The sequence below is a fragment of the Halobacillus yeomjeoni genome (assembly GCF_020171525.1).
Taxonomy (GTDB): domain Bacteria; phylum Bacillota; class Bacilli; order Bacillales; family Halobacillaceae; genus Halobacillus; species Halobacillus yeomjeoni.
Genome location: NZ_JAIVAI010000001.1, coordinates 461,372 through 576,714, shown reverse-complemented (window position 1 = coordinate 576,714; position 115,343 = coordinate 461,372). Strand labels below are relative to the sequence as shown.

Annotated in this window: 124 protein-coding genes and 2 riboswitches (1 of these 126 cut by a window edge); of the genes, 26 read left to right on the top strand and 98 right to left on the bottom strand. The window is 40.9% G+C overall.

What is annotated here, in order from left to right:
• The 11 genes from LCL89_RS02930 to LCL89_RS02880 form a co-directional block, all read right to left on the bottom strand.
• A protein-coding gene (locus LCL89_RS02930; protein ID WP_224807598.1) for a YpdA family putative bacillithiol disulfide reductase crosses the window boundary here: on the bottom strand, positions 1-647 show its 5' portion. The gene continues 325 nt to the left of window position 1, outside the view; the window shows 647 of its 972 coding nt (coding positions 1-647); its start codon is at positions 645-647; its stop codon lies off the left edge, out of view.
• 104 nt (positions 648-751) lie between these two features.
• Positions 752-2,032: a Glu/Leu/Phe/Val family dehydrogenase gene (locus tag LCL89_RS02925; RefSeq protein WP_224807597.1), complete on the bottom strand. Its 1,281-nt coding sequence runs from the start codon at positions 2,030-2,032 to the stop codon at positions 752-754.
• Positions 2,033-2,173: 141 nt separating this feature from the next.
• Complete coding sequence (locus tag LCL89_RS02920; protein WP_224807596.1) at positions 2,174-3,106, bottom strand: D-alanine--D-alanine ligase; 933 nt, start codon at positions 3,104-3,106, stop codon at positions 2,174-2,176.
• A gap of 717 nt (positions 3,107-3,823) precedes the next feature.
• On the bottom strand, positions 3,824-4,405 hold the full coding sequence (locus LCL89_RS02915) for a genetic competence negative regulator (RefSeq protein WP_224807595.1): 582 nt from the start codon (positions 4,403-4,405) through the stop codon (positions 3,824-3,826).
• A 123-nt stretch (positions 4,406-4,528) separates the two neighbouring features.
• Positions 4,529-5,431, bottom strand: a complete 903-nt coding sequence (locus LCL89_RS02910; RefSeq protein ID WP_224807594.1) for a MerR family transcriptional regulator — start codon at positions 5,429-5,431, stop codon at positions 4,529-4,531.
• Between the two features lie 97 nt (positions 5,432-5,528).
• Entirely contained in the window at positions 5,529-6,299 is a 771-nt protein-coding gene (locus LCL89_RS02905; protein ID WP_224807593.1) for a metallophosphoesterase, read from the bottom strand.
• Between the two features lie 256 nt (positions 6,300-6,555).
• Positions 6,556-7,173: a CBS domain-containing protein gene (locus LCL89_RS02900; RefSeq protein ID WP_224807592.1), complete on the bottom strand. Its 618-nt coding sequence runs from the start codon at positions 7,171-7,173 to the stop codon at positions 6,556-6,558.
• A gap of 160 nt (positions 7,174-7,333) precedes the next feature.
• Positions 7,334-7,651, bottom strand: coding sequence for a hypothetical protein (locus LCL89_RS02895; protein ID WP_224807591.1), 318 nt, complete (start codon positions 7,649-7,651; stop codon positions 7,334-7,336).
• The gene (locus LCL89_RS02890) at positions 7,605-8,240 is read right to left on the bottom strand and encodes a CPBP family intramembrane glutamic endopeptidase (protein ID WP_224807589.1); all 636 of its coding nucleotides are present in this window, start codon (positions 8,238-8,240) and stop codon (positions 7,605-7,607) included. The genes LCL89_RS02895 and LCL89_RS02890 overlap by 47 nt, the downstream gene beginning before the upstream one ends.
• The gene (locus LCL89_RS02885; RefSeq protein ID WP_224807587.1) at positions 8,230-9,762 is read right to left on the bottom strand and encodes a RecQ family ATP-dependent DNA helicase; all 1,533 of its coding nucleotides are present in this window, start codon (positions 9,760-9,762) and stop codon (positions 8,230-8,232) included. Before LCL89_RS02885 ends, LCL89_RS02890 begins: the two co-directional genes overlap by 11 nt.
• Complete coding sequence (locus LCL89_RS02880; RefSeq protein WP_224807585.1) at positions 9,749-10,819, bottom strand: helix-turn-helix domain-containing protein; 1,071 nt, start codon at positions 10,817-10,819, stop codon at positions 9,749-9,751. Before LCL89_RS02880 ends, LCL89_RS02885 begins: the two co-directional genes overlap by 14 nt.
• A gap of 130 nt (positions 10,820-10,949) precedes the next feature.
• On the opposite strand from LCL89_RS02880, the gene LCL89_RS02875 reads away from it, so the two are divergent.
• On the top strand, positions 10,950-11,198 hold the full coding sequence (locus LCL89_RS02875; protein ID WP_224807583.1) for a ferredoxin: 249 nt from the start codon (positions 10,950-10,952) through the stop codon (positions 11,196-11,198).
• 25 nt (positions 11,199-11,223) lie between these two features.
• On the opposite strand, the gene LCL89_RS02870 is transcribed toward LCL89_RS02875, so the two are convergent.
• The 20 genes from LCL89_RS02870 to LCL89_RS02775 all read right to left on the bottom strand — a co-directional run bounded on the left by LCL89_RS02870 (position 11,224) and on the right by LCL89_RS02775 (position 30,507).
• Entirely contained in the window at positions 11,224-11,676 is a 453-nt protein-coding gene (locus LCL89_RS02870; RefSeq protein WP_224807582.1) for a helix-turn-helix transcriptional regulator, read from the bottom strand.
• A 115-nt stretch (positions 11,677-11,791) separates the two neighbouring features.
• Positions 11,792-12,973, bottom strand: coding sequence for a hypothetical protein (locus LCL89_RS02865; RefSeq protein ID WP_224807581.1), 1,182 nt, complete (start codon positions 12,971-12,973; stop codon positions 11,792-11,794).
• Positions 12,963-13,502, bottom strand: a complete 540-nt coding sequence (gene sigX, locus LCL89_RS02860) for an RNA polymerase sigma factor SigX (RefSeq protein ID WP_404813387.1) — start codon at positions 13,500-13,502, stop codon at positions 12,963-12,965. The genes LCL89_RS02865 and sigX overlap by 11 nt, the downstream gene beginning before the upstream one ends.
• A 398-nt stretch (positions 13,503-13,900) precedes the next feature.
• The gene (locus tag LCL89_RS02855) at positions 13,901-14,758 is read right to left on the bottom strand and encodes an alpha/beta hydrolase family esterase (protein ID WP_224807579.1); all 858 of its coding nucleotides are present in this window, start codon (positions 14,756-14,758) and stop codon (positions 13,901-13,903) included.
• 243 nt (positions 14,759-15,001) lie between these two features.
• Positions 15,002-16,198 carry a dihydrolipoamide acetyltransferase family protein gene (locus tag LCL89_RS02850; RefSeq protein ID WP_224807578.1) on the bottom strand — a complete coding sequence of 399 codons (1,197 nt, stop codon included), beginning with the start codon at positions 16,196-16,198 and terminating at the stop codon, positions 15,002-15,004.
• 12 nt (positions 16,199-16,210) lie between these two features.
• Positions 16,211-17,209 carry an alpha-ketoacid dehydrogenase subunit beta gene (locus LCL89_RS02845; RefSeq protein WP_224807577.1) on the bottom strand — a complete coding sequence of 333 codons (999 nt, stop codon included), beginning with the start codon at positions 17,207-17,209 and terminating at the stop codon, positions 16,211-16,213.
• Positions 17,209-18,276, bottom strand: a complete 1,068-nt coding sequence (gene pdhA / locus LCL89_RS02840) for a pyruvate dehydrogenase (acetyl-transferring) E1 component subunit alpha (RefSeq protein ID WP_224809548.1) — start codon at positions 18,274-18,276, stop codon at positions 17,209-17,211. The genes LCL89_RS02845 and pdhA overlap by 1 nt, the downstream gene beginning before the upstream one ends.
• A gap of 218 nt (positions 18,277-18,494) precedes the next feature.
• Complete coding sequence (locus tag LCL89_RS02835) at positions 18,495-19,022, bottom strand: ECF transporter S component (protein WP_197316229.1); 528 nt, start codon at positions 19,020-19,022, stop codon at positions 18,495-18,497.
• A gap of 6 nt (positions 19,023-19,028) precedes the next feature.
• Entirely contained in the window at positions 19,029-19,436 is a 408-nt protein-coding gene (locus LCL89_RS02830; RefSeq protein ID WP_224807576.1) for a DUF4430 domain-containing protein, read from the bottom strand.
• A 182-nt stretch (positions 19,437-19,618) separates the two neighbouring features.
• Positions 19,619-19,798: riboswitch (cobalamin riboswitch) on the bottom strand.
• A gap of 39 nt (positions 19,799-19,837) precedes the next feature.
• Entirely contained in the window at positions 19,838-21,628 is a 1,791-nt protein-coding gene (locus LCL89_RS02825; RefSeq protein ID WP_224807574.1) for an ATP-binding protein, read from the bottom strand.
• Positions 21,628-22,344 carry a response regulator transcription factor gene (locus tag LCL89_RS02820; protein ID WP_224807572.1) on the bottom strand — a complete coding sequence of 239 codons (717 nt, stop codon included), beginning with the start codon at positions 22,342-22,344 and terminating at the stop codon, positions 21,628-21,630. Before LCL89_RS02820 ends, LCL89_RS02825 begins: the two co-directional genes overlap by 1 nt.
• 85 nt (positions 22,345-22,429) lie before the next feature.
• A complete protein-coding gene (gene ccsB, locus LCL89_RS02815) occupies positions 22,430-23,617 on the bottom strand; it encodes a c-type cytochrome biogenesis protein CcsB (protein WP_318245597.1) in 1,188 nt (395 codons plus the stop codon).
• 33 nt (positions 23,618-23,650) lie between these two features.
• On the bottom strand, positions 23,651-25,276 hold the full coding sequence (gene resB / locus LCL89_RS02810; RefSeq protein ID WP_224807570.1) for a cytochrome c biogenesis protein ResB: 1,626 nt from the start codon (positions 25,274-25,276) through the stop codon (positions 23,651-23,653).
• A gap of 29 nt (positions 25,277-25,305) precedes the next feature.
• Positions 25,306-25,860 (bottom strand): thiol-disulfide oxidoreductase ResA, encoded by a 555-nt coding sequence (resA, locus tag LCL89_RS02805; protein WP_224807568.1) that lies wholly within the window; start codon positions 25,858-25,860, stop codon positions 25,306-25,308.
• Between the two features lie 54 nt (positions 25,861-25,914).
• Entirely contained in the window at positions 25,915-26,643 is a 729-nt protein-coding gene (locus tag LCL89_RS02800; RefSeq protein ID WP_197316821.1) for a pseudouridine synthase, read from the bottom strand.
• 156 nt (positions 26,644-26,799) lie between these two features.
• Positions 26,800-27,315, bottom strand: coding sequence for a spore maturation protein (locus tag LCL89_RS02795; protein WP_197316235.1), 516 nt, complete (start codon positions 27,313-27,315; stop codon positions 26,800-26,802).
• Positions 27,312-27,902, bottom strand: coding sequence for a nucleoside recognition domain-containing protein (locus LCL89_RS02790; protein WP_197316236.1), 591 nt, complete (start codon positions 27,900-27,902; stop codon positions 27,312-27,314). Before LCL89_RS02790 ends, LCL89_RS02795 begins: the two co-directional genes overlap by 4 nt.
• A complete protein-coding gene (locus tag LCL89_RS02785) occupies positions 27,890-28,975 on the bottom strand; it encodes a D-alanyl-D-alanine carboxypeptidase family protein (protein ID WP_404813386.1) in 1,086 nt (361 codons plus the stop codon). The genes LCL89_RS02790 and LCL89_RS02785 overlap by 13 nt, the downstream gene beginning before the upstream one ends.
• Positions 28,976-29,173: 198 nt before the next feature.
• Positions 29,174-29,764: an SMC-Scp complex subunit ScpB gene (scpB, locus tag LCL89_RS02780; protein ID WP_224807566.1), complete on the bottom strand. Its 591-nt coding sequence runs from the start codon at positions 29,762-29,764 to the stop codon at positions 29,174-29,176.
• On the bottom strand, positions 29,755-30,507 hold the full coding sequence (locus LCL89_RS02775) for a segregation/condensation protein A (protein ID WP_224807565.1): 753 nt from the start codon (positions 30,505-30,507) through the stop codon (positions 29,755-29,757). Before LCL89_RS02775 ends, scpB begins: the two co-directional genes overlap by 10 nt.
• 127 nt (positions 30,508-30,634) lie before the next feature.
• On the opposite strand from LCL89_RS02775, the gene LCL89_RS02770 reads away from it, so the two are divergent.
• Positions 30,635-31,111: a DUF309 domain-containing protein gene (locus tag LCL89_RS02770; RefSeq protein ID WP_224807564.1), complete on the top strand. Its 477-nt coding sequence runs from the start codon at positions 30,635-30,637 to the stop codon at positions 31,109-31,111.
• Positions 31,112-31,209: 98 nt separating this feature from the next.
• Here the strand turns inward: LCL89_RS02770 and LCL89_RS02765 are convergent, their stop codons facing one another.
• The 23 genes from LCL89_RS02765 to LCL89_RS02655 form a co-directional block, all read right to left on the bottom strand.
• A complete protein-coding gene (locus LCL89_RS02765) occupies positions 31,210-31,575 on the bottom strand; it encodes a GNAT family N-acetyltransferase (RefSeq protein ID WP_224807563.1) in 366 nt (121 codons plus the stop codon).
• Positions 31,576-31,859: 284 nt separating this feature from the next.
• Positions 31,860-32,321 (bottom strand): site-2 protease family protein, encoded by a 462-nt coding sequence (locus LCL89_RS16865; protein WP_224807562.1) that lies wholly within the window; start codon positions 32,319-32,321, stop codon positions 31,860-31,862.
• Between the two features lie 27 nt (positions 32,322-32,348).
• On the bottom strand, positions 32,349-32,783 hold the full coding sequence (locus LCL89_RS02755) for a peptidylprolyl isomerase (protein ID WP_197316243.1): 435 nt from the start codon (positions 32,781-32,783) through the stop codon (positions 32,349-32,351).
• Positions 32,758-34,095: a diaminopimelate decarboxylase gene (lysA, locus tag LCL89_RS02750; protein WP_224807561.1), complete on the bottom strand. Its 1,338-nt coding sequence runs from the start codon at positions 34,093-34,095 to the stop codon at positions 32,758-32,760. Before lysA ends, LCL89_RS02755 begins: the two co-directional genes overlap by 26 nt.
• 261 nt (positions 34,096-34,356) lie before the next feature.
• On the bottom strand, positions 34,357-35,823 hold the full coding sequence (locus LCL89_RS02745) for a spore germination protein (protein WP_224807560.1): 1,467 nt from the start codon (positions 35,821-35,823) through the stop codon (positions 34,357-34,359).
• A 24-nt stretch (positions 35,824-35,847) separates the two neighbouring features.
• Positions 35,848-36,198, bottom strand: a complete 351-nt coding sequence (gene spoVAE / locus LCL89_RS02740; RefSeq protein WP_224807559.1) for a stage V sporulation protein AE — start codon at positions 36,196-36,198, stop codon at positions 35,848-35,850.
• The gene (gene spoVAD / locus LCL89_RS02735) at positions 36,195-37,211 is read right to left on the bottom strand and encodes a stage V sporulation protein AD (RefSeq protein ID WP_224807558.1); all 1,017 of its coding nucleotides are present in this window, start codon (positions 37,209-37,211) and stop codon (positions 36,195-36,197) included. Before spoVAD ends, spoVAE begins: the two co-directional genes overlap by 4 nt.
• Before the next feature lie 11 nt (positions 37,212-37,222).
• Positions 37,223-37,681 carry a stage V sporulation protein AC gene (gene spoVAC / locus LCL89_RS02730; RefSeq protein ID WP_224807556.1) on the bottom strand — a complete coding sequence of 153 codons (459 nt, stop codon included), beginning with the start codon at positions 37,679-37,681 and terminating at the stop codon, positions 37,223-37,225.
• 17 nt (positions 37,682-37,698) lie between these two features.
• Positions 37,699-38,109, bottom strand: a complete 411-nt coding sequence (locus LCL89_RS02725; protein WP_318245596.1) for a stage V sporulation protein AB — start codon at positions 38,107-38,109, stop codon at positions 37,699-37,701.
• On the bottom strand, positions 38,096-38,713 hold the full coding sequence (locus LCL89_RS02720; RefSeq protein WP_224807554.1) for a stage V sporulation protein AA: 618 nt from the start codon (positions 38,711-38,713) through the stop codon (positions 38,096-38,098). Before LCL89_RS02720 ends, LCL89_RS02725 begins: the two co-directional genes overlap by 14 nt.
• A 157-nt stretch (positions 38,714-38,870) precedes the next feature.
• Positions 38,871-39,617 carry an RNA polymerase sporulation sigma factor SigF gene (gene sigF, locus LCL89_RS02715; protein WP_197316250.1) on the bottom strand — a complete coding sequence of 249 codons (747 nt, stop codon included), beginning with the start codon at positions 39,615-39,617 and terminating at the stop codon, positions 38,871-38,873.
• Positions 39,618-39,627: 10 nt separating this feature from the next.
• The gene (spoIIAB, locus tag LCL89_RS02710; protein WP_197316251.1) at positions 39,628-40,068 is read right to left on the bottom strand and encodes an anti-sigma F factor; all 441 of its coding nucleotides are present in this window, start codon (positions 40,066-40,068) and stop codon (positions 39,628-39,630) included.
• Positions 40,053-40,418 (bottom strand): anti-sigma F factor antagonist, encoded by a 366-nt coding sequence (gene spoIIAA / locus LCL89_RS02705; RefSeq protein WP_224807552.1) that lies wholly within the window; start codon positions 40,416-40,418, stop codon positions 40,053-40,055. Before spoIIAA ends, spoIIAB begins: the two co-directional genes overlap by 16 nt.
• 91 nt (positions 40,419-40,509) lie before the next feature.
• Positions 40,510-41,688, bottom strand: a complete 1,179-nt coding sequence (locus tag LCL89_RS02700; protein ID WP_224807550.1) for a D-alanyl-D-alanine carboxypeptidase family protein — start codon at positions 41,686-41,688, stop codon at positions 40,510-40,512.
• A 239-nt stretch (positions 41,689-41,927) separates the two neighbouring features.
• Entirely contained in the window at positions 41,928-42,314 is a 387-nt protein-coding gene (locus LCL89_RS02695; protein ID WP_224807548.1) for an HIT family protein, read from the bottom strand.
• An 82-nt stretch (positions 42,315-42,396) separates the two neighbouring features.
• Positions 42,397-43,698 (bottom strand): pyrimidine-nucleoside phosphorylase, encoded by a 1,302-nt coding sequence (locus LCL89_RS02690; protein ID WP_224807546.1) that lies wholly within the window; start codon positions 43,696-43,698, stop codon positions 42,397-42,399.
• 26 nt (positions 43,699-43,724) lie between these two features.
• On the bottom strand, positions 43,725-44,546 hold the full coding sequence (locus tag LCL89_RS02685; protein ID WP_224807544.1) for a purine-nucleoside phosphorylase: 822 nt from the start codon (positions 44,544-44,546) through the stop codon (positions 43,725-43,727).
• Between the two features lie 13 nt (positions 44,547-44,559).
• Complete coding sequence (gene deoB, locus LCL89_RS02680) at positions 44,560-45,738, bottom strand: phosphopentomutase (RefSeq protein WP_224807542.1); 1,179 nt, start codon at positions 45,736-45,738, stop codon at positions 44,560-44,562.
• A 99-nt stretch (positions 45,739-45,837) separates the two neighbouring features.
• Positions 45,838-46,725, bottom strand: coding sequence for a site-specific tyrosine recombinase XerD (gene xerD / locus LCL89_RS02675; protein WP_197316257.1), 888 nt, complete (start codon positions 46,723-46,725; stop codon positions 45,838-45,840).
• A gap of 7 nt (positions 46,726-46,732) precedes the next feature.
• A complete protein-coding gene (locus tag LCL89_RS02670; protein WP_197316258.1) occupies positions 46,733-46,951 on the bottom strand; it encodes a YqzK family protein in 219 nt (72 codons plus the stop codon).
• Positions 46,952-47,197: 246 nt separating this feature from the next.
• On the bottom strand, positions 47,198-47,674 hold the full coding sequence (fur, locus tag LCL89_RS02665) for a ferric iron uptake transcriptional regulator (RefSeq protein ID WP_224807541.1): 477 nt from the start codon (positions 47,672-47,674) through the stop codon (positions 47,198-47,200).
• 108 nt (positions 47,675-47,782) lie between these two features.
• Complete coding sequence (gene spoIIM, locus LCL89_RS02660) at positions 47,783-48,421, bottom strand: stage II sporulation protein M (RefSeq protein ID WP_224807540.1); 639 nt, start codon at positions 48,419-48,421, stop codon at positions 47,783-47,785.
• Positions 48,422-49,179: 758 nt separating this feature from the next.
• Complete coding sequence (locus tag LCL89_RS02655; RefSeq protein ID WP_224807539.1) at positions 49,180-49,725, bottom strand: NUDIX hydrolase; 546 nt, start codon at positions 49,723-49,725, stop codon at positions 49,180-49,182.
• A 105-nt stretch (positions 49,726-49,830) separates the two neighbouring features.
• Between LCL89_RS02655 and LCL89_RS02650 the strand changes: the two genes are divergently transcribed.
• Entirely contained in the window at positions 49,831-50,751 is a 921-nt protein-coding gene (locus tag LCL89_RS02650; protein WP_224807538.1) for an aldo/keto reductase, read from the top strand.
• Positions 50,752-50,789: 38 nt separating this feature from the next.
• Here the strand turns inward: LCL89_RS02650 and LCL89_RS02645 are convergent, their stop codons facing one another.
• The gene (locus LCL89_RS02645) at positions 50,790-51,833 is read right to left on the bottom strand and encodes a dipeptidase (RefSeq protein WP_224807537.1); all 1,044 of its coding nucleotides are present in this window, start codon (positions 51,831-51,833) and stop codon (positions 50,790-50,792) included.
• A 122-nt stretch (positions 51,834-51,955) separates the two neighbouring features.
• On the opposite strand from LCL89_RS02645, the gene LCL89_RS02640 reads away from it, so the two are divergent.
• Together LCL89_RS02640 and LCL89_RS02635 are read left to right on the top strand one after the other, a co-directional pair.
• On the top strand, positions 51,956-52,450 hold the full coding sequence (locus tag LCL89_RS02640) for a L,D-transpeptidase family protein (protein WP_224807530.1): 495 nt from the start codon (positions 51,956-51,958) through the stop codon (positions 52,448-52,450).
• Between the two features lie 132 nt (positions 52,451-52,582).
• A complete protein-coding gene (locus LCL89_RS02635) occupies positions 52,583-53,299 on the top strand; it encodes a hypothetical protein (RefSeq protein WP_224807529.1) in 717 nt (238 codons plus the stop codon).
• 243 nt (positions 53,300-53,542) lie between these two features.
• Here LCL89_RS02635 and LCL89_RS02630 read toward each other — a convergent pair whose 3' ends face one another.
• Positions 53,543-54,073 (bottom strand): DinB family protein, encoded by a 531-nt coding sequence (locus LCL89_RS02630; protein WP_224807528.1) that lies wholly within the window; start codon positions 54,071-54,073, stop codon positions 53,543-53,545.
• Between the two features lie 857 nt (positions 54,074-54,930).
• On the opposite strand from LCL89_RS02630, the gene LCL89_RS02625 reads away from it, so the two are divergent.
• Entirely contained in the window at positions 54,931-56,379 is a 1,449-nt protein-coding gene (locus LCL89_RS02625) for an MDR family MFS transporter (protein ID WP_224807527.1), read from the top strand.
• A 37-nt stretch (positions 56,380-56,416) separates the two neighbouring features.
• On the opposite strand, the gene LCL89_RS02620 is transcribed toward LCL89_RS02625, so the two are convergent.
• The 4 genes from LCL89_RS02620 to LCL89_RS02605 all read right to left on the bottom strand — a co-directional run bounded on the left by LCL89_RS02620 (position 56,417) and on the right by LCL89_RS02605 (position 61,241).
• Positions 56,417-57,526, bottom strand: coding sequence for an NAD(P)/FAD-dependent oxidoreductase (locus LCL89_RS02620; protein ID WP_224807526.1), 1,110 nt, complete (start codon positions 57,524-57,526; stop codon positions 56,417-56,419).
• Positions 57,527-57,601: 75 nt separating this feature from the next.
• Positions 57,602-58,897 (bottom strand): cytochrome P450, encoded by a 1,296-nt coding sequence (locus LCL89_RS02615; RefSeq protein ID WP_224809541.1) that lies wholly within the window; start codon positions 58,895-58,897, stop codon positions 57,602-57,604.
• A 139-nt stretch (positions 58,898-59,036) separates the two neighbouring features.
• Entirely contained in the window at positions 59,037-59,237 is a 201-nt protein-coding gene (locus LCL89_RS02610) for a hypothetical protein (RefSeq protein WP_224807525.1), read from the bottom strand.
• A gap of 333 nt (positions 59,238-59,570) precedes the next feature.
• Positions 59,571-61,241: a peptide ABC transporter substrate-binding protein gene (locus tag LCL89_RS02605; protein WP_404813385.1), complete on the bottom strand. Its 1,671-nt coding sequence runs from the start codon at positions 61,239-61,241 to the stop codon at positions 59,571-59,573.
• 503 nt (positions 61,242-61,744) lie between these two features.
• On the opposite strand from LCL89_RS02605, the gene LCL89_RS02600 reads away from it, so the two are divergent.
• Together LCL89_RS02600 and LCL89_RS02595 are read left to right on the top strand one after the other, a co-directional pair.
• Positions 61,745-61,954, top strand: a complete 210-nt coding sequence (locus LCL89_RS02600) for an anti-repressor SinI family protein (RefSeq protein WP_224807523.1) — start codon at positions 61,745-61,747, stop codon at positions 61,952-61,954.
• A 198-nt stretch (positions 61,955-62,152) separates the two neighbouring features.
• The gene (locus LCL89_RS02595; protein WP_318245595.1) at positions 62,153-62,332 is read left to right on the top strand and encodes a sporulation histidine kinase inhibitor Sda; all 180 of its coding nucleotides are present in this window, start codon (positions 62,153-62,155) and stop codon (positions 62,330-62,332) included.
• A 31-nt stretch (positions 62,333-62,363) separates the two neighbouring features.
• Here LCL89_RS02595 and LCL89_RS02590 read toward each other — a convergent pair whose 3' ends face one another.
• Positions 62,364-63,440 carry a GGDEF domain-containing protein gene (locus LCL89_RS02590; protein WP_224807521.1) on the bottom strand — a complete coding sequence of 359 codons (1,077 nt, stop codon included), beginning with the start codon at positions 63,438-63,440 and terminating at the stop codon, positions 62,364-62,366.
• 414 nt (positions 63,441-63,854) lie between these two features.
• Here LCL89_RS02590 and sppA point away from each other — a divergent pair, with 414 nt between their 5' ends.
• From sppA to LCL89_RS02570, 4 genes are all read left to right on the top strand, one after another.
• Entirely contained in the window at positions 63,855-64,853 is a 999-nt protein-coding gene (gene sppA / locus LCL89_RS02585) for a signal peptide peptidase SppA (RefSeq protein WP_197316275.1), read from the top strand.
• Positions 64,854-64,866: 13 nt separating this feature from the next.
• The gene (locus tag LCL89_RS02580; RefSeq protein ID WP_224807520.1) at positions 64,867-65,403 is read left to right on the top strand and encodes an RDD family protein; all 537 of its coding nucleotides are present in this window, start codon (positions 64,867-64,869) and stop codon (positions 65,401-65,403) included.
• Between the two features lie 212 nt (positions 65,404-65,615).
• A complete protein-coding gene (locus tag LCL89_RS02575; RefSeq protein WP_224807518.1) occupies positions 65,616-66,683 on the top strand; it encodes a DUF4489 domain-containing protein in 1,068 nt (355 codons plus the stop codon).
• Positions 66,673-67,137, top strand: coding sequence for a hypothetical protein (locus LCL89_RS02570; RefSeq protein WP_224807517.1), 465 nt, complete (start codon positions 66,673-66,675; stop codon positions 67,135-67,137). Before LCL89_RS02575 ends, LCL89_RS02570 begins: the two co-directional genes overlap by 11 nt.
• Positions 67,138-67,180: 43 nt before the next feature.
• On the opposite strand, the gene LCL89_RS02565 is transcribed toward LCL89_RS02570, so the two are convergent.
• From LCL89_RS02565 to LCL89_RS02555, 3 genes are all read right to left on the bottom strand, one after another.
• Complete coding sequence (locus LCL89_RS02565; protein ID WP_224809539.1) at positions 67,181-67,624, bottom strand: PH domain-containing protein; 444 nt, start codon at positions 67,622-67,624, stop codon at positions 67,181-67,183.
• Positions 67,625-67,741: 117 nt separating this feature from the next.
• Positions 67,742-68,098 (bottom strand): DUF4181 domain-containing protein, encoded by a 357-nt coding sequence (locus tag LCL89_RS02560; RefSeq protein WP_224807516.1) that lies wholly within the window; start codon positions 68,096-68,098, stop codon positions 67,742-67,744.
• A gap of 225 nt (positions 68,099-68,323) precedes the next feature.
• The gene (locus LCL89_RS02555) at positions 68,324-68,935 is read right to left on the bottom strand and encodes a hypothetical protein (RefSeq protein ID WP_224807515.1); all 612 of its coding nucleotides are present in this window, start codon (positions 68,933-68,935) and stop codon (positions 68,324-68,326) included.
• A gap of 174 nt (positions 68,936-69,109) precedes the next feature.
• On the opposite strand from LCL89_RS02555, the gene LCL89_RS02550 reads away from it, so the two are divergent.
• Positions 69,110-70,348, top strand: a complete 1,239-nt coding sequence (locus tag LCL89_RS02550; protein WP_224807514.1) for an MFS transporter — start codon at positions 69,110-69,112, stop codon at positions 70,346-70,348.
• A 434-nt stretch (positions 70,349-70,782) separates the two neighbouring features.
• Here the strand turns inward: LCL89_RS02550 and LCL89_RS02545 are convergent, their stop codons facing one another.
• Both LCL89_RS02545 and LCL89_RS02540 read right to left on the bottom strand, forming a co-directional pair.
• Entirely contained in the window at positions 70,783-71,229 is a 447-nt protein-coding gene (locus tag LCL89_RS02545) for a hypothetical protein (protein WP_224807513.1), read from the bottom strand.
• Between the two features lie 111 nt (positions 71,230-71,340).
• Positions 71,341-72,690 carry an NAD(FAD)-utilizing dehydrogenase gene (locus LCL89_RS02540; protein ID WP_224807512.1) on the bottom strand — a complete coding sequence of 450 codons (1,350 nt, stop codon included), beginning with the start codon at positions 72,688-72,690 and terminating at the stop codon, positions 71,341-71,343.
• Between the two features lie 90 nt (positions 72,691-72,780).
• Here LCL89_RS02540 and LCL89_RS02535 point away from each other — a divergent pair, with 90 nt between their 5' ends.
• The 3 genes from LCL89_RS02535 (at position 72,781) to LCL89_RS02525 (ending at position 75,615) form a co-directional block, all read left to right on the top strand.
• Complete coding sequence (locus tag LCL89_RS02535; protein ID WP_197316285.1) at positions 72,781-73,359, top strand: DNA-3-methyladenine glycosylase; 579 nt, start codon at positions 72,781-72,783, stop codon at positions 73,357-73,359.
• Between the two features lie 283 nt (positions 73,360-73,642).
• Positions 73,643-74,593 (top strand): ABC transporter permease subunit, encoded by a 951-nt coding sequence (locus LCL89_RS02530; RefSeq protein ID WP_224807511.1) that lies wholly within the window; start codon positions 73,643-73,645, stop codon positions 74,591-74,593.
• Positions 74,590-75,615, top strand: coding sequence for an ABC transporter permease subunit (locus tag LCL89_RS02525; protein WP_224807510.1), 1,026 nt, complete (start codon positions 74,590-74,592; stop codon positions 75,613-75,615). The genes LCL89_RS02530 and LCL89_RS02525 overlap by 4 nt, the downstream gene beginning before the upstream one ends.
• 38 nt (positions 75,616-75,653) lie before the next feature.
• On the opposite strand, the gene LCL89_RS02520 is transcribed toward LCL89_RS02525, so the two are convergent.
• The 11 genes from LCL89_RS02520 to LCL89_RS02470 all read right to left on the bottom strand — a co-directional run bounded on the left by LCL89_RS02520 (position 75,654) and on the right by LCL89_RS02470 (position 86,112).
• Positions 75,654-77,192, bottom strand: a complete 1,539-nt coding sequence (locus LCL89_RS02520; protein WP_224807509.1) for a BCCT family transporter — start codon at positions 77,190-77,192, stop codon at positions 75,654-75,656.
• Positions 77,193-77,399: 207 nt separating this feature from the next.
• Positions 77,400-78,023, bottom strand: a complete 624-nt coding sequence (locus LCL89_RS02515; RefSeq protein ID WP_224807508.1) for a LysE family translocator — start codon at positions 78,021-78,023, stop codon at positions 77,400-77,402.
• A gap of 130 nt (positions 78,024-78,153) precedes the next feature.
• Complete coding sequence (locus LCL89_RS02510; RefSeq protein ID WP_224807506.1) at positions 78,154-78,393, bottom strand: hypothetical protein; 240 nt, start codon at positions 78,391-78,393, stop codon at positions 78,154-78,156.
• A 217-nt stretch (positions 78,394-78,610) separates the two neighbouring features.
• Entirely contained in the window at positions 78,611-79,444 is an 834-nt protein-coding gene (locus tag LCL89_RS02505; RefSeq protein ID WP_224807504.1) for an undecaprenyl-diphosphate phosphatase, read from the bottom strand.
• An 8-nt stretch (positions 79,445-79,452) separates the two neighbouring features.
• Positions 79,453-80,070 carry a DedA family protein gene (locus LCL89_RS02500; RefSeq protein ID WP_224807502.1) on the bottom strand — a complete coding sequence of 206 codons (618 nt, stop codon included), beginning with the start codon at positions 80,068-80,070 and terminating at the stop codon, positions 79,453-79,455.
• A 65-nt stretch (positions 80,071-80,135) separates the two neighbouring features.
• Positions 80,136-80,342: a hypothetical protein gene (locus LCL89_RS02495; RefSeq protein ID WP_224807500.1), complete on the bottom strand. Its 207-nt coding sequence runs from the start codon at positions 80,340-80,342 to the stop codon at positions 80,136-80,138.
• A 326-nt stretch (positions 80,343-80,668) separates the two neighbouring features.
• Entirely contained in the window at positions 80,669-81,349 is a 681-nt protein-coding gene (locus LCL89_RS02490) for a serine/threonine protein kinase (RefSeq protein WP_224807499.1), read from the bottom strand.
• Between the two features lie 304 nt (positions 81,350-81,653).
• The gene (locus tag LCL89_RS02485; protein WP_224807498.1) at positions 81,654-82,619 is read right to left on the bottom strand and encodes a thrombospondin type 3 repeat-containing protein; all 966 of its coding nucleotides are present in this window, start codon (positions 82,617-82,619) and stop codon (positions 81,654-81,656) included.
• Positions 82,620-83,379: 760 nt separating this feature from the next.
• Positions 83,380-83,628 (bottom strand): hypothetical protein, encoded by a 249-nt coding sequence (locus tag LCL89_RS02480; protein WP_197316293.1) that lies wholly within the window; start codon positions 83,626-83,628, stop codon positions 83,380-83,382.
• A gap of 106 nt (positions 83,629-83,734) precedes the next feature.
• Entirely contained in the window at positions 83,735-84,721 is a 987-nt protein-coding gene (locus tag LCL89_RS02475) for a bile acid:sodium symporter family protein (RefSeq protein WP_224807497.1), read from the bottom strand.
• Complete coding sequence (locus LCL89_RS02470; protein ID WP_224807496.1) at positions 84,721-86,112, bottom strand: FAD-binding oxidoreductase; 1,392 nt, start codon at positions 86,110-86,112, stop codon at positions 84,721-84,723. Before LCL89_RS02470 ends, LCL89_RS02475 begins: the two co-directional genes overlap by 1 nt.
• A 211-nt stretch (positions 86,113-86,323) precedes the next feature.
• Positions 86,324-86,432, top strand: a riboswitch (TPP riboswitch).
• Positions 86,433-86,525: 93 nt separating this feature from the next.
• On the opposite strand from LCL89_RS02470, the gene LCL89_RS02465 reads away from it, so the two are divergent.
• From LCL89_RS02465 to LCL89_RS02445, 5 genes are all read left to right on the top strand, one after another.
• Positions 86,526-87,128 carry a Ykof family thiamine-binding protein gene (locus tag LCL89_RS02465; protein ID WP_224807495.1) on the top strand — a complete coding sequence of 201 codons (603 nt, stop codon included), beginning with the start codon at positions 86,526-86,528 and terminating at the stop codon, positions 87,126-87,128.
• Positions 87,121-87,699 (top strand): ECF transporter S component, encoded by a 579-nt coding sequence (locus LCL89_RS02460; protein WP_224807494.1) that lies wholly within the window; start codon positions 87,121-87,123, stop codon positions 87,697-87,699. Before LCL89_RS02465 ends, LCL89_RS02460 begins: the two co-directional genes overlap by 8 nt.
• The gene (locus LCL89_RS02455) at positions 87,696-89,318 is read left to right on the top strand and encodes an ABC transporter ATP-binding protein (protein ID WP_224807493.1); all 1,623 of its coding nucleotides are present in this window, start codon (positions 87,696-87,698) and stop codon (positions 89,316-89,318) included. Before LCL89_RS02460 ends, LCL89_RS02455 begins: the two co-directional genes overlap by 4 nt.
• Entirely contained in the window at positions 89,305-90,084 is a 780-nt protein-coding gene (locus tag LCL89_RS02450; protein ID WP_224807492.1) for an energy-coupling factor transporter transmembrane component T family protein, read from the top strand. The genes LCL89_RS02455 and LCL89_RS02450 overlap by 14 nt, the downstream gene beginning before the upstream one ends.
• Before the next feature lie 145 nt (positions 90,085-90,229).
• The gene (locus LCL89_RS02445; RefSeq protein ID WP_197316300.1) at positions 90,230-90,397 is read left to right on the top strand and encodes a YfhE family protein; all 168 of its coding nucleotides are present in this window, start codon (positions 90,230-90,232) and stop codon (positions 90,395-90,397) included.
• 116 nt (positions 90,398-90,513) lie between these two features.
• Here LCL89_RS02445 and LCL89_RS02440 read toward each other — a convergent pair whose 3' ends face one another.
• Together LCL89_RS02440 and LCL89_RS02435 are read right to left on the bottom strand one after the other, a co-directional pair.
• The gene (locus LCL89_RS02440) at positions 90,514-90,882 is read right to left on the bottom strand and encodes a nuclear transport factor 2 family protein (protein ID WP_224807491.1); all 369 of its coding nucleotides are present in this window, start codon (positions 90,880-90,882) and stop codon (positions 90,514-90,516) included.
• A 25-nt stretch (positions 90,883-90,907) separates the two neighbouring features.
• Positions 90,908-91,519: a DUF2651 family protein gene (locus LCL89_RS02435; RefSeq protein ID WP_224807489.1), complete on the bottom strand. Its 612-nt coding sequence runs from the start codon at positions 91,517-91,519 to the stop codon at positions 90,908-90,910.
• Between the two features lie 171 nt (positions 91,520-91,690).
• Here LCL89_RS02435 and LCL89_RS02430 point away from each other — a divergent pair, with 171 nt between their 5' ends.
• Complete coding sequence (locus LCL89_RS02430; RefSeq protein WP_224807488.1) at positions 91,691-91,870, top strand: small acid-soluble spore protein H; 180 nt, start codon at positions 91,691-91,693, stop codon at positions 91,868-91,870.
• Between the two features lie 38 nt (positions 91,871-91,908).
• Here the strand turns inward: LCL89_RS02430 and LCL89_RS02425 are convergent, their stop codons facing one another.
• The 10 genes from LCL89_RS02425 to LCL89_RS02380 form a co-directional block, all read right to left on the bottom strand.
• Positions 91,909-92,136: a hypothetical protein gene (locus LCL89_RS02425; protein ID WP_224807487.1), complete on the bottom strand. Its 228-nt coding sequence runs from the start codon at positions 92,134-92,136 to the stop codon at positions 91,909-91,911.
• 185 nt (positions 92,137-92,321) lie between these two features.
• Entirely contained in the window at positions 92,322-93,287 is a 966-nt protein-coding gene (uvsE, locus tag LCL89_RS02420; protein ID WP_224807486.1) for a UV DNA damage repair endonuclease UvsE, read from the bottom strand.
• 116 nt (positions 93,288-93,403) lie between these two features.
• Positions 93,404-94,072, bottom strand: a complete 669-nt coding sequence (locus LCL89_RS02415) for a type 1 glutamine amidotransferase domain-containing protein (protein ID WP_224807485.1) — start codon at positions 94,070-94,072, stop codon at positions 93,404-93,406.
• Positions 94,073-94,267: 195 nt separating this feature from the next.
• Positions 94,268-95,248: a GMP reductase gene (guaC, locus tag LCL89_RS02410; protein ID WP_224807484.1), complete on the bottom strand. Its 981-nt coding sequence runs from the start codon at positions 95,246-95,248 to the stop codon at positions 94,268-94,270.
• Between the two features lie 1,002 nt (positions 95,249-96,250).
• Positions 96,251-97,111, bottom strand: coding sequence for a DUF5667 domain-containing protein (locus LCL89_RS02405; protein ID WP_224807483.1), 861 nt, complete (start codon positions 97,109-97,111; stop codon positions 96,251-96,253).
• A gap of 14 nt (positions 97,112-97,125) precedes the next feature.
• Positions 97,126-97,614: a hypothetical protein gene (locus LCL89_RS02400; RefSeq protein WP_224807482.1), complete on the bottom strand. Its 489-nt coding sequence runs from the start codon at positions 97,612-97,614 to the stop codon at positions 97,126-97,128.
• 385 nt (positions 97,615-97,999) lie between these two features.
• Entirely contained in the window at positions 98,000-98,452 is a 453-nt protein-coding gene (locus tag LCL89_RS02395; RefSeq protein WP_224807481.1) for a hypothetical protein, read from the bottom strand.
• A 57-nt stretch (positions 98,453-98,509) separates the two neighbouring features.
• Positions 98,510-99,691 carry an MFS transporter gene (locus tag LCL89_RS02390; RefSeq protein WP_224807479.1) on the bottom strand — a complete coding sequence of 394 codons (1,182 nt, stop codon included), beginning with the start codon at positions 99,689-99,691 and terminating at the stop codon, positions 98,510-98,512.
• A 146-nt stretch (positions 99,692-99,837) separates the two neighbouring features.
• Positions 99,838-99,990: a hypothetical protein gene (locus LCL89_RS02385; protein WP_224807478.1), complete on the bottom strand. Its 153-nt coding sequence runs from the start codon at positions 99,988-99,990 to the stop codon at positions 99,838-99,840.
• A 361-nt stretch (positions 99,991-100,351) separates the two neighbouring features.
• A complete protein-coding gene (locus LCL89_RS02380; protein ID WP_224807477.1) occupies positions 100,352-100,915 on the bottom strand; it encodes a GNAT family N-acetyltransferase in 564 nt (187 codons plus the stop codon).
• Between the two features lie 183 nt (positions 100,916-101,098).
• On the opposite strand from LCL89_RS02380, the gene LCL89_RS02375 reads away from it, so the two are divergent.
• The 3 genes from LCL89_RS02375 to LCL89_RS02365 are packed head-to-tail and all read left to right on the top strand — an operon-like array spanning position 101,099 to position 103,685.
• A complete protein-coding gene (locus LCL89_RS02375; RefSeq protein WP_224807476.1) occupies positions 101,099-102,121 on the top strand; it encodes an ABC transporter ATP-binding protein in 1,023 nt (340 codons plus the stop codon).
• The gene (locus tag LCL89_RS02370; RefSeq protein WP_224807475.1) at positions 102,105-102,896 is read left to right on the top strand and encodes an ABC transporter permease; all 792 of its coding nucleotides are present in this window, start codon (positions 102,105-102,107) and stop codon (positions 102,894-102,896) included. Before LCL89_RS02375 ends, LCL89_RS02370 begins: the two co-directional genes overlap by 17 nt.
• A gap of 3 nt (positions 102,897-102,899) precedes the next feature.
• On the top strand, positions 102,900-103,685 hold the full coding sequence (locus tag LCL89_RS02365) for an ABC transporter permease (protein ID WP_197316334.1): 786 nt from the start codon (positions 102,900-102,902) through the stop codon (positions 103,683-103,685).
• Positions 103,686-103,732: 47 nt separating this feature from the next.
• Here the strand turns inward: LCL89_RS02365 and LCL89_RS02360 are convergent, their stop codons facing one another.
• The 5 genes from LCL89_RS02360 to LCL89_RS02340 form a co-directional block, all read right to left on the bottom strand.
• Complete coding sequence (locus LCL89_RS02360) at positions 103,733-104,536, bottom strand: YwqG family protein (RefSeq protein WP_224807474.1); 804 nt, start codon at positions 104,534-104,536, stop codon at positions 103,733-103,735.
• Between the two features lie 21 nt (positions 104,537-104,557).
• A complete protein-coding gene (locus LCL89_RS02355) occupies positions 104,558-105,202 on the bottom strand; it encodes a Type 1 glutamine amidotransferase-like domain-containing protein (RefSeq protein ID WP_224807473.1) in 645 nt (214 codons plus the stop codon).
• Positions 105,203-105,552: 350 nt separating this feature from the next.
• Positions 105,553-106,509 carry an alpha/beta hydrolase gene (locus LCL89_RS02350; protein ID WP_224807472.1) on the bottom strand — a complete coding sequence of 319 codons (957 nt, stop codon included), beginning with the start codon at positions 106,507-106,509 and terminating at the stop codon, positions 105,553-105,555.
• A 176-nt stretch (positions 106,510-106,685) separates the two neighbouring features.
• Complete coding sequence (locus tag LCL89_RS02345; protein ID WP_224807471.1) at positions 106,686-107,171, bottom strand: HIT family protein; 486 nt, start codon at positions 107,169-107,171, stop codon at positions 106,686-106,688.
• 52 nt (positions 107,172-107,223) lie between these two features.
• Entirely contained in the window at positions 107,224-107,685 is a 462-nt protein-coding gene (locus LCL89_RS02340) for a membrane lipoprotein lipid attachment site-containing protein (protein ID WP_224807470.1), read from the bottom strand.
• A gap of 277 nt (positions 107,686-107,962) precedes the next feature.
• Here LCL89_RS02340 and LCL89_RS02335 point away from each other — a divergent pair, with 277 nt between their 5' ends.
• On the top strand, positions 107,963-108,598 hold the full coding sequence (locus LCL89_RS02335) for a FusB/FusC family EF-G-binding protein (RefSeq protein WP_224807469.1): 636 nt from the start codon (positions 107,963-107,965) through the stop codon (positions 108,596-108,598).
• 16 nt (positions 108,599-108,614) lie between these two features.
• On the opposite strand, the gene LCL89_RS02330 is transcribed toward LCL89_RS02335, so the two are convergent.
• From LCL89_RS02330 to LCL89_RS02315, 4 genes are read right to left on the bottom strand one after another with little or no spacing between them, the layout of a single operon-like run.
• Positions 108,615-109,850 carry a type III PLP-dependent enzyme gene (locus LCL89_RS02330; protein WP_224807467.1) on the bottom strand — a complete coding sequence of 412 codons (1,236 nt, stop codon included), beginning with the start codon at positions 109,848-109,850 and terminating at the stop codon, positions 108,615-108,617.
• A gap of 15 nt (positions 109,851-109,865) precedes the next feature.
• The gene (locus LCL89_RS02325; protein ID WP_224807465.1) at positions 109,866-111,098 is read right to left on the bottom strand and encodes an MFS transporter; all 1,233 of its coding nucleotides are present in this window, start codon (positions 111,096-111,098) and stop codon (positions 109,866-109,868) included.
• Complete coding sequence (locus LCL89_RS02320) at positions 111,091-113,103, bottom strand: IucA/IucC family protein (RefSeq protein ID WP_224807463.1); 2,013 nt, start codon at positions 113,101-113,103, stop codon at positions 111,091-111,093. The genes LCL89_RS02325 and LCL89_RS02320 overlap by 8 nt, the downstream gene beginning before the upstream one ends.
• Positions 113,100-115,040 carry an IucA/IucC family protein gene (locus tag LCL89_RS02315; RefSeq protein ID WP_224807461.1) on the bottom strand — a complete coding sequence of 647 codons (1,941 nt, stop codon included), beginning with the start codon at positions 115,038-115,040 and terminating at the stop codon, positions 113,100-113,102. The genes LCL89_RS02320 and LCL89_RS02315 overlap by 4 nt, the downstream gene beginning before the upstream one ends.
• Positions 115,041-115,343 lie beyond the last annotated feature (303 nt).

Genomic DNA, 115,343 nt, shown 5'->3' with positions numbered 1-115,343 from the left:
ATCCCTTTTCGCACAAGACCCTCAAATTGAGGCAGAATCCATGGCTTGATACTTTGCGAGTATTGTTCTCCACGGTATAAAACCGTAACTTTGGCACCAGCTTTCTCTAATTCTAGAGCTGCATCGGCTGCGGAGTTTTTTCCACCTATGATAACAACATTTTTATTGTAGTATGGGTGAGCTTCCTTGAAGTAATGCATGACCTTAGGCAGCTCTTCTCCTTTTACTCCCATATAGTTCGGCTGATCATAATACCCGGTCGCGACAACGACACTTCCAGCAGTATACCGCCCTTTTTCACCTGTCTTCTTTTCAGTATCAAGGACGAACTCCCCATCTTTTTTCGTTACTCCTACTACTTTCTCAAAAGCATGAATTCTCAAAGATTCACGCTCTGCCACAGCCCGATAATAAGCTAAAGCTTCGTTACGAACCGGTTTTTGACGCTCAGAAATAAACGGTATATTCCCTATCTCCAGTTTTTCACTGGAACTGAAAAATGTTTGGTGTGTGGGGTAATGATAAATCGAATTGACAATGTTCCCTTTTTCTATAATTAATGGATCGATGCCTTCTCTTTTTAATTCAATGGCGGTACTCATCCCGCAAGGTCCGCCTCCGATAATAATGACTTTTTCCTGTTGCACCTTCAACACTCCTCTTTCCGGACAGAAGCTTTGATAAGCTTGTTTATAAACATAATAAATCTCCTACCATACAAATGATAGGAGATTATGTGGATCAAATCAACTTATACCCATCCACGGAACCTGGAAGCTTCAGCCATTTTCCGTACACCGACCATATAAGCGGCAAGTCTCATATCGACCCGGCGTGTTTCCGCAGTGTTATAGACATTGTCAAACCCTTTGACGATCACTTTGTGAAGCTTCTCTTCCACTTCTTCTTCTGTCCAATAATACCCCTGATTGTTTTGGACCCACTCGAAGTAAGAAACCGTGACCCCGCCAGAAGAGGCCAACACGTCCGGAACAAGCAGGATCCCTCTTTCTGATAATATGCGAGTCGCATCTAATGTTGTCGGCCCATTGGCTGCTTCTACAACGATAGACGCTTTTATGTTATAAGCATTATCTTCTGTAATTTGGTTCTCGATAGCTGCCGGGACTAAAATATCACAATCCAACTCAAGCAGCTCTTCGTTAGATATTGTATTTTTGAATAAATTCGTAACTGTACCGAAACTGTCCCTGCGATCGAGTAAGTAATCAATATCTAAACCGTTCGGGTCATGTAAGCCGCCATAAGCATCTGATATACCGATGACTTTCGCTCCGCGATCATGCATGAATTTCGCTAAGAAACTGCCTGCATTTCCGAAACCTTGAACGACGACTCTTGCGCCCTCGACTTCTATCCCCTTTTTCTTCGCCGCTTCTTCTATGCAGATTGTAACGCCTTTGGCTGTGGCGGTTTCACGACCATGGGACCCGCCTAACACCAACGGTTTCCCTGTAATGAATCCCGGGTTATTGAATTCATCGATACGGCTGTATTCATCCATCATCCATGCCATGATTTGAGAGTTGGTAAACACATCAGGAGCAGGAATATCTTTGGTTGGTCCTACGATCTGGCTGATCGCACGAACATACCCACGACTTACCCCTTCCAATTCACGGAATGACATTTCACGCGGATCGCAGATTATACCGCCTTTTCCTCCACCATATGGGAGGTCTACGATACCGGCTTTAAGGCTCATCCAGATGGAAAGAGCTTTTACTTCTTTTTCACTGACGTTAGGGTGGAAACGTACGCCACCTTTCGTCGGGCCGACAGCATCGTTATGCTGGGCACGGAAACCGGTGAATATTTTAATTTGGTCATTATCCATGCGAACCGGAATACGAACGGTCATCATCCGTACAGGTTCTTTCATTAATTCATATACTTCATTAGGATAACCTAATTTATCAAGCGCTTTTTTGACCACCGTTTGCGTGGACTTCAACACGTCAAGTTTATCGTTAATCTCATTTGCAGAATCTGTTGGCTTATCGGCTACCATCCATTTACCTCCTATATCCATCCATTCGCTTTCTGGCTCGTCTTTCAGTCAATAGTATACACCCTCATACCACTTATGGAAAGCGGTTATTGAGGAAAATACAGGTTTCCCCCTACGAAATGTAAGCGATTGCGAGGGGACTTATTTATGAGACGAGGAAAGCTCAACGAATTTTTGAATAAGATCATCATAACTCCATCCGACTTCTTGTGCGGAGTCCGGAAACAGACTCGTCGGGGTCATGCCAGGTAATGTATTGACTTCCAAAATAATCGGTTCATTGTTCTCATTGATAATGAAGTCTACTCGAGAGTACACTTCACAACCTAACAATTGATGTGCCAAAACGGCTTCCTCTTTCAGACGTTCAGTCAAAGGTAAGTCAAGATGAGCGGGAACGATGTGTTCACTACCACCTGGTTTATATTTTGAGTCAAAATCATAATAATCATTCTTTGGAATGATCTCTATAACAGGCAGAGCCTGCTCCTTACCTTTTTGACCTACGACTGGAACAGTTACTTCACGGCCACCGATATATTCTTCTACAAGAATGGTAGAATCGGATTGTGCTGCCGTTTCAATTCCTTGTCTAATTTGAGAAGCTTCTTTTACTATGGTAAGACCGAGCGTAGAACCCTCTTGATTAGGCTTAATGACAAACGGCAGATTAAAGGTTGTTTCAATATGTTTTTGAATAGAGTCAAAGGTTTCACGTTTCGTTACATCATAGGATTCACTCCTGGCAGTAAGAATGCCTTTTGAAGAAAAAATTTGTTTGGATTTAGCTTTATCCATGGCTAGAGCTGACGCCAAAACCCCTGAACCGACATAAGGAAGGCCAACCATATCCAATAACCCTTGGATCCTGCCATCCTCTCCAAAACGTCCATGCAATCCAATGAAAACCATATCGACGTCCAATTTCAATATTTCACTTATTTTTTCAGGTGAAAAATCAATCCCCACGACATCGTGGCCTTTATTTTTCAACGCTTGTATTATTCCCTTTCCGGTTGACAAAGAAACTTCTCTTTCTCCTGAAGTTCCTCCATATAGAACAGCAATCTTCATCGGGTACACTCCATTTCATTTCTACATAAAAAATTACATCATATTACTCTTCCATCTTAACATGTTCATGTATACGCTTCTATTAAAAAACAAAGCACTTTCATTCTTCCTTCATCATTTCATATAATCAGGTTTTAAAACTTCTTTGGGAATCCGCGGTAGATCCTCACTTGATGCTTTTAAACCGGCTGATATAAATAAAAGGATCTGTTATTGCTTGGTGTTGTTATTTCGCCTGGGAGCTTGTATTCGCTCTTTCTGTCCTGGAATTTGTATGAGGCGGCCTTTTAGAATGACTCCCTTTCCGTGGGGTACCGTGAGCCTCCTCAGGCTTCGCCTTCCGGGGTCTCACGATGTACCTTTATCCCACAGGAGTCTCGCCATTCTAAAAGGCCGCCTCTTCAAAGTAGAAGGAGCGGAAAGTCCATTACCGAAGTCCAGTACTCCAACTACGAACGGGATGGCAGGGAAAACAGGTAGACTCCTGCAGGAAAAAGGAACAAGGTGAGACCCCGGAGAACGAAGTTCGAGGAGGCTCAGCGTTCCCCGCGGAAAGCGGACTGTTTTCCCTGCCATCCCATGCTCTGAGTGAATAACAGACCGGCCCCCAAATTCCAGACGAGGACTATTTAGTAATCGTTTAAAATATCAACAACAGACTTTAACAGAGCCAAATAAAAAAGAACGAGGCGATAAGCTTCGTTCACAATTTTCGTATTAAGCAAAATATTTATATATGGTCTCGCATGCATCTCCAACCATGATTTTCTTCCCGTATTCAATCAACCGATGAGAAGTGGCTGCGGATGCAGAAGCAAATTCAGATAACAACGCAATGACCTGATCAGGGTCTAAATGGGTGATATCCTCATCTTGGAGGAGCATATAGTAGGAACCCTGATAATGATAAACGCTTCCCCCAGTTACATCCAGTCTGTGCAGATGTATTCCAGCTTGAATGATATCTTCAAAGTCAACGAAGGAAAACATCATCTCTTCACTCTCATCCAATGTCACTTTCAACTCCATGTAGTCTTCATCATCTTCTAAGTCTTCCGACTCAGTTCGCGTGACCACGACGAGCATACCCTGCGCTTGTAATAAATATACCTGCACAAGTAAAACTCCCGTAAGCTCAACACCGAGTTCAACACCTGCATCATACATCATATCACTGAAAATCCTATGGACACGGGGCAGGTCGCTCCATAATTCATCGCGTGACAACCCTCTGTCCATAAGATCATCAAAGGTTAGGAAAATTTTAAACTTCTCATTGGTCATTCTCTCTATTCGCACATGATCGCCCCCCTGTCACAGTCTGTGTTATCTTTATCTTATGATGGCTTATGCGAATATGGCACCATTTTTCAAATTATATATGACCCAATCTTACAGGGGCAAACATTTTTAAGCGATTCTTTACTTTTCTTCAGCCAGCCAGGCATCCCACTCCGATTTATTGTTTCCAACTTCAAAAGGTCGTACACGTTCCTTTTCTGAAGGAGATAAGCTGTGATAGGCATATCCCCCCAGACCAATTTTCAAGTCAGGGAACGAATCCTGTAGAGATTCTGCCATCTTAAGGGAGGCGGGTACATTCCTTTTTAGAGTACAAGACATGAATAAATAGGTAGGGTCGACTTCTCTGATGACCGTATCCATATCTTTAGGAATAATGCTCTGTCCAAGGTATATGACGTCATAGCCTTTGCGCTTAAGGTACAGGGCAAAGATCAACAGCCCAAGTTCATGACGCTCTTCGGGACCACAGACCAATAAAGCCTTAGGTAAAATCGGTTCAACAGGAATGGATAACAACATCATCCCCATCCTTGACCTTAAGAAATGGCTGGCAAAGTGCTCATGAGCACTTGTAATCTTGTTTACCTCCCATAAATCTCCCACCTTCATCAACATAGGGCCGATGATATCAATGGCGACTGTCTCAGGGGTAAATAAACTGAAAGAGTGATCCATGATTCTTTGAGCTTCCTGTTCGTTAAAGGATAATAATGCTTCGATCAAATCATTACTGATGGAATCAAGCTGATTCGTGTCAACAACATTATTTCCACCTGATGTGAAAGGATCACTGCTTTCCAGTAAGGAAACGGCTTGAGAAATGGTAAAACCTTTATCTACTTTTTCCATCAACCATTTTAATATTTTAATATGTTCATCCGTATATAACCTATGTCCCGCCTCATTCCTCGTCGGCCTGATCATGCGATACCGTCGCTCCCATGCTCTGAGCGTGCCAGGTTGAATGCCAACCATTTGTGAGACGGCTTTTATGTTGTATTTCGGTTTCGTACTAGCCATTGGACGTTCCTCCACTATTTGGATTTACATCCATTATAGCCGAACCTATTTTCTTGTGTAAAATTTGTATACTTTTTTTAATACTTTTGCAAAACTTTCAGTCTTCATTCACTACTGTGATGATATGACATTCAGCTTTTGTCCCCAGCCTAAGTGGAAGCAATGTCGTTCCATATCCTTCACTGACCAACAATGGTTTACCATCCTTTTGGAACCATCCTCCACTCGTAAACGGACCTAAACCGAATATTCGTATCTGTCCTCCATGGGTATGCCCGGTCAAAATAAGGTCATACATTTCACGATCCTTTTCATTCATGTTGTAAAAAACATATGGATCATGGACACAAAGGATTTGAAATGGGTAACGCTCTTTCAAATGATACATTTCTCTTCTAGGTTTCATAAAATAAGGGTCTATCCCGGTGAGGGCTACTTTTCGGTTATTGGATAGACTTACGATGTCATCAGTATTGGATAAAGTAACGATTTCATTCCCTTCTAAAATCTTGACTAAATCTTCCCCGATCAATTCACGGTCGTTGTTTCCAGGAATGAAATAAACCGGCGCCCCCCACTCCTTCAAAACCTTTAAATTTTCCTTAAGCCTTGATATAGATGTTCGTTTATCAACTAAGTCTCCACCTATGATCACAAGATCGGCATCCTTGACTTCATTCATTGTTCGGGGCCGGAGGGCTCGGTTATGGATATCAGAAATAAAAAAAATGTTCATAGGTTGTTCGTATGGATACTCAGCAGCTTTAATGGTTTTTCTATTCACCTGATCGCTTTGAGCCTTGTGCACCATATAGATGAACATGACCAAACCTAAGATTAGTGTGATTACTACTACTCCAAGCCACATATGTGCCGCACCTCTTAAAAAATTTGTAAATTTTATCTTACCATACTTTGTCAAACACAAAAAAGCCGACTCCTCTCAACTTCATTAATAAGGAGTCAGCTATCTGCTCTGTGCTCTCTCAACACAGAAGTTTCTTATAGGAGCAATGCCTTTTAAGAATGAGATGTAATAAAGATCAATAAGCAGGCAGGTATTTCATTAGAAAGTCCTTTTGCTTATAAAATAACATCAACACACGCCCGAAGGGACCTGTTTCTTAAACCTCTTTGACACTCAGGATACGGAAGCCTTCTTTTTCAAGCTTCTTTGTAAACTGTTTGATATTATCATTTTTCTCGACTTTCAACACGATCCTTCTTGCCAGTTTATCTGTTTCGTCAAAAGTCGCAAGCGAAATGACATTTTCGTGGTGACTCTTTATGATATTCCCTAGTCGCTCAATTCTTCCTGCAGATTCTTCTGAAGTGAAGGCGATACGCACTCCCTTCTTCTTCGTTCCGAATGCGCTTTGGAATTGTTCTATGACATCAAAACGGGTCACTAAACCTTGAAATTTCCGATTGGAGTCTGTAACGGCTAAAACAGGAAAACCTTTGAATAAAGGGAGTGTCCGTTCAAATACTTCTTCGTCATGAATATAGTAATCCGGATGTTCGCATACATCCCCTGCAGTCGTTTCATTCAAAAAGGCATCTTTATCTGAGTTTTCACTTTTAAAGAACGCTCGATAAATGATCCCCTTAGACACCATCCCTACAAAGATGCCATTATCAACTACAGGCATCGCTTCAATATCATTCTCTTCAAGAACTTCCAAAATATCCTTCAACACCTCACCCTTTTGAGCTTTATAGGATTTGTGTGCTGGTTTCATAATCCCTTTAACAAACATACATTCACCTCTCTATAGTCTATTCCTCTTATTATTTCTCCATCTATGGAAAGGATTCCTTCTTAAATCAGAGATCAAGTTGAGGTCTATGTTAGGTGCCCTTTCTTAAAGAAAAAACCGAATTCTCATATAAGGAATTCGGCTAGTCTGAAGAGTTCTGTTCCACTGTAACTTCTTCATGGAGGGGTTGTTTTTCGCCTGATACTGGTTCGGGGTCCAACTCTTTGATCCAATCATCCCAGTAGTTGTAGGAAAGAATCATACAAACGAGTAAGATAAAAACAAAAAATAAAAAACGAAGCCAGATGGTGCTGGGCTTCCTTTTTGTTTTCTTTTTAGTAGACTTCTGCGCATGCAGTTCACTACGCGGAGGGAGGTCAAGTACACTCGTCTCCCCCTCATTATTCTCTGAGCTATTCCAATCCTCGTGATGGATTTGTCGCTGTAATTCTTCTCCCATCTGCCCCACCCCATTTTCCAAAGCGTATCCATAAAGCTAAAAAGAAATCAATGATAAAGTGAGAAGTGATCGTAACCATCAAATTACCAGTTATTTCATACACATACCCAATAAAAAAACTAACAAAGAGGACTGAAACCAAAAGAACGATTTTTTTCAAATACCGGATATGCATGATGGCAAAAAGCAGGCTGGCTGCAAAATAACCGAACTCTGTATGAAGAACTCCGCGAAACAAAACCTCTTCACAAACAGCAATCAGAAGTGTAATTCCGAAAATACTTCCAATCGATTGGTTACGAAAGACTTTTTCATTGATTCCCCCATCGTCGTAATACTTCTTAGGTAAACTATACACCAGAATTATGTCGATGAGAAGAACAATCAGCCCGGGGATGCATCCATACCAAAACCATTGATGCAGGGAAAATTGAAATAAACGTCCCCAATCACTCCAAAAGGAATCAAACAAAATCAAACTACCGAAAACTGCCAGCAAAATAAAAATCAGTTGACTGATAATTAACTGAACAGTAACCTGCCGGTCGGTCATTTCATGGATAAGATCGGCTTGGCTTTTACGCGTCATAAGATCCCCCCTGACCGAAAACCGCTTTCAGCCGGTCTTCCCAAGACTGAGAGATATAGGAAACCTGATTTTCTTTGAAACACAACTCCTCCACCTTGAATCCGCACGCGTCACAACAGACAACAGATGGTTCGCGAACATGCTCTTGAAACGAACGGTATAGGCTTTCTCTGCGGCAGCCTGATTGGTGGATCCATTGCAATATTTCTGTCAATTTATTTTGTTTGTATGTCCAGCGCTCTTTCATGAATCGGACAATTTCCTGCTGGATTTCAGCTGATGAAGGGTCCATGATCAATGCTCTACCTTCCACAATTCCATATTTTTCATACTGGAACTTCATGAAGCTCCATTGAGACTCCGAAAGTTCCATTTCAGCTGAAAAAGCCGAATCCTCAGGTAAATTCGTCCCATCTTTCCAATATGATCGAAGTGCACGACTGACTTTTGATACGTCTGTTTCTTCAGGTAGTTCACTTTGAATCAACATTTGGGGTAAGTAGTGATCTTTTGGAGTGAAAAGTACAAGACTTGCGCAAGGCTCCCCATCCCGACCTGCTCGTCCGACTTCCTGGATGAACGACTCAAGTTGTGGCGGAAAATGAAAATGGATGACCAGTCGAATATTCGGCTTATCCACTCCCATACCAAAAGCACTCGTACAACAAATGACGTCCAGTTGGTCATTCATAAATTGTTGCTGCACAAGCACACGATCCGTCTGTTCCATTCCACCATGGTAAAATGCTACCCGCTGCTGTACTTGATCCTGTAAGGCGAAAGCAACTTTTTCAGCCCATTGGCGACTTGAAAAATATATCATTGTTGGAGCAAAGTTTTGTTTGAGGACGTCTACAATACGTGTGATCTTATCTTCGGGGTCAGGAAATTGCTCCACAGCGAAACTGATATTTTTCCTATCCATTGGATATACGTGGGGTTTCATATCAGGGCAGTCCAATTTAGCAATGATATCTTTTTGCACTTCAGGTGTGGCTGTTGCACTCAGTGCCAATACTGGCGGCCTATTCAAGTCCTTGATCACTTGATCCAATTTCAAATAATCCGTCCTGAATTCATCTCCCCACTGCGAGATGCAGTGAGCTTCATCAATGACAAACAAATCCACCTTAATGGAATGAAGTGATTGTTTGACCCAATCATTTTGCAGCATTTCAGGTGAAAGGTAAATCAATGAAAATTTATTTAAGTTTTTCATCGCTGCCAGCCGTTCTTCCCTGTCCATAAAGCTGTTCAAAGCTGTCACTGACTTGAACCCCGAAGCTCTCAACTGCTTTACCTGATCAACCATTAAAGAAATAAGAGGCGAGACAACAATAGTGACACCGGATAAAAGTATCGATGGTAATTGATAACAAAGTGATTTTCCAGTTCCGGTCGGCAAAATGCCCAGCACGTCTCTTCCATCCATTATATCTTTGATGATTGCTTCCTGCCCATCCCGAAACTCGGAAAAGCCGAAGTTTTCTTTTAAATGCCGGGTTAAATCATGCGTTTGCATAAGGGTTTCCTTTCTCTACGTTCATTTGATGCTTGGCTAATGCCAGGCGGATTTCAAAGTAACTGAATCTTCCTTCAAGCTCTTGGTTGATATGTCTTAATCGTTGTGTTTTGAGCCTATCAGCTGTGCTGACGATTGTTTGTTGATCCTCACTTGATAAAAATTGATCAATCGAAAATTGAGGGAGGACCAAAGCTGCTTCAACAATATGATCCTGAATCGTACTTTCTTTCAAACGGCGCTTTCTTGTAATCGTTTCAATTGTCATTCCTTGTTCGATGTATCGATAAGTCCTTTTAGCAGAATCAGTAATTAACTTTTGAGCATCTAATCCAGAAACACATAAAGTTAAAGCAGGATAATCCCCTGGATTCTTCTTCACTTCCTGAAAAATGTGATAATACGTATGCTGCAGGCAGATATCCACATCTTCAACCGTCAACGAAAATTTTTCTTTCAATTGTTCTCTCGTCATCCCGATCACTTCTGCTCCTGTCAGACGGTAAGCGAATAATTCAGCTTCGACCGGGCTCAATTTACTGAGCAATGTATGAACTTCATTGTGGATCGAATGAATCCATTTTGATGTGTCTTTTTTAGTAGACAGATAGATTTGTTTCACCATACGTTGGGTTTTAGGATGATCGACCAATGGGATAAACCCATTATTCCCCCGACCGATATTCGTCCACGTTTGTATCAACAAACTGACACGCCTTTGGAATTCCTCCACCATCCTGTGACTCTTCATACCGTCAAAACTTTTGAATTCCGGTCCGTCATAACGAGCAAGGTATTCCTTACCTTTTTCCGTCAATACAGGAAATGCATGATTTACAACAATGATTAAGTCTTTTTGTTTTAACTGTACACATCGATGTTCCAACTGTTCACGACCTAAGTGACTATAGATACCGAAAAATTGGTCAAGCCGATACCCACGTGCATCCTGCATTGTTTGAGAGGAGCGTTTACCTGTCAATAAATTGAAAATTCCGGAGATCGTCCTCTCTCCTTTCAACTGATGAACACAGGTCAATAGAATCCAATTAAACAACAGGCTCACTCCTTTCTATCATTAGGGTTAGTTGTTGAAAAGTTATAGGGAGAGATTTACAATAGCTATGTACCAATCCATAATCGAACCTGTTCAACTTGAGGCGTAACTATAAGGAGGTTCATGACTCATGGCAAAATACACAATGGTCGATCAGGATACATGCATCGCTTGTGGCGCATGCGGAGCAGCCGCCCCTGACATATATGATTACGATGATGAGGGGATCGCTTATTCCATTCTGGACCAAAACAAGGGAAACTATGAAGTTCCTGATATATTAGAAGAAGATATGGAAGATGCTTTTGATGGATGCCCGACTGATTCCATCAAAGTTGCTGATGAACCATTTGACGGTAATCCCTTAAAGCATGAATGACCAGATGATCCCCCATGTTGGGGGATCATTTTTGTGACAGTTCCTCAAACCTGATTTTAGCTTCCTCTTCATCAAAAGTTGAGAGCCAGCGGTGATAGGATTGATCTATGATTCTGAAATGCTTGCTCAAAACATTTTGCTGAAGAATGAACTCCTCACTTTCAGCAATCAATGACCACCATACTTTCCCACCCATCGTTTTCCCACGAGGACGCTCGACTTGATGATGAGCAATGGTTTCAGGTATTTCCAAGGGTGCATCCCCGAGTAACCCTTTCAACACTTCACTATCCTGGAATAAAGCACATACCGCAACGACTGTCGTCCACCCTGCAAGTGTACGTTCTTTTTCAATTTGGACCAATGTTTTCTTTGAAAGTCCCAGGACCTCTGCCATTTGATTTTGTGTGTATCCATACTCTACACGAATCAATTTCATCTTCTCAGAAATTTTTTCTCTTAATTGATCTTTATCCATCTTGGACCGCTCCTTTATCTCGTCCTTTATATAGTAACACGAGAAGGAGTGCATATGAAAAGAACTCCCACCCCGGCAAGGGGAAGGAGTTCCATTTTGTTAATGCTTACATCAATCAAGGGGAGTTTTCGTTCATAATCGGATTCGCTGCATTTGGAACTTCCACAAGACCGCTCAAATCATAAAACCCAATCCGATTTTCTAACGGTTCAAATGATACTTGGCTGTAACCATGTATTTTTGCAGTCATAAGAATCGCTTCCACCATCGTAAGCAACTGTTGATCATTTTTCCATTGTTCGTGTTCAAAATCCAAAACAAGAGTATCTCCATCGCTTGTAATTTGAGTAAACGTAACATGTGCGGGAACGGAAGAACTCAAATATTTCTCGGAACGATCCACTTTCATTTCATTTAACGCCTGCTCAATGGATCCGATTTTCAATTCTACAGGGGCTAGAAAACGTCGTTTATCTTGACTGAATTGATATATTACATACGCATATTTCTTGTTATCTATAGGCTTCAACTGATCCAACATTCCATAATTCCCAAGATCTACTTTCGATCCATTTTTCGTTCTAATGGAAATTTGAGTCAAGTTCTCAGGTTGAAGCTTCCAACGTATGGTCTCCACAAGCATAGTAGCGGCAGTACTGCCACTTACTGTGAAATTTTCGGGAAAAATCACTGTAGCTGTTTCAGACTCGGAGTCCACTTCAAAAGTCAATTCAGAGAGATCGATGTTACTTAGACCGGCCTCCTCTAAAGAGATGTCGGAAGCCTCCAAACCAGGTCCTAAAGTCAAAGGAATGACTACTTCAGCGTTCATTCCGGTATATGCCTGAAAGGACACATCCTCTATGGGCTTGTGCATTACCATTTGTTCGAATTGCAGGCTTGAGTCTGACTCAGCGGTAGAGAATTCATTGGGAGAATTGGATTTAGTAGAAGCTCCTTCTTCACCAGCTCCTGATTCTTCTTCAAACTTCGGAAGTGGAGGGTCCTCCTCTGTGACTTCTGGTTGATTTGATGATTCTCCTGTAAGTCTATCCGCACTTTCAAACTGTGGTTGGTTGGCAGAGTTGAAGACCATCGGGACAACGATCACTAATACCGCCAATACAGCAGCTGTCGCTACACCCGGCATGATCCAAGGAGCGAATTTACGCTTCGATTTATTGACCTCAGGTTGAATAGAGCGGTATAAATCATGTTTAGACTGACGATCTTCAACTTTCGGCATATCTTTTAGAATGTTTTTCAATTCTTCGTCTGAATACGATTTACGCTTCACGCTGCACTCCCCCTTGATCCTGGCTAGATAGCATATCCCTCAATGATTTCATACCTCTATGCTGGGTCGTCTTCACTTTACTCTCGCTCCAATTCAATATTTCTGCCGTTTCATGTATGGACATGCCTTGAACAAATCTTAATATGATTACACTCTTTTGATCCATCGTACATTTTCCCAAAGCTTGAAAAACTTCTTTCATTTCATCATTCTGAACAGCTATTTCTTCAGGAAGGGAGTCATGATCCTGGATTTGTTCGCCCCGCTCCCCCCAATCAAAAAAGTCCATCACCCGTTTTCTTTTCCTTTTCTGTTTACGGAAATAATCAATGGTGACGTGTCTCGCAATGGAAAACAACCATGTTTTTTCACTGCTTCTGCCATCGAAAGATTGGTATGATTTCATTACCTTTATATAAACTTCCTGGACTAAGTCTTGAGCCAAATCCCGATCTTTTACCATATAGATAACAAATTGATATAAATCTTGATGATACCGCTCATATATTTCGTCGAAAAACGATCTCACTACAGGTCCCTCCCTGTCATTCATTTAGTCGTTTATGTATGGAAAACGTTACACCCTTAGTTTAATATACTTTAAAGTGAATAGGGGCAATGTTTATCAATATTGTTATAAAATGCATGTGAAATCGTGCTTCAATCATGCTGTAAAAATAATAGAATGTCACTAAAGTTCCATTTATCTCTCTATCCTGCAAAGAACTTTCACGTACGAGAACCCCAAGTAGTCTGCAATAAAAAAAGGACCTTTAAGGGTCCTTTATAACTTTGGATTGTTAGAAGGCTGAATGAAACATGAGAAATTTACGCTTGCAGGCCACATTTAGTAAGTAAGATCTAAGGAAACATAGAGAACCTAATATATCGAATATTGAAATGAAATGTAAATATCCGTAGCAAAGCCTAATTATTACAATTCATCAAGTGACCCATGATCAGCATGCTGGCGTCCAATCCGTGACAGACTTCACCTGTCCAATTGGAGGCCTGCGATGGGGGACCTCCCGGCCAGGTGTGGCCTCCCCCTTTTATTGTATATTGAAGTACTTTTTCTTCACCATATCGATCATAGTAACTTGTTTTACAAGCAGAGCACTCATCTAGAGACTCTTCCTTTTTTTTCAATGCTTTTTCACCCCAGGAAGCTGCAAACAACTCCGTTGTAGAGTCTGCTGAGTTCAATTGATCAATTTCATAATCATCAGTATAAATACCATCAAAAGGTACGATTGGATCCGCTGTCCCCATAAAAAATACAAACGGCATAGGTTTTATCCACTCACAACCTTCAGCTATCTCTTGGACAATCGGGCCTGCGACACCCCCGACCCCAGCAAAAACCTCCTGACACTCCACACCGAGACGGCAGCTGAATGCGGCACCATTCGAAAATCCTGTGGCATAAACCCGCCTCTCATCCAGTGGATAATACGATTTGAACCAATTAATGATTTCAAGTGTAAACCCGACATCATCAATTCCATTCTGGTAAGAGGCATTTTTTGATCGCCCTTCGTTCCACTGTTTCGTCATTCGCTGCTCAGCATCAACTTGAATTGCTTCAGGAAATACGTAGATGGCCGGATATGTATACATCTGTTTATGAAAACGTGATATCTTCATATGGTGTCTGGCACTGCTGCCGGCTCCATGGAAACAAAAAACCAATGGCAGGGGGTCTGATGGATCCTCCGGCGAAAAGTAATAAAAGGTTCGATTTTTATTTTGGTGTATGATTTCCTGCATTTTGATAGTATCCATGACTGCCCTCCTATCGATTCTTTATAATGATTTGATCAAGATACTCTGTTTATTTTTCTGCCATAACACTTAAAAATAGTGCTTTTATACTTTCCGTAAAACTCATCATCATTACTCTGTTTTTGAAGAATTGGTTTTCAAATTTCTTGTGAATAGAAGCCGATTGCAAGGTTCTATCCTAGAGCCCTTTGTTTGTATTAAATATAATCCCATGATTGAACTACTTTGATGATTCACAGGCATTCATGTCATTTCAACAAACATGTAATGAGGGTTTTCGATATATTCTATAAATTGATTTGTAAACGCCACTGATTGTGATCCATCCGCTACACGATGATCGAAAGTCAGGCTGATATTCATCATTTCTCTGATTACAATTTCATCGTCGACAACAACCGGTCTTTTCTTTGTTTTATGAAAAGCCATCAAGCCGACTTCCGGGAAATTCAAAATCGGCGTCGCTCCCGTACTCCCTAATGGTCCCACATTGCTGATAGTGAAAGTACCACCATTCAATTCATCTGCGGACAGGCTGTTTTGCTGAGCTTTTTCAGTTAAAGTCTTCATCTGTTGATGGATCTCAAGTAAGGAAAGTGATTCTACATGCTTTAACACCGGTACAATTAAGCCTTCTTCTGTCGCAGTAGCAAGTCCAATATTATACGTCTGTTCAATCTTTATTTCCTCCTGCTCTTCATCTAATTTTGAATTAAAAACAGGGTGTTGCTTTAAGGATAATTGCAAAGCCTTAATAAAGAAAGCAGCTGCTGAAACCTTTTTTCCTCCCATTTTGTCACTGCCAGTTTTTAGATGATTGGTCAAATTTAACAATTCCGTCATGTCCACTTCATCAAAGTGGGTAACATGAGGAGCGGTATACAACGACTGCGTCATTTTTTTTGCAATTTGCTTTCGCCGCCCACGGAATGGAATGGTTTCTACTCCCTTTTCTGCTTCCTTAACAGGAGTATTTGAGACGGCGTTTCTATCTGCCTTTGGATGTTCATCATATTCTTTGTTCTCTAAGTAAGAGAATATATCCTCATCAATGATTCTCCCCCCTTTACCTGAACCTTCCACCTTTTCAATATCTACGTCGTGTTCCCTGGCAAGCCTTCTAGTATGAGGTGAGGCTTTCACTCGGAAGATTGGGGATTTACGCTTTTGGACAGGTTCACCTTCAGACTTTCTTTCACCCTCTTTTTTCTCAGTCTTCAACGTCAGGATCGTGGTCCCTACTTCTATGACATCTCCAGGTTGGAACATGATTTCTTCTATGATTCCTTCAGCCGGAGCAGTAAGCTCAGCCGTCATTTTGTCGGTTTGAACTTCCAGAAGCGGGGCGTCATTTTGAACGCGGTCCCCTTTGTTTACGAAATAATTCAAAATTTCAGCCTCGTGCATCCCTTCCCCGATATCATGCAATTTAACTTCCACGATTAGTCCCCCTTAGTACGATAATGTCGTTTTTACAGCGTATTGAATTTTTTCCATACTCGGCAGATACTCTTGTTCAAGAGAGTACACAGGCACTGGTGTATCAAAACCTGTGACCTTTTGTATGGGAGCTTTCAAATAGAAAAATGACGTATCATTGATGACCGAGATGATATCGCCGCTCAATCCCCCGCTCTCAGGAGCTTCATGGACTATGACTACACGCCCGGTCTTTTTCACAGATTCCTCAATCGTATCTTTATCAAGTGGATAAAGGGTGCGTAAATCGATTACATCACAGGTAATCCCAAGTTTTTCTTCCAAGGGTGCTACAGCCTTCATCACGTCTCCCACCATAGCTCCCCATGTCAGCAGAGTTACATCCTCTCCGTTTTTGACATACTCTGCCTTTCCTAATTCGACAGTATATTTGTTTTCGGGCACCTCGACTTTTGTAGAACGGTAGCATCTCATCGGCTCCAAAAAAAGTACAGGATCCGGATCTTCAACACTTGCAATCAACAATCCCTTTGCATCGTAAGCATTTGAAGGGACGACGACTTTCAGACCGGGGATATGCGTAAACATCGCTTCAGAACTATCTGAATGAATTTCCGGAGCTTTTACACCAGCACCATAAGGGGCGCGAATCACGATTGGACACGTAAAACGCCCTTTCGATCTCTGACGCATCCGGGATGCGTGAGTCATAATTTGATTGAATGCTGGATAGATGAACCCTAAAAACTGCATTTCAACGATCGGCTTGAAACCATTCACTGATAATCCGATGGAAGTCCCCATAATACCGGATTCCGCAAGAGGAGTATCAATGACTCGTTCTTCACCGAATAATTCAATTAACCCTTCAGTCGCTCTAAAGACTCCTCCATTTGTACCAACATCTTCTCCTAAAACGAGTACGGACTCATCTTCTTCGAGCATCGCTTTCATTCCATCTGTAATCGCCTGAACCATCGTAAGTTGTTTTATTTGCACTGACGTAGACATCAGTCGCGTCCCCCCTTTACAGCCAAATGATGTTTCCTTTGTTGTTCAAGCTGCCACGTTGGATCTTTAAAAATATGAGAGAATAGATCGTCAATATCAGCTTTCGGCATGCCCTCCATATTATCAACTGCACCTGAAATTTCTTCAGAAATCTGATCTTCAATTTTCGATAACCAATCTTCATCCCAAACGTTGGTGTTCTTCAAATAAGTTTCAATTCTTAATAAAGGATCCGTCGTTCTCCTTCTGCTGTCACTTTCCGTTTGATCGCGATACCTTGTGGGATCATCCGCTGTCGTATGGGCTCCGTAGCGCCAAGTAACAGCCTCTATCAATGTAGGCCCCTCTCCGCTTCTCGCTCTCTCAACAGCTTTTTTCGTCTCTATATAAACAGCTGCGATATCATTTCCATCTATACGGATACTCGGTATATCATAGGCAAGTCCTTTTTGTGCAATGGTTTTAGATTTCATCTGTTTCTCTATCGGTACACTGATGGCATATCCATTGTTTTGGTTGAAGAAGACTACCGGCACATTGAAAACGCTTGCAAAATTGAGTCCCTCATGGAAATCTCCTTCAGAAGTTGCCCCATCACCGAAATAAACGAGGGAAACGTGATTTGTCCCCTTCTTCTTCTCAGCCCATGCCACCCCTGTGGCGTGCAGGATTTGGGAAGCAATAGGGACAGCGGGTGGAAAGATGTTTTTGTCTTCAGGCGGGATGGACCCTTCTATCCGTCCTACCCAATACGCTAATAAGTTCTGCATAGAATGGCCGAATGTCAATGTAGCTGCATGGTCCCTGTAGGTAGGAAAAATCCAATCTTCTTCTTCAAGAGCTAAAGCACTCCCTACTTGTGCAGCTTCCTGACCTTCAAAGGGTGCGTATGTACCCAATCTTCCTTGGCGTTGTAATTTGATACATTTACGATCCAAAAGACGAGCCCGCAGCATCTTCTCATACAATTGCTGTAACAATGCAGGTGTCATTTCTTCTTCGAATTCGCTTTGTGTAAATACTCCATTTTCATTGATGTATTGAACAATTGGAAACTGATCGATCATTTTCATCTGTCACCATCCCTTTCACCAGCACTTAAATTTCTGAACAACCATATAAGGTAATTATTAACAACACTTCAATTGTAGATTTATCAGAAATTTCACTCAAGTACAGGCGTTAAAGCGCAACAATATTAACGTGGTAAAAGTAGGGAATTATAATTATTATTCGAAACAAAAAAGGTCTCTTCAAAATTGAAGAGACCTTTTGTTGAATTCTTTTATGCATCTGCACTTCTGATTGCCGGCTTGAGACCATTTCTTTTTTTATATTGCTGGAATAAAGGTCCGAGGACTGTAGCCAGTACAAAGATGAAGGCTGAGTTTGAAAGTGCATGATTGATATCGAATGGCAGCCCTGCCAGATAATACGCCAAAAAAGGCTGTCCAAAAGACCGCATCGTCAATGATATGACCAGTCCAAAAAATAATCCACTTACAAAGCCATACACACTGAGCCCCCATACAGGCAGTCTCGACCAATACTTCCCTAAAATACCTGCTCCCAAGCCAATAAGGGCCCACGCAATGATCTGCCAAATTGTCCATATTCCCATCCCCAACAACATGTTCGATACGAATGTTGTAAGGACAGCCATGAGAATACCTGCAACCGGGCCCAGCCAAAAACCGGTCAAAATAATAATGGCAGTCACTGGCTGGACGTTTGGAATTTGGGATAAAGCGATTCGGCCCGCAATCGCAAGGGCTGCCAGCATAGCTATCAATGTAATTTTATACGTATTCATCAACCATCACTCCCAAGAGTGGTAATCAAAAACGATCACATCACCCTGCTCGAGTTGATATTCATTTGCTCCGACCATTGCTTCTTCTCCATTGATGGTGTACATCCAAGCCATCTTCTTCTCTTGGTTCATAGATATACCTTCAATTTCATTGATGAATCCTTCTGATTCTTCAACATCGAAGTTCTCTTTCATCAGTTCCATTAATGTCGATCCTTCTTCAACAGAAATTTCCTGGTCCACAAGTTTCTCTTCTCCATTTTGTTTAGTGATTTTCACTACAACAGAAATCTCTTCTTTTTCCTCTTGTTGGCTGGCACTTGCCTGGCTGCCATCTTGCTGCACTGTTCCGCACCCGGACAATACCCCTCCTGCTAATAATACGGACAACAGTAAAACATAAATCTTCTTCATGACGATTCCCATCCTTTCTTACAAGATTCTGCTTACTAGAAAGGACGTAAGGACAACTACGGTTATGCTATGTGACCATCAAAAAAAGCCCACCCATGAAATAGGGCGAGCTTAAGACAAACCAGATGGGCATATGTTCAACGTAAACCGATCGGTTGTCTCAAACGCTCAATCCCCGAAGCATTGAAACATCGGACCAGGCAGGTCTACTGACTTGTGCGTCACTCTACTAAGATTCCTTCCCGTGCTTCGTTGCACAGTGGAACTATCTTTTCGTCTGCACATACAGTTGCGAGGACAGTTCTGGCATTTCACCAGATTCCCTATCAAGCCGAAATGGCACCTGAATCCTTTTATGAACTTCCACCTTAAAGATACATTAAATTAAGAAAATTGGCAAACTAATTCTCTTTTATATTGACCGTCCTTGGAATTCTGAACATGAATGTCGTCCCTTCACCTAGTCGGCTGTGAGCGGATATTTGACCATTGTGTGCTTCTACGATATTTTTAGCAATCGCAAGTCCGAGTCCAGTTCCCTTCTTCTCTTGAGAATCAGTTCTTTTCCTTGATTTATCCGCTTTATAAAAACGCTCAAAAATGAAGGGTAAATCTTCTTCTGCAATTCCATCGCCGGAATCTTGTACAGAGGCCACCCAATCGTCACCATCGCTTTCAATAGCAATGTCGACTCTTCCACCTGAGCCTGTATGACGGATGGCGTTATCAATTAAATTGGTAAACACCTGCTCTATACGATCCGCATCAAACGACATACGATCCAGTTCTTCATCAATAGATAGATTTACTTCAACCTCTCGTTCATCTGCAATACCATAAAACTTACGAATAATTTTATTCATATACGGCTGAATAGCCACTGATTCAATGTAAAGTTGAATATGTCCCGCCTCCATTCTTGCCAAATCCAACAGCTCATTCACAAGCCTCCCGATTCTAAGGGATTCATCATGAATGATCTGAGCCAATTCATTTTTATCTTCCTTTGATTCTGCAATATCATCGACAATAGCCTCACTGTATCCTTGCAACATCGATATCGGTGTTCGAAGTTCATGGGAAACGTTAGCTATGAAATCTTTCCGTAATTTATTCAATCGGCGTTCTTCTGTCATGTCCCTCAAGACTGCGACTGCGCCTCTAATGTTGTCATTATCATAAAGTGGAGTCATGATAATGACCCAGGACCGTCCCTGGAGAGGAACTTCGACCATGGATTCCTTCTCGTGAGTGATAACTTCTTCAAACAGTTGTTTCAACGGTTCTGGAAGAGCTTCCTTCATTTTCTTTCCTTCGATCCCATCGCCATTTTCAAAACTTTCTGCTTCCAAGTATTGTTGAGCAGGGGGATTGGAGATAAGAATTTCACCATCTCTATTCAGCGTTATGACACCGTCAGCCATAGAGCGCAAAATTCGAGAGAGCTGTTCCTTTTCTTGGTTCAATGCATTGATGTGAAACTTCAACTGACGTCCCATACGATTGAAGGCCATAGCTAATTCTCCAATTTCATCATGGGTGAGGATCGGTACTTTTTGATTGAATTCACCTTTAGCCAGTTCAAGGGCTCCTTCCCTCATTTTAATAAGGGGAGACGTGATCCTTGTGGACAGGAAGAAGGCAAATATCGTGGTCAAAACGATTGCGATTCCAGCGGACAGAAATATGATTTTTGTCGTTTGATCCGTCGTCTCTTCAATCGTATCCAGTGACTGGTATACGAACACACCTCCTGAACCATCGTTCAAAGGGGTTCCGACAACTATGACACTTACACTCTGGGGATCAAGCTCTTTTACTTTTTTTACATCATGACCCTTTTTCAAGACTTGCGAGAAATCTTCGTCCGTTTTAAACCATTCTTCTGTCAGTGGCGGAAGATGCTCGGTATCACTGCCGACCGTCACCATTTGTTCATTATCCCTTACAATGACGACTTGACTCGCAGGGTCCTTGATCCACCTGGTTGTCGTCAATAAAAGATCACTCTCTTCGTATCTATCTGTGAATTCAGTAATTCGATCCGCAGCCTGCATAAGATCCTTCTCTGCTTCGATTAAATGGTAATTTTGGAAAAACTCAAGCAGAAGTACCGTCAAAATGGTTAGAACGAGGGAAACGAGGAGAATGATCGTAAACCACAATTTCCCTACGACACTTCGCCAGAACATCAGTCTCCACTTACCTCGAATTTATATCCGATACCCCAGACGGTCACAATCATTCCGGCAGCTTTCGCAGACACCTTGCTTAATTTTTCACGTAATCGTTTCACATGAGTATCCACCGTACGCAAGTCACCGAAAAATTCGTATTGCCATACTTCTTTCAACAACTGCTCTCGATCAAATACTTTATCCGGCGATTGAGCCATATAATTCAACAATTCGTATTCCTTCGGAGTAAGAGCGACTTCTTTACCGTCAGCCGTCACCCGGTGAGCATCATTATCGATAGTCATATGAGGAAAAACAAGCACATTTCGAGCAGAGGTTTCTGTTTCCAGGAACCTTGTTGTCGAAGCACGCCTTAACAAAGCTTTCACGCGCAGCACGACCTCACGAGGACTGAACGGCTTGACGATATAATCATCCGCTCCAACTTCAAAACCTTGTACTCTGTTAGACTCTTCGCCTTTGGCAGTCAACATGATGACAGGAGTCGCTTTCTTTTCACGCAACTCTCTACAAACATCGATGCCGTCTTTACCAGGAAGCATCAAATCAAGGAGAATAACATCATAATCCTCGTTCATCGCTTTCGTAAGTGCTTCCTCTCCATCCTCTGCTTCTTCTATGAGATAATCTTCGCGTTCTAAGTACATTTTGATCAATCGACGAATACGTTCTTCATCGTCTACAACAAGTATCTTTGCCTCTTGATCCATCCTATCCAACCTCCATGATGTTAAGTGTTGAGATCTATACACAAAGGGCAGGTCGGGTAAATCCCCTCCCTGCCTTTAATAGAAATTACGCGTACGAATGCAGTCCAGAAATGACTAGATTGACGGCAATTAAGTTGAACATGATAATACCAAAACCTCCGACAGCAAGCCAGGCAGAACGGAGCCCATGCCAGCCTCTGGAAAGTCGCAGGTGAAGATATGCGGCATAGAAGAAAAATGTGATCAATGCCCATACTTCTTTAGGGTCCCAACCCCAAAAGCGGTCCCATGCTTGTTGTGCCCAGATAGAAGCAAAAATGATTGCTCCCAAGGTAAATACCGGGAACCCGATAGCTACGGCCCGATAGGAAACTTCATCCACCAATTCAGGATTAAGTTTTTTAAGTAATGGCTGAATAGCAGCCGCTACACGTTTTCTCAAAATGAGACGGACCAATCCATAAATTACGAGACCACCGAACAAGGACCAAAGGAATGTGTTCAATTTCTTTGCAGCGTCCTGCCCTCTCATCCAAGCAGGTGCTTCAAATAATGGTCCCATAGCACCTTCAGAAATCACTTCCCCATCAGCCGGACCTGCAATCGCCGGGACACCATAGGTGATTTCCGCTTGCTGTCCGTTTACTGGAGCCTGAAACTTGGCTTCATACTCCATAGCACCGAAGATGGAGGTTACCATAATGAAAGCAATGGTTGCAAACAGAACATAAATGACGAATTCAAGCCAGGATGTATGCTTAGACCTTTTAGTTTGATCGACTTGACGGATCAAGAACACTAAACCTGCTACGAAACTGACCGATAAGATCCCCTGTCCTAACGACGCCGTTGTTACATGGATGTACAACCAATGCGATTGCAATGATGGGACTAAAGGAGAAATCTCCGTAGGGAACATGCTCGCAAATGCGATGATCAAAAGTGCAATCGGCAATGCGAACAACCCGAGCAAATCAACACGGTAAATAAAGTAAAGAATGATAAATGCAAAAATCAACATCATTCCGAAGAACGTCGTATATTCGAACAAGTTACTTACAGGTGCGTGTTGACTTGCAATCCATCTCGTTATGAAATATCCAAGCTGGGTAAGGAAGCCAATGATTGTAATTGTGATTCCAATATTACCAGCAACTCTGCTTTTTCCTTTTCCCTTATCGCGAATCGTTCCTCCGAAGAAGAACGTAGCAATTAGATAGATGAAAAAAGCAGCATAAAGAAGATTACTACTTAAAGTACTCAAATCTCCCATTTCCATCCTCCTCACACATCGACATGAGCGATGCTAGTCTTTCATTTCATATTGATCGACGGGTTTTTGAATATGCGTGCCATCAATCACTTTATCAATTTCACGTCGAAGAGCAAACCAGTTTTTGTTTGTATGACCGGCAATCCAAACCCCATTTTCTTTCGGCTGCAGCCAGATCCTGCGGTGGTTCCAATACATGCCTTGGATAACGCCGATCATAAAGATCGCACCTCCAAGCCCGATGATCGGTAACGTGAAGTCTTTTTTCACCGTAAGACCGGTCACATCCCGGACATCAAAGTTTACAAGACCCAGTTTATAATCGTTCTCTCCTGTAGCATCAATGTTCATACCTATACCTAGAAAGCTAGTTTCAGGGCTGGTTTCCCCTGGAGGGTAAACATGGAAGACAAAAGCCGGGTTCTTTGGATACTTGGAAACGGATACCGGCTCCCCATCTTTCATTTCATACTCAGGGAAATAGGAATCAATGACGACACGATGACCGCTTTCCAACTCATATTCTGATTTAGGGTTTGTCAAATCGACTGTGAATTCTCCATAGTTGGAGTCCTCATTCTCCTTATCATGAATTTTAAAAGTCATTTCCTTGAATTCATTCAGCTGGTAACTCGCCTGATACAAAGCGTAATCATCAAACTTAATGGGATGGTTCATCTTTGCAGAAGCTGTCTTTACTTCTTTCAGCTCTGGTTCTTTTCCAGGAATGAATTCGTCTGTACGTTCATAAATGACGGCATCCGTTTGATACGTTTTCGGGATGGGGCCTCCTTGTTTTTGAATCGCTTCTTTGAACCGCTCATCACTTTCATCGTATGTCTCCAGGATGAACTCCTCATTTTTCATATAATATTGACCATCAGTCCCAGGGATCATTGCCGTCTCCCCTTCACGGATCCACACAAATTCGTCCACATAGAAAAAAGGAACGAATCGAAGCAGAGAACCGATCAAAAAGATGATCAGGCCGATGTGGTTCACATATGGACCCCAGCGTGCGAAGCGGTTCTTTTCAGCAAGAATGTGTCCATTCTCTTCGTATACCTTGAATCGGTTTTTCTTCAAGTTCTTCTTGAAACGTTCTACATCGACCTGATCCGATTCGGTTGTCCCAAAAACACGTTGTTTTTTCATAAACAGCTCATGACGTTTGGGCTTTTGTTTTTTCAGTGTTTTATATAATGGGAAAAAGCGATCGATACTTGCTATCACTATAGATATACCGATCATGGCTAAAAGAAGCATGTACCACCACGAGCTGAATAAGTTATGAAAACCGAGTTGATAATAGATTTGACCGAGAAGCCCATATTGATCCCGGTAATGTGTAGCTGCATCGACGTTTGGCGGAATATACATTTCCTGTGGAAGTATAGTTCCAACAGCAGATGCGATTAACGTCAGTACGATCAACCATACTCCTACTTTGACAGAGGAGAAGAAGTTCCAAATCTTATCAATAATTGTACGGTTATACGTCTGCGAGCGACGAGCACTTCCGTCGTATCGCATATTCAGCAATTCTTTTTGGTCATTACCATCAATGTGCTGATTTTTTTCTATCGGTTTTCCGCAAGATTCGCAGAGTACCGTCCCTTCAGGGTTGATATGCCCGCATTCACAGGTTATTTCGTTCATACTAAAAACCTCACAATTTCAAGTAGACTCTACTCCTCAGGTGCAATTTCTTTCAGGTGGCCTTCAAGCTTACTTAAAGTAAGAGCGCCAGTCACCTGTTCGACGATTTCACCTTCTGGACTGATGAAAAGTGTGGATGGAATCGGTCCGATGTTATAAAGGTCCATCACTTGGCCGTTCTTATCTCGTAAAACAGGGAAACTGATATCATAAGTATCCATGAATCTTTTGACGACTAAATCCGTCGAATCCAAGTTCACCGCGAGAATTTCCACGCCTTTTTCTTTATATTTCGGATACAACTCTTCCATATAAGGCATTTCGTCCTTGCATGGTTCACAGTACGTGGCCCAGAAGTTCAGCATAACGCCTTTCCCTTCCAGATCACTGAGCGTGATCGTTTCACCTTCCGAACCGAACCTTTCCAATTGGAAGTTCGGGGCTTGTTCTCCTTTTGCAACGACGGACTTGTCATCTTTGCTGTTGGATATCAATGCGAAAACGACAAGGCCTACCATTACTGCAAGCATAGCCGTCCGGAAGATCAATCGTTTTTTCTTCTTTTTCAAGGTTTTTTCATTCATTTCATTTCACTCCCAAATCATTATAACATTGTTTGGAAACGGAAAATTTGAACGTTATTTAACATTTTCTTCAGCCATTTCTCGAAGGACTTTCACTTCATGCGGCTTCAAAGGACGGTATTCGCCTGCATTCATCCCTTTTAAGTCGAGGGATCCATATCTTTCACGTTTCAATTTATCAACTGGATAACCCAGGGCATCGAACATACGACGTACCTGTCTGTTCTTTCCTTCATGAAGAATGACTTGGACGATGGCTGTATTCTTTTTTCCGTCTGTGGACATGATTTTGGCATGCACCGCTTTCAAATACTCCCCGTCTACAGTCATTCCTTTCTTTAACTGCTGTAATTGCTCTTTCGATGGAATTCCTTTTGTTTTAGCTACATACACCTTGTCCACTTCATGCTTCGGATGCATGAGCATATTTGCAAACTCACCATCATTGGTCAAAATAATCAAACCTGACGTATCGTAGTCGAGTCTGCCGATAGGGAAGATTCGCTCTTTTACTTCCGGAAGATAATCAGTGACGACTTTTCTTCCTTTATCATCACTCACACTAGAGATGACACCTCGTGGTTTGTATAACAAATAATACACGGGCTCTTCCTTATCAATCGGAACTCCTTCCACTTCCACATCGTCATTTTTACTCACTTTCGTTCCCAGTTCAGTGACGACTTTTCCGTTCACCGTCACCTTTCCATCCAGGATCATTTGTTCCGCTTTCCTCCTTGATGCTACACCTGCGTGTGCAATCACCTTTTGTAGTCGTTCCATTTTCGCCATGAAACCTCACCAACCTTTTATTAATTCGATCATTGTTATAAGTATGCCCATATACAACAGCAAGCCACGCTGATCCTATTCAGCGCGGCCGCGAACTCATCTACATTATACACACTTCGATTCTATTTGAACAAAAAAATCACCCTATTATCCGAATAGGATGATCACAATGATGATCGATGCTATTATACCAACTAAATCGGCCAGGAGTCCAACCTTTAACGCATCTCCCATTTTTTTAATTCCGACAGCTCCAAAATATACTGTGATGATATACAGTGTGGTATCCGTACTCCCCTGCATGACTGATGCCAACTGGCCGATAAAAGAATCCGGTCCGAAAGTCCGGATCAACTCCGTCGTCATACTTAAGGCTGCTGCACCTGAAATAGGCCTGATGAATGCGAGAGGTAAAATATCCGCAGGAATTCCTACCAATGATAAAAGCGGCTTGAAAATGCTTAGTATCGCTTCCATAGCTCCTGAAGCCTGAAAGATTGCAATGGAAACCATCATTCCTAAAAGGAACGGGAGCAGTGATATCGCTATATGGAGCCCTTCTTTACTGCCTTCTACAAACGTTTCATACGTAGGTACTTTCTTTAAGGTCGCCGTGACCAAAACGATCAGGATAATAGCCGGAATCATCCAAATGCTGATCATAAGCCAGACAACCGTTTTCTACGGTAATAAAAAAATCGATCAATGAGCAGTGCTGCAAAAGTGGAAATTAAAGTCGCCAAAATGGTCGCTCCAATAATGCTCGTTGGATCCTCTGATCCATATTTCATGCGGATCGCGATCACCGTCGTTGGAATTAAAGTCAATGAAGAGGTATTGATAGCCAGCAATGTGATCATGGATCGGCTGGCTTCTTCTGACCCGGAAAGCCGCTTCAACTCCTTCATCGCTTTCAAGCCCATAGGTGTAGCGGCATTCCCCAAACCGAAAACATTCGCCGTCATATTGGATAGGATGTATCCGAGGGCTGGATCATTTTCAGGTATATCTGGAAAGATTTTTTTTACAAATGGACGGAACACCTTCGCCAGGGCGGCAAGAAGCCCCGCCTCTTCTGCTATTTTCATCAAACCAAGCCAGAAAATGAGCACGCCAGCCAGACTTAAAGTAATCATAATCGCTTCATCCAGAGTGGAAAAAATCGCTTTATTGACTTCCTCCATCGTGCCGTTGAATGCAGCGAAAACAATCCCTGTCACCGCTAATAATGCCCAGATCAGGTTGACCATGGCGCCACCCCCATCAACCGGCCCATAAATCGTTTTATATCTGTAAAAATTGAAAACTTCGGACGTTCGCTCCACACCGGGGTCTCAAGAACAGGTTGTTGTCCGATCATGTATTGTGTAATTCCTGCAATATCACTATCCTCTGACGATCTATAAAAGCTCGCTTTCAGTGATTCCCGTTCATTCAATGTCAAAGGATAATAGATGTCACGAGGAAGATAAAATTTTTCTCCGTTCACTTTCAAAGTACCTTCACTCTGCAGTTTTACACTTTCAAAGTTTTTGAACCCCCACTCATACATCTGCATATGGTCGTTCCAGTCATCAGGCGCATTCAGAGTGACAGCAATCAATTCCATCCCATCTTTCTCTGCACTGCTGACCAGTGTCCGACCTGCTTTCTTGGTAAAGCCTGTTTTCCCTCCATTGGTCGGCTCATAATACCGGGTAAGAAGTTTGTTTTTGTTTCCCCATGCATAATCCCTGTTCTCGGATCGATATTTTTCTGCACCCGTAACTTCCCTGAAAGTCTTGTTTTTCATGCTGTAAGCCATTAATAGCGCAAGATCATAAGCGCTGGAATAGTGTGTTTCACCATCAAGTCCATGAGGATTCTCAAAATGACTGTCATTCATTCCCAGCCACGCCGCTTTTTCATTCATCAGTTGAGTGAATCCCTCTACACTACCACCGACGTGTTCTGCGATTGCAACGGCAGAATCGTTGCCTGAACGAAGCATTAATCCATAGACAAGGTCTTTTAATGGAATTTTTTCTTTTTCTGTCAAATAGATGGAGGAGCCTTCGGTATAAACAGCCCTTCGGCTCACTTTCACTTTTTCATCCAGTTTACCGGACTCGATTGCGATGATCGCTGTCATGATTTTCGTTGTGCTTGCTATTAAAGTAGAATGATAGGCTTCTTTTTCATAGAGAACTCGTCCAGAAGCAGCATCCATCAATACTGCATGTGCAGCCGAAACAGAAATCCCCGGGTTCGCCCCTACTTGCTGGGTCCAGCCTATAGGCAGGAGTAAAATAATGACCAAGAATATACAAAAACTCTTTCTCAAAAGGGCTTCCTCCCTATCACATCGTTTGCTTAACTCTATGCAATGAAGTACAAGCTTATGATTTTGAGGTATAGAAGATTAAAGTGAGAACAACATTCTATTTTTTTTAACAATCTTGACACTCCACTGAGGTGTTAAATTACACCAAAAAGCCCTGGACTTTCGTCCAGGGCTTTTACAAACATGAATGCATGTTTTTCACTCTGCCGTATCATCAGCTTCTGTGAACTTCTTGAAAAACAAATCTGCTTCATCTTCGATATCTTCAGGCTCCTTCAATTCAGAAAGAGGCGGGAGTTCATCGATGGATGTCAATCCGAAATAAATTAAAAATTCTTTTGTCGTACCGAATAAGATCGGACGTCCAATCGCATCCTTGCGCCCCTTTTCCTCAATCAGACCACGGTTTGACAACGTTTGGACAGCACGATCACTTTTCACACCACGTAAATCATCGATTTCTATCCTCGTGATCGGCTGCTGATAAGCGACAATGGCAAGCGTCTCCATTGCAGCCTGAGATAACCGCGTTGAACCGGGTGCGTCAAGGAGCTGTTTATAATAGGACGCGTGTTCAGGTTTTGTAGTTAAATGTAACGTACCGTGGGAATCCATGATGGTAATTCCTCTATCCTTATCTTTATACTCTATCATCATTTCTTCGAGTATCGGTTTTAATTCTTTTTGTTCCATCTCAAGAAGGGTGCCCAGTTTCCTTTTCGTAATTCCCTCATCACCAGAGGCGAATAACAACCCTTCAATGATCGCTTTTTTTTCTTCTAACTCCATGGTGCATCCTCCATCTTATACACAATCAATTCCTCAAAGTGTTGTTGTTGAATACAAATGACATCGTTGCTTTTCATCAATTCCAGCAAAGCCATGAACGTAACAACGATGTGTGGGCGCGTCTTCTTTTCAAATAGATGCGAGAATGGCGTGCCGTCTTTTTGCAAGTCGACTTGAGAGAGAATTTCGTCCATCCGCATTTGTATCGGAATTTCGTCCCGTTTGATTTTCGTTTCTTCTTTCGTTTGTGTTTTACTGCGATGAAGCAGCTGCCCCATCGCTTGAATCATATCGTAAATCGATGCTTCACCCGGTCTGATCTCAGGTGCTTCTCCTTCAAATTCATCTTTACTCATCGGAGGACGTGTATAAATACGATTTGCATCCAACTCTTTTTGTTTCAGATCTTCGGCAGCTTGTTTATACTTGCGATATTCAATCAAGCGTCTCATCAAATCTTCTCTCGGATCTTCAACCAATTCTTCGTCATCTGCATCATCCACTGTCGGATTAGGAAGCAGCATCTGGCTCTTAATTGCTAAAAGCGTAGCTGCCATGACAAGGTATTCACTGGCCAGGTCGAGCTCTAATTCCTTCATCGTCTGAATGTAATGCATGTATTGATTGGTTATTTGTGAGACTGGTATGTCGTGGATATCAATCTCGTAACGATTGATTAAATGTAAAAGAAGGTCGAGTGGACCTTCGAATCCCTCTACTTTAACTTGGTAGCTTCTTCTCATAGCAATCTTCCTTTATCTTCTTCTCCCATCTACTATCGTACCAAAAAAAATCTACTCCGTTAATAAGACTTGTTGAACGATCGGGCAGTTTTATACAATGGAACTATAATTATTGTGGAGGCTGCCTATGTACCCAACCTTATACATCCAATATTTAGCTCACTTCCATGGAACTCGTGATTATTTCGAATGTCATGAGGTGTTGGAAGAGCTCTGGAAAGACATAGATCCCAAAAACAGAAATTCCGTTTGGGTTTTATTGATTCAACTTGCCGTCTGCCTGTACCATTACCGACGCGGAAATGTCAAAGGAGCGGGAATTCTTATTGAAAGATGTCAAAAAAAATTGTCATTCAATACTAAAAAGTTATCGACTCTCGGCCTGAGTCCCAACCTTCTAAATCAAAAAATTAAACTGATCCAAAATAGGATCAATGATAACCTTCCTTACGAAAGTGTAAATCTTCCGATCACAGACCGGGAATTAGAAGCGGAAGTGATACAGTTATGTAAAAAGTGGAACGTGACCTACGGGAAACCAAGCAGTCTTGACAATGAATGGCTGCTCCATAAGCATCGGTTACGTCATAAAGGAACCGATTAGAACTACATCCCTTTCCAGGCTCTGTTACAGCCTGTTATTGATTTTCATTATTTATCAACAAGAAAAAAAGAGGTGTCAGTCAGACACCTCTTTTTTTCTTAAACCTGCGATGAAGGACTTTCCGACTCGCATTTTTCGAAGAATGATTCTGTCGAAACATCGGCAGAAACAATATATTGGTTTTCAAAGTGTTCACGGATTTTCTGAATCATCTGTCTCCCGATGCCCATCCCACGGTGGGACGGGTTCACTGAAACATGCTGGATGACAGCTGAAGTTCCTTCCACTCGAACACCAATCGCTCCAAGGATATCTTCATCTTTCCACAAAAACAGACTCCAATTCGGATTGGAATCATACTCCTTGATAATCGTCTGAAGTGTTTTAATGTCAGACACTTCAGGCATGAAAGATAAAAGACCCATAGCTATTTTTTCAAAAGATTTTTTATACCGTATTAACATAGTTATCCCTCGTTTATGAAAAGAGCTTTCCTATCATTGACGATAAAAATAGGACCGCTGCAATGATCATCAACCAGACTAATCGCTTTTCATGTTTGTTACTTTCATTCGCCTCAACCTTACAGGCTGTTTTTTACATGACAATGCCAAACCAGTAATAAAAGCCCCAAAATAGACTGAATAATACTAGGAAAGCAAAGAGCATCCAATTTTTCTTCATAATTGTTCCCCCGTGGGTGGTTCATTTTCGCCTAGCTAATAGCATAACGAAATCTATAAGGATGTCAACCCCTCAGAATCGAACCCCACCGGAACCCTTCCAAAAAGCGATATCCGTCACTTTTTTTTCCGCGAAAACAAAAAGGAATACTATTGACGAGTGCTAAATACCCGTTGAACAAACCGAAAAGCATCCACGTCCTTGAAGTGGACAAAAGTGGCATGGCTATAAAAAACCAAGCCACTATTGCATTGAACAAGGGACCTCCTATACTGATCCACGCTTTTTCCCGCAACGAAAAAGGGTTCTTTCGCTCATTGAGTGTTTGTGCTCCTTGAAAAAATACCCATCGAATGTGAACCTTCACTCTTCCTAATTTCACTGAAAAAAGTTTTGATCCCCTTCCTATCGTTATTGAAGAATGTTCTGCCTGATGAAGCAAAGCTGTAAGTGCATGCCCCATCTCATGAATCAAAAGACTCAAAGGAGCGACTAAGAAGATCAATATAAAAAACGTCACAACCATGGCAGACATCCTTTAAGAAAGTTGGTTTTACTTGTCTTCAACTCTTACTTTCTGCATCACGTCACCTACGCGCACACGATCTACTGAATCAACGCCTTCAATCACTTTTCCGAATACGGTGTGACGGCCGTCAAGGTGTGGCTGCGGGGAATGGCAGACAAAAAATTGGCTGCCGCCTGTATCTTTACCTGCGTGCGCCATAGATAGAGTTCCACGTTCGTGCTTATGTGGATTGCCTTCTGTTTCACATTTGATTGTATAGCCCGGACCACCAGCACCGGTACCATCAGGACATCCTCCCTGAATGACAAAGTCAGGAATAACGCGGTGGAATGTCAAACCATCGTAAAACTCACTGTTTGCAAGCTTTTCAAAGTTTTCTACTGTACCAGGCGCAGCCTCAGGATATAGTTCAATAATCATTTTTTCTCCATTTTCAAACTCGATTGTTGCTTGTTTCATTTTGTATTACCCCTTTCAATGGTTCATAAGTCAAATCGTGCCTTGTCATTTCCTTGTAGGACTCACGACGTACGACGAGGTGGTGTTCCCCGTTTTCTACAAACACGACTGCAGCTTTTTGGAAGCGATTGTAATTGTTTGCCATAGAATAACCATACGCTCCTGTACTGAAAACTGCAAGTAAATCTTCATGTTCGACTTTTGGAAGTTCCACATCCCATATTAGCATATCGCCAGACTCGCAGCATTTCCCTGCGACAGAATATTTCTGATGTTTCTTCTCATTCATTTTATTTGCTAGTACAGCCTCGTATTTCGCGTTATATAAAGCAGGTCTGAGATTATCTGTCATCCCGCCATCCACAGATACATAGGTACGAACACCAGGAATTTCTTTAATTGAACCTACAGTATAAATCGTCACACCCGCTTCTCCAACAATTGAACGACCCGGCTCAATCCAAATCTCAGGCATTGGGTATGAGGCTTTTTTTGTGAGACCGTCCAATGCTTTAATCAACGCCTTCACATATTCATTCAACTCCAACGGATCATCGTCCTTCGTATATCGAATGCCGAAACCTCCACCTAAATTCAAGACATCAGCTGTATATCCGAAACGCTTTTTCCAGCCCACTAAAGCTTCAAAAAGCTTTTCTGCAGCCATTTCAAAGCCACTGGTCTCGAATATTTGAGAACCTATATGACAATGGAGACCTTTCATGACTATATGTTCATGTTTGGATACTTCCAGAAAAGCCTTCTCCGCTTGTCCGCTTGAGAGGTCAAAACCGAACTTGGAATCTTCTTGACCAGTAAGTATATAATCATGGGTATGTGCTGAAATCCCTGGTGTTACACGTAACAATACGTCCATATATTTATTTTTCTCTCTCAAAATTGCTCCAAGAAGTTCAATTTCATAAAAGTTATCCAGTACGATACAACCGATGTCCGCTTCAACTGCCATTTCAAGTTCATTGATACTTTTATTATTCCCATGCATATGAATTCTCTTAACAGGGAAGCCTGCTTCGAGTGCAGTATGTAATTCCCCTTGTGAAACCACATCAAGACTCAATCCTTCATTGCTTGCTACTTGAAGCATGGCGATGGAAGAGAAAGCTTTACTTGCATAAGCCACCTGAGCCGGAATTCCATGTTTCTTAAACGTCTGAACGAAAGCTTTGGCATTCTCACGTATTTTCTCTACATCATACACATAGAGGGGTGTACCGTAGTGATCGGCTAATTCTTCAGCTGTAAAACCTCCGATCATTAACTGCCCCTGTTCATTCACCTCATAATTCATCTTGTCTCCCGCCTTTATTCTTAGAAAGTGAGTAGGATCTAAACCTTTTCCAACCGAAATAGAAAAAAGGTGTGTTCTGTAGTTAAACAGGGAGCATCAACGCCCCCCTTCATTTCTGTATCTTATCATGAGTAACGAAGTCTGGTTATAAGTTTACAAACTAAATAAGAATGATAATTGAATAAAAAGAAAATGCCCTTGAATAAAGGACATTTATCATTTTCATTAATTTATCACATCGTACGAAAACGGGCAATATGATTATTTCTGTCTTTGATTATTCTGGGGATGGACGATACTTGGCCGCTGCTTCAAAGAAGGCATGGACATACGAAGAAGGATCTGGAGAGCCCCTTTTCCATTGAAAGGCAGAAACGGCCACAAATAAGGTGTGTTGAATGACTTTGTATGTGCGAGAAGCAATATATACGCTGTCATGCCAATCATGAACCCTTTAACCCCGAATAAGGCAACGAATATGACCATCAATACACGTGACATCTTATTGGCTACAGACAGTTCATAACTTGGGGTGGCGTATGAACCGATCGCACTGACAGCTACATATAAAATGACCTCTGGAATGAACAAACCTACATCTATGGCAATCTGTCCAATCAGCACGGCTGCAATCAACCCCATCGCAGTCGAAAGAGGCGTAGGGGTGTGAATAGCTGCAATACGAAGCATTTCCAGCCCCAAATCAGCAATTAATATTTGTATGATGACAGGTATCGAACTTTCTTCGTTCGGTCCGATGAAAGACAGAGCTTCAGGAAGTAAATCCGGCTGCAATACGAATAAAATCCAAAGAGGGAGCAAAAAGACAGAAGCGAATATACCAAAGAATCTCACCCAGCGGACGAAAGTTCCTACCGCAGGAGATTGTCGGAACTCTTCAGCGTGCTGCACATGGTGGAAGTAGGTGGTCGGAGTGATGATCATACTTGGGGATGTATCCACCATGATCATGACATGACCTTCAAACAAATGTGCTGCGGCGACATCAGGACGCTCGGTATATCTCACAAGGGGAAATGGGTTACGTCCTTGATTGACAAGGTATTCCTCCAGGGTTTTATCTGCCATACTTAAACCGTCTATATCTATATCTTTGATTTCTTTCTTGATCAAATCGACAAGCCCAGGGTCAGCGACATCCTGAATATAAGAAATACAAATATCGGTTTTTGATCTTTCCCCCACTTGTAATATCTCATGCCGAAGTCGTTCATCCCTGATTCTTCTGCGGGTCAAGGCTGTGTTTTCAATGATATTTTCCGTGAAACCATCCCGCGAACCACGAATGACTTTTTCCGTGTCCGGTTCTTCAGGTGTCCTCCCTGGATATGAACGGACATCGACGATCAAGGCACTCTTCGCACCTTCGACAAAGATCACCGCAAGTCCAGATAACAACTGAGTGATACATTGATCTAGTGATTCTACCACTTCGACTTGTTGATGGGGAATGTCGCCCTTTATTTGCTGAAAAATATCTTCACCTGGTTCTTCTAAATCATTCATTTCAAACAGCTGACGCATCAACTGGACGATGATCGGTGTTTCACACAAACCGGTCACATAATAAATATGGACTTCCCGCCCCAGGATATGAAGGGTTCGGAAGCCAATATCAAAAGATTGCTCAACTCCGACACGTTCGTCGAGGATCAAGCGATTCTTTTTTAAGCTGTCCTCAATCGGCAGTGCTTTTTTTGTGGGCATATCATTCAACTCCTTGAAAACTCATTACCCTTTCGGCTTGAAGAAAACAGCGATCAAAAATCCGAATAATATAGCGGATGCTATACCCGCAGAAGTCAAACCGAACATTCCGACCGCGACCCCGATGACTCCGTGTTCTTCAGCTTCTTTCATCGCTCCATGCATTAAGGAATGACCGAAACTCGTAATGGGCACAGTCGCTCCGGCTCCTGCAAAATCAATTAAATTATCGTAAAGGTCAAAGGTATCCAATACTGCACCTGCAACAACGAAGGAAGACATGACATGTGCAGGTGTCAGCTTAAAATAATCCAGCAGAATTTGACCGATGACACAAATCCCTCCGCCTACTACAAATGCCCATACAAAGTTCATTGTGCATCCTCCTCGCTTGTCAAAACGACCGCATGTGCAATACCTGGAATTGATTCTTTCTGCTGTATCATCATAGGACTCATCAAAGCCCCTGTGGCAACGACAAGAATCCTTTTATAAACGCCATCTTTCAAATCATTGAGAAGCTTCCCATATGTCACCACTGCTGAGCATGCACAGCCGCTCCCTCCGCTGAATACAGGCTGATCACTATGATAGATCATCAAACCGCAGTCTTTATGGACCATGCTGATATCAATGTTATCCTGTTTCATCAAATCCCTGAGAATCGGAGTACCGACAGCTGATAGATCCCCTGTGGCAATCACATCATAATCGGAAGGTACGCGAGCGAAGTCCTGCAGGTGAGTTTTGATGGTATCCCAGGCTGCAGGTGCCATCGCGGAACCCATATCGAATGGATCTTTAATATGGTAATCCATGACCCTGCCGATCGTGGCCCCTTCAATTCTTACAGGGGAAGGTTCCTTCGAGATTAGCGCTGCGCCGCTCCCTGTCACTGTGAACGTAGCCGTCTTCGGCTTTTGGCCTCCATATTCAGTGGGATACCTGAACTGTCGTTCTGCTGTCGCATTATGTGAACTCACAGCTACAAGTGCATGAGCAGCATAACCAGCTTCTACAAGCGCTGCGCCTGTAGCCAAGGTCTCCATACTGGTTGAACATGCACCGAACATCCCAAGCAGAGGTATTCCAAGCTGCCGGGCTACATAATTTCCTGTCACGTTTTGATTTAACAAGTCACCAGCCAGAAAAAGGTCTATATTTCTCTCATCAACCCCTGCTTTCTGTAAACATGTATGAACAGCATCAAACATCAACCGCCGTTCTGCCAACTCCCAGTTATCCTCATCACAGTGGAGCTTGTCATACATGCGGTCAAATGTATCTTTCAATGGCCCTTGTGACTCTAAAGGGCCTACAGCTGTTCCAGAAGACTGGATGTAGACCGGATTATTGTAAGTCCATGATTGCTTTCCTGTCTTTCCCATAATGATTCCTCCTAAAAAAGCTGCGTACAAACGTAGCGTAAGATGCCTAACAAATATGCAGAAACCACGCCAAAGACGATGACTGACCCCGCAAGCTTGAATAAGTTTGTAGCTACACCGAGTACGAACCCTTCACTCTTATGCTCAAGTGCGGCGGAAGTTACTGAATTGGCGAACCCTGTTACAGGTACTGCTGAACCCGCTCCCGCAAACTGCCCGAGGCGGTCATATACACCAAGGCCGGTCGCTAAAGCCGAAAAGAAAATTAAAGTAGCGACAGTAGGATTTCCTGCATTCTCTTCCTTAAAATCAAACCAATGTATATACATTTCTGATAACAACTCACCCAGAACACATATGATGCCACCCACAATGAAAGCTTTTAACATATTCATAAGGTATGGAGGTTTTGGCTGGTATTCTTTTGTAGCCTTCTCAAAATTCTGTTCATTCAATTTTTGTTTAGCCATCTTTTTTCCTCCTTTATTTAACGGACGAAAATGATCCATTGAAACAATGATCCCGCTATTTTCCCCAACACGAGGGCCATCAATAGAGTAAATAGGAATCCATCCACACCGATACGTTTGAATAAAAGCGGAAATACATTCAAAACTTCAGTCAGGGCAGCTGCCAGCATGCCGATGAAAATCCCATGGAGCAGCCCCCATATGATCAAGCCGACGATCGTCACTTCAATCGGGAAGTCTCCAAATGATAAATAGATTCCGAAAAACACCCCAAGAATTACGGCCATTTCATAATGACGTAATTTTTCTTCCGAATGACTGAGCTGCATCAACCTTGGAACGATTCCTAATACCGTCAAAAAAGCGACAAAACCTGTCCCGACTGCTATTCCCGATGCAAGTCCGATGAGAGCTTCAATCATCCACATCCTGTTTTTCCACCTTATTCTCCTTAATGGCAACATAATGGTCGAGGTCTTCCTGGTAGTTGAAGATTTCCACTTCCATCGGACTAGGCTCCTCGTTGAATCGCTTTTGGAACCAATGATTGAAAAACAGGATCATCCCGACTCCGAGACCGATCGAGTAAGGAACTTGAATCCACAGGGGATGTTCGACCATATCTCCCGTCAGCATAAAATGAAGCTTTTGCTGAACGGCTTGCATGCTTACATCAAAGTGGAAGTTCATAATCGCCATTGCTGCACCTATGAACAGCAGTAACCAGATTGCACCTATTAGGAATATGGAGGGATCCTTTTTGACTTTTTCAACATGGACGACGCATTGGTTGGGTCCAAGCAGTTCTACTTCCACCTGCGGATATTTAGCGATTACTTGCTCTACGACCATGAAACTGTCAATAACAACGATATTGTGGTCTTTATCAGTCACTTCATGAAGGACCATCGATTCCAGAGCAGGCACGGACCGGCTTTGACCTGTTACCCTTGCAACGTCCTTCAGACGTAACATAGCTTCTGGTTGAACGTATATAGACTTTTTCATTCGAATATACACAGGAGTTGCCATTGGCTTCGCCTCCCTTATCCGAGATTCTTGACCTTATTATGTGTGTTCTGGGAAATTCAATACAAATGGAGAGGTTTTCTTGTGATGGAGAGATAAGTGGGAGAAATTACAGCACTAGTTTTGGTCAAAAATAAAAACTGTGCGTGATTCGCACAGTTTAACCTGTATCATTCATTGTCTGTTTCATGTCAGCAAGAATTTTCTTTTCCAGTCTCGACACCTGCACTTGTGATATACCAAGCCGCTCAGCCACTTCTGTTTGTGTTTGATCTTTATAATACCGTAAGTAAATGATCAGGCGTTCCCTTTTCTCCAATTTGTTCATCATATCACTGAGGGTAATTTGGTCGAACCAATTGTTTTCTTCTTCGGCGATTTGATCGACGAGTGTAATCGGATCTCCTTCATTTTCATACACTGTTTCATAAATCGATTGCGGCGTTCGTCCAACTTCCTCCGCTTGGACGATTTCTTCACGCGAAAGGTCAAGAGCTTCCGCCAATTCATTTACAGTAGGCGAGCGCCCGTGCTGCTTCAGCAGCTCTTCTTTTTTGACACGCACTTTGTGATTCAATTCTTTAAGGCTGCGACTCACCTTAACACTTCCATCATCTCGTATAAACCTTTGAATTTCTCCAATAATCATAGGAACAGCATACGTTGAAAATCGGACATCATAACTCAAGTCGAATTTATCGATGGATTTGATCAAGCCGATACAACCGATTTGATACAGGTCATCTTGATCGTATCCTCTCCGAAGATACCTTTGTACGACTGACCAGACGAGTCGTGTGTTTTTCTCCACCAGTGTATCTCTTGCCTGTTGATCACCGGCTTGACTCTTTTTGATCAATTCTTTGACATCCTTATCGGACAACCGCTCCTTAGTCACGTCGCTCATGACGGCGCCCTCAATTGCACAAAGCCCGGGTTGAAGTCAGCTGCTTCGTCATTCGAATCGTAGTACCTACCCCGGGCTCAGATTGTATATCCACCTTGTCCATGAAATTTTCCATAATGGTAAAGCCCATCCCGGACCTTTCCCATTCAGGTTTGGATGTATAGAGAGGTTCTCTTGCTACCTCTACATTTTCGATTCCAAGACCATGGTCCTGGATGACAATTTCGATTTCTTCATCTTCAATTGAGCAAAACAACTTTACTTTTTCATCTGGACGTTCCTCATACCCATGAATGATCGCATTCGTAACAGCTTCTGAAACGACCGTTTTAATATCTGTCAATTCTTCCATCGTAGGGTTGATCTGGCTGATAAAAGCTGCCACGGATACACGTGCAAGTGATTCATTCGCACTCACACTCAGGAACTCCAATGTCATTTGATTTCGCATTGTTCCACCCCCAACATTGCTAATGCAGTCATTTCATCGTCGACCAGCCTTACTATCTTGAACATGCCTGATAGATCAAACAACCTTTGCACTTCCGGGGAGATGGAACAGATGATCATTTCGTTCCCTATCGCCTGTACTTCTTTATAGCGACCAAGCATGACGCCTAATCCAGAACTATCCATGAAGGTCAAATCCTTTAAATTGACAATGACATCTCTCACACGACCATTTCTCAAGTGGGCCTGCCATTCTTCCCTGAGCTGGGCAGCCTCATGATGATCCAACTCGCCTTTTAAACGAACAATCAAAACCGTATCTCTGATGGTGAAATTCACGTGAAGACTCAATGAGTTACCTCCTCTGTTTAATAAGAGTCATGTAGTCTTTCGTATTTTTCACCGCTTTTTCCTGCCGAAAAACAAGACTAGTGGCAATGCGCTAAAACTTCCAATAGCTCGTCAAATTCCTCCATGAACGCTCCCACAAGGTGAGTACATCAGCTTCTTCAACCGACCCGGATGCCTCCAGTTTCACTTTGGTAAGCGGGTTCCCTTTCGGGTCTTCAACGATCAACCACCCCATGTGGGCCCCTTCTCTTATAGGCAAATCGGTTTGTTTTACCACTTTAAGACGAGTTTTATACTCATCTGTCTTCTGCCCTTTCTTCTTTAATACAACTACGTCTTTTTCAGGCTGCAAGAGAAGCGTTCCAGGTTCACCCCTGGTCAGTTCCATGGTTTTCAAATCATCGTCTTTGGAATACAGTTTCACACCTTCGTATTGACCAAATCCGTAGTTAAGCAGACTAGTCACATCTGCATTTCGTTTCTTCGGTGTCTCAGCTCCCATAATAACTGCGATCATATGCATATCGCCTCGCTTTGCCGTTGCTGTCAAACAGTATTTAGCCTCTTTGGTAAACCCTGTTTTCAAACCGTCCATTCCTTCATAAGACTTAATCAGTTTATTTGTATTCACCAGCCAGAACTCATCTTTTTTACCTTTCCTCAAATAATCGTCATAAATCTTTGTATAATCCGTGATCTCTTCATGTAAAAGTAGTTCCCTGGCCATCACAGCCATATCATGCGCTGTACTATAGTGGCCATCAGCAGGAAGACCTGTGGGATTTTTGAAATGGGTGTTTTTTAAACCGAGCTCTTGTGCTTTTTCGTTCATTTTTTTGACAAACGCATCTTCCGACCCGGCAATCCGCTCAGCTAAAGCTACGCTGGCATCATTTCCAGAGGCCACTGCAACACCTTTCAGCAAGTCTTTGACTGTCATCTCTTCTCCTGCTTCAAGGAAAATTTGCGAACCTCCCATAGAGGCCGCATGTTCACTGACCCGGACAGTTTCATCGAGTGAAATGTTTTTATTATCGAGGGCCTCCATAATCAATAATAGGGTCATCACTTTTGTCATAGATGCAGGAGGTAACTTTTTATGAGCGTCCTGCTCATACAATGTCATCCCGCTATTCTTCTCCATTAAAATTGCCGTTTTTGCCGATTCAACCAATTGACCTGATGTATTCTTTTCCGCCATCGTTTGGAAAGGCACCAAAAGGGTGAACAACATGCTCATCATTAAAGTGATACTGAGGGTTTTCTTCATCATCATGACCTCCTGTTTGCTCAAAGTGTTCCTATTTTTCCCTTATGCTGTGCTTCTATACAAATTTTGGAGGAATTAATAGAGACTCTGCTTTAGCAGAGTCTCTTGAAAGGGATGTAACAGGATTTTCCACCTGTTACACGATCCTCATATTTCACTTTCGGATCATGGTTATTGATATGTTTTCTACATTTGTTAGATACCATTCAAATCTGATATTGTAAGCCAGTTTAATCATTTTATGTAATCCGTCGGTTTGACTCTTGTTTCAGCCAGTGCCTGATTCCTTTCCCTGCATAAGGCTCCTCTGCAAAACGGGGAATTATATGCATATGAGCATGAAAGATATGCTGGCCTCCTGCTGCACCTGAATTCCACCCTATATTATATCCATCGGGATTATAAGTAACATCCATCCATTGTTTCACTTCCAGCATCAAGGATTGAGTATCTGCCCATTCTTCTTCTGATAGGTCAAAAACGGTTTCCTTATGAGCTTTCGGTACAATCAAGCCCGAACCAGTCAGTATTCTTTGCTCCTTTTGCAGAAACATACACGTGTCATTTTCGAACACCACTCCTTGTTCGCCGTCCATATCCGTTTGACAAAACACACAATTTTCCATTTCACCCCTCCTTCTCCTGTAGTCTATCACACGATATAAGAAACAAAATAAAAAAGCCCCGAAAATACGGGGCTTTTCATCATTATTTGATAATGTTGTGAATCAGTGTCGGCTTTTCAACTTTTTCTTTCGTAATTTCATAGGCAGATTTAACTTTCTCAATTGAAGCAGCTGCATCTTCCTCGTCGCTGTGAAGCACAACTAAAGCTTCACCAGACTGGACAGGGTCGCCAATCTTCTTATTCAGGGTAATACCCACCCCGTGATTGATTTGATCATCTTTGGTCGCACGTCCAGCACCTAGATACATAGCAGCAATACCAATCGATTCGGCATCGATTGCGGAGACGTAGCCGTCAGTTTCAGCTTTGACCTCAATGTCATACTTTGCCTTCGGAAGTTTATCCATGTCATCAATCATCGACACATCGCCGCCTTGAGCTTCAATCAATGTGCGCAGACAATTGAACGCCTTCCCATTCTCCAGATTGGCCGCCAAAGCTTCATACGCTTCTTCATAAGTTTCGAACACTTCTGCCAATACCGTCATGTGAGAAGCAATCTCCAAAGAGAGAGTACGCAGATCTTCAACGTTTTCCCCTTGTAAGATCTTTGCTGCTTCTTTAATCTCATTAGCGTTTCCGACTTCATAACCTAATGGCTGGTTCATATCACTGATGACCGCTACTGTATTACGCCCTAAGTTATTTCCGATATTGACCATTTCGCGTGCCAGGTTTTCAGAATCTTCCAATGTTTTCATGAACGCTCCAGAGCCTGTTTTCACATCAAGAACGATACTGTCTGCACCGGATGCAAGCTTCTTACTCATAATGGAGCCTGCAATAAGAGGAAGTGAATTCACCGTACCTGTAACATCACGAAGTGCATACAGCTTTTTGTCTGCAGGAGCTAAATTTCCTGTCTGACCTGCTACCGCAAGTTTATGCTTATTGACGTTGTCGATGAATTTTTCTTTCGTCATTTCAATTTCAAGGCCCTCTATGGACTCCAGCTTATCTAATGTTCCTCCTGTGTGCCCTAATCCACGACCGGACATTTTGGCAACGGGAACACCGACAGAAGCGACGAGTGGTCCAACGATAAAGGTCACTTTGTCTCCTACGCCACCTGTGGAATGTTTATCGACTTTATGGCCTTGGATCCCTGAAAGATCAATTGTTTCGCCAGAGTCGACCATAGCTTGTGTCAGAGTAGCCGTTTCTTCCTGGGTCATGCCCTGGAAATAGATGGCCATTGTTAAAGCGGAAGCCTGATAGTCAGGAATTTCTCCATTCGTATAGCCTTCTACGAAGAAATAAATTTCTTCTTTCGTCAATTCCCCGCCATCTCTCTTTTTTGTTATTACATCTACCATTCTCATCTCGATCACCCTTTACTCTTATCTATTCATGCAGGTAACGTCTTCAATAATTCTTTGACAAAACCTAGGAAATCTTCACGTACTTGCGCTGTCGTCTCAATAACTTCGTCATGGGTCAACGGCTGATCCAGGATGCCTGCTGCCATGTTGGAAATGCAGGAGATTCCAAGAACGCGGATACCTGCGTGATTCGCAACCATGACTTCAGGTACCGTAGACATTCCGACAGCATCTCCGCCCAGTGTGCGTAACATACGTACTTCTGCTGCTGTTTCGTATGCAGGACCCGTATTCCCGACATACACTCCCTCTTGGACTTTAAGGCTCAAACGATCCGCACTTTGTCTAGCATGATCGATCAAGGCGCGATCATAAGCCTCTGACATATCAGGGAAACGAGGACCCATCTCATCGTCATTCGGCCCGATCAGCGGACTGTCACCCATATTATTGATGTGGTCCGTGATGATCATCAGGTTCCCCGGGTCAAAGGCTTCGTTGATGCCTCCAGCCGCATTCGTTACGAACAACGTGTCAATTCCCAGCTCTTTCATGACTCTCACAGGGAAAGTGACTTGCTTCATATCATAGCCTTCGTAATAGTGGAATCGTCCCTGCATAGCGATGACCTGACGTCCTTCAAGTTCTCCGATGACCAACTGTCCTTTATGCCCGGATACAGTTGATTCAGGGAAATGCGGAATTTCTGTATATTGAATCGTAATAGGATTTTCAATTTCGTCGGCTAGTACACCTAAACCAGACCCAAGAATCAAACCAACGGTTGGCTGGGTCTCAATTTTATTTTGGATGGCTTCTGCTGCTTCTTTCACTTCCATTTTATACATTTCTCTCTCACCTCTATTGAATGTCTTTTAAAAAGCTTTTCCCATGTTCAGGCATTTTGATAGAAAAATTGTCTGAAACTGTAGCTCCGATATCAGCAAACGTCTGACGCTGCTCCAACGCTTTCCCCTCTTTGATGCCATTGTGATAAACGATCAAAGGTACAAGCTCTCTAGTATGGTCTGTTCCATGATGGACAGGGTCATTGCCGTGGTCGGCTGTGATGATTAACAGATCATCATCCTCCATTTTTTCTAATACTTCCGGAAGTCTTTCATCATAAGCTTCAAGGGCTTCCCCGTATCCTTGAGGATCTCGGCGGTGACCATACTTGGCATCGAAATCGACAAGGTTCAGGAAGCTCATGCCATTGAAATCTTTATCCATCGACTTCACAAGCTGGTCCATGCCATCCATATTGTCTTTTGTCCGGATTGCTTCTGTGACGCCTTCGCCATCGTATATGTCAGAGATTTTACCTAAGGCAATGACATCGTATCCGGCATCAGCCATTTCGTTCATCACTGTACGTCCGAAAGGCTTCAACGCATAGTCATGGCGATTGGATGTACGTTCGAATGCACCTGGTTCACCAACGAATGGTCGTGCAATCACTCGTCCAACCATATACTTTTCATCCAGGGTCAATTCCCGGCATAGCTCACAAATCTCATAAAGCTCTTCCGGAGGAATGACATCTTCGTGAGCTGCAATTTGAAGTACAGAGTCAGCCGAAGTATATATGATCAAGTCTCCAGTTTCCATGTGATGCTCGCCTAGTTCTTTAATTATTTCAGTCCCTGAAGCTGGTTTATTCCCTACGATTCCCCGACCTGTCTTTTCCTTGATTTCATCCAGCAACTCATCCGGGAATCCGTCCGGGAATGTGCGGAACGGCTGATCGATGTATAGACCCATGATTTCCCAGTGACCTGTCATCGTGTCCTTTCCGTTTGAAGCTTCTACCATAGTTGTATAGTGAGCTTTCGGTTTGTCGGCAGCATCGATGCCTTTGATTTCACGAATATTGCTCAATCCTAGAGAGCCCATATGCGGCATCTTCAGGCCACCCATATGCTCAGCTATGTGGCCAAGCGTGTCGGCTCCTTTATCGTCAAACTTTTCTGCGTCAGGGGCTTCTCCAATCCCTACAGAGTCCATGACTACTAAAAATACGCGTTTAAATGAATCCATGATCGATCCCTCCTAAAGATTACTTTCCCATAATATTAATTTTTTACGCTTTTCCTTAAAGATGTAAGATGTCAGACATCTAAAAAATCAAAAAAGTGTTTACGCTCTAGGATGATAAGAGCGGTAAACATCTTTTAAACGTGTCTTGGACACGTGAGTATATATTTGGGTTGTAGATATATCAGCATGGCCAAGCATTTCTTGAACAGCTCTTAAATCCGCCCCATTCTCAAGGAGGTGTGTCGCAAATGAATGACGCAAAGTATGCGGCGTCAAATCTTTTTGAACTCCCATTTCAAGGGCAACCGCTTTCAGTATCTTCCAGAATCCCTGTCGTGTCAAGGGACCTCCCCGGTGATTGACGAATAATTCCTCAGTCTTCTTCTGTTTGACCAGTTCTCCGCGCCCCATGTCCAAATACAGTTCGACAGCTTCTTTCGCCATATCTCCTAATGGGATGATTCTTTCTTTTGATCCTTTACCGAGACAACGGACAAATCCCATCGTCAAATGCAGATCGCTAACCTTCAGATTGACTAACTCTGATACACGAAGACCTGTGGCATAGAGCATTTCAAACATTGCCTTGTTTCTCGCGGATAGAGCATCTTTGGCATGTATGTTCAAGAGCTTGTCCACATCATCAGAAGATAAAACCTTGGGCAGCTTCCTTTCCTTTTTCGGAGTCTCTATATGTAAGCTTGGATCCTGATTCGTAATTTTTTCTCTGATTAAGAACTGATGATAGAGACGGATGGATGAAAGCAGCCTTGCAATGGTTGCAGGGGAACGACCTTTATCATTTAGAGCATACAAATATTTCATAATATGCGTTCTCGTCACTTGATCCCAGTCATTCAGAACTGCCTCTTCCTGCAGGAATGCTCGATATTGTTTCAAATCCCGTTGATACGACTGAATGGTGTTTTGGGATAATCCACGCTCTACAGTTAGATAATGAAAAAAATCCTCTAGCGCATATTGCATCGGCCATCTACTCCCCTAGTCGGAAAAATATCGATAGTCGATCCGTCCACGGACGTTCCACCGGTTGATAGACTTTCACTGCCGTTCCGCTTGGTGGATCATATCGATGTTGTCTTTCATATTCTTCATGTACCATTCTCAACGCAAAGTAAAAGAGACAGGTGCAAAGAGTAAATACGAAAAGAACTTTTATCAAATCCTGCAATGTGTTCCGAACCCTGGTCATGAGCCATCTCCCCTTTTACTACCTATTTGTAAAAGGATATGCCTAAAATCCATGAATATATACTTCCTTTACAGCACAGGAAGAACAGAGTCCAGTCTAGGTTAAACGTACACGATAAAAAAAAGTTTGTAAATAGATTTGATATACAATTCTTACGTGCTTTCATACACCAATTTATGTAAGGATAATAACCTATCCTACAGACATGAAAAATGCCACTACTTTACATTCATAGCGGCAACACAATCATTGTTCCATATGGGTGGTTGTCGTAGCTGCAACCGTCTGTTTTTGACAAGATTTACAGATACCATGGAAAGTCAATCGATGATCTTTCACTTCAAAGCCCCATTGATTTTCAACCTGACTTTCAACCTCACCAAGCAAGTCTTCTTCAATTTCAGCCACTGACCCACACTCGATACAGACGAGATGATGATGAAAGTGAGTCGCTCCTTCTTTTCTTAAATCAAATCGGGAAACTCCATCTCCAAAATTGATTTTATCAACGACTTTCAGCTCAGATAAAAGCTCTAATGTACGATATACAGTTGCAAGTCCAATTTCTGGTGCTTTTTCTTTTACGAGGAGGTAAACATCTTCAGCACTCAAATGATCTTCTTCGTTTTCTAATAGCACACGGACGGTCGCTTCCCTTTGAGGAGTAAGCTTATAACTCTGCGAGTGCAACTGTTTTTTTATTTTCTCAATGCGGTGTTCCATACATACGTCCCCTCCCTCGTATTACCAACTTCATTATAAGCAGAGACAAAACGAGTGTCAAATTATAATTATTACAATCTATTAATTATAACAATTATAAATAACCCCTTATTTATAGATCCATTTGAGTACATATTCCAGAAGTGTGTTAGAAAAAAACACTTCAATGACGGATGATAACATTAAGAAAAGGATCAGGACGCCGAAAAATAGACTGTATCGGACGAATCCTTTAATAATGGGTTGATGAACTTTTCGGATGAACAGCTGCCGGCAGAGGGTAAGTGAAAAAATCAACGCCAATGAACCAGCTACTAAATAGATTGGAATGATGATCAAATTGTGTGGAGCGATGGAAACGGCTGAAAGAAGCATTCCATACCACCCCATCTGATTGACCAAAAACCCTACAGAAAACCCTACGACCAATCCTTTGACAAATAACAGCACTGTTATGACCGGCATCCCTATGACTGATATCCCTAGTAAAAAAAGCAGCAGCATATACTTGAGATGATAGAACATACTATCCTTCCAAAGTGTCATCTTCGTCATACCGGCTGTGTCCATGTTTTGTTCAAAAAATTGTTTCAAGTAAAAGAACAAATCCTGCTTCTGGACGAAGTTCATACTATTTACAATCACTGCTCCGAACACCATGCCCATTATGAATAGCACAAAAATAAACACGAATATGTTCATGTGGTTACGTAAATCGTTACGGACCATCCTCATCCCTTGCTGCATATCTACTTCATCCTTTCTCTTCTCCGGTCTATGACCAATCTATGAAGAAAAAGAATAAAGTAGACCACGAACTCCACATTTAAATAAAAGGGTCCCCGCTGCTTTAAACGCTTTTTAAATAGAAAAAGATAACTCAAATTGCATCTACAATTGGTTAAACAGCCCGTGATTGACTCTAGCATATATCATAATTATCCTATGACATCCCGAGAAAAGAGATTGGATGAACGTTATTAAGGAGATTCCCTATATATATAAACTACTATCTCCTCAACCATAGAAAATTTACTGCAACGTTTTTTTCATGAAGGCTCTGTTATTGCTTGTTGTTGTTATTTTGCACGTGAGCTCATATCAGTTCTTTCTGTCCTGGAATTTGTATGAGGCGTCCTTTTAGAATGACTCCCTTTCCGTGGGGTACCGTGAGCCTACTCAAGCTGATGCCTTCCGTGATCTCACGATGTACCTTTACTCCACAGGAGCCTCGCCATTCTAAAATGACGCCTCTTCAAAGTAGAAGGGTCAGAAAGGCCATAACCGAAGTCCGTTACACCAACTACGGACTGTTTTCACTGCCATCCCATGCTCTGAGTAAAAAAATGACCTAACACCTAATCTCAGACGGGGACTATTTAGTAATCGTTTAAAATATCAACAACAGACTTTAACAGAGCCTTCATGAAAAAGGATCATTGGAGTGAAATTGCTCAATTACCAAACACCAACACTACTAGATAACAAATATGTAATTTGAAGAATTACTTATCTCTTAGTAGTTTTAAAAATAAAAGGGCATAAGCGGTCTTCGCATCATGGATCCTTTGTTCTTTCTCCATTTGCTCTGCTTCTTCCAAAGTCAACTCCATCAATTCGACGAACTCATCTTCGTCACCATCAACTTTCTCTTGGAGTGGAGTGACTTCATCTGTGAAGTATAGGTGGACAATTTCATCAGCAAATCCAGGAGAGGTATAAAAAGAAGTCAGCTTCTGCAAATGCTTTGTAGTGTACCCGGTCTCTTCTTCGAGTTCTCTTAAAGCACATGTATACGGGTCTTCTCCTTCTTCTAACTTACCAGCTGGAATTTCCACCAGACTTTTCTCCAGCGGCTTACGGTATTGCTCGACACACACGAGTTTCCCATCGGGAGTAAGAGCGATTACAGCTACAGCGCCGGGATGCTTGATGAGCTCTCGTTTAGAAGTATTGCCATCGGGTAAAGTAACACTGTCAATATTCAGTTCAACAATTTTACCAGAGTAAATTGTTTCAGTGTGATACGTTTTTTCTTCAAATTTTTTCATCCTTCCAACATCCTCTCTATAAATCTACCGTCATTTTATCACAGGAGTGGAAGATACGTGGAAAAATTCGATATGCTATTAGATAGTAATAGAAAGGATGATAGAATGAATAAACGAAAATTAGGTACATCTGAATTATATGTTTCGGAAATCAGCCTGGGATGCATGTCTCTTGGGAATGATGTAGAACAAGCGAAATCAATTATCGATCGAGCTCTTGATGCAGGAATCAATTATTTGGACACCGCCGACCTTTATGGATTCGGTGAAAATGAAAAAATTGTCGGTGAGGCTATCAAAGGGCGCCGCGATGATTTGATAATCGGGAGCAAAGGCGGCAACAATTTCGATGCTGAAAAAGAAGATTGGTCTTGGGACCCGTCCAAAAAACATATCAAACAAGCTTGTAAAGACAGCCTGAAAAGATTAGGAACCGATTACATCGACCTTTACCAATTACACGGTGGAACAATTGACGACCCTATCGATGAAACGATCGAAGCGTTAGATGAACTGAAGAAGGAAGGCTTGGTTCGCGAGTACGGCATTTCATCCATAAGACCAAACGTCATTCGGGAATATGTAAAAAGGTCCCAAATTGCAAGTGTCATGATGCAATATAATGCATTAGACCGCCGGCCGGAAGAAGAGATCCTAGGGTTACTGGAGAAAAATGAAGTCAGTGTACTAGCCAGAGGTCCTTTGGCCAAGGGATTGCTATCTACAAAAGGATATGAGAAAGCCCAGGAAAAAGCGGATGGAGGATTTCTCGATTATACAGAGGAAGAAGTGCTGTCAATTACACGCAAATGGAAGGAATTAGGCAGCCAACATCGAACCCCGACAGCACTAGCGCTGCAATATGTGCTCCATGAACCAACAGTTGCGACTGCAGTATTCGGGGCACGCACACTGGAGCAATTAGAGGATACGTTGAGCTTTTTAGAGTCAGAACCGATGACACAGTTGTTATACAGTGAAATAAAGGATATGACCACTGCGATCACCTATCAAAAACATCGTTGAATTATAAAGTCCCGGCCTGTTCAGGCTCGGGACTTTTATTATTTCCAAGTTTGATATAACACGCGGAGCCAGTTCTGATGAGAAATTTTATAAAAATCTTGTTCTTTAAACCCTTCTTTTTTTAATTGATCGAATAGTTTTGGAACCCCCGCGGCATCTTTGATGGTGTTCGGTATAGTAGCACCATCAAAATCCGAACCGAGGGCTACATGATCGATACCGATGCGGTCGGCTATATAATAAATATGCTTGGTGACCTCGCTCAAATGGACATCAAGATCAATATCACCATTTTCTTTTAACATATTTAAGCTATATGTCACACCGACTACACCTCCGGATGCTTGGATAGCATCTAATTGCTGGTCTGTTAAGTTTCTTGAAATTGGACATAAAGCATGGGCATTTGAATGGGTAGCCACAATGGGAGCGTCACTTATTGCGGCGAGATCCCAGAAACCTTTTTCATTCAAATGAGAAACATCCAGCATAATTCCAAGTTTATTACATTCCTTCACCAATTGTCTGCCACTTTGTGTCAGGCCGGGGCCTGTATCAGGTGAACTCGGAAATTGATAAGGCACCCCTTCACCAAAAATGTTAGGACGGCTCCAGACAAGTCCCAAAGAACGAAGCCCCTGTTCATAAAAATGGTGGAGTCTCTTGAACTCAGGATCGATCGCTTCTGCCCCTTCAATATGTAATATCCCCGCTAATCGGTCTTCTTCAAGACAATTCACAAGTTTTTGTACGCTTGTGACCAATTCGAACGACCCTTCAGACAGACTTTCTGCTTCTTTCAATAATTTGATCATATTTTCAGTGAACGCCAAACTATACGATTCATCCACCGGGGGTGATAATGGAAGAGCGTACCCTTGGGCTGTTTGATGGTCCTCCATGTTCGGCATTTTGACTTGGTCAGGAGTGTAAATTGCAAAGAACCCTCCGCCCATCCCTCCTTTGAGAGCTCGCAAAAGATCAAGGTGACCTTTCCCGTTCGTATTAAAAAAAGCCTCAACCCCTTCTTCTGCTATCTTTAAAACGGTATCATTATGACCATCTATAATTTTGTAATCCACGCCTTCTACCTCCTAATAAAGAATTTCTTCTCATTTTGAACATTCCCTTCATTATACGAGAATACAGCCAATATAAATATAAAAAGTTCCATCTTTTGGATGGACTTTATGGAGGTGTTCCTATGATCCATACAGTACTGCGTGGGGAAACCCTTTATCAAATTTCACGTGATTACCGAACTCCATTACAGTCAATCATTCAGGCTAACCCGACAATCAATCCGAACTTGATTTATCCCGGACAGCCGATCATCATCCCTGGTTACCCAGATACAAGCACCCTTCCTTACCAAATTGATATCTCATTGATGAAAAGAAGGTTAAGATTGATGAGGGATGGAAAATTAGTCAAAGAATATCCTATCGCTGTCGGAAGGATTCTTCATGAGACCCCCGTAGGTGACTTTATTATCATCAATAAAGCCCCTGACCCGGGCGGTCCATTCGGTACGATGTGGATGAGTTTGTCAAAAGAACATTACGGCATTCATGGTACGAATGATCCAGGTTCGATTGGAAAAGCAGTTTCTCTTGGTTGTGTAAGAATGTATAACAAGGATGTTGAGGAGCTGGCCTATACAATCCCTATCGGAACGCCGGTCTTTATTCATTATTGATGTTCATGAGTAGCAACCATACCCGGTTGCTTTTTTCTATGGCTAAGGAAACTTGTTTATTCTAATAATAAGTTTACTTCCATATCCGCATGGAATAAATCTCTTTAGACCTGAAAAAAGGAGGCTGCCCGCATGTTCTGGCTGAGTCTTATCTTTGTCTTTTCATTCGCACTTGCTCATTATATGGCAAAGTATATGAGCTTTTTGAGCGAGATCCCCAGGAGCCGTTACCTCTCGGCGGCTGGAGGAATAGCGGTATCTTATGTATTCTTGCATCTTCTTCCAGAAGTGAGTGAATCACAGGAAGTCATACACGAAGCTGGCATCTTCAGTTCTTTATCAAATCACGCTTATTTATTAGCTTTATTGGGTCTGTTTTTATTTTACGCCTTGGATCAAAGGGTAAAAACGACAAAAACAACAGCCAGACAAGGAAAAAAAGAATCGAGTGCTTTTTGGATACATGTGGCCTCCTTCTTTTTTTACAATGCTTTGATCGGCTATTTACTGATCAAGGAGGAGTTTCATAGTGTATTTGGAATGAGCTTTTATTTTTTTGCCATGCTTGTTCACTTCATTACAGTCGACCACAACTTACGTTCTGAACATAAAGAAGTATATGATCGTTACGGCCGGTGGATATTGAGCGTAGCAATCGTTATCGGCTGGTTTATCGGTTTAGTTACAGATATTAGTGAATATATGGTATCTCTATTGGTGGCCTTTTTGGCAGGTGGCATTATATTGAATGTCATCAAGGAAGAACTCCCTGAAGAAAAAGAGAGCAGTTTAGGGGCATTCGCTATGGGTATTGTAGGATATTCACTTCTTTTATTGTTTTTGGAGTAGTGAAAGCTTTCATCTGTTATCCCCCCTATCCATAATCCAGCTACTCTTATGACAGAGTTCCCTTTTTAACAACCTCGTGATATACGTTTTTACCTTTCGACATCGATTCCCTTAGACATCCCTTGCATAAAGCTGAATTTTTTAAACTTTTATTTCACTATTTAGTTGAATAAAGACCTTTAAACTGACACTGTGGTGGTTGAGCTCTTGATAGGTCTTTTCCTATGGTGTACGGTTTTTGATTTAAATTTCATAGTCTACTCCTCTTAATGTACGTTGAATCATTCTGATTTGACCACGATGATTGATTTCATCTTCCAAAACATGAAACCATAAGTAGTAATTATTATATCCTAATCCGTTCGGCCATTCGTTACGTTCATAAAGCCATTCATCTGACTTTCTTTTCAACATGCACAGAGATTGATTACGCGTTTCCTTCATTAAATCGGTATAAAATTCAATAGGATTCCCTTGAATGTTCTTTCTTCCTAATTCACCTAATTCCAGGGCTGCCCCCCACTGTTCGAACTCAGCCTCATTGATATCTCTATTTTCAAATGAAATAAGTTGATGGACTTTTTCGATTGCAGCCATATGCATCAGTAAAGCTCCAATTGTGTTTCCCCCTTGTCCAGGTATACGATCCAAATCTTCTACCCTCAGCGCTTCGATTTCACTTATTGTGACTGCACGGACATGCTCTAACATAAAAACAAGTTCACCGATTTTATCCGTATACCCTGCTGCCGGTTTGCATTCATATGTAATCATGGGTATCCTCCTTAGTTTTTGTATATTTAACTATTTACTGGCATGTCTGTGATAGAAATATCATATAAATTTAATAATATTTAAAAAAAGTTTTCGACATGTTTTTCCTGTATTTATTATTTTTAAGGGGGGTTAGATTAGCTTTCTTTCATCAATTCGACAAAACTCTACTGAAAAAAAGTATAAAAACCCCTTCATAGCGAAGATTGTTGAACGTTTGGAGGTTTACGTTCGCTCAAATGACGGTATATGCTAAGTAATAACAAGAATATATCGTTCGTTTGGTCATGGCTGGTACTTCAAATCAATCTTAGGAGGAGAGAGCATTGAACATTAAAGCGGGGATCTGGTGTAAGCTGACACACAAAGACAAAATGATTTTGTTAAAGGCGATCAGTCAACAGTCTCTTTTGAAAAGTGCTTAACTATGCCATTTGACTCAACATACGAACTTTCACACCCCTATTCATATCCTTATACAACTATTGTATATAAGCTATATTTGAACAACCGTTTACAATTGGTATTACGATCCTACTTACATCCATTCGATAAAAAAACCCTACATCCCTTTTCTGTGGCATAATTTGCTGAGCTTTTTACTTATTCACTTCCAAAAAGGGTTCCTCTAAAGTAATTGTAGAATAATATTACTTCCCACCTTCCGGACAGCCTTAGCTGTCTTTTTTTGTTGTTAAAAATGAACCAGCTGGGTATGTCTGAGATTTTTATTGAGAACCATTGTTTACATAACAATATTATCGAATACTAATAAAATCACATTGATTTATTTTTTATCCAGTGACCTATATAATAAACAAGCCTACTCTCTATTTGTAAAGGAGGCGTTATGATTTATGCCTAACCAGGAACCGAATAAAATTTTGATGGCTGCGTTATTATTAGCCGGCACATTCATAACCATACTGAATCAGACCTTGATGATCACTGCTATTCCACCAATCATGAAAGAAATGTCGATTACAGCCAACTCTGCTCAATGGCTGACTACTGTATTCATGCTGGTCAACGGCGTCATGATTCCTGTCAGTGCATTCTTAATTGAAAGATTCACTACTCGACAGTTATTCATGGCTGCTATGGGTATATTTACGATTGGTACAGTGATTGGTGGATTAGCTCCTAATTTCCCTGTACTTTTAGGTGGGCGAGTTGTGCAGTCGATGGGGGCCGGTGTGATGCTTCCTCTTATGCAGACCGTCTTTTTAATGATATTCCCCCTTGAAAAACGAGGAGCAGCGATGGGCTATATAGGACTTGTCATTTCCTTCGCTCCTGCTATCGGCCCTGCTTTGTCCGGATGGGTGACAGCTGCTTATTCTTGGAGACTATTGTTTTGGCTGATCCTTCCTCTTGCTCTTATAATAATCATTCTAGCTTCCTTCATTTTGAGAAATGTGACTGAACTTACCTATCCGAAGGTTGATCCACTATCTATCATACTTTCGTCTATCGGATTTGGAGGTTTATTATATGGCTTCACGGTAGCGGGTAATGAAGGATGGACGCACACCTTCACCGTTACATCGTTACTCGTATCAGCAGCGGCTCTTACCTTATTTATCTTTCGTCAATTTCGGATGGAACGTCCGATGCTTGAATTCCGTGTTTTCAAGTATCCAATTTTTACGATCACTACGATCATCGCAATGATTGCTTTCATGGGATTGATCGGAGCAGAAACTCTTATCCCGTTGTATATGCAGAATATGCGCGATTTCACGGCTTTTGAATCCGGTCTTGCCCTGCTGCCCGGGGCTGTGATTACAGGGATCATGTCTCCTATCACAGGGAAGATTTTTGATAAGATCGGGGCAAGGATGCTTTCCATTGTAGGACTCTGCATCATAACAGGAGCTTCACTTGCCTTTTCCTTTTTGAGTATCGAAACGACATTCATTGCCATTACCATACTTTACGCAATAAGAATGTTCGGCCTTTCAATGGTGATGATGCCTGTAACGACTGCAGGTCTTAACCAGCTCCCGAAAAAATTGATACCACACGGTACAGCGATGAACAATACGATGCGGATGGTAGCTGCTTCTGTAGGGACGGCCATTCTGGTCACAGTCATGACGTCGACAACACAGAACGCTCAAAATGCACCTGCTATAGAATACCCTGGCATCCATGGAGTGAACGTCGCTTTCATTGTTGTAACAGCTCTTTCGTTAGCGGGAATCTTATTAGCTGTATTTGTGAAAAACACCGCGCCTAAGAAGCAGAAACAAATAGAAGAGGCTAAAGAAATGGAACGGACAAAAAAAGCAGGAAATGCTTAAAATAACAAAGCCACCGTCTAAAAACGGTGGCTTTCATCTATTTAAATGCTTTATCTACAGGATAATCATCCAGATTCAACGTCATTTTTTCTTCCACTGCCAGTTTTGCCAGTTCAGAACCGACGAAAGGGCCGCTGGTCAGCCCTGATGCCCCCAGTCCATTAGCAAAAAGTACATTACTGAATTCCGGCAGCCTGCCGAGGACAGGTAAAGAACCCGGCGTAAAAGGACGGTAACCTACTCTCGTCTCAATATAACCCGCCTTTTCTAAACCGGGTGCTACCCTGAGAGCTTTATCCAAGAGTTGATGGACCCCGCCTGGAGTGACACGTACATCCATTTTTCCTTTTTCTTTGGTTGCCCCAATGACCACTCTTCCACCTTTGAATGTCAACATATAATGGTTGAAAGGCGGCAGCACTACCGGCCAATGAGATGTATCCGTATTTGGCAGCTGCAAATGGACAATTTGAGCCTTTTCAAAACTGACTCTGGCTTTCAACCCTAAAGGGGCGAGAAGCTCACGGCTCCAAGCTCCATTAGTGATGATAACCTGATCCGAGAAAATCTCTCCCCCCTCATACGAAACACCATTCACATCACCATTCCGTATAAGTAACCGAGCGTCACCTTGAATCATTTGTGCCCCATGACGTTCAGCAGCTCGAAGCAGCGCACGGTTTACTGAAGAACCATTGACTTGAGCTCCTCCACTGATATGTAGAGCGCGATAATTTTCAGCGAGCACAGGAAACATCTCCTGTGTTTGTGAAGGGTTTAACGGAGTCAATCTTCCCATTTCAGGTGTTTGATTAACCCTCTGTTCAGCGATATTCATTTTCTTTTCTAATTTTTCCTTTGTATCAAAAATATTGATAGCACCGACTTGAGCATAGCCTGTATCCGTTTCGCCTTGTAATTCAAGGTCTTGAATCAAGTCAGGATAGTAACGCGCCCCTTCCATCACGAGCTTATACCAAGCTTGATTACTTCGATTCGTCAACCATGGACAAATGATACCTGCCCCGGCATTCGTTGCCTGCCCTGGTTCCCCACGGTCGATGATGATAACTTCTTCTCCTTTTTGAGCGAGGTGATAGGCGGTCGAAGATCCGAGTATGCCTGCTCCAATGATGATGTGTTTCAATCCAGGACTCCTTTACATTCTGACTTTAATGATGTCATTGTACAGAAAAAAACGTGTCAGAACAAATTAGTAGCGTCAAAATCTACGCTCTGAATGGACAAGTAATCCATCTTTCATCCTTAAGGTGACCAAAGGAAGTTTTTCTGGAATGTATTTCGGGTCTGATAACGTGAAATGAAAGTTCTTGATTAAAGCTCCTAGCAAGATCATCGATTCTGTCATAGCGAAATGCTTACCAACACAGATTCTCGACCCTCCTCCAAATGGAAAGTACACAAAATCAGGGACATTAAGTAACTTCCCTTGCTTGAACCGGGCTGGTATAAATTTTTCAGGGTTGTCAAAGTAAGCGGGATGACGATGCATAAGATAAGGACTTATCATTATTGTTTCCCCTGTCCTTAAACCGACGTCCCCTACCTGGATATTCTCGACGGGCATTCGATTGATCAACCACGCAGGAGGGTATAACCGCATACTCTCTAAAAACACATCTCTCATAAAAGTCATTTCTTTTATTTCTTCCATCGTAGGGACATCTTCACGACAAAGTTCGTCCACCTCCGCTTGTAATTTCAAGTAAGCCTCCGGATGGGTCAACAATAAGTACATCGTCCATGTCAAGGCAGTAGCTGTTGTTTCATGGCCTGCCAGAAAAATGGTCATTACTTCATCACGTAATTGCCTGTCACTCATTCTATGACCTTCACTGTCTTGTGAATATAAGAGTGCGTCCAGCAAATCATTGGATCGATTTCCGGTTTTCTTGCGATTCAGTATGATTTTCATGATTACTTCATCCAAAGTATCAATAGCTTTTTGAAATTGTTGATTTTCTTTTGTCTTAATGAATTTTGGAGCTTTAAAAAACGAACGGACTCTTTTCGTGATGATTTCCATCGCTTCTTCCAAAGATCTACCTACTTGTTCCTTTCCATCCAGCATATCAGCCCCGAACATCGTGGAAGCTATAATTTCAAGAGTAAGGCTCATGAAGTCATCTGATAACAAACGCTTTTCTTTCTTACCCCATTCTCTTAATGAGTCTATAGTTTTCCTTCGCATTTCTTCCCCATAAGTCAGGATGTGACCAGGGGTAAAGGATGGTTGTACAATTTTTCTGTGTTGTTTATGAAGAGGTTTTTCACTTAGAAGCAGACCTTGGCCTAATAAAGGAGCAAGCTCTTTATACGGCTTAAACCTTTGAAATGCGTCCTCTTTAACTACTAATACTTGCTTAATCAGGTCCGGGTCCATGATTAAAGTCACTCTCTTGTTTGCCAAACGAAATCTAACTACGTCTTCTCCAGTATCCAAACCTCTTTCTAAAAATGTTAAAGGGTCTTTTCGAAAACTATTTAATTGCCCCATTGGTGTTCGACTCTTTAAATGATACATAGTCAACCTCCTTCAACTTCTCTACGTAAGAGTATTGAAGGGGTGAGAAGGTTATGACAAAATTTCGGAATTAAAAAAGCCCCCAATCCCTGGGAGCTCTTCTATTTCATAGTTAATCGTTACCCTCATCGTTTCCACCAACATCGTAGGTACCATCAGTTCGTCCGTAAGAATGAGGCATTCGATCAAATGCTTCTTCACGTTTTGATTGTTTATTCTTGTTTGCTTCATCACCATAAAAACGGTTGCGGTTGAAGCCGAAGTGATCCTTCAACATAGCAAAAAATAATGGACCAGCGATTAAAGCTATCAAACCTAGAAATATTTATAAATTATGAGACAAATAATCCCCCCTGTATTCGGTTAAGTATTATGATATAAAAAATTTCCTGGAGTATATCATGTAAAAGAAATTAAAAAATATGCAGTCTTAAGTAGCGATGGATGAAGTAAGCTTGTCTGATGTGACCTCTATACTTCCTTATTGTTTCACATTTCACTTTTTTTGGAAACAACCATTTTAGTCATAGAATTTCCTGAATGATAATACCCAGGGTTATAAGTGACCATAATTCAATCAAGATGTTATTTTATGAAAAACTACAAAAAAACAGCCTCTGATGCAGAGGCTGTTCTTCTTCCTATCTTATTTTTCAATGTAGGCATACTTGTAAGTGTAGTCCGGCCCCATTGGGTTGACCGTCACATTTTTCACGTAAGGCTTCCACAACTGAGCTCTGGCACGCTGGTACAGTGGTGCAAGGACGGCGTCTTCTTTAATCAGGAGTTTTTCTGCTTCTAAGAAGTTTTCAAAACGCTCCACCGGCTTCTGTGCTAATTCATCTCCGGCTTCTTTAATCAAAGAATCATATTTTTCACTAGAGTAACCTGTTTTATTATTTCCGCCATCGGTTACCCACAGATTCAGGAATGTATTCGGGTCAATATAATCTGGTCCCCAACCATAGTTCTCAATATCATAATCCATGTTTGAATCGCGCTCGAGGCGGACTTTGAACGGTACACTCTCAAGTTTGATAGAAAGACCTTCCAGTTGCTCCAGTTGATCTTTAAGATAAGCATCTAAATTTTTCGCATTCTCCGTATCTCCACCAAGGAAACGAAGATTTGCTGTTTCAATATTGAGCTCTTCTTTGGCTTTCTTCCAATGTTCTTGAGCTTTTTCAACATCTGTTTCTACAAGCTTCCCATTAATTTCACGGAAATCTTCTCCGGATTCAGGGTGACTGACAAAATTCGCAGGCATATTTCCTTCTCCAGGTACAGAGCCGTTGTTAAGAATTACATCTACCATACTCTTACGATCGATTACCATTTGTATTGCTTTACGAGCATTTTCATTGGCAAGAATTTCGTTTTGCTGGTTCATTTTCAAGAAGAAAATTACAGGCTCTTCTTCTACTCGGAAGTCAGAACTAGAACGGTACTCATCTACGAATTCTGAGGATAAGTTGACACGATCAATAGCGTCTGTCTGATAAAGGTTGACGGCAGAAGCTGTGTCTTTTACAACTTTTACGTTGATTTTATCAAGTTTTACTTTATCTGCATCCCAGTAATCTTCGTTTTTCTCAACTGTCCATCCTTCTCCATGATTCCATTCTGTCATTTTGAAAGGACCATTAGCTAATAGATTCTCAGCTTCCATGGCATATTGATCACCTTGTTCTTCCACGAACTCCTCGTTCATCGGCAGGAACGTACCGAATGTCGTCATGGATTCAAAATAAGGTGTAGGCTTCTCAAGCGTCACTTCGAACGTATAATCATCAACAGCTTTGACACCTAATTTGTCAAGTTCCATTTCACCTTTGGATACAGCTTCGGCATTCTGAACGACTCCGTTCATCATGTATGGGCCATATTCAGATCCGACTTCAGGATCAACAGCACGCTGCCAGGCAAAAACAAAATCATGAGCAGTAACTGGATCACCATTTGTCCATTTCGCATCATCACGAAGGTTGAAGGTCCATTTCAAACCATCTTCACTCACTTTGTGATCCGTCGCTATACCTGGTTCAGTTTGACCGTTTTCCCCCAGGCGGTAAAGTCCATCTTTTGTAGAGCCAAGCCATTGGGAGGCAATGGCATCAATTGTCAGGGAAGAATTCATCGTAGGAATTTCTGCTCCATCAACAAGGTTTAAGACTTGTTCAGTTTCCTCTCCTTCTTGTTTTTTACTATCATCCGCTGGTTCACTTCCATTCTCACCGCCGCCATAACATGCTGCTAAGAACATAGTCATCGCTAGAGTAGACATCAGTATGTACCATTTAGAATTTCTCACACACATACCCTCCTGAAATTGTTGAAAATTTATGTATTTTTAAACACATGTCCCGAATTATATCGTTGTAAAGGCTTACTTGCAAATGAACGGATTTCTTAAAGGAGTCTAATAGAATAGATTCATTGAACTATAATAATTAACGATACAGGTCTTAAGAAACCTCTAACTGTTAATACACACCATTTACAGCATGCCATATGACATGTGATTTCTTAACTACTGGTCAAGATCGAAGTTCACTAATATGAAACGCATAATTCAAAAGTCCACATTTTGTTATACTCCTCTTAATAAAGAGGTAATCTGGTTGGCAACAAAGAATCATTGAACGTTCGACTGACTAAAATCCTGTTTTTTTTCAAGAACAAGGACTTTAAGCTCATTTATATTCATGTGTAGCTGACGATAATTAAATCATAAGGCTTAATATTGTAACAATTATGTAATATAATGAGATTAGAAAAGTCGAATAGCGAACAGCCTTATACTTTAAGGAGGAGTATATGATGAAACAAAAAGAGAATGAACTGAACGAAGAGTGGTTGGATCTTGTAGAATATGCTATGGGTTCAGGTCGTACGAAAACTGAATTCCAACAATTTCTTAAAAATAAAGAAAAGAGCATGGGATCTACTGAGTGGAAGAACAAAACAAAAAAGCAAAAGCAGTATAAAAATAACGTAGTTTTATTCCCAACAGATAAATACTACATATAATTTCTTTCCAGTAATAATTTTTTTACCATTCCCTACCGAATGGTCGGATTGCGACTATTAAATACAGGGTAAAGAATAATACCGCTAATTCAATAGAGATGATTTTCTTGCCTTTGGTCAATGAAGGTTTTTTCCGCAGGATCCATATAAATGATATAAGAAATCATCTCATTTTTCCAAAGCTACCAAAGGGGGAAAATGATGAAAGCGTTAACTAACAGCTTACTTGTCAAAACATATGTAAAGGCTAAACAAATGAACCTCTCGCCTGATTTTATCGGATTGGTAACATCTGAAATGGAGGAACGCAAACTCTCTAACACAACCAGACACCCAGATAAAGGTAGTAATATTAAGTACACAAAAAAAAGCAGATAGTGCTTTGACTACCTGCTTTTTTTATATGAACTCAGGCGGATGCCACCCTGTTTCTTCCCTCATTTTTTGCTATATATAATGCCTGATCCGCTTTTCTGTATAAATCCCTTGTATCTCCTACAGTACCTGGATATGTCGATATTCCAATCGAAACGGTAAGGTTTATTTTGGTATGACCGTTATGAATGTCAAATGAATGTTGTTGTATGGATTTTCTTATTCTCTCTGACACCTTCTTCGCTTCTTCCTCAGAACATTTTGGCATTAAAACTGTGAATTCCTCTCCCCCGTTCCTGGAAACGAAATCACTCTCTCTTGATTTCTCTAATAAAATCTTCCCAACTTGTTTAAGGATTTCATCACCTTCAGGGTGCCCGTATGTATCATTTATGTGCTTGAAATAATCAATATCAATGACCGTCAAAGAAAGCATTTCTTTTTTCTGTATTGCCTTAGTTGCTAACCGGTTGAAAGTCTGGTCGAAACTCCGCACATTATTCAATCCCGTCAGTGGATCTTGAAAAGCATTTCGTTCATATTCTTTCATCAATTGGTTTGTTCGTCTTAAATACTTGTTCGTGTACACAGAAACGATACCAGCAGCAAAGGTGAACCCTAAATAAATGAAGACCAGCTCATTCAAAAATGCTGCATTTCCGATCAGTTGATAGACGATGATACTAAAAAAGAAAACTGATACAGCCATCATGGTTATACTAGCTTTCCATAAACCGTTGATCGTTTTTACAATTAATATGAACGATGGAATAAGACAAGCTATGAAAATTAAATTCGCCATGGCCGAAGCATTTACTCCAATAAAGAAGCGCCCTATAATGATCATTATTCCTGTAATAAGGGTTGGAACCCAACCTCCAAACAAAGTCGCCAGCATCAGAGGAATATGTCTGAGGTCAATTAAAGTTTCCCCATTGATTTGAATGCTGAAGTGCATCAACAAAATAGCCAGGACGCCTGTGAGAGTACCTAAAGTGATTTTCGCTCTCAAACTGTGTTTATATGAGTATAGAATTTTTTTGAATAATTGATGATATAAAAATAAGCATGTAGTTATAATCGTCAAATTGACGAATAACTGCTCATACATAAGCAACCCAACTCCTTGCCATACGACGTTTAACCTTTCACCTCGTAAAATAAAGTGAAATTTGTATTCTATTGTACAGGAATGTCGAAAAAAATGATAATAAAATCGTTTTTCAAAAATTATTGCCTCGTTCAGGAGGCTTTTATTTTTGGTACTTAATTATTGGAGAGCATCCCCCATCAAAAAACACCTTCTTTGAACATTAATCAGAGGTATAGGAATAATTTGTATTCTTCAAAAATTGGATTAATCATCTTGTTCTTTTTACCTGTCATGACTTATAGTTTTTTCCTCGCTTTACCTGTATGATGAATAGTACTAGACGTTAAGTAATGAAACGTTATATGAGAATGTTACGTATACATATGAAGCATTCATTACAAAAACTGATTTCTAAACTAAGGAGGATAAACAATGACGAAAAGGATCGTTGCCATTATCATTGCAGCCGCCCTTTTATTGGTTGCTCTTACATTTCAAAGCATTAATTTCTTTATCAATCAGGATTTCTCTGAAAACAATCCAGCAAAAATGTTTTCCGGAAAACAACAGTTAGGTGAAAAAGTCATCGAGGAAGGATCTGAGATGAGCCGGATAGCAAGAATTAATATTGAGGGAGCCATTATTAATACTCCGGGTTCATCATCCAACCCATTTGGTGGAGGGGGATATCAGCATGACCATATTATGAAACAGCTACAGCAAGTAAAAGAAGACAACACGATCAAAGCCCTCCTTCTTTATGTGAATTCTCCAGGTGGGGGCGTTTATGAAAGTGCAGAAATTCACGATAAGTTAAAGGAAATTAAAAAAGCTGGTAAGCCTATCTTTGTTTCCATGGGAAGTATTGCTGCATCAGGCGGCTATTATATCTCCACACCGGCTGACCAGATTTTTGCATCCCAGGAAACTTTCACAGGTTCATTAGGCGTCATCATGGAAAGCATCAATTATCAAGAACTCGCCAATGAGTATGGGGTGAAATTCAATACTTTCAAAAGCGGTAAATTCAAGGACATTATGAGCCCGGTCAGAGAAATGACTGAAACGGAACGTGAAATTATTCAAGAACTTGTAGACGAATCATACGAACAATTTGTTGATGTTATTGTTGAAGGTCGAGAACTTCCTGAAGAGAAAGTATATGACTTGGCTGATGGGAGAATCTACTCCGGTTCTCAAGCAGTTGAGAACGGCTTGATCGACCAAATCGGTTTCAGAGAAGATGCATTGAAAGCTTTGAAGGATAAGGTGGGTGGAGACCCCAAAGTCATCGAATTCAGAAACAACATTGGATCATTCTTTGACCTCCCACTCGCACAAAACTTCATGCCAAACAGTGAAATTCGCTATATTGAGAAATTAATCAGTCAACGTCAAGGGCCGACTTTGATGTATATGTACAGTGAATAAGGAGGGACCTGAAATGGAGACGATCGACAACCAACCACAATTTTCTATCATAGATAAACATAAAGCAGATATTACAAAGCTGATCTATGCAGGATTTGGTATCCGGTTCTTCGCTTATATCATTGATTTATTAATTGTATGGAGTGTCAATTCGATTATCATAAGACCCTTGCTCAGGCTTTTGAATATTGAATCTGCAAAGCTTTGGATCGAGATGTTGAGTGCTGAAAATATTTTAACGTCCATCATTTTTTTCCTTTACTTTATTCTGATGACGAAATATTTCAGGGCGACTTTAGGAAAAATGATTTGTGGTTTATCAGTGGAATCACTTAATGGTAAACCACTTTCCAACGGCCAGATCATCTTCCGGGAATTCATTGGGCGTTATATAAGTATGGCTGTTTTCGGTCTTCCCTATCTGGTAGTTGCGTTCACAAAGCGTCACCAAGGAGTCCATGATCTGTTTGCAGATACTTCAGTAATCAAAAACAGATTCCAATCTTTGTACAGCGCGTTAGAACACCAAGCAGAAGCAAACGAGTCATGAATGAAAGCCTGTCTATGTATTTAGACAGGCTTTTTTTGTTTGAGTTTTGCTGTATAATGATGGGACTTTACGATTCACCAAAAACTTCTTTGAGACATTTAGCTTCTGTTTAACCAGCATGATCCGATCAGCATTTCTATTCGTAGTACTGGCTTCTTCTGCATACAATGGGTAGAGGATTTTCCCATAAGTTGAGATAGCGAGGTGATTACATGAATAAAATAAGCTCCCTGCCATTTGCACAATGCGGTGATACTTTTCAACCCACTCTGCCTGAACAGTGGTCACGAGGCGAGCCGCCAATCTTATTGGGCAGCGTGGCCATCAATCCAAAATTTATCGAACGGCCTCATGTGTTATTGAAATTTTCGGAATTCTTTCAATTTACACTTGTCGGTCTAAGCCCAAAACTAAAAATCACATATCGTTTATCCAAAGAGGTTAAGAATGAAGATCGGAAAGAAATTTTGAATGAGTGGGAATTTCAATTCGCAGCAGCCGAAGAAGACTTCGGGAATTTAGACACAAACCAACCTACTGTTCTCAATTATTGTGACAGGCTGGATAAAGAGGGGAAAAACAGCACCACATATCGGATCGAAATCATTGAGATACAGAGAAAAAACGTTAAGCGATTGGATATAACGAATACGTCATTTACCGCTACTGTTATAAGCGGCCAGGGTGAACCTTCCCGCCCTTATAACGGAAACAGGGTCAGACGATACCCTTCTAAATTACATCCGTCCATTTATGAAATCAGCCGAATGCAGCATCTTCAAAATGGAAATCCTAACAACCCCCCTTTTATCGGATGTGGTAAAACATTCAATCCAGTCCTACCCCAAAGCTTAAATAGAGGGATGGCTCCAGTATTATTGGCTGAAGTGACTGTGAATACTCAAAAGACAAGTCAATCGGGGACTCTTCTCACATTTTCGAGTTTCATAAAATCCATACTGAGACAAGATCATTTTAATCACTTGAAATTTCGTTTGGTGAGAATATGCTTACCCAGCGGTAAACGTGATGTCTTGATGGAATGGCCATTTTTACGGGAGTTTCCAAGTGATACCGATATTAATGAGCCTCTCGTCTACAATTTCTGTGATCGATATACGAAAACCATCTGCAAATACCGTATGGAATTAGTCGAAGCCAGGTTGTCTGTACAATCTTCATTTGATATATCTAACAAGAGTCTGACTGCTCAAGTATTCAACTATCGTCACGGGGGATATGAATTATTCAAAGGGGAGGGAGTTTCCCATGAAACATGATCCTTATATGCCGTATATCACATGTGGGAAGGTTTCTGAGAATACTCTCCCTGTCCACCGGTCAGTAAATGAAGGACCGATTGTTCTTGCTGAATTGAAAGTTCACAGCAGACATCCTCAACCTCATGTGTTATTAAATTATTCCCAGAACTTGTCTTATCAAGTATTAGGAGAAAACCCTGAAATACAGCTCACCTATCAACTTGTGAAAACTCCCTATAAAGGAGATCCAGTGCTATTAGAAACTTGGAATTTTGGTGTTTCATTAGTATTTCCAGCAAATGTATCTGATTTGAACACTGTTGAGCCCTTGGTCCTCAACTACTGTGATCATACTGATATTACTCCTCAAACTCAGATTCATTATTCTTTTCAACTTTCAGAAATCAAGACGAATCACTCTTCTATCGAAGTTTTAAGCCAAACTGCTTCCGCAATTATATTAAATGTATGAAAAAAAGCCGCTCAACATTGGTTTATGAGCGGCTTTAATATATTTATAATGTCATTTGAGCTTTTGGACATTGAGCTCTCAAAATTTCCAGGAAAGTTTCTTGATCTTTAGGAGCGATTTTGACACTCCTCCTTACACCTCCCTCATAGAATATTTCAATCGCATCTGAAGCGGTCAAAACTCTATATCCGCAATAAATATCCGCTGTGGTATTATAACTGATGATTTTGTCGTATGGAATTTTACTTCTGATGGGTCCGCCTTTGACTAGTAAATAGTTTTCGTTAAGCTCATACCTTATTTTAGTTACGGAAACGATGAACGATACAAGTAAAAACAAATAAATAGAAGACCAAACAAGGATAAACCAAATGTTATGTGTCGCCTGATTGAAGAAAAAAGGAAAGACCAACATAAGTGTCATATTGGTAACCGCTTTTGTCATGAGTGTGCGAAAGTGCGAATCTCTTGCAGCCTCAAAGACCATCAATCCATTGCCTCCCTTATGTCAAAGTTAAGTATAATTATTTCAAAATTCTAACAAATAAGCAACTATACCTGATCTTAGCTCTATAAGGGATGATATAACCAAACGAAGTTTTTGTTAAAGAGCACTTACCCAAGTAAAAATAAGGACCAGCAGGTAACCAGAAAGAGCTGTAAAGATGATACGTTTGAATTCCATCCCAGCCTTCCATTCCATCAATGCTCTGAATGTGATAAGGGTGGTCAAACCTGCTAAAAAAGAAGCACGGGACAATTCTTTATTCGGGTCATAAAAAGAAAAGTACATTACACCCAACAATAAAAAAGAAACAATCACTGCTTCCCCCCACCGCTGAACAGAAGAAACAGGCGGTATGTTCTTAGTCCTTCGGTCATTTTTCTTCCACTTATTCTCAACCCACCAGATACTAAGATAATAAACTACAAACACTCCTGCCATCAGGTACCATTCCATGTAATCCCTCCGTCATTTATGCATGTAATATATGTATGTGGAGTATGTAATGGAAAGAAGTCAGGAATACATATTCAAAAAAGGAGCACTCCCTATTGGAAGTGCTCCTTTTATGCCCACCGCGAACACGGTTGATACCTTTTGCTCTTTGATTTACACGGGCAGCCATTTCTCGTTTCTCTATATTTGTTTCGTGTAAGTAAACCTTTCAATTCATGGCCAACCTTAATCTACAAGAGTTTTGTATACGTTTATGATTCTATTTTTCATGGTTAATTCTTTTGTTGAATATTCACTTTTGGATTTTACGTAAGACAAGAAATATTCTTTACCTTCTTCAGTCCAAGTGACGACAACACTTGGTATTTCCTTACTATATGAATAGTAAACCTCCCGACCTTCCACTACTAATTTGTCAAATTTTTCATTCTTTTTAATATGACCGAAATTAAATTCAAAATTGGTAACACGATATTCTAAAAACTCTTGAGGACCTATTATGGGTCCTTTTCTTTCCAAATCTACGTTAGATCCTTTTGGGAAATACCGGAGCGTAATTCCTTTATGGAAAGGATCATTTATTGATTCAAAAATTGTTCCTTCCTCAACCCCTGCTTGAAAGGGTATGCTTTCTGGCAGCTGAAAGTGGAAGGGCATTTCTTGTATAGCTTTTTCTGCTTCAACCGTTTCGTAATTTATAAACCCGTGTTCTTTTCTCTCAACGGGGATGCTTATTTTATTTGACTGAGAACATGCAGCTAAAAATATGATGGTGAAAACTAATAAACTTTTCAAATGTAGTATCATTCCGTCTTCCTCTCTGTTCAAAATCGACATTAAAATATCCCTAACATAACACCTGAATAAGACATCGCCACCTTTTCAATCTATACAGTGTTTATATCAATACTAAAGGGAAGTTTAGAATTATAGAAAAAACAATTCACTTGTAAAAAACAGTTGTATCATATACCTTGTACCGTATGAATGTATAAATAGCGAGGTGGTTTCATGGCTTATCACAATACTCATAAAATAGGGATACGAGAAAATTTACTTCAATTTTCTTTACTTGTCCTAATAAACCTATTTGTAGGTTCAATGGTGGGACTTGAGAGAACCATATTACCAATGATCGGTGAGGAGCAGTACGGTATCGCTTCTACGAGTGCTGCGCTTTCCTTCATTGTCAGTTTCGGATTTTCTAAAGCAATCATGAATTTATTTGCGGGAGATTTGGCAGATCGTGCAGGGCGTAAGCGAGTTCTCCTCATCGGCTGGAGCATCGGAATTTTTGTTCCGATTATTGTCATATTCGCTCACACCTGGTGGTTGATTGTATTCGCCAACGTATTGCTTGGAGTCAATCAGGCATTGACTTGGTCGATGACCGTGAACATGAAAGTCGACCTCGCCAAGGCCAACGAGCGTGGACTGGCTGTAGGCTTCAATGAATTTGCCGGATACATCGGTGTGGCTGTCATGGCAGCAATTTCCGGCTATGTAGCTTCCACTTATTCATTGACTCCTGAACCATTTTATCTTGGTATCATCATAGTTTTGATTGGGTTTGCCCTTTCTTTATTTACTAAGGATACAGGAGGGCATTTGAAGGTTCAAAGCGCTGCAGAAAAGAAATCAAATGATGAGATGATTTCTTTTCGTGAAGTATTTTTCAAAACCTCGTGGAAAAACAAGAACCTGGCCAGCAGCAGCATTGCAGGTTTGACCACCAACTTGAAAGACGGCATGGCTTGGGGGTTATTCCCAATTTTCTTTGCAGCCGGAGGCCTCTCAGTCGGACAGATCGGAGCCGTTGTGGCTGTCTACCCTGCTGCATGGGGGTTCTTTCAATTATTCACCGGAGCTCTTTCTGATAAAGTAGGGCGCAGGTGGCTGATCATTTTTGGGATGACCCTGCAATCCCTATCATTATGGTGGATTGTTTTTATGGATGGGTTTGGATTATGGATGACTGGGTCGTTATTCTTGGGCATCGGTACAGCAATGGTTTATCCTACAATCATCGCTTCCGTCAGCGATGTCGCTCACCCGAATTGGCGAGCTACCTCTTTAGGTGTATATCGTTTCTGGCGTGATAGCGGATATGCTTTCGGTGCTTTGATCGCAGGTTTTATCGCTGACTTAATCAGTGTCGATTGGGCCATCGGTCTGGTTGGTCTCCTTCCGCTTCTCGCTGGATTGAATGTATTGATAAGAATGAAAGAAACCCTGCATAAAGATGAATAGACTTTCAAAAAGGAGCGTCCATTTTAGATGCTCCTTTTTTTCATGATTTTTTTTAAACAAATTCACAGTATTTGTTTAAACCACCCCGTTTATTTTGGGAAATCTTTTCTTTTCGGCTCTTTACCGCTGACGTATTGTCTATATGAAGTGATTGTTCCATCGAGTGACACAAAATACATTCGATTATCTTCTGGTTTTTACACCAATGTAAAAAAGACTCTGCAACTGTAACAATACCTGGATGTGATTTTATTCAATTGGAAGAGGGAGAATTCAAGCAAGTGAATAAATACTACGACTCTCTTTTTTTATTAGCCCAAATGGGGATACAAATCGGTTAATTGTTACACACAAAAAGACCTTCGAATTCTTCTAAGGTCTTTTTGTTTTGTGGAAAAATATTTTTGCATCCAATGAACATTGAAAACATTGTATCAGGCCTGTCTACCTATGTACTCTTCATAGTAATAGTTTTTTGCTTCCCAATCTTTACCACCATCTAAAAAACCTTTCACTCCTCCGCCTAAGGCTATGATCAAGGTCACCCACCATAATAAAGGGTCATAAACCATCGGAACAATACCCCAAAATGTATTGGATAATGCGTTTCTTATTTGAAAAAGAAGCTTATGGTCACTCCAGCGTAATTCCCATAATTCCCACAATTCATCATTTGGTTTTCTACTCATTTTTGATTGATATATAAAGTCAATGTAGATAATCAGGATGAAAAGGTAGAGGATCACAGGGACTGGATTAGAATAGGTCTGCATGGATCCAATGAGGAGAACAAACCCGAGAAAACCATACCACGAATTTTTCATAGATTTCAGTCTTACTTTCTTTTGGTTGAAGCTTTCTTGTTCTATCTTATCATTCATTTGGCACCCCCTATTCCCTGAATGGTCTATCAGCAGGCATCTATATGCTGTACGAACAAACAGCGGAATAGTTTCATAATTATGGTAATTAAAATGAATGATTCATCTTTATTAGATATCGTTTCCTTTAGATAATACTTGAGCTAAATAAACTCCACTTGCAGCTGCCTGCGAAAGTGAATGGGTTTCACCTGAACAGTCCCCTGCTACATACAGCCCTTTAACTTCTGTTTGAAAATAAACATCACTCACCAGCTTCGGTTCATAGAATTTAGCATCTATTCCATAGATTAAACTGTCCATGTCAATAGGTTCTTCCAACAAATCTTCCAACCTTCTTAAAAATTCCATTAATACTTGGATGTAACATTCGGGAACTTCATCATGGATGTTCCCTGGCTGTGCCATTAAAGAAGGTACGACTTTATTTCCTTCAAGGGATTGTGTAGGCTTTACTCCAATCAAATCTTCCAACCGTTGCACCACCACTCTGTCTTTCCCACGATTAATGGAACCTATAATTTTACGGGCAAAATCCATAGCTTCATGCTGTGAATGAAAATATTCAGGTACGAAAAAGGTAAAATTCAAGTTGCTTCCCGGAGAATTCTCTTCATGTTGATTTTGACCGTCAGGCATAACCAGTCCATGCTGATACTTCCTGATGATCCTCCCGCGCGGATTCATACAGTAAGTGGTCCCGGAGTATGTCTCATATACAAGTTGTAGTTTCGTTTCAAACGTATGCTGTAAAATTGAGGCTAATTGATTTCCCGGCATTTCCACCCTCAAACCTAAATCGAGGCGTGTCTCGCCGTGGTGGATCCCCAGCTGATCCAGTTGTTCTGTCATCCATTCACTGCCACTCATTCCTGTTGCTAACACGACTCTTTTCGTTTCATATGTATTGTCCTCGGTGATAACTTTGAAACCATCAGATTGAGGAATAATAGTTTCTACCAAAGTGTTGAAACGGAAATCAACTTTTTCCTCTATGGATTCATAGATGTTTTGGAAAACCTCTTCAGCCAGCCTTGTACCTAAGTGTCTGACCTCAGTGGATAGTACTTTTAATCCCTTCCGCTCAGCACGCAGCTGCAGAGATTCATTCAGAGTGGAATAAGTTTTGACCTGATCTGCGCCAAAACTACAAAGGATATCGTCCACATGTTTCATTAAATTCAATGCTTTTTCTTCACCGATTTTTCTCCCCAATTCTCCGCCGAAATCATTTGTATAATTGAATTTCCCTTCTGATTTCCCGAGTCCTGCAAACCCCATATATTTATTGCAGGGTCCTTCACATGTACAAGAATTTCCTTGATCGGTACCACAGGTCCGTTCTTCCAGCTTGCTTCCTCGATCGATAACCAAAAGATTCAAATCACCTCTTAGTTTACTCAATTCGTATGTGAGGAAAACACTGCTTACTCCTGCACCAATAATGATTACATCATACATAAATTCCACTCCCTGTTCTGCTAAGATGAAGTTTTATCGATTTTCTTTTAAAATAATACAAAGAATAAAAAAAGAAAAGGTGATCGTTCTATGTCTATTATACCGATTGAATTTTTCCAAAAGCCCACTTTAGAACTGGCCCGGGACTTGTTAGGGTGTGAGCTTGTCAAAGAAACGGATGAAGGTACTGCTTCAGGATATATCGTAGAGACAGAAGCTTACATCGGCCCGGAAGACCGTGCTTCTCATAGCTTTAACAACAAACGGACAAAGCGGACAGAAGCGATGTTCGGACCTGCTGGAACTGTCTATACCTATGTGATGCATACCCACTGTCTTGTTAACGTGGTCAGTGCTGAAAGTGAAAAACCTGAGGCTGTACTCATCCGAGCAGTCGAACCAGTGATAGGGAAAGATCTTATGTACAAACGTAGAGGTGATAAGAAGGAAATAGACCTTACGAACGGACCTGGTAAATTGACGAAAGCCCTCGGAATCATAAAAAGTGATTATGGACGTACGTACACCGAACCTCCCCTTTATCTAAGAGAAGGGATAAAGCCGGAATCGATTTCTAGCGGAAAGAGAATCGGCATCGAAAATTCTGGCGAAGCGCGTGACTATCCTTGGCGTTATTGGATTACCGGAAATCGATTCGTATCGAGATAACCGGTTGTTGTCTTTCGAATTGAATTCGCTCAATAATTCTAAAGGAAAAAAGATGTCTTAATACTATTCAGTGGAAAGCTTGCGAAATGGAAGTCTATTCGAAAGTTTTCCACCTTCCTATTGTAAAATCTCCCTCTCATTCTTATTAAGAAGGCTGAACTTTGTTCCAAAACTTCCATTACAAAAGAAAGGAATAAGAAGGAATTGGATCAGTATTTGTAGAAATAAAGCAACACCAATGGTATTTAATGGTAACTCGAAGGGTGATGAGAGGGGAAAGCAAATGGATGGATTTACGAAAAGAGAAACGTTTCTACATTTTTTACTGACTTCGATTAGTATTTTGCTGATCGGCTCGCTTCCTTATCTACTGTTTAATATGAAAGCTCAAGTAGAGGTTTTAAAAATGATACATATGAAAACCTTGGATAACACTTTATTTTTATATGACACCATCGTATTCAACTTTCAAGAATACACTCTACATATCTACCAAACGATTAAACTCCTTTTCACCGGTGGCGACGCTGAATATTATTATAGAGGAGTCTACCGGCCGATTTTCCCTGAATTATGGGAGTTATTTTTAAAGTCTATGACCTATATGATTCTCGGCTTGTTCTTTGGTTTGCTATTGGCTCTCGTTATGACTTTCCTCGTTATGTATTTCTCGAGAAAATACAGGGCACTTCCTAAAATCATTCTTTTTTTCTTAGAATCTCTCCCGGACATTTTCATCATTTTAATTATTCAAATTTCTATAATTTGGACATATAAAAAAACTGGTTTATTAGTGTTCGATATTACGAGTACCGCTGATGGTGATCCCGTCGTCGTCCCCATATTTATTCTTTCTTTACTGCCTGCTATCTATATGAATAAATTATTGTTACTGGCTTTCGAAGAAGAAGAAAGCCGGCAATATGTCGAGTTTGCTTTTAGTAAAGGCTTTAGTAAATCATACATCCTGATCATCCACATCTTAAGAAATTCCATCCTCACGTTTTTTAACCACTTTAGAAGTATTTTCACTTTCTTACTTGCTAATCTTCTAATGTTAGAAATCATCTTTAATATCAATGGTTTCATGACGTTCGTCTATAAGCACAGTGTTTTAAATCCAGAAATATTGACGATCAGCCTGTTTATGGTATTCATTCCATTTTTCCTCATATTCACAATTGTGCAATGGACGATTCACCGCAGCTTTCCTTCAGGAAGGAGTACTTTATGAAAAAATTCTGGTTTTCAAATAGGCTGCTGATTGCGATTGGATTGATGTTTCTCATTTCTCTCCTTTCAGCTAGTATGATTTTCGGATTTGTAATTGAACAAGATCGAACTCCTCCTGAAAAATTATTATTTGATGAAAACAACCAGCTCATTGCCATTGCTCCATTTCCTCCTTCGGTTCAATATCCGCTGGGGAGTGATATTGATGGTAATAGTTTTTTCTTGAAAATTATTGATGGGGCAAAGTATACGATTGGATTATCATTGATCATCGCCTTCGGAAGAGTCATCTTGTCTTTTTTAGGCGGTTACCTTCTTTTTTTAATGCCCTCTCAATTTAATAAAAGAATAAATAATCTTTCGGATGCGTTTCATTACACTCCTACCACTATCCTGACCTATGTATTGATTGCTCCTGTAGTCCTTACATTCAGTTGGAGTTATGATCTGACGACTAAGATCATCTACCCTGTCATCATATTAATTTTGGTCAGTGCACCTGTTTTATCAATGTATGTAAGAAATGAATTGAACCTCATATATAAAAAGGATTATGTCATCACATCAAAGCTGATGGGTGCCAATCACTTCCACCTTTATAGAAAACACGTTTCTCCTTTTCTAAAACCGAAGTTACTCCTCATGTTCGTGCAGCAAGTGGGGCAGGCCTTAATCATTTTTGCTCACCTTGGATTGCTTAATATTTTTATTGGCGGTACAGAGACACGTTTGATGGATATCGACATCGAGACCGGGGAGCCGATTTACCGACATTTTTCCATGTCAAATGAATGGTCAGGTTTAATCAGCCAAAATTTTGAATACGCGATTCCATTTCCATGGATGATCCTTGCACCTGTAACAGCATTCGCTTTAGCCATTTTAGCTGTGAATAGTATTGCCTATGGATTGAAAGGCCCTTTTGAACATTATCAATCAAAAACCAAAACAACTACTATGAAAGAAACCGTATCCCCCGTTACCAAAGACAAATTTCAAATGATAAAAAAAATCAGTTCCTAAGAAATTTCACTTGGGAACTGATTTTTTCATTTTCCACTTCATTCCTGCCTTATATTAAACTTCCATGCTTCATCTTCATCCATCATTCGTTTCGCAGCATAAATGAGAATAAATTGAATAATGATGGTCGGAAGCCCCATCAATCCTGAAATCACTTGCAATGGTGGCAAACCACCGATTTGCATTAAGATAAGCGCAAGCCCAGTAATAACCGCAGCTACGATAATCCGTAATATTTTAGGAGGTTCAAACTTACTCATATCCCTGGTACTTGTATAAGCTGCTATGGTATAAGTAGTAGAATCCAAGGTCGTAGTCAAGAAAATCAACGCGACGATGATAAAAATCATGATGGCGAGTTCACCCAAGGGCAGGGTGGAAAGTATATCGGGAATCGCAGCCATTCTCTCATCTTCTTTAACGAGCTCCAATACACCCATGTCTCCTTTTAAGAAACGATGAACACCTAATCCCCCGAGTACACCAGTAGCTATCCAGGAAATAAACGTCGGTGCAAGCAGATAAGTGAGGATCATCTCTTTGATTGTCCGCCCTTGTGAGATTTTCGCAGCAAACACACTGTGAAGCATTGCCCATGTGGCACTATAGGCATACCAAAAAACCGTGTTGCTTTGAATATGAGACGCTTTCCCTTGATGAACGGAATCGGTATTCAAAGAGATGTTCAAGTAATGTGTGATTAGAAACGATACACTGTCTGTAAAATAATTCATGATGAATACGCCGGGACCGAATAATAATATGAAAAGGGCAAAAACACCTGCTAAGTACATATTGAATGTACTCAACCGCTTAATCCCCTTATCTATCCCCAAGTACGCACTTACTGAGAAAAGAATAACCCATACAACCGTTACGATTATCGTTAACCCGAAAGTGACTTCAATGTCCATAAGAGCAGATACATTATGAGTGATGATTGGCGCACCTAAACCCAGAGTCACGGAGGCTCCCGCTAATATACTGATAAGAAAAAGGATGTCAAGGACTCTCCCTCCCCATCCATCCGTAAATCGATCGCCGAATAATATTCGACAAGACTCGGATATTCTCATTAAAGGGCGTTTCTTCACATGTAAAATATATCCCATTGCAGGAGCAATCATGACGAAAATCGCAAACACCTGAAACCCCCATAGGAACATGCTGTATGCATTCCCCCACAAAAGAGCTTCTGGAGATCCAGCTTCCACGCCGGCAGGAGGGTCATTCGCAACAGAGGTCCATTGAAGCATCCCTGTCCTCATAATTGTGGACCCGACCCCCATGGCTATTAAAATAGAGGCATATTCAAAAAGTGTGAAACGCGGCTTTTCTTCAGGATCACCCAGGACTACTTCACCATATTTGGAAAATGAAAAGTACAATCCGGCTGCAACAAGAAGGATTCCATACCAAAGATATCCCCAACTGAATACTTCTACAATTTCATTGAATATTATATTTAGTAACTTCAGAGACTCTGATTCATATAACGCAAAAGGTATACTTATTGCTATGATGACTAGTATTGCAGGAATGAAGATTTTGTAATCGATTAGTTTGCTGCTGTCCATCGTACACTACTCCTTTATCTGTATTTATGTGTGGTGTAGTTGGATTTACCCACTCACAAATATGACTAAAAGGAGAATTTGAATAATTATCAAATTTTCTTACACACGTAGATGGACCTTGTATTTAGGAAAGGTGTTGTAATAAACCGTAAGTAAATCTTTTTCAAAGGACAATGCATCTCCAAAAATAACGCACGACCGTCTATATCAACGACTACTTAATGCCACTTGTATCCCGATCATAGTCAACACAATACCTTCGATTAAATTCATTCTTTCAGCAAACCAATCATGGTGGATCAACCATGAACGGACCTTTACAGAGAAAACGCTGACTGTAGAGAAAATCACAAATGCCTGGACAAGAAAAATCACACCCAGAGTAAACATTTGTACAGAAGCGTTCCAACTCCCTTCATTAACGAATTGAGGAAGTAAAGCGAGGAAAAACAAAGATACTTTCGGATTCAATACATTCATAATGATCCCTTTTTTATATAAAGATTTATAATTTCTTCGAACTTGGTCGTTCATATCTATCCGATTAGTTTTACTCTTGAATGCCTGCCAGGCCAAATAAAGAAGATAAACAGCTCCCGCATACTTTATAAGGGAAAATATTATCCCTGATTGATAGATTATTGCAGAAAGACCTGCAGTTGCCGCAGTAATATGTACAAAAAGTCCCGTGCAGAGACCTAGTGCAGTCGAAATGCCCGCTCTGCTGTTTTGAGAAATGCTTTGAGAAATGACAAAAAGTATATCCGGACCGGGCATTAAGGTCAGAGCGACTGCCATTCCTAAAAAAGACAGGAGAAGCGGAAGTTCCATCAAAGATTCCCCCTTTCTATATAGAAGTCAATTTATTAAAAATTAACAGAGAAATTTCCCGCTGTACACTTTTTCCAATTATAATAATAACCATAATAGAGGTTATTTCATTGCTTATCTATTCGTAACATCATCCATACAGCAAACGTTGGGCTTTTGTAAACGACTCTCGAGGGACATGAATTTCATAATAGACAATCACACCCATCCCATGTGAGTTATTCCCTCCCGCACGGATACTCTTTGTTTTCGTTTTGATTCCATTTTCACTCAGCAGCCATTTAGCTTCTGAGTATTTAGTCAGGTTTTCTGTACATATAATCATCTCAGTCGGCTGCCATAATTTTTTCAAAAAGTTGAACAAATCCACTCACCACTTCCTCCCGTGATTTTCTTCAGTGAGTTACCCTGGAACACAATATCTCTAGAGCTTGTGAAAACACTATAACAAATCATCCATAGGTTTTCAGGGCATGGGAATTTGCTGCATTGGTAAAACCTTAAATTTAAATAAACAAGATCCGAACCTGGTTTGGGCTCGGATCATTCATATTACGCTGTGTCATTTGATTATATGCTTACAGTCACTAATTCGTATAGAAGATAAACAGCACACCAACTAAAACGATACGGTAAATAGCAAATGGGAATAACTTTATTTTGTTGATTAAACGTAAAAAGAACTTTATGGAGATGAATGCAAATAAAAAAGCACTGATGAATCCTGCTAAAAACAAAGGAAAAGAAGATAGTGTAAAATATTCAATATTCTTAATAAATGATAATGTGCTTGCACCCAGCATAATTGGAACAGCCATAATAAAAGTGAAATCAGCTGCAGCTCGGTGGCTCATGCCGACTAAAACACCAGCTGAAATAGTAGCACCAGACCTTGAAAAACCAGGCCATAAGGAAAAACATTGAATGGTACCAATGACTAAAGCTTGCCTGTAAGTCATTTGATCTACCGTCTGTGTCCTATTCAAAGAGTTGGAAGATTTATCAGCAATGATCATCAAAAAAGATCCAAGAAGTAACCCTACCATTACTGTTTCAATCGTAAACAGATATTGGTCAATGTAGTCCTCGACCAGAAAGCCCAACGCTGCTGCAGGAATCAATCCGACCAGGATGTGAGACAATTTTAATCCTCCAGCTTTCAGTTTACCCCCATTTCCGTTCGTATCCAATCCCAGTAATTGAACAAACCGATCTTTGAATACAACGACGACTGCTAATATCGATCCAAGTTGGACGACCACTTTAAAAGTATTTGCAACAGAAGCACCCAAAAACTCATGAGAATGCAGCCACATGTCATCGACGATAATCATATGACCTGTGGAAGAGACAGGCGCGAACTCAGTCAAGCCTTCAAACATGCCTAGAATCACTACTTTAATAAAAGATATTAATTCCATGTGCTCCCTTACCTTTTTTGAAGTTTTTTTCGTTTAAGGTAAATCCAAATCATTAGAAGTAGAAAAATGAAACCTGTAAAACTATAAGTCAAAGCCGAATACATATGCATGTAATGAAGAATATCCGACCATGACTCACCAAGAATCACACCAGCAGTAACAAGCAGTAAATTCCATGTAAATGTTCCAAACAATGTGAAACTTACAAACAAAGTGAAGTTCATTCCCGACATCCCTGCAGGAATAGAAATAAGACTACGTACCAGTGGAATCATTCGGCACAAAAGAACGGTCCATACGCCATATTTATTGAACCACTCCAAAGTTTTGAACACGTCTTCTTTTTTTAACCTTAAAAGACCACCCCACTTGTCAACAACATCTGCAACTTTATCAATTCCTAAAAAATATCCCGCACCATATAAAAGAATAGCTCCTGTAACAGATCCACTTGTTGCTAAAATGACCACTCCGAGAGCTGATAAACTTGTATAAGTCGTCAAGAAACCTCCAAATGGCAAAATGACCTCAGAGGGTATCGGGGGGAATAAATTTTCTAAGGTCATTAACATAAACACACCCAAATAACCATGTTGTTCCATAAATTGAATGATCCAATCAACCATTAGAACCTTCACTGCTTCCTTTCTTCAACCTTCTTAATGTTTAAATACAAAATACTTTATAACCTTCATTCATTACCCATTGGCTTCATTCCCACCAATTGTCTCAGCTCTTCTGAGTTAAACATGTTCCATGAGAATTTCAAATTGTAGTCCCCCCAATCCACGCCAACGAACCACCCGCTCAAGTAAATTCCTCCGAATAATAGAGCTATGATACACGAACTCATTAAATAATACTCCACCATTTCTTTTGACACCTTGAAAGTGTTCACTTTTTTGTCGTCCTTTATTTATAAATTTTTGTTATCAGTCTTACGTTAAATTTAAATTCAATGGTAAAGAGGATAGGAAACATGTAAAAGAAGTTTAAAAAATACCCTACATGAGCATGTGTAGGGTTGGCGCACTTTCTGTTTTGTATATTTTATTAACTATTTGACTGGTCGTATAATCTTAGTGTGTTTCTAGTATTGTTCCTGCTACTGTAATCCCCCTCCATTCTCTTCTAAACTTATTATACCAATATGGAGAGGTAACAAGTACAAGTTGAAAAAATATTTACACCACACATGTTAAGTTCCATCAAGCACAGCGGTGTTCAACCCCTTTTGAAGGGGTTGAACTTCATGATTCTATTCAAAAAGTCTTCGTATGAAACGTGATGTTTATCCCATTGGTTATACCATTTTCTCACCGTCTCCACCAGCCAGTAAGGTACACACTTGCCATCAATCAGATGGTAATGTCTTTCATAACCTCTTTTCAAATGCTCCCATCGAAAATCATTCCCTGGTTGGGCATATTCTGACACATCGATGATTTTTGCTCTTCCATTTTGTAATAAGATATTCTTCAAATGTATATCACGTGGGTTCAACCCGATCTCACGAACATAATCTCTGGCTTCTTCCACATCATCAACTACTTGACACGGAATGTGTACCCCTTGGAGCACACAGTCAAATAATGTTATCCCTTCTTCATAACTTAAAACCAAGTATTCAGGAGTGGAAGCGTAAAAAATGGGAAAGTATGTTGAAGTACCAAGTTTCCTGTAAATGTTCGTTTCGATCTCAACTTTACTCCGCTTGTCTTCTGCAAAGATTTTAAAAGCATAAAGAGGGGATTCTAAGTACTGGAATACTGCTGCATCGGTTCCAACTCCGATACACCGAAGTCCTTCCGGGTGACCCTGTATGGTTACAGGCCCGTTATTCGGGCTTGAATGAACAGTGACTTGAGAAAGCGAAGGTATTGCAACCTCCCAGCCTCTCTTCATATCCTTCCTCCACCTCTCTTAATCTCATTCAATCAATTCATATCTGATTAATCTATCATTATACTCTTTCTTTATAGATTTACCACAAAAAACATGAAAATATGAACGGGTGATCCACTTTATTTTTTTCTGATCATTGTGTATTTGATTCCTTGGATGGAAGTCGACTGCTTCATTGCAGTGAACGGGTGTACACCTGCTTTTACTTGGTAAGTGTAAGCCTCTTGTCTATTATCAATAATAAGGATTCATAACATCTCAACCCCAAAAAAAGATCCAAACAAAGTTTGGATCTTTTTTAGAATCATTCGTCTTTATTTCTGTGATTCAATACGAATAAGGCTGCAACAATCCCTAAGAGACCAAGAGCAAGTACTATCGGATTATTAAAATTCAAAGAAGATTCGGGCTGCTCTTCTTCCTCCTCCCCAGCATCAGGGGAAGGTTCTGGTTCTGGCTCTGGCTTTGGCTCCGAAGTTTTTTCCGGGTCTTCCGGATTTAATGGATCAGTATTTGCCTCCACTTCTTCACCATCACCATATCCATCTCCATCAGTATCAGGTTTGTCAGGGTCCGTACCCAAGTCCGCCTCTTCCGAATCGCTCAGTCCATCTCCATCTGAATCAACTGGAGCGGGTAATTCTGTTTTTGCTCCATCGACTTTCAATGTGTCAGAAGATGAGATGGAATCATATGCCCCTCCATAGAAAGTATATTGACCGTCGTCTGTAAATGGATACCGACCATCTGTATATTCCATGTACAATGTGAACCTTCCCTCAGAGGTATCTGCATACGGGTGATCAAGTAATTCAGCCAGACTGTATGAAATGACTCCTGTTGCTGCATCAATCGTCATCTGGTTTTCAGAGACATTTCCAGATTCAGTCATTGGAAACCCACTTATATCAATAACATCGACAGAATACGTTCCACTAAAATCCATCTGATCAATAATATTTGCCTCTACAAATTCTTGTGGCAGCAGATAGTACACCGTTCCATTTGCAAAAGCCTGCATATTTGCAGCACCATTTAAAAGGAGTGACAAATTTTTATAAACCCCATCCTGCCCTCCAGTTAAACCAGCATTTGGCCAGATCCTTGTGTCCTCAGCAGATACCACTTTGGTCTCGAGTACCTCTACACCTTTACTTGATGGAAGATTAAGCGAATATGGTAAAAACAAAGTACAAACTAAAAGGAACAAGGAACAAAAGGTCACGCACTTACTCACTTTCCTTCTTGGATAACCTCTAATTTTTTCCATAAATAACCTCCCCCTTTCACAATATTTTTTATGAATCGTGTTCATGACTAAGAAATGTGATGGACGAGATTATTAAGCGAAGAAAGTCTGAAATTCGCGGGGATATATAAAATCCTCCCCATATCAGAAAACCTTCTTTAATTACTTATGGCGATGATCTGAAGAGGATATCAAATTAGTCATTAAACCTTTAGGGTGTGCTACATTCCTTTTAACAATTAGGTCTAAAAAGAAGCCTCTTTTAAAGTCTGTTGTTGATATTTTAAATGATTACTAAAAAGTCCCCGTCTAGGATAAGGGCGCTGGTCCGTTATTTACTCAGAGCATGGGATGGCAGGGAAAACAGTCCGCTTCCCGCGGGGGACGCTTGAGCCTCCTCGAACTTTGTTCTCCGAGGTCTCACCTTGTTCCTTTTTCCCGCAGGAGTCTACCTGTTTTCCCTGCCATCACGTTCATAGTTGGTGTAACGGATTTATGTTATGGCCTTTCTGACCCATCTACTTTGAAGAGGCGGCCTTTTAGAATGGCGAGACTCCTGTGGGATAAAGGTACATCGTGAGACCCCGGAAGGCGCAGCCTGAGGAGGCTCACGGTACCCCACGGAAAGGGAGTCATTCTAAAAGGCAGCCTCATACAAATTCCAGTACAGAAAGAGATGATATGAGCGCACAGTGAAATAAGAACACCACGCAATAACAAAGCCAAAAAGAAAAAAGAAGCCACCAGGATAGTGGGACTTCATAAGTTATAACTCATATCTTCACTCATCTTTATTCCATACATCCTTAAGCAGGAAATACACAGCAAAACTCACAAGCACAAGCGCTAATAAAAATTCTGGAAGCAGTATATATTGAACGTAAAATTGTGTCAGTTCTCCACCAATGAATGGCTGACGCCCGACCGCTTCAATCGCTCTACCTCCAGATATTCCGATGCCGATTCCTATCCCGGCCAGCCCCAGGATCAATAAAGCGGCACAAAAACTGTAATTCTGTAATCCTCTCAACTGATTTCCCCCTTCAATTGTTCTCTACAATCTATTCTGTGCAACGGACTGTTGTATGGACATTCTCTAATTTCCCAAAAAAATAGAGTGCCAGTCAGGCACTCTTTCAATTTCCAGTCCTTTGCATTTCAGGTTTAATTCGTTTTCTTTGTGTTCGGACGGTCTCTTCTGTCGATTTTTTTGACCATATCGTTGCCAGAATAGGACCTGAAATATTATGCCAAACTGCTGCAATGACATTAGGTAAAGCGGCCAATGGACCAAAGTGCGCTGATGCTAAAGCGACACCAAGGCCGGAGTTCTGCATCCCCACTTCAATGGAAATGGCCCGGCGTTTACTTTCATCCAAACGTAACCCTTTTGCAACCATATAACCGAGGAACAAACCAATTATATTATGCAGCATAACCGCTGTGAAAATGCTCACCCCGGAATTCGTAATATTATCTACATTTAGTGAGACTACAGCAGAAACGATGACGATGATTGCAACTACAGAAATAAGCGGTACCACCGCTGCACTTTTTTCTACGGTTTTCGGGAAAAACTTACGCAACGTTACCCCTAAACCAATCGGAATAATGATGACTTGCACAATCGAGATGAACATTGCCATTGGATCGACTGGAAGCCATTGGCCTGCCAATACCAACAGAATGAGGGGTGTCAAAACAGGTGCAAGCATCGTCGATAAAGATGTCATGGCAACAGATAGTGCCAGATTTCCCTTAGCTAAATAAACCATCACATTGGAAGCTGTTCCACCTGGGACAGAACCTAACAGGACCAGACCAGCAGCGAGCCCTGCAGGAAGGTCCATCATATAAGCTATTCCGAAAGCCACTAGAGGCATCAATATGTATTGAGCTGATACTCCAATGAGTACCGGTACGGGCTTTTTAGCCACTAACTTGAAATCTACAGGCTTCAAGGTCAGCCCCATTCCAAACATAACCACACCTAATAGAATAGTTATGAATGAAGCCAGATTGGTAAAAGGCGCAGGAAAGAAATAAGCTACCGATGCTATTCCCACCACCCAAAAAGCGAAATACTTTCCAGCCATATTGCTTACGATTTCCAACCATTTCATTATGTACTCACCTTCCTCTGAAAAATTTTGTTAGGGTTCATTATGCCTTTCGGATCAAGAGAACTCTTGATTTTTTTCATCACTTCCAAAGCCGCCCCGTGTTCCTGCTCCTGATATTTCATTTTGCCGAACCCGACTCCATGCTCTCCTGTAGATGTTCCACCTCGCTGCAGCGCGTCTTTTACAATCCATTCGTTGAAATCTTCCGCTCTTTTCACTTCGTCTTTATCCTGCATGTCGATCATTAGCAGCGCGTGGTAGTTCCCATCTCCGACATGACCTAGAATCCCTCCTGTAAGCCTACATTTTTCCATCAGTTCCCTTCCGTATGAAATCGCGCTCCCCAATTGGGATATTGGCACACAAACATCCGTAACCATCAATTTACGTCCAGGAAATCCATGAACATAAGCATAGGCTAAATTGTGCCTGGCTTCCCATAGTTTGTTTCTTGATGCGTGGTCATGTTCGTATTGCAAGTCTTCACAATTATGGTCTTTAACGATATCCTCCATGAAAGACAAATCACTCTTTAAGCCAGCTTCGTTTCCATGAAATTCAAGGAACAAACTCGTTTTTTCCGAAAAGTTTGTCTCACTGAACCGATTGACCTGACGTATCGAGTCTTCATCCACTAACTCGACACGGGCGATGGACAAACCGGACTGCAGAATTGCAACGACAGCATTTACGGCATCATTCAAGGAAGAAAACGTCGCTCGTGCTGCCATAATGTGTTCTGGAATTCCATACACCCGAAGTGTCAGTTCTGTTATACAACCTAGTGTCCCTTCCGAACCAACATAGAGACGGTTTAAATCGTAACCTGAGGAAGACTTTCTAGCTGAGTTTCCTGTATGTATGACTTCCCCGTCGGGATGAACTATCTGTAAATCATGCACCTGATCTTTCATAACTCCATACTTGACAGATGTGGTACCGCTTGCGTTCGTAGATGCCATCCCCCCAAGGGTCGCATCCGCTCCCGGATCTACAGAGAAAAAAAGCCCATATTTCTTCAGGGCTTTATTTAACTGGGAACGAGTAACGCCCGGCTGCACTTTGACAAGAAAATCATTTTCTTTTATTTCAAGGATTTGATCCATCATGGAAAAATCGATGGTCATTCCTTTGTCATAAGGGATGACATGCCCTTCCAAGCTGGTACCCAATCCGAAGGGAATAATGGGGGTTTCTGTACGATCTGCTATCTGGACGATCCCACTTACTTCCTGTGTAGTTTCCGGGAATACGACAAGGTCAGGAAAGCTGTTCCGATGATAGGATTCATCTTTACTATGACGTTCGAGGATGGTTTCATTCGTTGAGATTTGGTCACTCCGTAAAAACTCTTTAAGCTCTTCAATTAAACTGTGAGCAGACACATTCATTCTTTGTCCCCCTTTGAATTATTTAAATCCATTGGAGTGAATTATACATAACATTCTGAACATTACAACCATACGTATGGAGAGAAATAAAAGAAAAAGTATATAAGTTTATGAAACCTGCAGCTTTCTATATTTAGATGGTTAGAAATGGTTTACAAATTTATACACATGATCTAATATAAAAAGCAACACAAGAACTGCATATGAAACGAACATGCACTGGGGGAGCTGCAACATCAAATGTGGCTGAGAGGAAAGGTTTCCGACCCTTACGACCCGATCTGGATAATACCAGCGTGGGGAAGTGCAGTCGGCATTCGTTGAACCATTTTGGTTCTACATATTCTAAATGTGGACTGCATTCCCCCGGGATGCAGTCTTTTTGTGTACCAAAATTCAAGGAGTGTTTTTATATGAATCAATCATGTGGGAATCAACGCATTGCAGGCTGCTCATTTTCTGTGCACCCGATGGCTGACGACTTTGTGAAGTATATCAAGGATAGTTTGAGTGAAGTCGATACAACAAAAGTGTGGATGGAGACCGATGACGTTACGACCACGGTCAGAGGTACAATCGAGCATGTTTTCGACGTAACGAAGGCGATATTGCTGCATATTGCAAAGACCGATGTTCATGTTGCATTTCAAGGCACTTTTTCCATCGGCTGCCCTGGAGATTCTTCCGGAGATGCATACATGGATGTGTCTTCAAATTTGATGAATGAAGGGTACTCCCGAGATATCAGACAATACATCGCTTCGAAATTTTCTCTCTATCCTTTAGGCGGCGGGGATTATATGGACACGATATATAAACAGATCGACGCGATGAAAGAAAAAGGAGTCCGCGTTGCTCACGCCCATTATTCCACCCGTCTGGAAGGAGACACCCATGATATATTCAAAGGTTTAGAAGAGGTATTCCGTGAAACACAAGCCCGAGTTCCACATACAGTCATGACTGTAACGGTTTCTGCTAACAGTCCCTCTCATAAGGAGGATCTGAATGAATAGCTGGAAGTTGAAAGAAATTGTTGTTATGTCCACTTTATCTGTCGTTTTTGCTGTCATTTATTTAGCTTTTCTTCCCATAGGAAAGATCCTTGTAGGATTCTTCGGGCCGATTGGTTATGATCTTATTTTCGGAATTTGGTTCATCGTTTCTATCATTGCCGCCTATATCATCCGGAAGCCTGGAGCAGCTTTCTTATCCGAGACTATTGCGGCAACCGTTGAAGTGTTACTCGGAAATGCTGTAGGTCCGATGTTAATTGTCGCTGGAATGATCCAGGGCGCAGGTGCAGAATCAGCTTTTGCCATTACCCGATATAAAAAATATACTTTAGCGACACTCATGTTTGCAGGAGTCATGGCCGCAGTGTTCAGTTTTGCATGGGGGTATTTCCGATCTGGATACGCTGCTCTGGATTCAAGTTATGTCATTGCTATGCTCGTATTACGAATGGTAAGTGGTGCGCTGATTTCAGGTGTATTAGGCAAGTATTTAAGTGATGCACTTGCGAGGACTGGTGTTCTGTCGAGTTTCGCACTAGGAAAAGAAATGAGGAGAAGACGAGCGGCATGAATGAACCTATCATAATGACCAAACACCTTTCTGTAAGTTATGAAGAAGTTGAAGAGCCGGCTCTCAATGATATAAATTTATCGATTGAAAAAGGAAGTACATGGCTGATCTTAGGGCCAAGCGGCGCAGGAAAGAGTACTTTTATCCATTGTTTGAATGGCCTTTTTCCTCGAGAATTGGATGGAGAAATGTCTGGCCATGTTTATGTAAATGGAAAAGATACTCGAGATTACCATCCAGGAGAAATCAGCCGGCATATCGGTATTGTTTTTCAAGATCCCGATACACAATTCTGCATGCTGACAGTTGAAGATGAGATTGCTTTTGGCTTAGAAAACCTCTCCACACCCCTGGAAAAAATGGAAGAACTGATTACCGAATCTCTAAAGCTCGTAGGTCTTGAGCATTATCGGAAATCGGACATTTCCACACTCTCCGGGGGTGAAAAGCAAAAGCTCGCTCTTGCTTGTGTCCTTGCCATGAAACCTGATGTATTGATTTTAGACGAACCTACATCAAACCTCGATCCTTGTACAGCTGAGATTTTCACACAGATATTACACCGTTTAAAAGCACAACTGGGGATTACATTGATTGTCATTGAACACAAAATAGAGGAATGGACAGAGCTGGTACAGCATTCTGCCATACTCAATCAAAATGGGGAGCTGTTCTATCAGGGGACACTGCGGGATGGAGTAACGGAACATGCGAGTTCACTAAAAAAATTAGGGGTATGGCTGCCTTATGCCACTAGAGAGGCCTTGAAGACAGCCTCTCCCCTTTCCAAACTGCCTATGACAATTGATGAATTATCTTTCAAACCTGAAATTGTACACCCATCTGACGGATACCGTGGACAACAGTTGTTGCAAACAGACAATTTATCATGGCATGCATCTAAGCAGAAGATTTTGGATTCGGTCCATCTGGATATTTTTCAAAATGAATTCGTAGCGATTGTTGGTCCGAACGGAAGTGGGAAAACCACTCTCTCCCTACTTCTCGCCGGTATACACTCTCCTAATCGAGGATCTATTCACCTTAAAGGAAGACCTCTGGGAGAATGGCGTGAGGATAATTTAAGAAATGTCATTGGCTATGTGTTCCAAAATCCTGAACACCAATTCATAACAGACAGCGTTTTTGAAGAAGTGGCATATAGCTTAAAATTAACCAACAAAGAAGAGAATGAAGTCAGAGAAGTTGTTTTTCAAACGTTGAAAGAATACAACCTGGAAGGCTTGGAGAATAGAAATCCCTTTCAATTGAGTCAGGGCCAGAAAAGAAGACTGAGTGTTGCTGCGATGACCGTCATGGATCAGGAACTGTTAATTTTAGATGAACCGACCTTTGGTCAGGATTGGAATACGACGGAACGTTTGATGGATGTTTTACAAGATAAAAACAGTAAAGGCAAGACCATTGTGATGATCACCCATGACATGGAACTGGTCGATCGATTCGCCACCCGTGTTCTTGTTATGGAAAAGGGAAAAGTGAAGATCGACAAAAAGCCAGATAAGTTATGGAAACAAGGTGACCTATCCCGCTACCATTTAAATCTCCCTCCCCGGATCCAAGCCGAAAGGATGAGGCTCCCTTATGTATCTAAATGACTTGAATCCAAGCGTAAAAGCATTGACCATCGCAGGTCTTGTTTTTATACTCGCTTTTTTATTTGATCCGATTACTCCCTTTCTTTATTTAATTTTTGTTATTGGCGTAACATTTTTATTTGGTAGATTTAATAAAAAGCATTACTTACTTTATTTCAGCCCCTTTTTCATATTTGCATTCGGTATGCTATGGACTACGCTCGCATTTGCGGATGCTCCTTCAAATCCCGAACAGATTATAGCGGTTTTATGGTGGGAGTTTCCTAGAGAAGATCTGTTTATAGCAGTTTCCTTATCATTGAGAGTGCTTGCATTTGCTGTGTTATCTTTATTATTTATCTTCACGACGGACATGGTGCACTTCGTTTTAAGCTTGATTCAACAGTTGAAGCTTCCTCCCAAACTTGCCTATGGAGTATTAGCCGGCTACCGTTTTCTCCCTATGCTGAAGACAGAATTCCAACAAATCAGAGCTGCACATCGAATAAGGGGAGTCAGCCAAGCGAAAACGATTCAAGGAAAAGTGGGGCAGTGGAAGCGGCTTGCGATCCCCCTCCTTGCAGGAGCAATTCGCAAAGCCGAAAGGACTGCAGTCGCGATGGAGTCGAAGGGTTTTACCGGAAACAGAAACAGGACGTATTTCCACCAGTTTACTGTCACAAAGAAGGATTGGTTATTTCCTATTTTCATGTTTACGGCATTAGGTTTAGTGATTCTGGTATCAGTCAAGCTTGGATACTTCAACATATATGATGGAGAGCTCTGAAAAACAGCTGGATACCTGAAATGGCATCCAGCTGTTTTAATTTCTATATAATAATTAAAGTCTTTTTTTAATTCCATGTTTTCATCGACACTTTTCAGGAAATGGACATATATAACCAATTCTAAATGAAAGGATGAATGAATTTATGAACAACAATACACAGTACCAACCTATTGGTGGTAAATATGAAGATGTTTCAGATGCACAAGAAGTCGTATACGCAAAAGAGTTCAAAAAGGCTGATATCGCTGGAGGATATCGCAAACCTAAAGTAAAAGAGGCCAAACGAGAAAACCCTGATTTGAAAAAGTAAACCGATGTAAAAAAGCAGCTTAAAAGCTGCTTTTTTATTTCATAGAATTGCTTCTGTTAATAAAATCCCATAGATAAAAGACATGGAGGCCTGCTTATATCCCATTCGCATGGCTTTCACAAAACATCTTTTACTTGAAGTTGTGTAATCGTCCCCTGATGAAAATATAGCTGCCATCCTCCATCAATTCTTTTCCAAATGGAACTTCGTAATGTATTTCTATCCCTGGTCTTATCTTCAATAAAATACGTGGATAAGACTACGTCTTCAGAAAGAAGTTGAATTTCATAATTGTGTAGAGTCATATCTGATAAAACGACGCCTTTTTCCATACACTCTTTTCTATCAAACATTACACCAGAGCTTCCGATTTCAAAAAAGTCATCCGCTAAAATTTCACCCAGCTTTTCAGAGGAAGAACGTACATGGAGTGATAAGTGGCTTTCTTCCAATTTTTTAATCTTATCCAGTAAATCCCGATTCATCCGATCCACTCTCCTATAAATTAAATCAATAACAATTCTTGATCATGTGCGGTCGTTCTTCAGTGTACTCACTTTTCATTACATTCCCACTTTTATACTCACACATTTGTTTGATTTCGTTTTTCTGTCTTAATTCTATATAGCGGTATGTATGATCAGGGTCATTGGTAAAAACGACTTCTGCTATCACAGGCTTTGTTCTGTTTGTGTTTCGTTTGTGTTCATAAGTCGTATCTATTGATTCTATTTCGCTTTCATCGTATGCCATTTCTTTTAGATGAGCCTTGACTTTATGTTCCATCACCCAGGATTGATATGGTTTTGATAATAGCATGACAGCACATAAAGCGAGTACACCTCCCGCCATGACGATCCCTAAGACTTTTTTCAATCTCTTGCCAGGGTCATATTTTTTCATGACTATTTCAGCAGTGAAAGAACCTGAAAAAGCGAGGAATGTATAAATACAAACCATTTGGAAAAATGTGTAGTTAAAAAAAATCAATTGAGCAGCAAAGAAGATTGTAAAAATAATTAAAGGCGCCAGGTACCTTTTCTTTATAGTAGCGTATATGATAATTCCAAGTACGAAAGAAGTTATTGGGAATAAATAAAAAACATAAGGTAGAATTTGCATAAAAGCACTCCCTTCTCAGCTTTAGTGTAATTTTACACATAAAGATATAATATTACAACCTTTTCGTCATTTATTACATCAGTAAGGAAGAACTAGCCTTTATTATACTTATTGAACAAATTGGATAACTCTTATCCACAAAGGAAAGATAATATCAAGGAGGTTAATATCATGAATAAAAACCGTGCTCAGGAAATTTGTACATCACCGAAAATGGCAAATGTAGTATTCAATGGTCAGCCAATTTACATCCAAAATGTAGACGAGCAGAATGGGACAGCTAGAATCTATCCTTTAGGTCAACCTGAACGAGAGCAAACCGTTTCGCTTAATGAGTTGGAAGAGCAATAAAAACCACCCCTCCGGACTGGAATCCAGAGGGGTGGTTTTTAATTTTTAGTTGGAACCAAAGGGATTAAGTAAGTATTGATTTCATAATCGGATGCAAGCCCTTTTGCTTTCAGGTATGCAATAAAAGCCTCTTTCATTTTACTTTCGCTTTCATCCACAAAATCAGCGGACTTATAAGTGTTCTTTTCGTTAATCCTGACGAAGCTTGAGCGTTCCTTTTCCCTTAATTCAATAATCACTTTCTCAAGTTCGATAATTCTTTCCAATGAAACAACTTCCTTCCTATCCCCATAATATGTTTTTCATTTATTTTATCATAAAACATGGTTTGTTAGGTATTTTTTTCCACTAATATAACAAATACTCCCTTCAGTTGTTTATTAAAGTAAACATCATTTCGATTTTAAATTATGATTCTTAAGATCAATTCATGACAAAAAATCTCTCCCTCTTATTTCCATGTAAAAGAACTTTCAGATTGCATCTCAATATGTGGATGATGTTTTAATTGTTCTACTAATTTAAACAGGGCATCATCTTTCTGTTTGGCTTCAATCATGCAGTCAATTTGTTCAGTGGACCCTGAAGTTCTCTTCACAAAATCCAAGAATACATCTACATCTATAAAATCAGCATGACTTTTGAAATCCTTCTCACTTTTCGGACTTGATATATGCATCTTTATGGGTAATGGTGACTCATTCCATGTAGCGACGACCCTCTCCCAAAGAGGATCCCAGTTTTCTTCTTTATGGTTGGCCATATGATGGTGGATATCAAACACTTGAGGGATATTCAATTTTTCACAAACATACAAACAGTCTTCGAGTGTGTAGCTCTTATCATCGTTCTCAATGATAATCATTTTTTGAATGCCTTTAGGTACAGAACCCCAGTTGTCTATGAATCTTTCAAGCGACTTTTCTTTATTTTCGTACCTTCCTCCTAAATGAAGAACGGCTCTGTGTTCTGGGTTGAACCCCATCGACTTAAGGAGAACATAATGGTACTTCAAAACTGATATAGATGTTTTGAATATTTCTTTTTTTGGTGTATTGATCACAACAAAGTGATCAGGATGGAAGTCCAAGCGCATGTGGTGTTTTTCTGCGAACGCACCTAATTCGGCAAGATCATTTTTAATCGGAGAAAGATAGTCCCAGTCGCTTAATTCTTCGTGAGTGGCTAATGGGACGAGCCGGGAACTCAAACGAAAAAATCGAATGTCATACGCAAGGTTATGTTTCAATAATCTTAAGGAGTTTTGAATATTGGATGAGGCAATCCTTTCCAACTTATTCAGTGCGGCTTCGCGATCTCGTATCTGCTGAAACCTTTTGAAGGTCATCGTTTGGGAAGGAGAAGCATTCTTCAAGTTCACACTCATAGCTACATACCCGAGATTATATAGAGTCATCTCTATTCACCCGCTTCATTTTCCCTTAGCATCCACTAAAGAACGAAGGATATGTAAATGTTACAATCCCATTAAAAAACCCCTCTCAGAATACTGAGAGGAGTCAGGGTTATCTTTTATTTTTCATTTAAAGCAGCAACCATTTTTTCAGCTGCGCTTTCACTGGACATTGGGTTTTGTCCTGTAATCATATTTCCATCGCGAACTGCGTGTACAGACCAGTCTTCCCCTTTAGAAAACTCAGCACCTTTATTACGAAGTTCAGTTTCCAGCATGAATGGCATTTGCTCTTCTAAGCCCATGCCGATTTCTTCAGAATCTGTGAAACCAGCTACTTTTTTACCTTTTACGAGTGGTGTGCCGTCTTCATAAGTTGCGTTAACAAGACCACTTGGACCATGGCAGACAGAACCGATGACGTTATTCTGCTCTGCATGCTTCTGCAGAACATATTGAAGCGTTTCGTTTTGCGGGAAGTCAAACATAGTCCCGTGACCTCCTGGTAGGAAAATCCCGTCAAAACCTTCCGCATCTTTTTTAGAAAGCTGTGGAGTGTCTTTCAATAGCTCTTGAGCTTCTTTCCATTCTGGTTTTTCTTCTTCTGTAATACTATTTGGATCCAGTGGAACTTCCCCGCCCTGGATACTTGTGACCTTTACGTCGTAGCCTTGTTCTTTGAAGGCATTGTATGGAACGGCATATTCTTCAAGCCAAAGTCCTGTTTTATGATCCTCTGTAATTTTATCATGGTTTGTTACGACCATTAGTACTCGTTTGTTACTCATTGTATTGCCTCCTTTGAATAATTCAGCTAAAACCTGAGGTCTTTTTTTTGACCACATATGTGTTATACCACGGAATATCTCAGGTTAAAACTAATTTGCTCACTTTATTCCATACCCGCCCAGTGCTTCTATTAACCATTGCGGTATAAAAACGAAAAAAAAAAGCGATTCACTACGGTGAACCGCTTTTTCTATTTATAGTTTGTCTCCATTGAATATAGAATTTTTAACGAGGACGTAATCGACATGACGAATCGCTTCAATTCCCGTTCCTCCTGCGTAGGAGATTGCAGATTGAAGATCCTGTTCCATTTCTACCAATGTTTCTTTTAAAGAGCCTTTGTGCTCTATGACCATTTTCTTTCCTTCCACATTCTTCTTTTCACCCTTTTGAAACTCAGATGCAGAGCCAAAATACTCTTTATACAGCTGCCCATTTTTCTCGATCGTGTGGCCGGGTGATTCTTCATGCCCTGCAAAAAGAGACCCTATCATAACCATAGTGGCTCCGAAACGGATCGATTTAGCGATGTCCCCATGTGTCCGAATCCCCCCATCGGCAATGATCGGCTTGTTCGCTGCTTTTGCACACCATCGAAGGGCTGCCAACTGCCAGCCTCCAGTGCCGAACCCTGTCTTTATTTTCGTAATGCAGACTTTTCCCGGACCAATACCTACCTTCGTGGCATCCGCGCCTGCACGTTCCAGTTCACGAACAGCCTCTGGAGTACCGACATTTCCTGCAATAACGAAAGTTTCCGGGAGGTGTGTTTTGATGTGTTGAATCATGTCGATGACAGCATTGGAATGGCCATGAGCGATATCTATCGTGATATAATCAGGTGCCGATCGTTCTGAGGATAAAAGTTCAATAAATCGATATTCCTCTTTTTTTACCCCGACACTTATGGATGCAATCAATCCTTTATCTTTCATATCCATGACAAAACCGAGACGCGTTTCCGGATCAAATCGGTGCATGATATAAAAGTATCCTTGTTCCGCCAAATTTTCTGCGATATGTGTATCAATCACCGTCTGCATATTTGCAGGTACTACCGGCAACTTGAAACTATGCTTACCTAATTTCACACTCGTATCACATTCAGCTCTGCTGTTCACCATACATTTAGCTGGAATCAGTTGTACGTCCTCATAATCAAATACATTATCCATCGGAACACTCCTAAAACCGAATATTTTTTTAATAATAATATACAACGTTCGTCTATTGTAAAATTTACAGGATTTATGAAGAAATGTCAAAATATTTATATCATTGGCTCTTTTATTGCTTTGTGTTGTTATTTCACATGCGAACTCATATCAGCTCTTTCTGTCCTGGATATTGCATGAGGCGGCCTTTTAGAATGACTCGCTTTCCGTGGGGTACCGTGAGCCTCCTCAGGCTAATGCCTTCTGGGGTCTCACGATGTACTTTAATCCCACAGGAGTCTCGCCATTCTAAAAGGCCGCCTCTTCAAAGTAGAAGGGTCAGAAATGCCATAACCGAAATTCGTTACATCAACTACGAACGGGATGGCAGGGGAAACAGGTAGACTCCTGCGGGAAAAAGGAACAAGGTGAGAACCCGGAGGACGAAGTTCGAGGAGGCTCAGCGTTCCCCGCGGAAAGCGGACTGTTTTCCCTGCCATCCCATGCTCTGAGTAAATAACGGAAACCTATACCCAGACGTGGACTATTTAGTAATCGTTTAAATATCAACAACAGACTTTAACAGAGCCATATCATTAAAAAAGCCTGCTTTTCCATCCTTGGAAAGCAGGCTTTTCGTGTTATGTTTTTGGAGGGAATTTCTTGTAATTGATCCAGCCAATGATTATAAAGCCGATGGTCATTAAAATAGGAATTAATATTTGGGCTATATTCTCAGTAATAAATGGAATAAGAGCAGTTAAGAAAGAAAGTGCAGAAACGAGAATAACTTCTCCAAGAATAATCAGTAATACCCACATGAAACTCAACCTGGTATATTTCCGATATATCATAGTAATTGCAACTAAGAATATGATAAACAATAAACCACCCATTTTCTCACCCTTTCATCTAATAAAATTAATACTTTTCTATTATAGTCATGCCTGGTCTACTTATTAAACCTTTTGTTTAAAAAACAAAAACCTACTCATATGTCGAGTAGGGTTTGGAAGTGCTCAATTAATTATTTCCTTGTTCATCATCGTCGTCATCGTCGTCGTCTGATTCTTCCTCATCATCTTCGCGACTCTCTTCCTCGTCTTCATCATTTTCTTCTTGCTCACGGTCTTCTTCTTCTTCTCGCTCCTGTTTGCGCTCCGCTTTTTCTTCTTCACGCTCCTGCTTGCGCTCTGCTTTTTCTTCTTCACGCTCCTGCTTACGTTCGGCTTTTTCTTCTTTACGTTCCTGCTTACGTTCGGCTTTTTCTTCTTCACGTTCCTGCTTGCGTTCAGCTTTTTCTTCTTCACGTTCCTGCTTGCGTTCAGCTTTTTCTTCTTCACGCTCCGCTTTTTCTTCCTCTAGATCTTTTTCTCCTTCTTCATTCTTCTCATCATCCGAATTCTCTTCTTCATCTTTTTCATTTTGAGATTTAGTTAATGATTTTTCCTGATTGTTTAAAGCCTGTTCAATTGCTTCTTTTGCAGATTCAGAGAGGTTTTCTCGTTCTAAAAGTAAGGTGAGACGCAAAGTTGATTTCTTTACCTCACTGATTGTTTTTGACTCATCCCCCTCTTCCAAGCTACTCATCATATTTTCTATAATTTCTTCATAATCATCCAGGAGTTTCGACGCTGTCTCCTCATCTTCGTCTTCCAGTGCTGACTCAACTTCCAGTACTCTCTTTTCAGCTTGTTCACTTAAAAGTTTTGCCCTATCATTAGAATCTTTGGTAAGTTCTAACGAGGTTTCTTCTATAAGACGTATCGTCTCATAAAATTCTGAGTCAGGTGTCACTTTATCCTCGTTTTCATCCGCAATAACCTGTGGTACAAAAGTTAGTGCACTTACTCCTACAATTAATCCTGCTATTTGTTTCTTCATAAATTAACCCCTTTCTAGTCATAAGAGATGTGATCCAATAGTTTTTCCATGTCTTTTCTTTCTTCATCATAACCCTTCAACGATGTAACAAAGGTAACCACATATGTAAATTCTTCATTTTGAGACAAGTGGATGTCAGTACGAATTTTATCCTTCATCTTTGTTTCGAATGAAATTTGATGTTTTGAATCTTTTATGATTTCAACATCTCCTGCCCCATACAGTAATTCCTTTTTAATTTTACTGAAACTTTTCTCCGTGGATACTGCACTTATAATTGAAAAGGAGGTTCCATTTGATAGTTTTATATTTAGTCTTTCTTCATTTTTCTCGTCGATCAGCTGCCAGCCTGAGTCTTTTGAAATGGAAAGACCATATTTCTTACTTTCGAAAAGATGCGCCTCATTATTATTAAGTGTTTGTTGACCCTTCACTTCTCCAGATTGTTGACATCCAGTCATAAAAAGAAAAATGAATAACACTAAAAACATGATATATTTCAACTTTTCACCTCCTATTCAACTTTCAGTCAAATGAAAAAAACTTTGTCCATTATAATAAACAATTTATATTCATTATATCAGTCCGTAGAAAAAAGAATATCATCCTAACTACATATTCTTTTTACTTTTCATGTAAACTCCGTTAAAGAATGGTTGGGGTTTAGACAGCAATTACACCACTCTTCCCCTATGAATTGTTATTATATTTTTTAATTTGGCTCTGTTAAAGGCTGGTGTTGTTATCTCACAAGTGAGCTTATATCAGCACGGGTACTATTTAGTAATCGTTTAAACTATCAACAACAGATAATAACAGAGACTTTAATTTAAATAAAAGTAAAAAAAGGAATACCATAAGGCATTCCTTTTTTACTTACTATTCAAATCACTTACAGATGTCGATTTCTCCAGATAATACCTTTTCGCCAAGTTTCTCAGATTGTGCGTTCGATGGACGAATTTCCAACTCCACGTTTTTCATTTCAGCTGTAATCTGATCGAATCTTCCCGCCCAAGTCGGGCCCAGTTCTTCAGGTGTTGGGTAGAGTTTAAATCGCCAGCTGATTTCATTTGGGATTGTGACAAAACCTTCATAGCCATCATAGTCTCCCCATTCTGATGGGTCCGGCAAGTGAGAAGCCATCATACTTACACTTGTACGCTTATACCCTTGAGGCTTAAATTGCACTTTATGAATGAGTGCCACACCTTCAGCGTTTTCGTTTTGACCGGAAACCGGCTCCAAAACTACTGTACAGGGCATCTTTTCTGCACTTGAAAGGCTGGGAAAGGCAAATGAAAGAAGAAAAAGTATTACGATCACCAGTGCTTTTTTCATAAGAACGACTCCTCTTTTTGCTTAGCCTAACCATTCAAGCGAGGTTTATTAATACAGTTAGTTAGTTGTTCCCGCACTCAGCTCCTGTCTCCTGCGGGGTGTCCATAACACTTTCACACAGGCGATCAGTCCCATAAACAGGAAGATCCACTTATACTCCATGACGGCAAGAATTCCACCGAATAATGCCGGACCTGCAATTGTACCGACATTCAAGACCATTATACTTATGCTGAAACCTTTCGCAGGAGCTGACGGGAAAACTTCTGCACTCCATATCGGTAAAAATGCTGCGTAAAGCATAAAAGTGAGGCCAAACAAGAAACCGGATAAACATATGATCAACCACGACTGTGAAAAGAAAAGCATCAACATACTTAACGCATAAAAAACTACCGTAATAATAAAACTTTTTTTAAATCCTATTAAGTTGATGAAATCCCCAGCTAACAGACCACCAAGCCCTCCTATCCCAGTAATTAAGAAGAGAATGGCATTCGCTTCGTTTATTGAGAACGTTTGTTGAACGAAGTCTGCCGAAAACGTCCAATAGGTGGCTTCTGTAATTCCGAACACAAATGAAGCCATATATAAAGGAATGGATTGATGGTTTATGACGCTGCTCCGCTCTTGACTTTTATCGTATTGGGGACTATCTCGCAATGTTCCTGGAGGTATGGTTCTGCTGGCCCAAAGAAAGATAAAGAGACCAATAACTCCACCTATCCCCCATAAATAACGCCACCCGTCTCCATCTATTAGAAGGTATATAGCCGCAATTCCAACTAAACCAAGCGATGAACCAGTGCTGATAATAGCTAATGAGCGCTTTTGAAGAGACTCTTTAATATTTTGACGCACGCTATCCGAAAAGGAAGACCAACAAAGACCAGGACTGAAACCTGAAATGAAACAACCGACCGCAAACATGAACCCACTTTGTGCAAGGGCAGAGACCATGAGCCCTACAGACCCTGAAAGGATACCCGCTAATATAAACCATTTAGGTCCTAATTTTGATATAAATATCGTTACCAGTAAGGCGCCGATAAAAAATGAAAAAAAGGAAAGACTTGAAATGATCCCCAGCGTCGAAGCGCTTAAATTAAATTCTTTCTCAAAATTTGGAAGCAGCAAACCATAACCATACCTGACCCAACCGAAAACCAATGATAAAGCAAGCAATCCTACGAGCGATATCATCGGAATTTCATTTTTAAACTGTTTTACCGACCACATCTATACATACCTCCGCTCAATTTTACTTTGTTATGATATTTTGTATCGTACTAGCGGTATTAAACGAATTATCTCCCTTTCAAACTTCTTTTTGTTTTTCATAAAAAAAGCCTCCACTTTTGTGGAGGTTAAAATTCAATATCAAATTATTTTTTTTGGCGATCCTTAATCGTTTTCGCCATCGAAGCTAATAAAATAACGGCAAATATCATTGCAAATGTAAAAACAGCCACATGCATACCTTCTTTCTTGAATTGGATTTCAAAAACCAAATGAAAAGAACGGAGGTTGTTTACCATAAACCAGGACCATGAAATAAATAAGAAGAATTCTTAATAGTCAGCAAAGGGGCATTCTCATATATGCTTTTTTATGTATCATCTTATTCTGCTTTATAGGGTGGGTGCTTTCTACACCAGGCGGATAATGTGCCTGATTTTTTTACGATTAGCCCGGCTTTTTCTTTTAAGACATTATACTGGGATGTAAAAGATTGGTTTAAGCTATAAAGAAAAGATATATTCCTACGACAGAAAAACAAATGGGCAGAATGCATCCAACACTTAAACAGCTATTCGTAAACTCTTCTATAAAAGCAGAGATTTTTTCTTTGATGGTTTTTTTATTCTTTCTGTACACTTCTGCCTCTTCCCCCTTTTATCACAGCTTTTTCTTGGAACCTTTCCATTCACTTCTTAATATTCCCATCTTGATGGAATCATAATACTCTCCGTTTACTTCTCTCGCCTGTCTGATCCGTGCCTCTTCTTCCATACCCAGCTTCTCAGCCACTTTGATCATCCGTAAGTTTCCTGACCATGTAGACATGCCTAACCGATGGAGGCCACTGTGATTGAACAAAAAATCGATCCATAATTGATAAGCTTCTGTTCCGTACCCTCCATTCCAATAATGGGAGTCATAAATGACAATCCCTGTTTCTAACCAATTTGTATTCTTATCCACCCAATAAGCTCCGACATAACCGACGACTTTTTGATTCACGGTAATGACTAAAGCATCCGGAATATCAGCAAAAGCATTGTTGTCCAGCGCCCACATCCATCCATATTCCCTGCGGGTCATTTTATCTTCAGGAATATAAGGACCATTCCACTGTTTGGCTTCCCGCCCTTTTTCACTGAACTTCCAATCATAAAGTTCGTCAATATCCGTTTCAGACGCTTCCTTCAATATCAACTTTTCACCTATAATTTCAACCATAGCGTCTCCCCCTATTCTCGCTCTGTTCAAAACCAACAACTCTTTAATTATTTCAAATTGAGAAAAAAAACACAAAATCCCTTTCCATTCACTCTTGGGGACTTTCAGTAAGAGTTTAAAAATTGTTTCTTTCTGTCGAATCCGATAAACTAGATGGGGTCTTACATAGGAGGGGTGCACATCATGGATCAAGTAATCCAAGTAAAAGATCTACGAAAAGACTTTAAGTCCCATTCCAGCCGACCTGGGTTAAAAGGAGCTTTTCGTGATTTATTCAACCGTAATTATTCAATTATATCAGCAGTAAAAGATATATCATTTGAAGTGAAACAAGGAGAAATGGTCGGTTACATCGGAGAAAATGGTGCCGGAAAATCGACCAGTATTAAAATGCTTACTGGAATTCTCACTCCTACAGACGGTACTGTCACTGTTAACGGAATGAATCCTCATAAAGAGCGGGAGAAGTTTGTCAGCTCCATTGGAGTCGTCTTCGGTCAGCGTTCACAGCTATGGTGGGACATTGCGGTTCAGGAATCCTTCAAGCTTTTGAAAAAGGTTTATAATGTCTCTGATGAGGATTATGAAGCACACATGACCCACGTCATCGATTCATTGGATATCGGACCGCTTTTAGATAAGCCTGTCCGGAAACTATCATTAGGACAACGGATGCGTTGTGAGCTGGCAGCTGCTCTGCTTCATAACCCGCCGCTCCTCTTTTTAGATGAGCCCACAATTGGATTGGATGTCTTGGTCAAATTGAAAATCCGTAATTTCCTTAAAGAAATCAACGAGAAATATAAAACAACGATCCTTTTGACCACTCATGACCTGACGGATATTGAAGCATTGTGTGAACGAGTCATTATGCTGGATGAAGGTCAGATCATTTATGATGGTAAACTCGCAAACCTCCGCTCCAACTGGGGAGAAGGAAAGCAAATTGAATTTCAATTTGCTGAAGAAGTTACTAAAGATGAGCTTTCTCCGTTGATGAAAGAACTTGACGCTGAATGGACAGCTAGCGAAAGAAAAAATGTCTGGGTAGCGAATGTAGTCAATGAAGAACACGTCATCTCAGAAGTCATCGGGAGAGTCGTGGCTGCTCATCGCATCACGGACGTGAAGATCCATGAGATTTCAACAGAAGAAATCATCCGTAACATTTATGAAGAGGGCGTTGTCGATGGCAAAATATATTGAGATGATTCGGATCCGCTTCTTGATGATGCTCGCCTACCGGACGAATTATTACAGCGGAATCCTCATTTACAGCATCAATATCGGCGCGTACTACTTTTTATGGAGTGCCATTTATGGAGATAAAGGAGAAATAGAAGGTCTTTCTGTCATTCAAATGACGACTTATATCGCCGTGGCCTGGATGGCAAGGGCGTTCTACTTCAATAATATTGACCGGGAAATCGCCCAGGAGATCAAAGAAGGAAAAGTGGCTGTAGAATTCATTCGCCCCTATCATTATTTGACGATGAAGACGATGCAGGGCTTAGGTGAAGGAATATTCCGGCTTGGCTTCTTCTCGGTACCAGGAATGATTATTGTCAGCCTTATTTTCCCGATCAATTTCTCAGCAGCTTTGTCCACCTGGCTTTTCTTTATGGTCTCAATCATCTTCAGTTTTATCGTAAACACTCAAATCAACTTACTGACCGGAGTCATGACCTTCTTCTTTTTCAATAACGATGGTTTGATACGTGCCAAGCGTGTCGTTATAGACCTGTTCTCCGGATTGTTATTACCCATCAGCTTCTATCCTGTATGGGCCCAGAGCGTAATGGATTTTTTACCATTCAAGGCGATCAGCTATATTCCCAGCATGATTTTCACTGATGGATTCTCCCGTAATGAAGTATGGGATGCTTTACTATTCCAGTTCGTCTGGGCACTCATACTCATCATTCCGATCCAAGTTTTATGGATCATAGCTAAACGCCAGCTGATTGTGCAAGGAGGTTAGAACATGAAACATGCAGCGATCTTTTTTCATTATGTTTCCCAATACATGAAAACACGTCTGACCTATCGAGTCGACATGCTGATGGAAATCATGTCCGACCTTCTGTTTCAGGCCGTGAACCTTGTTTTTATTTTAGTCGTCTTCGGCCACACCCAGTTTTTAAGTGGGTGGTCGCGGGATGAGATTATTTTCATTTATGGATTTTTCCTCGTTCCCTTCGCCATATTTGGCGCGTTTTTCAACATATGGGACTTTAATGAAAGATATATCGTAAAAGGGGAAATGGACCGGATTCTGACTCGTCCCGTCCACTCCTTATTCCAAATCATATTAGAGCGGATGGAACTGGAATCCCTCTTTGGTATGATTACCGGTATTGCGGTCATGGTATATGCGGGGATGAGACTGGATTTATCCATAAGCTGGTATGATCCATTCATCTTCATTTTGATGGTGATTGGCGGAGCGTTCGTTTACGCAGGAATATTCGTCATGCTGGCAAGCATCAGCTTCTGGTCGGACAGCCGGACAAGTATCATACCGATGATGTACAACATTGGTAATTATGGCCGCTATCCTGTTGATATTTATAACAAGGTGATCCGTTTCATTTTGACGTGGATTCTTCCTTTCGCGTTTGTCGGCGTTTATCCTTCCGCTTATTTCCTAGGTAGAGAAGACTGGTACGTATATGCATTTCTGACGCCTGTTGTCGGATTCGGGTTCTTCTTCCTTTCCATCTTTATTTGGAATGTAGGGGTGACGAAGTACAGAGGAGCCGGTAACTGATGGAATTCATATGAAATGCCTAGGGGTAATTTCCCTGGGCATTCTTATTAATGACAATCCCAATAGTATAGAACGTTTTCAAAGTTCAAGTTAAGTAGGTCTTCTTTTTTGATGAAGAAATTACCTACTCCACTATCTCCCCACATGATACCATTTTCATCGGTATCAACCTGTAAAAGAAGCACGTTATGCTGCTCGTATTGATTATTGTGTCTTGGATCTTCTTGTGTGAAATACGGATAACCACCAATCTTATGCCCTTCACCTGAGAAGGCTTCGTAATACAGTTCCCACAAGTCGAGTTCTTCCTCATCGTAATCCAGTAACTCTTCCTTCATCTCACCTAACAATTCTTCGTTTCGGAAATCTTCAGATGAGACAGGCTCAATATCTTGCTGAAAAGATAAAGACATCTCATCTTCTACTGGAAAGAATTCATCATCATTCAATTCCTTCTGTCTCCCTATGGGTTTTGGTAGGTCTCCCTCAATCGAAGGGTGATATAAGATTTTGAAACCTGTTTGATCACACAAATCTTCTAAGTTCATTCCCATCAAGTCATCTTCAGCATCTATGTAAAACTGCAGTACCCCTTCTTTCGGCATTCCCTCAATGAAGGGCACTTCTGAAAAGTTAATTTGTGCCAATAATCTCAGAGGATTCCCCTTCTTATTTACAGGGTACTCCGTTCCTTCAGGAAGATAAGGTTCCCCGCCAAATTTACTCCCATCAAGAGTTGAGTTTCTCTTTTCTGTTGTAATCTTTATAAAAGGTTCCGTTGTAGAGGCGATTTGTTTTCTATAATCTTTCAATTCTTTTGGTATATAAAAGACAGGGTTATTATCTTTCATTTTAAGTCTCCTTTTCTCTTTTTAAAGGTGATAGAGTACATAGTAGTTATGGCTGTCACACTCAATGGACTTCTCATTTCTGAAGTATATACTGCCTTCATCATCGATTCCATACCCAATGGGGACACGGAGCTTTTCAATCGCTGCTCTCAAGTTCTGCTCTTCGTTCCATTTTGTATAGTGAACACTTATAGTACAGTTTTTGATTAATCCTAAACCACTAAGAAACAGCTGCTTATTTTTCGAGTTATCTATAGGAGGAATAACACAGTGTTCAGGAGCAATTAGTGCTCCTGCCGAGAAACCGGCTACTGGAACACCATTTTCATATAATTCTTTTACTGCTACCCCTATTCCAGTTTTGACGATGTAGGATCGATAAAGTTCCGTTGCTCCTCCAGAAATAATGATTCCTGAGCTTGTTTTCACTTGTTCGATGTCTTCTTCTGAAGGCGATGAAGAAAGAGCGATATACTCGTATTTTTTCAAACCAAATCTTTTTAAGACTGATGTATAAATCTTCATATACTCCTTCCAACCTTCTCTTTCTATGAAAAGGATGGCAACTTTTCCTTTTTCATTGCCGGCGTATTTTGCAAACTTCTCACCTAGAGTATCATTAAATGGCGGACTACCTCCGAATAAGAATAAATGTTTAGCAGTCATGGACCAATCCCCCTTTTTACCATACCCTGTCAAAGCCTGTTGATTTAGTTCAACATAAAAAAGTCTGTTGTTGATATTTTAAAAGATTTCTTACTAGTCCACCCATCTGGGATTGTGGTTTAAGTCCGTTCTTTACACAGAGTATGGGAGGGAAGGGACTTTCATTAATAAAGGTATATGGCCTTTTCCTTCCACCCATTTTGAAGAGTCATTCCCAAAGCCGCGCCTCACACTAATTCTTCTATGGAAATTGTTATGTGAGCTCACAGGTGAAATAACGACACTAAACAATAACAGAGCCAAAATAAAAGAAGAGAGTCCCTAATTAAGACCTCTTCTTTTATCAATCATTACTCTCTATTAGACAACATATTCCCTTCAGACACAAATCCAACAGCTTCATCAATAACATCCGCTAAGTCTTCAGGTAAAACATGTCCCATCCCGTTTTTGACGATCCACTTACACTCAATACCTGCCTCAATCAACAAATGATAGGTTTCTAGAGCTTGTTGATAAAAAGGATCTTCATCGCCGGTAATGATGCAACCTCGTACATCCGTGTCAAAGTCGTCCTCTAAAAGAGTTTTCATTTCTTCTACATCAAAAGCCGGGACGATGGCGATAAAAGAATGAAACTCTTCCATTCCTTTGTCCAGACACATTTGCACCGAAACTTTTCCACCTTGGGATGCTCCAGCAATAATGGACTCAAAATCAGATTGAAGCTGCTCTTCAGAAAACTGTGCGAAGGTCATGCGGATATCTCTTTTAGTGAGTTCATAGTCATCCCAGGTGTAGCAAGCATGACTAAACAATTGGGATGATTGAGGAAAGCCTATTCTATATGTATCGATCAATCGATCATCTTTCCATTGGAGGGCAAAATCACGGGCATTGGATCCTTTCCAGTGTAGCGCAAACAGCATCTGATCCGCCTCAGGATTCCCTTGCACTATAAGATCAGACCTAGATTCCTGGTGAAGCTTGCTGTAAATCTTTCGGCACTTTTCAACTACAGATTTAAAACCATCCTCATCCTTGATGGTTTCCAGTTCAGGATCGCTTGTCAAAAGATCCGGATTCCACCATAATCCTTTTTCAAGAACTTCATTCAATTCAGAGAGCGCTTTTTCCTTTTCCCCTTTGATTGCGTAGAGATTCGCTTTCCAATGACCGAGCCTATCCAACCTTTCTGGAAACCACTGCTTTGCCTCTTCAATTTCCATCAGGGCCTCTCCATGTTTATCTTGCTTTACAAGTTGGATGACCTGCATTTGCAGTTCAATAAAAGTTTTTGATGCCAATATCGTCACCTCAATTGATTTTTTGTTCTACCCCCACTTATATTCAAGTATGTGATAGGAAAATCCTTCTTAGGATTTCCGCACCCAGCTACTCTTTGTCATGAAAATAAAAAAGGAACTTCTATAAGTTCCTTTTTCCAAACCGTCATGGTTAACGAATTCCACTTATTCATTTCTTAACGATTTAACTCCACAGTCAAAGCGGCAATGCTTTTCTTAACTTGTTCTATATTCTCATCATCGTTCATTTCATTTCTCGCATGTAAGAGAACGGGACGCACAGATTCAACGGACCTACCAAAATCATACATCCATTCGTATCGCGGAACCATCCATGTATGGAAATGGTGTGTCGTGTCTTCATTGTAAAAATAATAAACATACTCGATACCCAATACTTTCCTTTGGGCCTCTCTAATTTTGGACAGCACTTGTATGTAGTCGATTTTTTCTTCCTCAGTCAGTTCATCTAAACTTTTAACGTGCCTCTTGGATGCCAGAATAACAAGTCCTCTAATAGGATAGGCCACATCCTGATGGGCGTGGAAGTAATCAGATTCATAAATGACGCCACCATCCGGTTCTACGACCCCTTTGACTAAGGCACAGCTTAAACATTCTACTTCAACAGTTGTTCCATTCGCTAACTGAATTCTCCTCAATGTCTTCCTCCTTATATTATCCCAGCTAAAATGCCAAAGATTTCTTTAACTCTCATTCACTTTGCGGTAGATTTACTTCCATTTGACCATCGCGGTATTTCGCATATGGATCCTCTTCTGACAAATCAACAAACAGACCTTCATCTGTGACTTGAATCATTTCTTCCACCTTCTGCTCATTACCATCTACTTCATATATCAGTTCACTTTTCACTGAAGGGGGTGCAGCCTCTTCCTTGTGTACAGAGAGAATTTCAAAATCTTTTATTTTATAACCTTGTTCTTTTAAGTAATCGACTTTTGCTATGTATTTCTTTTCCGCTTCTTCCGGACTCAAATCCGTTCCTTCATCGTAGTGCTCATCAAAAATTAACAAGTGAGAAAATGCGCTATCATAATCTTCATTCATCAAAGATGTATAATAGCTTTCAACACTCTCTTCTGCCTCATTTGTATTGCACCCGGTTAGAAGAATGGTGAGTCCGAGCATCATGGTGAATAGAATTTTCTTCATTTACTCTCCCCCTTTTATGTATACATCGATTCTAATGATTTCAAAACAGCATAGTCGTGTCAATCTCCACTTTCGAATATAAAACTCTGTCCTGACCCAAAACCTCCTTTTCCAATCAGGAAAAAGAGCGATTTGATCCTTATTATCATTCAAGCAATCCATTTTCATCTCCTCAACAAATGGAAAAATTCACAATCGTTCAGTAGAGGATAATTTCTTGCTAGCAATGGGGAGTTTTGAAATAATAAATTCAAAGAGCCATCACGGAGGTGTTCTATTGAAGTCCTTTATCCAAAATCATCAATATCAATATATAAAAAGCCAAATTGAAAACCTTTTGCAGAGTAAGTTAACTACCCATGACACAGCTGTCACTGAAGCAATCAAAACTTTGACCCAGGAAAAGGTGACCGGCCTATTCGGTAAATTGTCCGAAGATCAAAAACAACTTGTCGGCCAAGTTCAACATGTAGAAGACGAAGCGGAAGCGATATTTTTCTTGTCCCGTTTAAAGCAGCATGTCACTCCCTTCCCTGAACTTCATACAGACACGATTCAATCCCTGTTTCCCAAAGCGAAAAAACTACGACTTCCAGATTTGGAGTCTGTCGATTGGAATGAACTATCCTACTTTGGCTGGAACGACCAAGGGTCAGGAAAAAAATATATCATCTTGTTTAAGGATGGAAAGCTGATTGGGGTTGAAGGACGAACTACCTTCTCACAAAAGCCAGGCATTTGTTCCATCTGTCATGAACAGGAAGATGTCGATCTGTTTACTACAAGGGTTAAGAAATCTTCTAAAGAGGAATCCATAACCCGTGGCAACTACATTTGCCGAAACAGCAACACTTGTAACAAAAACCTAAAGAACATCCACCCTCTTCATCGTTTTATTGATTCGATGACATAAAAAAGCGATCAGAGCTTTAAAACTCTGATCGCTTTTTTATATATTCTCCGTTTTTCACAAATACCTGTTGAGGGTGAGGGTGGCTCAGAAAATCATGGTGACTGATTGTCCAACCATAAGCACCAGCATAGTGAAACAGGATGACATCCCTGGCTCGAACACTCTCCACAAATTCATCTCGAACGAGAACGTCGTTCGGAGTACATAATTCACCAGCTACCGTCACATTTTCACCTTCTATACCGGGCCGGGAGAATGGCTCATTCCATTCATCAATGCTGTACACCTGGAAAGGATGACTGATTTTCCAAGCTGCCGGAAGCCTCAAGTGATGGGAGCCGCCTCGAAGAACCGCATAGTTTTTCCCATGATTCGTTTTCACATCGAGCACTTCCGACGCATAGGTTCCGCACTCTGCTGCCATGTAGCGGCCGATTTCAAGAAATAAAGTGAGGTCCTCTTGACTGTATGCCTCGTTCAATCGGTCCATTCCATCTGTAAAGTGCGCCCAATCAAAAGGAGATGCAGGGTCCCAATAGTTGATTCCTATTCCCCCGCCGATATCGATGATCGGCGTGTTCAACCGATACTCTTCTTTCCAACGCAGCGACTTTTGAATACAACTTTCTACAAAATGCAGATGAGCTTCTGCATCTAAATTATTGGACATGGCATGGAAATGGAACCCTCGAATTTCCACATGATCCGATTGCAATGCTTCTATAATCAGTTGAGGAATGTCCCTTTCATCTACACCAAACTGACTTGGTACCCCGGACATTCTGATATGACTTTCTGACACATTTTCACTCAGGTTGACGCGAATCAGGACAGGGAGTTTGATTTGTTGTACCTTTGCCAGTTCCTCCATCCGATACAAATCATGAAAACTTTCTACATTGACCAACTCGACATTAGAATCCATAGCCGCTTCTAACTCTTTCTTCTTTTTTCCGGGGCCTCCAAATAACATCGGTTTATTTGAAATGGATTTTATTTTCTCCATTTCCCCTTGGGAAGCCACATCGAAACCGTCTACTATCGGTTCCAATGTCTTAAGAATTTCTTTCTCAGGATTCGCTTTCACCGCATAATAAAGACGGCAGAAAACTGGTAAGCTCTGTTTGATCGTTTTCGCATGTTCTTCAAGTAGGTCTAGATCGTAAAAGTAAGCACAAAGAGGTTCATCGGACTCCGTTTTCCACTGCTTAAGATAATCATCGATCGTTGCTTTCTTTTCTATAGTAATCATTGAGCATCCTCCAAATCATGTTTTCCAAAGTCCAGGTCTCTGCCACGCGATCAACAATGTGATGGCGAAACACCCCATCCCCATAAACAACCCTGCAGCAACCGCACCGAACTGTCCTGCAATAAATCCGATCAGTAAAGAACCGAGAGGAATGTATGCCCTGTCCATCAACGCGACACTCAACACTCTTCCCCTAAGTGTTTCTTCTACATTCATCTGTAAAGTAATCCTACTCATCGTGCGATAGAGTTGACTTGTGAATCCTACAATAAGTATCAGGATAAGAGAGATCAAATAACTTTCCTTGAAAAGGATGAAAAAACCTAAACACAGTCCAAAACCGAGTGCTGATAAAACAAGGACTTTCCCTTGGTGGGTGGGTTTTTTTATAGATAAAATCATAGTTGAAATGATAGCCCCAATGGAAGAGACGGATAACAACAGACCGAATCCATCTGGTCCCATACCCATCAATTCATCGGCAAATAAAGGGAGCATCGTTGTATATGGAAACCCGAACACCATCGGAGCAATCGCAATCAGCAAGATGGATACGATCAGGCGGTTTTCCCGGATATAACGAAACGTTTCCTTCCAATCATTCTTCTGCTCTTTCACGATTTTCTTTTCCAATTCCCTGTTTTGTGTCACTTCGATTTTAGGAAGAAGAAAAAGAATCATTGTCATTCCTGCCGCTACAACTATAAATAGCTCGGAAGCACTGTATTTGACCAATAACCAGCCAGCCAAAGCAGGCCCGACCATCCTGGCCAGATTGATGACCATCGTTTGAAGAGATATCGCATTCGGGAGACATCGGTGATCCACCAAATCTGCTAAAAACGCATTTCTGACAGGCACCTCGATCGTCATAAAAAGTGACCGAAGCACAATCGCGCCATAAAACAATACGATAGCCACTTTCATATAAGCTAAGAAAGCGAGCAGGACCGTACTGACAATGATCCCCCCATAACAGATAAGCAATATTTTCTTCCGATCGTAGCGGTCGGCAAGAACACCTCCATGGAGACTGAAAAATATAATCGGGATTAACCGGCAGGCGTTAACGATTCCGAGAGCTACAGCCGATCCTGTCCATTGATAAACAAGCCAGTTCAAGATGGTCAAATCCATCCAATCAGCACTGCGTACAATAAAACTCCCATAGAGAAATTTCCTGAACGATGAGAATGCCAAGGCCTTGTCTTCCCTGGCTGTCCATCGTTGTAAAGCGGTACTAATCATGGATTTCCTCACTGATCGCTAATGGATTGCTCACTTCACTGAAGCTGTACCCTTTTTTGTCGGTCAGTCTCATTTTAGTCAACGCTTTGTGCATGACCTTTGGTTGGAAAAGGAACTCTCTGTCGATTTCCACCTGCTTTTTGATTTCTTTTTGTTCCGATAAGTCTTCCATGGTTTCTTTACATACTTTTTTAACTAACAACCAGAATGTATTTTCCGCTAATCCTGTATAGGAGACAAGTAATCGGATCAATTCACCAAAATGATTTTGAAAAACTGTATAATACATCTTATTGTGCATAGAAGAAATATCATTTGTGACGGACACGGACCCTTCCATGAACTCGGCGGAGATCCCTTGTTTATTCAATCGATCACGATAAATCCGTGCGCCTCCCCAATCTCTGAAATAAAAGCGGCTCAGCCGCCCACCTTTGAAAACTGGAACACTATTTTGCAGATGACCCTCTAAAGCAATTCCATACTTCGTCATCATCGTCAAATATCCCGGCAGGAGTGTGGATATATATTCAGAGAAAAACGAGACCGCTGTTTCTGTTTTTGGCAGTCCTTTGGTATTGCTGTAATGATCGACAACCTCAAACAACATCGGTTGACCACTGACAGGAGAATCCGCATATAAAGCAGGCCCTGCAACAGCAATTTCATCATCCGTCAACCGCTCTTCAATACTCTCACGAAGGAGCATGGTCAAATTCCTGCTTTTCACTTCATCTTCTGAAATAAAAGCAGCTCCCGCGATTTCATTCAACGGAAGAAATTCATCCAGTTGATCCTCTTGCTGCATGACTTTCTCCATCATATTTGTAAACACTGTAGAATTCATCGCCGTTTGTGTTGAAATTGATCGCACCGTCGATGTCATCTGGCTATTTACAGCGAGCTTCAACGCAGGTCCTTCCTCGTTTATTGGGTAAACGGTCCGGAATGAGGATGTCGCACCTACAGGCAGATGAACGTCATCGATCATGATGACATCACCCGCATTGATTTCTTTGGCATACACATCCGGAATAGCATAATCGTATTGCCATTCATGTACAGGTAAGATTTCAAAACTTTGAGGATCTAATTGGCGCTGTTCCAACTGGTGAACACATGTTTCAAAAACCTCTGGATAAAACGGCTCTAACAAAGAATGAGATGCGCCGGTTGTTCTGACATGACTCTTCTTTACGGCTACAAAGCGTACATTGAACGTCTGGTGAAACTCTGGTGCGTATTGAAAGACATCCTTCTTCTTTAAGCCTGTTTTCGTTTTGGCTCCCGGATGAAGCTGATGTCCTTCGACGACGAGCTGCTCTAAGAACAAGCTCGGTGAAAAATGATGGCTCATTTTTCTTTTCTTTAACAAATAATCGATGGTGGAATTCGATTGAAGCTTCTTTGCTTCTTGGTTGATTTCTTTTTCCCACACTTTCTGATACATATAGGCCAGTGTCAAATTCGCCGTCCCATTGTCAAGCTCTTTCATGAACGTCTCTAAATTCTCAAACTGGTTGTCATCAAACAGCCCTCTCACAAGTTCAGATGCCAGTTTTATGACATGGACGCCCGACTCATCAATACGTAGGATTTCATCCGTCGTTTCCACACGATGATAAGCATATTGATCCCACACAGGGAATACATAAACCTCATCTTCTTTCTGGAAAACTTTATAAGTAAGGTCTTCCCTTAAAGGATATTCTTGAATGTTTTTGAAGAAACTTTTCCATTCCGTGCTGTCTTCATTCAAATTGACAACAAGAACCCGGCCGATTTTCTTCAGATCTATCGACCGGCTGCAAACCTGGCCAACATCTTCTCTTAGTATAGAAGAAGCTAGTTTATGGAGGATTCCGCTTCTTCCTTTCTCCATATGATCAATGTAATGATTCAAGTAGGCTGGTGTATGATCCAGTATGAAACGCAGACAGCTGACCTCATCTTCCAACAAACCTTCCAAACGTTGTGTCAAACCTTGATTCATTTCCAGACTCATTTTCCTTCCTCCTCTTTGACCCATCGCAAAGGATTTGGTATATCCACATATGCGTTCTCAGTAAATTGATCCGTCAACCTCATCCTGACAAGTGCTTTCATACGAGAAGGAGATTGCAAGATGATGTCTTCATCTTCCAATTGATCCATTGAAAATGAGTTTTTACTTTTAAGGGTTTCATAGACTTTTTCTACACCGGTTTTCACTACTTTCCAAAGCTTCCACTCATTTATTTCCAGTTCTCTAGAAAGCGGTACGAATAATTCGCCAAGATGGTTGTGGATGATGGCATGGTAAAAAATATCCAACAGCTCCTGACGGTCGTCTGTCGTCAAATTTGTACTAGGGTCCAGACTCTCCATACTATAATGGCTGCTCAGCCGCTCCTCCATAATTCGAATTCCTCCGTTATCCCGAACAATGATCCTTTCAGGTACGCCCTTTTTCAGGACAACTAAACAATTCTGCATATGGACTTCCATGCTGATTCCATACTTTGTAATGAGCGACAAAATCCCCGGCAGCAGGACATCCACATACTTTTCCATGAACCTTTCAGCCGCTTCTCCAAGTGATTCCATTTCTTCCCGTTGCGCGAAATTACGAACCAGTTCTTCAATCAAAATTCGATCCGTAAAAGGGGATTCGGCAATCAACGTTGCAGCAGGAAGAACGACTTCATCTTCATAGAGATCCGATTCAGGGTTTTCTCTGATGATGGATGCAAAGTTCTTTTGCAAGAAATGACGTCTTTCAGGTGTCACCGGATGTTGAGGCTCGAAGTGAATGCCGGACTCTTCACGAGCAAACCCGAATGTACGCGCCAAATAGGGATCATTTTCTTTGATTGAACGAAGCGCATTTGAAATTTTCGGCCCGTTAAATGTCGAAGCCGCGGAAACCGTACGAACCGCACTTGTCATCTGCACGTTCAAGGCTGTTTTTATATGATGTTTATTTTTATCGTAAAGCGGAGCCAGCGACCGGAATGAAACTAACGCAGCTGTATCAATCGTTGCGCTTTCCAAAGGAATGACCATTTCATTTTTAATTTCCTCTTTATAATTTTCTTTGATCGTCTCTTCATATTGCCAAGGGTGGACGATGATCAGTTCATACCGCTCAGTATCCTTTCCCTTTTGCTTCAAAATTGTATAAAACTGTTGTTCTACTTCCGGATATTCATTAAGAATGATTTCTGTCAGGGAACGTTTTTCCATGTTGGTTATTTTGCAGTAATCCTGATCGACAGCCATCGGAATCACCTTTGGACTCCCTGCCCATTCTGGGGCGAATTGGGTAAGAGCTTCTACATCCATTCCTAGACGTGTTCTTGAACAAGGGTGAATCGAATGCCCTTGGATGACCCATTGCTCAAAGAAGTTCAAAGGGCTGAATTGAATATCTCTTTTGCTTTCTTCCAATACGAAGGCGAACGTATCTTCTACAGACCCTGTTTCTTTTTTGAGTTCTCTCTTACGCTCATCAGCCGCGGTTAAAGCGAGTGCATAATTCACTTTACTGTTCTCAATTTCATTAATGAATGGAGCATCTTCATCCAACTGGCTGATTCCTTTTTGTTGACCAAGTACTGATAATAATTGTTCAGGGCAGACCAAGGGCTCCTTACTGCCTTTGTAATCGATTAGAACGATCTCTCCTTGGATTTCAATTTTATGTAAAGCAGAGACCTTTGAAACGGGGACTTCTATGAAGGCTTCTCCTCCAAGAAGAACATGGATGGTGTTGGAATCGATTCCCCAATCAACTTTCACCAATTGTTCTCTGATGACAGCTTGAATGAGCTGATGCAGAATTGTCTCCTCTGCCATCTTCATATTTTCATGAAATGCTTCAAACATGTGAGGGTGTTGTCGTTTTAAATAGGATTGCACGGTACTGCAATAATCCATTGGGTTAGTAAGTGTTGCTTCCAAAACTAAGTCCTCCTCTGACAGTGCATCACTGGAATTAGAAAAAGTGTACCTCTAGGAAGTACACTAATTGATAGTGATTATCAATGTCAATTCAATTCATGAAAACAGTCCGATGGATTCAGCCAGAGGTTAACGTAAGGGTGAAATAGGTCATCATCTATTCTGATTTTTTATGATATCACCTGGCAAAAGTAGTCCATACGATTCACCCTGAAGTAACAGAGAAATGATAAAGAATACATGGAATATCAAAATCTTTCTTTTTTCATAGAATAAACTAGAAATATAGAAAAGGAGTTCATC

Excerpts from the sequence above, each read along its gene's own strand:
- LCL89_RS02925 (WP_224807597.1), bottom strand. The coding sequence starts at position 2,032 with ATGGTAGCCGATAAGCCAACAGATTCTGCAAATGAGATTAACGATAAA.
- LCL89_RS02920 (WP_224807596.1), bottom strand. The coding sequence starts at position 3,106 with ATGAAGATTGCTGTTCTATATGGAGGAACTTCAGGAGAAAGAGAAGTT.
- LCL89_RS02910 (WP_224807594.1), bottom strand. The coding sequence starts at position 5,431 with ATGGCTAGTACGAAACCGAAATACAACATAAAAGCCGTCTCACAAATG.
- LCL89_RS02905 (WP_224807593.1), bottom strand. The coding sequence starts at position 6,299 with ATGTGGCTTGGAGTAGTAGTAATCACACTAATCTTAGGTTTGGTCATG.
- LCL89_RS02900 (WP_224807592.1), bottom strand. The coding sequence starts at position 7,173 with ATGAAACCAGCACACAAATCCTATAAAGCTCAAAAGGGTGAGGTGTTG.
- LCL89_RS02895 (WP_224807591.1), bottom strand. The coding sequence starts at position 7,651 with ATGGGAGAAGAATTACAGCGACAAATCCATCACGAGGATTGGAATAGC.
- LCL89_RS02890 (WP_224807589.1), bottom strand. The coding sequence starts at position 8,240 with ATGACGCGTAAAAGCCAAGCCGATCTTATCCATGAAATGACCGACCGG.
- LCL89_RS02885 (WP_224807587.1), bottom strand. The coding sequence starts at position 9,762 with ATGCAAACGCATGATTTAACCCGGCATTTAAAAGAAAACTTCGGCTTT.
- LCL89_RS02875 (WP_224807583.1), top strand. The coding sequence starts at position 10,950 with ATGGCAAAATACACAATGGTCGATCAGGATACATGCATCGCTTGTGGC.
- LCL89_RS02870 (WP_224807582.1), bottom strand. The coding sequence starts at position 11,676 with ATGGATAAAGATCAATTAAGAGAAAAAATTTCTGAGAAGATGAAATTG.
- LCL89_RS02855 (WP_224807579.1), bottom strand. The coding sequence starts at position 14,758 with ATGGATACTATCAAAATGCAGGAAATCATACACCAAAATAAAAATCGA.
- LCL89_RS02845 (WP_224807577.1), bottom strand. The coding sequence starts at position 17,209 with ATGTCTACGTCAGTGCAAATAAAACAACTTACGATGGTTCAGGCGATT.
- pdhA (WP_224809548.1), bottom strand. The coding sequence starts at position 18,276 with ATGATCGATCAGTTTCCAATTGTTCAATACATCAATGAAAATGGAGTA.
- LCL89_RS02835 (WP_197316229.1), bottom strand. The coding sequence starts at position 19,022 with ATGAATACGTATAAAATTACATTGATAGCTATGCTGGCAGCCCTTGCG.
- LCL89_RS02830 (WP_224807576.1), bottom strand. The coding sequence starts at position 19,436 with ATGAAGAAGATTTATGTTTTACTGTTGTCCGTATTATTAGCAGGAGGG.
- LCL89_RS02825 (WP_224807574.1), bottom strand. The coding sequence starts at position 21,628 with ATGTTCTGGCGAAGTGTCGTAGGGAAATTGTGGTTTACGATCATTCTC.
- LCL89_RS02820 (WP_224807572.1), bottom strand. The coding sequence starts at position 22,344 with ATGGATCAAGAGGCAAAGATACTTGTTGTAGACGATGAAGAACGTATT.
- ccsB (WP_318245597.1), bottom strand. The coding sequence starts at position 23,617 with ATGGGAGATTTGAGTACTTTAAGTAGTAATCTTCTTTATGCTGCTTTT.
- resB (WP_224807570.1), bottom strand. The coding sequence starts at position 25,276 with ATGAACGAAATAACCTGTGAATGCGGGCATATCAACCCTGAAGGGACG.
- resA (WP_224807568.1), bottom strand. The coding sequence starts at position 25,860 with ATGAATGAAAAAACCTTGAAAAAGAAGAAAAAACGATTGATCTTCCGG.
- LCL89_RS02800 (WP_197316821.1), bottom strand. The coding sequence starts at position 26,643 with ATGGAACGACTACAAAAGGTGATTGCACACGCAGGTGTAGCATCAAGG.
- LCL89_RS02795 (WP_197316235.1), bottom strand. The coding sequence starts at position 27,315 with ATGATCAGCATTTGGATGATTCCGGCTATTATCCTGATCGTTTTGGTC.
- LCL89_RS02790 (WP_197316236.1), bottom strand. The coding sequence starts at position 27,902 with ATGGTCAACCTGATCTGGGCATTATTAGCGGTGACAGGGATTGTTTTC.
- scpB (WP_224807566.1), bottom strand. The coding sequence starts at position 29,764 with ATGGAGTTAGAAGAAAAAAAAGCGATCATTGAAGGGTTGTTATTCGCC.
- LCL89_RS02775 (WP_224807565.1), bottom strand. The coding sequence starts at position 30,507 with ATGAGAAGAAGCTACCAAGTTAAAGTAGAGGGATTCGAAGGTCCACTC.
- LCL89_RS02770 (WP_224807564.1), top strand. The coding sequence starts at position 30,635 with ATGTACCCAACCTTATACATCCAATATTTAGCTCACTTCCATGGAACT.
- LCL89_RS02765 (WP_224807563.1), bottom strand. The coding sequence starts at position 31,575 with ATGTTAATACGGTATAAAAAATCTTTTGAAAAAATAGCTATGGGTCTT.
- LCL89_RS16865 (WP_224807562.1), bottom strand. The coding sequence starts at position 32,321 with ATGGTTGTGACGTTTTTTATATTGATCTTCTTAGTCGCTCCTTTGAGT.
- LCL89_RS02755 (WP_197316243.1), bottom strand. The coding sequence starts at position 32,783 with ATGAAACAAGCAACAATCGAGTTTGAAAATGGAGAAAAAATGATTATT.
- lysA (WP_224807561.1), bottom strand. The coding sequence starts at position 34,095 with ATGAATTATGAGGTGAATGAACAGGGGCAGTTAATGATCGGAGGTTTT.
- LCL89_RS02745 (WP_224807560.1), bottom strand. The coding sequence starts at position 35,823 with ATGCCCACAAAAAAAGCACTGCCGATTGAGGACAGCTTAAAAAAGAAT.
- spoVAE (WP_224807559.1), bottom strand. The coding sequence starts at position 36,198 with ATGAACTTTGTATGGGCATTTGTAGTAGGCGGAGGGATTTGTGTCATC.
- spoVAD (WP_224807558.1), bottom strand. The coding sequence starts at position 37,211 with ATGGGAAAGACAGGAAAGCAATCATGGACTTACAATAATCCGGTCTAC.
- spoVAC (WP_224807556.1), bottom strand. The coding sequence starts at position 37,681 with ATGGCTAAACAAAAATTGAATGAACAGAATTTTGAGAAGGCTACAAAA.
- LCL89_RS02725 (WP_318245596.1), bottom strand. The coding sequence starts at position 38,109 with ATGTGGATGATTGAAGCTCTCATCGGACTTGCATCGGGAATAGCAGTC.
- LCL89_RS02720 (WP_224807554.1), bottom strand. The coding sequence starts at position 38,713 with ATGGCAACTCCTGTGTATATTCGAATGAAAAAGTCTATATACGTTCAA.
- sigF (WP_197316250.1), bottom strand. The coding sequence starts at position 39,617 with ATGAGCGACGTGACTAAGGAGCGGTTGTCCGATAAGGATGTCAAAGAA.
- spoIIAB (WP_197316251.1), bottom strand. The coding sequence starts at position 40,068 with ATGCGAAATCAAATGACATTGGAGTTCCTGAGTGTGAGTGCGAATGAA.
- LCL89_RS02700 (WP_224807550.1), bottom strand. The coding sequence starts at position 41,688 with ATGAAGAAAACCCTCAGTATCACTTTAATGATGAGCATGTTGTTCACC.
- LCL89_RS02695 (WP_224807548.1), bottom strand. The coding sequence starts at position 42,314 with ATGGAAAATTGTGTGTTTTGTCAAACGGATATGGACGGCGAACAAGGA.
- LCL89_RS02690 (WP_224807546.1), bottom strand. The coding sequence starts at position 43,698 with ATGAGAATGGTAGATGTAATAACAAAAAAGAGAGATGGCGGGGAATTG.
- LCL89_RS02685 (WP_224807544.1), bottom strand. The coding sequence starts at position 44,546 with ATGTATAAAATGGAAGTGAAAGAAGCAGCAGAAGCCATCCAAAATAAA.
- deoB (WP_224807542.1), bottom strand. The coding sequence starts at position 45,738 with ATGGATTCATTTAAACGCGTATTTTTAGTAGTCATGGACTCTGTAGGG.
- xerD (WP_197316257.1), bottom strand. The coding sequence starts at position 46,725 with ATGCAATATGCGCTAGAGGATTTTTTTCATTATCTAACTGTAGAGCGT.
- LCL89_RS02670 (WP_197316258.1), bottom strand. The coding sequence starts at position 46,951 with ATGACCAGGGTTCGGAACACATTGCAGGATTTGATAAAAGTTCTTTTC.
- fur (WP_224807541.1), bottom strand. The coding sequence starts at position 47,674 with ATGGAACACCGCATTGAGAAAATAAAAAAACAGTTGCACTCGCAGAGT.
- spoIIM (WP_224807540.1), bottom strand. The coding sequence starts at position 48,421 with ATGCAGCAAGGGATGAGGATGGTCCGTAACGATTTACGTAACCACATG.
- LCL89_RS02655 (WP_224807539.1), bottom strand. The coding sequence starts at position 49,725 with ATGAAAAAATTTGAAGAAAAAACGTATCACACTGAAACAATTTACTCT.
- LCL89_RS02650 (WP_224807538.1), top strand. The coding sequence starts at position 49,831 with ATGAATAAACGAAAATTAGGTACATCTGAATTATATGTTTCGGAAATC.
- LCL89_RS02640 (WP_224807530.1), top strand. The coding sequence starts at position 51,956 with ATGATCCATACAGTACTGCGTGGGGAAACCCTTTATCAAATTTCACGT.
- LCL89_RS02635 (WP_224807529.1), top strand. The coding sequence starts at position 52,583 with ATGTTCTGGCTGAGTCTTATCTTTGTCTTTTCATTCGCACTTGCTCAT.
- LCL89_RS02630 (WP_224807528.1), bottom strand. The coding sequence starts at position 54,073 with ATGATTACATATGAATGCAAACCGGCAGCAGGGTATACGGATAAAATC.
- LCL89_RS02625 (WP_224807527.1), top strand. The coding sequence starts at position 54,931 with ATGCCTAACCAGGAACCGAATAAAATTTTGATGGCTGCGTTATTATTA.
- LCL89_RS02615 (WP_224809541.1), bottom strand. The coding sequence starts at position 58,897 with ATGGGGCAATTAAATAGTTTTCGAAAAGACCCTTTAACATTTTTAGAA.
- LCL89_RS02605 (WP_404813385.1), bottom strand. The coding sequence starts at position 61,241 with ATGTGTGTGAGAAATTCTAAATGGTACATACTGATGTCTACTCTAGCG.
- LCL89_RS02600 (WP_224807523.1), top strand. The coding sequence starts at position 61,745 with ATGAAACAAAAAGAGAATGAACTGAACGAAGAGTGGTTGGATCTTGTA.
- LCL89_RS02595 (WP_318245595.1), top strand. The coding sequence starts at position 62,153 with ATGATGAAAGCGTTAACTAACAGCTTACTTGTCAAAACATATGTAAAG.
- LCL89_RS02590 (WP_224807521.1), bottom strand. The coding sequence starts at position 63,440 with ATGTATGAGCAGTTATTCGTCAATTTGACGATTATAACTACATGCTTA.
- sppA (WP_197316275.1), top strand. The coding sequence starts at position 63,855 with ATGACGAAAAGGATCGTTGCCATTATCATTGCAGCCGCCCTTTTATTG.
- LCL89_RS02580 (WP_224807520.1), top strand. The coding sequence starts at position 64,867 with ATGGAGACGATCGACAACCAACCACAATTTTCTATCATAGATAAACAT.
- LCL89_RS02575 (WP_224807518.1), top strand. The coding sequence starts at position 65,616 with ATGAATAAAATAAGCTCCCTGCCATTTGCACAATGCGGTGATACTTTT.
- LCL89_RS02570 (WP_224807517.1), top strand. The coding sequence starts at position 66,673 with ATGAAACATGATCCTTATATGCCGTATATCACATGTGGGAAGGTTTCT.
- LCL89_RS02565 (WP_224809539.1), bottom strand. The coding sequence starts at position 67,624 with ATGGTCTTTGAGGCTGCAAGAGATTCGCACTTTCGCACACTCATGACA.
- LCL89_RS02560 (WP_224807516.1), bottom strand. The coding sequence starts at position 68,098 with ATGGAATGGTACCTGATGGCAGGAGTGTTTGTAGTTTATTATCTTAGT.
- LCL89_RS02555 (WP_224807515.1), bottom strand. The coding sequence starts at position 68,935 with ATGTCGATTTTGAACAGAGAGGAAGACGGAATGATACTACATTTGAAA.
- LCL89_RS02550 (WP_224807514.1), top strand. The coding sequence starts at position 69,110 with ATGGCTTATCACAATACTCATAAAATAGGGATACGAGAAAATTTACTT.
- LCL89_RS02545 (WP_224807513.1), bottom strand. The coding sequence starts at position 71,229 with ATGAATGATAAGATAGAACAAGAAAGCTTCAACCAAAAGAAAGTAAGA.
- LCL89_RS02540 (WP_224807512.1), bottom strand. The coding sequence starts at position 72,690 with ATGTATGATGTAATCATTATTGGTGCAGGAGTAAGCAGTGTTTTCCTC.
- LCL89_RS02535 (WP_197316285.1), top strand. The coding sequence starts at position 72,781 with ATGTCTATTATACCGATTGAATTTTTCCAAAAGCCCACTTTAGAACTG.
- LCL89_RS02530 (WP_224807511.1), top strand. The coding sequence starts at position 73,643 with ATGGATGGATTTACGAAAAGAGAAACGTTTCTACATTTTTTACTGACT.
- LCL89_RS02525 (WP_224807510.1), top strand. The coding sequence starts at position 74,590 with ATGAAAAAATTCTGGTTTTCAAATAGGCTGCTGATTGCGATTGGATTG.
- LCL89_RS02520 (WP_224807509.1), bottom strand. The coding sequence starts at position 77,192 with ATGGACAGCAGCAAACTAATCGATTACAAAATCTTCATTCCTGCAATA.
- LCL89_RS02515 (WP_224807508.1), bottom strand. The coding sequence starts at position 78,023 with ATGGAACTTCCGCTTCTCCTGTCTTTTTTAGGAATGGCAGTCGCTCTG.
- LCL89_RS02505 (WP_224807504.1), bottom strand. The coding sequence starts at position 79,444 with ATGGAATTAATATCTTTTATTAAAGTAGTGATTCTAGGCATGTTTGAA.
- LCL89_RS02500 (WP_224807502.1), bottom strand. The coding sequence starts at position 80,070 with ATGGTTGATTGGATCATTCAATTTATGGAACAACATGGTTATTTGGGT.
- LCL89_RS02490 (WP_224807499.1), bottom strand. The coding sequence starts at position 81,349 with ATGAAGAGAGGCTGGGAGGTTGCAATACCTTCGCTTTCTCAAGTCACT.
- LCL89_RS02485 (WP_224807498.1), bottom strand. The coding sequence starts at position 82,619 with ATGGAAAAAATTAGAGGTTATCCAAGAAGGAAAGTGAGTAAGTGCGTG.
- LCL89_RS02475 (WP_224807497.1), bottom strand. The coding sequence starts at position 84,721 with ATGAAATGGTTGGAAATCGTAAGCAATATGGCTGGAAAGTATTTCGCT.
- LCL89_RS02470 (WP_224807496.1), bottom strand. The coding sequence starts at position 86,112 with ATGAATGTGTCTGCTCACAGTTTAATTGAAGAGCTTAAAGAGTTTTTA.
- LCL89_RS02465 (WP_224807495.1), top strand. The coding sequence starts at position 86,526 with ATGAATCAATCATGTGGGAATCAACGCATTGCAGGCTGCTCATTTTCT.
- LCL89_RS02460 (WP_224807494.1), top strand. The coding sequence starts at position 87,121 with ATGAATAGCTGGAAGTTGAAAGAAATTGTTGTTATGTCCACTTTATCT.
- LCL89_RS02455 (WP_224807493.1), top strand. The coding sequence starts at position 87,696 with ATGAATGAACCTATCATAATGACCAAACACCTTTCTGTAAGTTATGAA.
- LCL89_RS02450 (WP_224807492.1), top strand. The coding sequence starts at position 89,305 with ATGTATCTAAATGACTTGAATCCAAGCGTAAAAGCATTGACCATCGCA.
- LCL89_RS02445 (WP_197316300.1), top strand. The coding sequence starts at position 90,230 with ATGAACAACAATACACAGTACCAACCTATTGGTGGTAAATATGAAGAT.
- LCL89_RS02440 (WP_224807491.1), bottom strand. The coding sequence starts at position 90,882 with ATGAATCGGGATTTACTGGATAAGATTAAAAAATTGGAAGAAAGCCAC.
- LCL89_RS02435 (WP_224807489.1), bottom strand. The coding sequence starts at position 91,519 with ATGCAAATTCTACCTTATGTTTTTTATTTATTCCCAATAACTTCTTTC.
- LCL89_RS02430 (WP_224807488.1), top strand. The coding sequence starts at position 91,691 with ATGAATAAAAACCGTGCTCAGGAAATTTGTACATCACCGAAAATGGCA.
- uvsE (WP_224807486.1), bottom strand. The coding sequence starts at position 93,287 with ATGACTCTATATAATCTCGGGTATGTAGCTATGAGTGTGAACTTGAAG.
- LCL89_RS02415 (WP_224807485.1), bottom strand. The coding sequence starts at position 94,072 with ATGAGTAACAAACGAGTACTAATGGTCGTAACAAACCATGATAAAATT.
- guaC (WP_224807484.1), bottom strand. The coding sequence starts at position 95,248 with ATGGATAATGTATTTGATTATGAGGACGTACAACTGATTCCAGCTAAA.
- LCL89_RS02405 (WP_224807483.1), bottom strand. The coding sequence starts at position 97,111 with ATGAAGAAACAAATAGCAGGATTAATTGTAGGAGTAAGTGCACTAACT.
- LCL89_RS02395 (WP_224807481.1), bottom strand. The coding sequence starts at position 98,452 with ATGAAAAAAGCACTGGTGATCGTAATACTTTTTCTTCTTTCATTTGCC.
- LCL89_RS02390 (WP_224807479.1), bottom strand. The coding sequence starts at position 99,691 with ATGTGGTCGGTAAAACAGTTTAAAAATGAAATTCCGATGATATCGCTC.
- LCL89_RS02385 (WP_224807478.1), bottom strand. The coding sequence starts at position 99,990 with ATGGTAAACAACCTCCGTTCTTTTCATTTGGTTTTTGAAATCCAATTC.
- LCL89_RS02380 (WP_224807477.1), bottom strand. The coding sequence starts at position 100,915 with ATGGTTGAAATTATAGGTGAAAAGTTGATATTGAAGGAAGCGTCTGAA.
- LCL89_RS02375 (WP_224807476.1), top strand. The coding sequence starts at position 101,099 with ATGGATCAAGTAATCCAAGTAAAAGATCTACGAAAAGACTTTAAGTCC.
- LCL89_RS02370 (WP_224807475.1), top strand. The coding sequence starts at position 102,105 with ATGGCAAAATATATTGAGATGATTCGGATCCGCTTCTTGATGATGCTC.
- LCL89_RS02365 (WP_197316334.1), top strand. The coding sequence starts at position 102,900 with ATGAAACATGCAGCGATCTTTTTTCATTATGTTTCCCAATACATGAAA.
- LCL89_RS02360 (WP_224807474.1), bottom strand. The coding sequence starts at position 104,536 with ATGAAAGATAATAACCCTGTCTTTTATATACCAAAAGAATTGAAAGAT.
- LCL89_RS02355 (WP_224807473.1), bottom strand. The coding sequence starts at position 105,202 with ATGACTGCTAAACATTTATTCTTATTCGGAGGTAGTCCGCCATTTAAT.
- LCL89_RS02340 (WP_224807470.1), bottom strand. The coding sequence starts at position 107,685 with ATGAAGAAAATTCTATTCACCATGATGCTCGGACTCACCATTCTTCTA.
- LCL89_RS02330 (WP_224807467.1), bottom strand. The coding sequence starts at position 109,850 with ATGATTACTATAGAAAAGAAAGCAACGATCGATGATTATCTTAAGCAG.
- LCL89_RS02325 (WP_224807465.1), bottom strand. The coding sequence starts at position 111,098 with ATGATTAGTACCGCTTTACAACGATGGACAGCCAGGGAAGACAAGGCC.
- LCL89_RS02320 (WP_224807463.1), bottom strand. The coding sequence starts at position 113,103 with ATGAGTCTGGAAATGAATCAAGGTTTGACACAACGTTTGGAAGGTTTG.